General features: G+C 31.1%; 120 protein-coding genes, 3 tRNA genes and 1 pseudogene (2 of these 124 cut by a window edge). 64 read left to right on the plus strand and 60 right to left on the minus strand.

The genetic code is table 11. From position 1 onward, the window contains the following. Positions 1 to 23, plus strand: the end of a protein-coding gene (locus tag P2G10_RS12765; RefSeq protein WP_420833282.1) for a DUF3781 domain-containing protein. It extends 247 nt beyond the left edge of the window; only the last 23 of its 270 coding nucleotides appear in the window; its start codon lies beyond the left edge, outside the window; the stop codon is at positions 21 to 23. A 50-nt stretch (positions 24 to 73) separates the two neighbouring features. Here the strand turns inward: P2G10_RS12765 and P2G10_RS06475 are convergent, their stop codons facing one another. The 3 genes from P2G10_RS06475 to P2G10_RS06485 all read right to left on the minus strand — a co-directional run bounded on the left by P2G10_RS06475 (position 74) and on the right by P2G10_RS06485 (position 2,736). Next, positions 74 to 2,053, minus strand: a complete 1,980-nt coding sequence (locus P2G10_RS06475) for a protein-disulfide reductase DsbD family protein (RefSeq protein WP_275315751.1) — start codon at positions 2,051 to 2,053, stop codon at positions 74 to 76. Between the two features lie 22 nt (positions 2,054 to 2,075). After that, positions 2,076 to 2,522, minus strand: a complete 447-nt coding sequence (locus P2G10_RS06480; RefSeq protein WP_218771456.1) for a protein-disulfide reductase DsbD domain-containing protein — start codon at positions 2,520 to 2,522, stop codon at positions 2,076 to 2,078. Positions 2,523 to 2,663: 141 nt separating this feature from the next. Beyond that, positions 2,664 to 2,736: transfer RNA gene (locus P2G10_RS06485), tRNA-Met, on the minus strand. A gap of 168 nt (positions 2,737 to 2,904) precedes the next feature. On the opposite strand from P2G10_RS06485, the gene P2G10_RS06490 reads away from it, so the two are divergent. The 6 genes and pseudogenes from P2G10_RS06490 to P2G10_RS06515 all read left to right on the plus strand — a co-directional run bounded on the left by P2G10_RS06490 (position 2,905) and on the right by P2G10_RS06515 (position 6,865). Then, entirely contained in the window at positions 2,905 to 3,069 is a 165-nt protein-coding gene (locus P2G10_RS06490) for a Lacal_2735 family protein (protein ID WP_275315752.1), read from the plus strand. Positions 3,070 to 3,078: 9 nt separating this feature from the next. Beyond that, entirely contained in the window at positions 3,079 to 3,480 is a 402-nt protein-coding gene (locus tag P2G10_RS06495; RefSeq protein WP_218771458.1) for a DUF2452 domain-containing protein, read from the plus strand. Between the two features lie 7 nt (positions 3,481 to 3,487). Beyond that, on the plus strand, positions 3,488 to 3,778 hold the full coding sequence (locus tag P2G10_RS06500) for a TIGR03643 family protein (RefSeq protein WP_275315753.1): 291 nt from the start codon (positions 3,488 to 3,490) through the stop codon (positions 3,776 to 3,778). A gap of 3 nt (positions 3,779 to 3,781) precedes the next feature. Further along, the gene (locus P2G10_RS06505; RefSeq protein ID WP_275315754.1) at positions 3,782 to 5,251 is read left to right on the plus strand and encodes a cryptochrome/deoxyribodipyrimidine photo-lyase family protein; all 1,470 of its coding nucleotides are present in this window, start codon (positions 3,782 to 3,784) and stop codon (positions 5,249 to 5,251) included. 8 nt (positions 5,252 to 5,259) lie between these two features. Next, positions 5,260 to 5,387 (plus strand): annotated as a pseudogene (locus P2G10_RS06510) (DUF2256 domain-containing protein). Next, positions 5,384 to 6,865, plus strand: coding sequence for a cryptochrome/photolyase family protein (locus P2G10_RS06515; protein ID WP_275315755.1), 1,482 nt, complete (start codon positions 5,384 to 5,386; stop codon positions 6,863 to 6,865). Before P2G10_RS06510 ends, P2G10_RS06515 begins: the two are co-directional and overlap by 4 nt. A gap of 37 nt (positions 6,866 to 6,902) precedes the next feature. Here P2G10_RS06515 and P2G10_RS06520 read toward each other — a convergent pair. Further along, positions 6,903 to 6,975 (minus strand) — tRNA-Met (locus tag P2G10_RS06520). A gap of 138 nt (positions 6,976 to 7,113) precedes the next feature. On the opposite strand from P2G10_RS06520, the gene era reads away from it, so the two are divergent. Further along, entirely contained in the window at positions 7,114 to 7,995 is an 882-nt protein-coding gene (era, locus tag P2G10_RS06525; protein WP_218771463.1) for a GTPase Era, read from the plus strand. On the opposite strand, the gene P2G10_RS06530 is transcribed toward era, so the two are convergent. Then, the gene (locus tag P2G10_RS06530) at positions 7,992 to 8,498 is read right to left on the minus strand and encodes a GTP-binding protein (protein ID WP_275315756.1); all 507 of its coding nucleotides are present in this window, start codon (positions 8,496 to 8,498) and stop codon (positions 7,992 to 7,994) included. The genes era and P2G10_RS06530 overlap by 4 nt on opposite strands. A gap of 101 nt (positions 8,499 to 8,599) precedes the next feature. Here P2G10_RS06530 and der point away from each other — a divergent pair, with 101 nt between their 5' ends. From der to P2G10_RS06545, 3 genes are all read left to right on the plus strand, one after another. After that, positions 8,600 to 9,904, plus strand: coding sequence for a ribosome biogenesis GTPase Der (gene der / locus P2G10_RS06535; RefSeq protein ID WP_218771465.1), 1,305 nt, complete (start codon positions 8,600 to 8,602; stop codon positions 9,902 to 9,904). Positions 9,905 to 9,990: 86 nt separating this feature from the next. Next, on the plus strand, positions 9,991 to 12,762 hold the full coding sequence (locus tag P2G10_RS06540) for an outer membrane beta-barrel protein (RefSeq protein WP_275315757.1): 2,772 nt from the start codon (positions 9,991 to 9,993) through the stop codon (positions 12,760 to 12,762). Between the two features lie 138 nt (positions 12,763 to 12,900). Then, positions 12,901 to 15,294, plus strand: a complete 2,394-nt coding sequence (locus tag P2G10_RS06545) for a GAF domain-containing protein (RefSeq protein ID WP_275315758.1) — start codon at positions 12,901 to 12,903, stop codon at positions 15,292 to 15,294. A gap of 21 nt (positions 15,295 to 15,315) precedes the next feature. Here the strand turns inward: P2G10_RS06545 and P2G10_RS06550 are convergent, their stop codons facing one another. Then, on the minus strand, positions 15,316 to 16,524 hold the full coding sequence (locus P2G10_RS06550) for a Pycsar system effector family protein (protein WP_218771468.1): 1,209 nt from the start codon (positions 16,522 to 16,524) through the stop codon (positions 15,316 to 15,318). Positions 16,525 to 16,695: 171 nt separating this feature from the next. Between P2G10_RS06550 and msrB the strand changes: the two genes are divergently transcribed. The 13 genes from msrB (at position 16,696) to P2G10_RS06615 (ending at position 30,598) form a co-directional block, all read left to right on the plus strand. Beyond that, positions 16,696 to 17,142: a peptide-methionine (R)-S-oxide reductase MsrB gene (gene msrB / locus P2G10_RS06555; RefSeq protein WP_218771469.1), complete on the plus strand. Its 447-nt coding sequence runs from the start codon at positions 16,696 to 16,698 to the stop codon at positions 17,140 to 17,142. 29 nt (positions 17,143 to 17,171) lie between these two features. Further along, on the plus strand, positions 17,172 to 17,711 hold the full coding sequence (msrA, locus tag P2G10_RS06560) for a peptide-methionine (S)-S-oxide reductase MsrA (protein ID WP_218771470.1): 540 nt from the start codon (positions 17,172 to 17,174) through the stop codon (positions 17,709 to 17,711). 1 nt (position 17,712) lies between these two features. Further along, the gene (locus tag P2G10_RS06565; protein WP_218771471.1) at positions 17,713 to 17,955 is read left to right on the plus strand and encodes a glutaredoxin family protein; all 243 of its coding nucleotides are present in this window, start codon (positions 17,713 to 17,715) and stop codon (positions 17,953 to 17,955) included. Beyond that, entirely contained in the window at positions 17,934 to 18,449 is a 516-nt protein-coding gene (locus P2G10_RS06570) for a peptide-methionine (S)-S-oxide reductase (protein WP_218771472.1), read from the plus strand. The genes P2G10_RS06565 and P2G10_RS06570 overlap by 22 nt, the downstream gene beginning before the upstream one ends. Positions 18,450 to 18,451: 2 nt before the next feature. After that, positions 18,452 to 19,675 carry a bifunctional alpha/beta hydrolase/OsmC family protein gene (locus P2G10_RS06575; protein WP_275315760.1) on the plus strand — a complete coding sequence of 408 codons (1,224 nt, stop codon included), beginning with the start codon at positions 18,452 to 18,454 and terminating at the stop codon, positions 19,673 to 19,675. A 292-nt stretch (positions 19,676 to 19,967) separates the two neighbouring features. Continuing rightward, the gene (locus tag P2G10_RS06580; RefSeq protein WP_275315761.1) at positions 19,968 to 21,533 is read left to right on the plus strand and encodes a protein adenylyltransferase SelO; all 1,566 of its coding nucleotides are present in this window, start codon (positions 19,968 to 19,970) and stop codon (positions 21,531 to 21,533) included. Positions 21,534 to 21,569: 36 nt separating this feature from the next. After that, a complete protein-coding gene (locus P2G10_RS06585) occupies positions 21,570 to 22,181 on the plus strand; it encodes a hypothetical protein (protein ID WP_275315762.1) in 612 nt (203 codons plus the stop codon). Positions 22,182 to 22,183: 2 nt separating this feature from the next. Then, positions 22,184 to 22,663, plus strand: a complete 480-nt coding sequence (locus P2G10_RS06590; protein ID WP_275315763.1) for a (2Fe-2S)-binding protein — start codon at positions 22,184 to 22,186, stop codon at positions 22,661 to 22,663. 3 nt (positions 22,664 to 22,666) lie between these two features. Further along, entirely contained in the window at positions 22,667 to 24,811 is a 2,145-nt protein-coding gene (locus P2G10_RS06595) for a xanthine dehydrogenase family protein molybdopterin-binding subunit (RefSeq protein WP_275315764.1), read from the plus strand. 3 nt (positions 24,812 to 24,814) lie between these two features. Continuing rightward, positions 24,815 to 25,834, plus strand: a complete 1,020-nt coding sequence (locus P2G10_RS06600; RefSeq protein ID WP_218771478.1) for an XdhC family protein — start codon at positions 24,815 to 24,817, stop codon at positions 25,832 to 25,834. A gap of 116 nt (positions 25,835 to 25,950) precedes the next feature. Then, complete coding sequence (locus P2G10_RS06605; RefSeq protein WP_275315765.1) at positions 25,951 to 26,532, plus strand: nucleotidyltransferase family protein; 582 nt, start codon at positions 25,951 to 25,953, stop codon at positions 26,530 to 26,532. 27 nt (positions 26,533 to 26,559) lie between these two features. Then, positions 26,560 to 30,216 (plus strand): metallophosphoesterase, encoded by a 3,657-nt coding sequence (locus tag P2G10_RS06610; protein ID WP_275315766.1) that lies wholly within the window; start codon positions 26,560 to 26,562, stop codon positions 30,214 to 30,216. Between the two features lie 16 nt (positions 30,217 to 30,232). Further along, entirely contained in the window at positions 30,233 to 30,598 is a 366-nt protein-coding gene (locus tag P2G10_RS06615; RefSeq protein ID WP_275315767.1) for a DUF423 domain-containing protein, read from the plus strand. Here the strand turns inward: P2G10_RS06615 and P2G10_RS06620 are convergent. Genes P2G10_RS06620 through P2G10_RS06645 form a run of 6 tightly spaced genes read right to left on the minus strand, consistent with a single transcriptional unit; the run spans position 30,591 to position 34,647 of the window. After that, a complete protein-coding gene (locus P2G10_RS06620) occupies positions 30,591 to 31,442 on the minus strand; it encodes a hypothetical protein (protein WP_255554356.1) in 852 nt (283 codons plus the stop codon). The two genes, P2G10_RS06615 and P2G10_RS06620, sit on opposite strands and share 8 nt — an antisense overlap. Positions 31,443 to 31,452: 10 nt before the next feature. Continuing rightward, entirely contained in the window at positions 31,453 to 32,259 is an 807-nt protein-coding gene (locus P2G10_RS06625; RefSeq protein ID WP_275315768.1) for a TPM domain-containing protein, read from the minus strand. 6 nt (positions 32,260 to 32,265) lie between these two features. Further along, entirely contained in the window at positions 32,266 to 32,706 is a 441-nt protein-coding gene (locus P2G10_RS06630) for a TPM domain-containing protein (protein ID WP_275315769.1), read from the minus strand. Positions 32,707 to 32,708: 2 nt separating this feature from the next. Beyond that, entirely contained in the window at positions 32,709 to 33,317 is a 609-nt protein-coding gene (locus tag P2G10_RS06635; protein ID WP_218771484.1) for a LemA family protein, read from the minus strand. A 13-nt stretch (positions 33,318 to 33,330) separates the two neighbouring features. Continuing rightward, the gene (locus tag P2G10_RS06640) at positions 33,331 to 33,660 is read right to left on the minus strand and encodes a MerR family transcriptional regulator (RefSeq protein ID WP_218771485.1); all 330 of its coding nucleotides are present in this window, start codon (positions 33,658 to 33,660) and stop codon (positions 33,331 to 33,333) included. Positions 33,661 to 33,678: 18 nt separating this feature from the next. Beyond that, on the minus strand, positions 33,679 to 34,647 hold the full coding sequence (locus tag P2G10_RS06645) for a M23 family metallopeptidase (RefSeq protein WP_275315770.1): 969 nt from the start codon (positions 34,645 to 34,647) through the stop codon (positions 33,679 to 33,681). A gap of 152 nt (positions 34,648 to 34,799) precedes the next feature. On the opposite strand from P2G10_RS06645, the gene alaS reads away from it, so the two are divergent. Then, on the plus strand, positions 34,800 to 37,430 hold the full coding sequence (alaS, locus tag P2G10_RS06650; protein ID WP_275315771.1) for an alanine--tRNA ligase: 2,631 nt from the start codon (positions 34,800 to 34,802) through the stop codon (positions 37,428 to 37,430). Between the two features lie 100 nt (positions 37,431 to 37,530). On the opposite strand, the gene P2G10_RS06655 is transcribed toward alaS, so the two are convergent. Next, positions 37,531 to 38,418, minus strand: a complete 888-nt coding sequence (locus tag P2G10_RS06655; protein WP_275315773.1) for a hypothetical protein — start codon at positions 38,416 to 38,418, stop codon at positions 37,531 to 37,533. A 195-nt stretch (positions 38,419 to 38,613) separates the two neighbouring features. On the opposite strand from P2G10_RS06655, the gene P2G10_RS06660 reads away from it, so the two are divergent. After that, positions 38,614 to 38,832 (plus strand): TM2 domain-containing protein, encoded by a 219-nt coding sequence (locus P2G10_RS06660; protein WP_275315774.1) that lies wholly within the window; start codon positions 38,614 to 38,616, stop codon positions 38,830 to 38,832. A 52-nt stretch (positions 38,833 to 38,884) separates the two neighbouring features. On the opposite strand, the gene P2G10_RS06665 is transcribed toward P2G10_RS06660, so the two are convergent. The 15 genes from P2G10_RS06665 to P2G10_RS06735 form a co-directional block, all read right to left on the minus strand. Next, positions 38,885 to 40,171, minus strand: a complete 1,287-nt coding sequence (locus P2G10_RS06665) for a cryptochrome/photolyase family protein (RefSeq protein ID WP_275315775.1) — start codon at positions 40,169 to 40,171, stop codon at positions 38,885 to 38,887. Then, on the minus strand, positions 40,161 to 40,646 hold the full coding sequence (locus P2G10_RS06670) for an SRPBCC family protein (RefSeq protein ID WP_275315776.1): 486 nt from the start codon (positions 40,644 to 40,646) through the stop codon (positions 40,161 to 40,163). Before P2G10_RS06670 ends, P2G10_RS06665 begins: the two co-directional genes overlap by 11 nt. Further along, the gene (locus tag P2G10_RS06675; RefSeq protein WP_275315777.1) at positions 40,647 to 41,162 is read right to left on the minus strand and encodes a glutathione peroxidase; all 516 of its coding nucleotides are present in this window, start codon (positions 41,160 to 41,162) and stop codon (positions 40,647 to 40,649) included. Positions 41,163 to 41,189: 27 nt separating this feature from the next. Next, positions 41,190 to 41,720 (minus strand): CIA30 family protein, encoded by a 531-nt coding sequence (locus P2G10_RS06680; RefSeq protein WP_275315778.1) that lies wholly within the window; start codon positions 41,718 to 41,720, stop codon positions 41,190 to 41,192. A 2-nt stretch (positions 41,721 to 41,722) separates the two neighbouring features. Continuing rightward, the gene (locus tag P2G10_RS06685) at positions 41,723 to 42,400 is read right to left on the minus strand and encodes an SDR family NAD(P)-dependent oxidoreductase (RefSeq protein ID WP_275315779.1); all 678 of its coding nucleotides are present in this window, start codon (positions 42,398 to 42,400) and stop codon (positions 41,723 to 41,725) included. Positions 42,401 to 42,445: 45 nt separating this feature from the next. Next, positions 42,446 to 43,864, minus strand: coding sequence for an SDR family oxidoreductase (locus P2G10_RS06690; RefSeq protein WP_275315780.1), 1,419 nt, complete (start codon positions 43,862 to 43,864; stop codon positions 42,446 to 42,448). A gap of 1 nt (position 43,865) precedes the next feature. Next, positions 43,866 to 44,477 (minus strand): flavin reductase family protein, encoded by a 612-nt coding sequence (locus tag P2G10_RS06695; RefSeq protein ID WP_218771495.1) that lies wholly within the window; start codon positions 44,475 to 44,477, stop codon positions 43,866 to 43,868. Next, positions 44,477 to 45,787 (minus strand): ABC1 kinase family protein, encoded by a 1,311-nt coding sequence (locus tag P2G10_RS06700; protein ID WP_275315781.1) that lies wholly within the window; start codon positions 45,785 to 45,787, stop codon positions 44,477 to 44,479. The genes P2G10_RS06695 and P2G10_RS06700 overlap by 1 nt, the downstream gene beginning before the upstream one ends. Next, entirely contained in the window at positions 45,784 to 46,437 is a 654-nt protein-coding gene (locus P2G10_RS06705) for a TetR family transcriptional regulator C-terminal domain-containing protein (RefSeq protein ID WP_275315782.1), read from the minus strand. Before P2G10_RS06705 ends, P2G10_RS06700 begins: the two co-directional genes overlap by 4 nt. A gap of 4 nt (positions 46,438 to 46,441) precedes the next feature. Then, positions 46,442 to 46,915, minus strand: a complete 474-nt coding sequence (locus tag P2G10_RS06710) for a TspO/MBR family protein (protein ID WP_275315783.1) — start codon at positions 46,913 to 46,915, stop codon at positions 46,442 to 46,444. Then, positions 46,902 to 47,603, minus strand: a complete 702-nt coding sequence (locus P2G10_RS06715; RefSeq protein ID WP_218771499.1) for a lycopene cyclase domain-containing protein — start codon at positions 47,601 to 47,603, stop codon at positions 46,902 to 46,904. Before P2G10_RS06715 ends, P2G10_RS06710 begins: the two co-directional genes overlap by 14 nt. Beyond that, complete coding sequence (locus P2G10_RS06720) at positions 47,600 to 48,046, minus strand: sterol desaturase family protein (protein WP_275315784.1); 447 nt, start codon at positions 48,044 to 48,046, stop codon at positions 47,600 to 47,602. The genes P2G10_RS06715 and P2G10_RS06720 overlap by 4 nt, the downstream gene beginning before the upstream one ends. After that, a complete protein-coding gene (locus P2G10_RS06725; protein WP_275315785.1) occupies positions 48,046 to 48,888 on the minus strand; it encodes a phytoene/squalene synthase family protein in 843 nt (280 codons plus the stop codon). The genes P2G10_RS06720 and P2G10_RS06725 overlap by 1 nt, the downstream gene beginning before the upstream one ends. 1 nt (position 48,889) lies before the next feature. Further along, on the minus strand, positions 48,890 to 50,353 hold the full coding sequence (locus P2G10_RS06730) for a phytoene desaturase family protein (RefSeq protein ID WP_275315786.1): 1,464 nt from the start codon (positions 50,351 to 50,353) through the stop codon (positions 48,890 to 48,892). A gap of 133 nt (positions 50,354 to 50,486) precedes the next feature. Continuing rightward, the gene (locus tag P2G10_RS06735; protein ID WP_218771503.1) at positions 50,487 to 51,380 is read right to left on the minus strand and encodes a MerR family transcriptional regulator; all 894 of its coding nucleotides are present in this window, start codon (positions 51,378 to 51,380) and stop codon (positions 50,487 to 50,489) included. A 112-nt stretch (positions 51,381 to 51,492) separates the two neighbouring features. On the opposite strand from P2G10_RS06735, the gene P2G10_RS06740 reads away from it, so the two are divergent. Next, on the plus strand, positions 51,493 to 52,449 hold the full coding sequence (locus tag P2G10_RS06740) for a GSCFA domain-containing protein (protein WP_275315787.1): 957 nt from the start codon (positions 51,493 to 51,495) through the stop codon (positions 52,447 to 52,449). A 9-nt stretch (positions 52,450 to 52,458) separates the two neighbouring features. On the opposite strand, the gene P2G10_RS06745 is transcribed toward P2G10_RS06740, so the two are convergent. After that, positions 52,459 to 52,773: a rhodanese-like domain-containing protein gene (locus tag P2G10_RS06745; protein WP_275315788.1), complete on the minus strand. Its 315-nt coding sequence runs from the start codon at positions 52,771 to 52,773 to the stop codon at positions 52,459 to 52,461. Positions 52,774 to 52,787: 14 nt separating this feature from the next. Continuing rightward, positions 52,788 to 54,530: an aromatic amino acid hydroxylase gene (locus tag P2G10_RS06750; RefSeq protein WP_275315789.1), complete on the minus strand. Its 1,743-nt coding sequence runs from the start codon at positions 54,528 to 54,530 to the stop codon at positions 52,788 to 52,790. Between the two features lie 109 nt (positions 54,531 to 54,639). On the opposite strand from P2G10_RS06750, the gene P2G10_RS06755 reads away from it, so the two are divergent. Next, the gene (locus P2G10_RS06755; protein ID WP_275315790.1) at positions 54,640 to 55,413 is read left to right on the plus strand and encodes a M48 family metalloprotease; all 774 of its coding nucleotides are present in this window, start codon (positions 54,640 to 54,642) and stop codon (positions 55,411 to 55,413) included. Positions 55,414 to 55,568: 155 nt separating this feature from the next. Further along, positions 55,569 to 55,823 carry a hypothetical protein gene (locus P2G10_RS06760; RefSeq protein ID WP_218771507.1) on the plus strand — a complete coding sequence of 85 codons (255 nt, stop codon included), beginning with the start codon at positions 55,569 to 55,571 and terminating at the stop codon, positions 55,821 to 55,823. A 65-nt stretch (positions 55,824 to 55,888) separates the two neighbouring features. Here the strand turns inward: P2G10_RS06760 and P2G10_RS06765 are convergent, their stop codons facing one another. Further along, positions 55,889 to 56,383: a hypothetical protein gene (locus tag P2G10_RS06765; protein WP_275315793.1), complete on the minus strand. Its 495-nt coding sequence runs from the start codon at positions 56,381 to 56,383 to the stop codon at positions 55,889 to 55,891. A gap of 145 nt (positions 56,384 to 56,528) precedes the next feature. Here P2G10_RS06765 and gpmI point away from each other — a divergent pair, with 145 nt between their 5' ends. From gpmI to P2G10_RS06790, 5 genes are read left to right on the plus strand one after another with little or no spacing between them, the layout of a single operon-like run. Then, positions 56,529 to 58,046 (plus strand): 2,3-bisphosphoglycerate-independent phosphoglycerate mutase, encoded by a 1,518-nt coding sequence (gene gpmI, locus P2G10_RS06770; protein ID WP_275315795.1) that lies wholly within the window; start codon positions 56,529 to 56,531, stop codon positions 58,044 to 58,046. A gap of 10 nt (positions 58,047 to 58,056) precedes the next feature. Further along, the gene (locus P2G10_RS06775; RefSeq protein ID WP_275315796.1) at positions 58,057 to 58,587 is read left to right on the plus strand and encodes a TlpA family protein disulfide reductase; all 531 of its coding nucleotides are present in this window, start codon (positions 58,057 to 58,059) and stop codon (positions 58,585 to 58,587) included. Positions 58,588 to 58,617: 30 nt separating this feature from the next. Continuing rightward, positions 58,618 to 59,421 (plus strand): type I methionyl aminopeptidase, encoded by an 804-nt coding sequence (gene map, locus P2G10_RS06780; protein WP_275315797.1) that lies wholly within the window; start codon positions 58,618 to 58,620, stop codon positions 59,419 to 59,421. A gap of 13 nt (positions 59,422 to 59,434) precedes the next feature. Further along, positions 59,435 to 59,632: a gliding motility protein GldL gene (locus tag P2G10_RS06785; protein ID WP_275315799.1), complete on the plus strand. Its 198-nt coding sequence runs from the start codon at positions 59,435 to 59,437 to the stop codon at positions 59,630 to 59,632. Then, positions 59,633 to 60,403, plus strand: a complete 771-nt coding sequence (locus tag P2G10_RS06790; RefSeq protein WP_275315800.1) for a class I SAM-dependent methyltransferase — start codon at positions 59,633 to 59,635, stop codon at positions 60,401 to 60,403. Here the strand turns inward: P2G10_RS06790 and P2G10_RS06795 are convergent. Then, complete coding sequence (locus tag P2G10_RS06795; protein ID WP_275315802.1) at positions 60,400 to 61,377, minus strand: FAD:protein FMN transferase; 978 nt, start codon at positions 61,375 to 61,377, stop codon at positions 60,400 to 60,402. The two genes, P2G10_RS06790 and P2G10_RS06795, sit on opposite strands and share 4 nt — an antisense overlap. A 133-nt stretch (positions 61,378 to 61,510) precedes the next feature. On the opposite strand from P2G10_RS06795, the gene P2G10_RS06800 reads away from it, so the two are divergent. From P2G10_RS06800 to P2G10_RS06855, 12 genes are all read left to right on the plus strand, one after another. After that, positions 61,511 to 62,359 (plus strand): OmpA/MotB family protein, encoded by an 849-nt coding sequence (locus P2G10_RS06800; protein WP_275315804.1) that lies wholly within the window; start codon positions 61,511 to 61,513, stop codon positions 62,357 to 62,359. A 285-nt stretch (positions 62,360 to 62,644) separates the two neighbouring features. Next, positions 62,645 to 64,417 carry an LTA synthase family protein gene (locus P2G10_RS06805; RefSeq protein ID WP_275315805.1) on the plus strand — a complete coding sequence of 591 codons (1,773 nt, stop codon included), beginning with the start codon at positions 62,645 to 62,647 and terminating at the stop codon, positions 64,415 to 64,417. Between the two features lie 100 nt (positions 64,418 to 64,517). Continuing rightward, positions 64,518 to 64,973, plus strand: a complete 456-nt coding sequence (gene rplM / locus P2G10_RS06810) for a 50S ribosomal protein L13 (RefSeq protein WP_028888421.1) — start codon at positions 64,518 to 64,520, stop codon at positions 64,971 to 64,973. Then, positions 64,973 to 65,359, plus strand: a complete 387-nt coding sequence (gene rpsI, locus P2G10_RS06815) for a 30S ribosomal protein S9 (protein ID WP_275315809.1) — start codon at positions 64,973 to 64,975, stop codon at positions 65,357 to 65,359. The genes rplM and rpsI overlap by 1 nt, the downstream gene beginning before the upstream one ends. Positions 65,360 to 65,510: 151 nt before the next feature. Continuing rightward, positions 65,511 to 66,296: a 30S ribosomal protein S2 gene (rpsB, locus tag P2G10_RS06820; protein ID WP_275315811.1), complete on the plus strand. Its 786-nt coding sequence runs from the start codon at positions 65,511 to 65,513 to the stop codon at positions 66,294 to 66,296. A gap of 80 nt (positions 66,297 to 66,376) precedes the next feature. Further along, complete coding sequence (gene tsf / locus P2G10_RS06825; RefSeq protein ID WP_275315813.1) at positions 66,377 to 67,345, plus strand: translation elongation factor Ts; 969 nt, start codon at positions 66,377 to 66,379, stop codon at positions 67,343 to 67,345. Between the two features lie 115 nt (positions 67,346 to 67,460). Then, a complete protein-coding gene (gene pyrH, locus P2G10_RS06830; protein WP_275315815.1) occupies positions 67,461 to 68,171 on the plus strand; it encodes a UMP kinase in 711 nt (236 codons plus the stop codon). Positions 68,172 to 68,213: 42 nt separating this feature from the next. Continuing rightward, positions 68,214 to 68,768 carry a ribosome recycling factor gene (gene frr / locus P2G10_RS06835; protein ID WP_218771520.1) on the plus strand — a complete coding sequence of 185 codons (555 nt, stop codon included), beginning with the start codon at positions 68,214 to 68,216 and terminating at the stop codon, positions 68,766 to 68,768. A 96-nt stretch (positions 68,769 to 68,864) separates the two neighbouring features. Further along, a complete protein-coding gene (locus P2G10_RS06840) occupies positions 68,865 to 71,228 on the plus strand; it encodes an efflux RND transporter permease subunit (protein WP_218771521.1) in 2,364 nt (787 codons plus the stop codon). A gap of 78 nt (positions 71,229 to 71,306) precedes the next feature. Beyond that, positions 71,307 to 72,740: an asparagine--tRNA ligase gene (asnS, locus tag P2G10_RS06845; RefSeq protein WP_275315818.1), complete on the plus strand. Its 1,434-nt coding sequence runs from the start codon at positions 71,307 to 71,309 to the stop codon at positions 72,738 to 72,740. A gap of 83 nt (positions 72,741 to 72,823) precedes the next feature. Then, positions 72,824 to 74,284, plus strand: coding sequence for an RNA polymerase factor sigma-54 (rpoN, locus tag P2G10_RS06850; RefSeq protein WP_275315820.1), 1,461 nt, complete (start codon positions 72,824 to 72,826; stop codon positions 74,282 to 74,284). Next, positions 74,284 to 74,883, plus strand: coding sequence for a hypothetical protein (locus P2G10_RS06855; protein ID WP_275315822.1), 600 nt, complete (start codon positions 74,284 to 74,286; stop codon positions 74,881 to 74,883). Before rpoN ends, P2G10_RS06855 begins: the two co-directional genes overlap by 1 nt. Here the strand turns inward: P2G10_RS06855 and P2G10_RS06860 are convergent. The 6 genes from P2G10_RS06860 to P2G10_RS06885 form a co-directional block, all read right to left on the minus strand. After that, complete coding sequence (locus tag P2G10_RS06860) at positions 74,878 to 75,546, minus strand: porin family protein (RefSeq protein WP_275315823.1); 669 nt, start codon at positions 75,544 to 75,546, stop codon at positions 74,878 to 74,880. The two genes, P2G10_RS06855 and P2G10_RS06860, sit on opposite strands and share 6 nt — an antisense overlap. Positions 75,547 to 75,636: 90 nt before the next feature. Next, entirely contained in the window at positions 75,637 to 76,107 is a 471-nt protein-coding gene (locus P2G10_RS06865) for an ExbD/TolR family protein (protein WP_218771526.1), read from the minus strand. An 18-nt stretch (positions 76,108 to 76,125) separates the two neighbouring features. After that, positions 76,126 to 76,752, minus strand: coding sequence for an ExbD/TolR family protein (locus P2G10_RS06870; protein ID WP_275315825.1), 627 nt, complete (start codon positions 76,750 to 76,752; stop codon positions 76,126 to 76,128). A gap of 6 nt (positions 76,753 to 76,758) precedes the next feature. Continuing rightward, a complete protein-coding gene (locus P2G10_RS06875) occupies positions 76,759 to 77,196 on the minus strand; it encodes a hypothetical protein (protein WP_218771528.1) in 438 nt (145 codons plus the stop codon). Positions 77,197 to 77,204: 8 nt separating this feature from the next. Then, on the minus strand, positions 77,205 to 77,918 hold the full coding sequence (locus tag P2G10_RS06880; RefSeq protein ID WP_218771529.1) for a MotA/TolQ/ExbB proton channel family protein: 714 nt from the start codon (positions 77,916 to 77,918) through the stop codon (positions 77,205 to 77,207). Positions 77,919 to 78,160: 242 nt separating this feature from the next. Beyond that, a complete protein-coding gene (locus tag P2G10_RS06885) occupies positions 78,161 to 79,192 on the minus strand; it encodes an asparaginase (protein WP_275315831.1) in 1,032 nt (343 codons plus the stop codon). A 96-nt stretch (positions 79,193 to 79,288) separates the two neighbouring features. Between P2G10_RS06885 and P2G10_RS06890 the strand changes: the two genes are divergently transcribed. Next, complete coding sequence (locus P2G10_RS06890) at positions 79,289 to 79,987, plus strand: zinc metallopeptidase (RefSeq protein WP_275315833.1); 699 nt, start codon at positions 79,289 to 79,291, stop codon at positions 79,985 to 79,987. Positions 79,988 to 80,080: 93 nt separating this feature from the next. Here the strand turns inward: P2G10_RS06890 and lepA are convergent, their stop codons facing one another. Then, positions 80,081 to 81,877, minus strand: a complete 1,797-nt coding sequence (gene lepA, locus P2G10_RS06895) for a translation elongation factor 4 (RefSeq protein WP_275315835.1) — start codon at positions 81,875 to 81,877, stop codon at positions 80,081 to 80,083. A 102-nt stretch (positions 81,878 to 81,979) separates the two neighbouring features. Here lepA and dusB point away from each other — a divergent pair, with 102 nt between their 5' ends. Beyond that, the gene (gene dusB / locus P2G10_RS06900; protein WP_275315837.1) at positions 81,980 to 82,981 is read left to right on the plus strand and encodes a tRNA dihydrouridine synthase DusB; all 1,002 of its coding nucleotides are present in this window, start codon (positions 81,980 to 81,982) and stop codon (positions 82,979 to 82,981) included. Positions 82,982 to 82,983: 2 nt separating this feature from the next. On the opposite strand, the gene P2G10_RS06905 is transcribed toward dusB, so the two are convergent. Genes P2G10_RS06905 through P2G10_RS06930 form a run of 6 tightly spaced genes read right to left on the minus strand, consistent with a single transcriptional unit; the run spans position 82,984 to position 87,366 of the window. Next, a complete protein-coding gene (locus P2G10_RS06905) occupies positions 82,984 to 84,186 on the minus strand; it encodes an ABC transporter permease (protein WP_218771534.1) in 1,203 nt (400 codons plus the stop codon). Positions 84,187 to 84,224: 38 nt separating this feature from the next. Next, on the minus strand, positions 84,225 to 84,620 hold the full coding sequence (rbfA, locus tag P2G10_RS06910; protein WP_218771535.1) for a 30S ribosome-binding factor RbfA: 396 nt from the start codon (positions 84,618 to 84,620) through the stop codon (positions 84,225 to 84,227). A gap of 21 nt (positions 84,621 to 84,641) precedes the next feature. Next, positions 84,642 to 85,289 (minus strand): response regulator transcription factor, encoded by a 648-nt coding sequence (locus tag P2G10_RS06915; protein WP_218773507.1) that lies wholly within the window; start codon positions 85,287 to 85,289, stop codon positions 84,642 to 84,644. 50 nt (positions 85,290 to 85,339) lie between these two features. Next, the gene (locus P2G10_RS06920) at positions 85,340 to 86,089 is read right to left on the minus strand and encodes a sensor histidine kinase (RefSeq protein ID WP_275315839.1); all 750 of its coding nucleotides are present in this window, start codon (positions 86,087 to 86,089) and stop codon (positions 85,340 to 85,342) included. Next, entirely contained in the window at positions 86,062 to 86,676 is a 615-nt protein-coding gene (locus P2G10_RS06925; protein ID WP_275315840.1) for a hypothetical protein, read from the minus strand. The genes P2G10_RS06920 and P2G10_RS06925 overlap by 28 nt, the downstream gene beginning before the upstream one ends. Positions 86,677 to 86,682: 6 nt before the next feature. Continuing rightward, on the minus strand, positions 86,683 to 87,366 hold the full coding sequence (locus tag P2G10_RS06930) for a hypothetical protein (protein WP_218771538.1): 684 nt from the start codon (positions 87,364 to 87,366) through the stop codon (positions 86,683 to 86,685). Between the two features lie 236 nt (positions 87,367 to 87,602). Between P2G10_RS06930 and mce the strand changes: the two genes are divergently transcribed. The 5 genes from mce to truB all read left to right on the plus strand — a co-directional run bounded on the left by mce (position 87,603) and on the right by truB (position 90,688). Further along, positions 87,603 to 88,004: a methylmalonyl-CoA epimerase gene (gene mce / locus P2G10_RS06935; protein ID WP_275315842.1), complete on the plus strand. Its 402-nt coding sequence runs from the start codon at positions 87,603 to 87,605 to the stop codon at positions 88,002 to 88,004. 62 nt (positions 88,005 to 88,066) lie between these two features. Further along, positions 88,067 to 88,945 (plus strand): cell division protein FtsX, encoded by an 879-nt coding sequence (locus P2G10_RS06940; RefSeq protein WP_275315844.1) that lies wholly within the window; start codon positions 88,067 to 88,069, stop codon positions 88,943 to 88,945. A 6-nt stretch (positions 88,946 to 88,951) separates the two neighbouring features. Continuing rightward, complete coding sequence (locus P2G10_RS06945; RefSeq protein WP_275315846.1) at positions 88,952 to 89,194, plus strand: DUF3098 domain-containing protein; 243 nt, start codon at positions 88,952 to 88,954, stop codon at positions 89,192 to 89,194. A gap of 2 nt (positions 89,195 to 89,196) precedes the next feature. Next, positions 89,197 to 89,991: an undecaprenyl-diphosphate phosphatase gene (locus tag P2G10_RS06950; protein ID WP_218771542.1), complete on the plus strand. Its 795-nt coding sequence runs from the start codon at positions 89,197 to 89,199 to the stop codon at positions 89,989 to 89,991. A gap of 1 nt (position 89,992) precedes the next feature. Continuing rightward, complete coding sequence (truB, locus tag P2G10_RS06955) at positions 89,993 to 90,688, plus strand: tRNA pseudouridine(55) synthase TruB (RefSeq protein ID WP_275315847.1); 696 nt, start codon at positions 89,993 to 89,995, stop codon at positions 90,686 to 90,688. Positions 90,689 to 90,790: 102 nt separating this feature from the next. Here the strand turns inward: truB and P2G10_RS06960 are convergent, their stop codons facing one another. From P2G10_RS06960 to P2G10_RS06970, 3 genes are all read right to left on the minus strand, one after another. After that, entirely contained in the window at positions 90,791 to 91,285 is a 495-nt protein-coding gene (locus P2G10_RS06960) for an ABC transporter ATPase (RefSeq protein WP_275315848.1), read from the minus strand. Between the two features lie 90 nt (positions 91,286 to 91,375). Beyond that, positions 91,376 to 91,966, minus strand: a complete 591-nt coding sequence (locus P2G10_RS06965) for a thioredoxin family protein (RefSeq protein ID WP_275315850.1) — start codon at positions 91,964 to 91,966, stop codon at positions 91,376 to 91,378. 50 nt (positions 91,967 to 92,016) lie between these two features. Next, positions 92,017 to 92,985: an NAD-dependent epimerase/dehydratase family protein gene (locus tag P2G10_RS06970; RefSeq protein ID WP_275315852.1), complete on the minus strand. Its 969-nt coding sequence runs from the start codon at positions 92,983 to 92,985 to the stop codon at positions 92,017 to 92,019. 180 nt (positions 92,986 to 93,165) lie between these two features. Here P2G10_RS06970 and P2G10_RS06975 point away from each other — a divergent pair, with 180 nt between their 5' ends. Next, positions 93,166 to 93,690, plus strand: a complete 525-nt coding sequence (locus P2G10_RS06975) for a hypothetical protein (RefSeq protein ID WP_275315854.1) — start codon at positions 93,166 to 93,168, stop codon at positions 93,688 to 93,690. Here P2G10_RS06975 and P2G10_RS06980 read toward each other — a convergent pair. From P2G10_RS06980 to P2G10_RS07000, 5 genes are all read right to left on the minus strand, one after another. Then, positions 93,683 to 94,147 carry a regulatory protein RecX gene (locus tag P2G10_RS06980; protein WP_275315856.1) on the minus strand — a complete coding sequence of 155 codons (465 nt, stop codon included), beginning with the start codon at positions 94,145 to 94,147 and terminating at the stop codon, positions 93,683 to 93,685. The genes P2G10_RS06975 and P2G10_RS06980 overlap by 8 nt on opposite strands. A 75-nt stretch (positions 94,148 to 94,222) precedes the next feature. Next, positions 94,223 to 97,684 carry an efflux RND transporter permease subunit gene (locus tag P2G10_RS06985; protein WP_275315857.1) on the minus strand — a complete coding sequence of 1,154 codons (3,462 nt, stop codon included), beginning with the start codon at positions 97,682 to 97,684 and terminating at the stop codon, positions 94,223 to 94,225. Between the two features lie 21 nt (positions 97,685 to 97,705). Next, positions 97,706 to 98,872: an efflux RND transporter periplasmic adaptor subunit gene (locus P2G10_RS06990; RefSeq protein WP_218771550.1), complete on the minus strand. Its 1,167-nt coding sequence runs from the start codon at positions 98,870 to 98,872 to the stop codon at positions 97,706 to 97,708. Positions 98,873 to 98,883: 11 nt separating this feature from the next. Continuing rightward, positions 98,884 to 100,224, minus strand: coding sequence for a TolC family protein (locus P2G10_RS06995; protein ID WP_218771551.1), 1,341 nt, complete (start codon positions 100,222 to 100,224; stop codon positions 98,884 to 98,886). A gap of 5 nt (positions 100,225 to 100,229) precedes the next feature. Continuing rightward, positions 100,230 to 100,838: a TetR/AcrR family transcriptional regulator gene (locus P2G10_RS07000; RefSeq protein ID WP_218771552.1), complete on the minus strand. Its 609-nt coding sequence runs from the start codon at positions 100,836 to 100,838 to the stop codon at positions 100,230 to 100,232. Positions 100,839 to 100,963: 125 nt separating this feature from the next. Between P2G10_RS07000 and P2G10_RS07005 the strand changes: the two genes are divergently transcribed. Beyond that, positions 100,964 to 101,935 carry a polyprenyl synthetase family protein gene (locus P2G10_RS07005; protein ID WP_218771553.1) on the plus strand — a complete coding sequence of 324 codons (972 nt, stop codon included), beginning with the start codon at positions 100,964 to 100,966 and terminating at the stop codon, positions 101,933 to 101,935. A 52-nt stretch (positions 101,936 to 101,987) separates the two neighbouring features. Then, positions 101,988 to 102,061: transfer RNA gene (locus P2G10_RS07010), tRNA-Ile, on the plus strand. Positions 102,062 to 102,102: 41 nt separating this feature from the next. On the opposite strand, the gene P2G10_RS07015 is transcribed toward P2G10_RS07010, so the two are convergent. After that, positions 102,103 to 102,690, minus strand: a complete 588-nt coding sequence (locus tag P2G10_RS07015; protein WP_218771554.1) for a riboflavin synthase — start codon at positions 102,688 to 102,690, stop codon at positions 102,103 to 102,105. 63 nt (positions 102,691 to 102,753) lie between these two features. Here P2G10_RS07015 and pdxA point away from each other — a divergent pair, with 63 nt between their 5' ends. The 6 genes from pdxA (at position 102,754) to accC (ending at position 107,666) form a co-directional block, all read left to right on the plus strand. Then, positions 102,754 to 103,788 carry a 4-hydroxythreonine-4-phosphate dehydrogenase PdxA gene (gene pdxA, locus P2G10_RS07020; protein ID WP_218771555.1) on the plus strand — a complete coding sequence of 345 codons (1,035 nt, stop codon included), beginning with the start codon at positions 102,754 to 102,756 and terminating at the stop codon, positions 103,786 to 103,788. Between the two features lie 72 nt (positions 103,789 to 103,860). Further along, positions 103,861 to 104,397, plus strand: a complete 537-nt coding sequence (locus P2G10_RS07025; protein ID WP_275315861.1) for a YceD family protein — start codon at positions 103,861 to 103,863, stop codon at positions 104,395 to 104,397. 8 nt (positions 104,398 to 104,405) lie between these two features. Next, positions 104,406 to 104,600: a 50S ribosomal protein L32 gene (gene rpmF / locus P2G10_RS07030; protein ID WP_218771557.1), complete on the plus strand. Its 195-nt coding sequence runs from the start codon at positions 104,406 to 104,408 to the stop codon at positions 104,598 to 104,600. A gap of 151 nt (positions 104,601 to 104,751) precedes the next feature. Then, entirely contained in the window at positions 104,752 to 105,747 is a 996-nt protein-coding gene (locus P2G10_RS07035; RefSeq protein ID WP_218771558.1) for a beta-ketoacyl-ACP synthase III, read from the plus strand. A 27-nt stretch (positions 105,748 to 105,774) separates the two neighbouring features. Next, on the plus strand, positions 105,775 to 106,263 hold the full coding sequence (gene accB, locus P2G10_RS07040; protein ID WP_218771559.1) for an acetyl-CoA carboxylase biotin carboxyl carrier protein: 489 nt from the start codon (positions 105,775 to 105,777) through the stop codon (positions 106,261 to 106,263). 65 nt (positions 106,264 to 106,328) lie between these two features. Beyond that, positions 106,329 to 107,666, plus strand: coding sequence for an acetyl-CoA carboxylase biotin carboxylase subunit (gene accC / locus P2G10_RS07045; protein ID WP_275315862.1), 1,338 nt, complete (start codon positions 106,329 to 106,331; stop codon positions 107,664 to 107,666). A 77-nt stretch (positions 107,667 to 107,743) separates the two neighbouring features. On the opposite strand, the gene P2G10_RS07050 is transcribed toward accC, so the two are convergent. Continuing rightward, positions 107,744 to 108,736 (minus strand): stealth family protein, encoded by a 993-nt coding sequence (locus P2G10_RS07050; protein ID WP_275315863.1) that lies wholly within the window; start codon positions 108,734 to 108,736, stop codon positions 107,744 to 107,746. A gap of 343 nt (positions 108,737 to 109,079) precedes the next feature. Here P2G10_RS07050 and P2G10_RS07055 point away from each other — a divergent pair, with 343 nt between their 5' ends. Both P2G10_RS07055 and P2G10_RS07060 read left to right on the plus strand, forming a co-directional pair. Further along, the gene (locus P2G10_RS07055) at positions 109,080 to 109,640 is read left to right on the plus strand and encodes a YeeE/YedE family protein (RefSeq protein ID WP_275315865.1); all 561 of its coding nucleotides are present in this window, start codon (positions 109,080 to 109,082) and stop codon (positions 109,638 to 109,640) included. Position 109,641: 1 nt separating this feature from the next. After that, a complete protein-coding gene (locus tag P2G10_RS07060; protein WP_275315866.1) occupies positions 109,642 to 110,055 on the plus strand; it encodes a DUF6691 family protein in 414 nt (137 codons plus the stop codon). Here the strand turns inward: P2G10_RS07060 and P2G10_RS07065 are convergent. From P2G10_RS07065 to ileS, 5 genes are all read right to left on the minus strand, one after another. Then, the gene (locus tag P2G10_RS07065) at positions 110,052 to 110,654 is read right to left on the minus strand and encodes a DUF4230 domain-containing protein (protein ID WP_275315867.1); all 603 of its coding nucleotides are present in this window, start codon (positions 110,652 to 110,654) and stop codon (positions 110,052 to 110,054) included. The two genes, P2G10_RS07060 and P2G10_RS07065, sit on opposite strands and share 4 nt — an antisense overlap. Positions 110,655 to 110,717: 63 nt before the next feature. Continuing rightward, positions 110,718 to 111,302 (minus strand): lipoprotein signal peptidase, encoded by a 585-nt coding sequence (locus P2G10_RS07070; RefSeq protein WP_275315869.1) that lies wholly within the window; start codon positions 111,300 to 111,302, stop codon positions 110,718 to 110,720. Positions 111,303 to 111,345: 43 nt separating this feature from the next. Further along, positions 111,346 to 111,969: a DUF4097 family beta strand repeat-containing protein gene (locus tag P2G10_RS07075; protein WP_275315870.1), complete on the minus strand. Its 624-nt coding sequence runs from the start codon at positions 111,967 to 111,969 to the stop codon at positions 111,346 to 111,348. A gap of 82 nt (positions 111,970 to 112,051) precedes the next feature. Next, positions 112,052 to 112,429: a TraR/DksA family transcriptional regulator gene (locus P2G10_RS07080; protein ID WP_218771567.1), complete on the minus strand. Its 378-nt coding sequence runs from the start codon at positions 112,427 to 112,429 to the stop codon at positions 112,052 to 112,054. A 4-nt stretch (positions 112,430 to 112,433) separates the two neighbouring features. Continuing rightward, positions 112,434 to 115,343: the 3' portion of an isoleucine--tRNA ligase gene (gene ileS, locus P2G10_RS07085; RefSeq protein WP_275315871.1), read on the minus strand. The gene runs 489 nt beyond the window's last position; 2,910 of the gene's 3,399 nt are visible here — the last part of the coding sequence; its start codon lies beyond the right edge, outside the window; it ends in the stop codon at positions 112,434 to 112,436.

Below are 115,343 nucleotides of genomic sequence, written 5' to 3' on the forward strand. Positions count from 1 at the left end.
AAATTTATAACAATAACATATAAATTCAAAAAAAACACTTTAGGGAAACCTAAAGTGTTTTTTTTTAAAAAAGCTATTTTTTAAAATTACCAATTCCTTTTTCTAACCAATTATAATATTCATCAGCATTTGGTGTATAAGAAACCGGATCTATTAAGTTTGTTTCATCATGAGCCATTAATACATAAAATGGCTGTGAATTTGCTTTGTATTTTAAAGTTTGTAATTCACTCCATTTTTGACCTATATATTTTAACTTTTTACCTGGATTCAATTTAGAATCTACAACCTCATCTTTGTTTAAAGCTCTTTTATCATCAACATATAAAGAAATTAAAACAACTTTATTTTTTAAAACATCAAGCACTTTAGGTTTTACCCAAACATTTTGTTCCATCTTACGGCAATTAACACAAGCATGACCCGTAAAATCTATCATTACCGGCTTACCAATTTTCTTTGCATATGCAAGGCCTTTATCGTAATCATGAAAAGAAACAATGTCGTGAGGTGGCATTAAATGAGCCCCTTCAGGTAAATTACTATGAGTATCTGTTTTACTACTAGAAACAGTAATTGAATTTTGTTTTGTATACCCTATTCCGTATGGCGATTCGCTATAATGTTGCGGTGGCGGAAAAGCACTTATTAAGTTTAAAGGTGCACCCCATAAACCAGGCAACATATAAATAGTAAATGCTCCTACAACCAACCCTAAAGATAATCTTCCTACAGAAATATGCTTTTGTGGACTATCGTGAGGTAATTGTATTTTACCTAATAAATAAAGTGTTAAAGCACCAAATATAGCAATCCATATCGCAATAAAAACTTCTCTTTCTAATAAGTGTAATTGCATTACTAAATCGGCATTCGATAAAAATTTAAATGCCAATGCTAATTCTAAAAACCCTAAAACAACTTTTACTGTATTTAACCATCCGCCAGATTTTGGTAATGAATTTAACCAACCCGGAAACGCTGCAAATAATGCAAATGGCAATGCAATGGCTAAAGAAAACCCTAGCATACCAATTATAGGTGCTAAGCCCCCTTTTGATGCTGCCTCAACTAATAATGTACCTACAATTGGTCCTGTGCAAGAAAATGATACAATTGCTAAAGCTAACGCCATGAAAAAGATACCAATTAAACCCCCTCTATCTGCTTGCGAATCTACTTTTGTAGCCCAAGAACTTGGTAAAGTAATCTCAAAAGCACCTAAAAAAGATACTGCAAAAATTACTAATATCAAGAAAAATGAAATATTAAACCAAACATTAGTTGATAGTGCGTTTAATGCATCAGCCCCAAAAACACCGGTTACAACTGTACCTAATAAAACATATATTGCAATAATCGATACCCCATAAATAATGGCATTTTTAATTCCTTTAGCTTTGCTTTTACTTTGTTTTGTAAAGAAGCTTACTGTCATAGGAATCATCGGAAAAACACAAGGTGTTAACAATGCTGCAAAACCAGATAAAAAAGCAATAAAGAAAATACTTAATAATCCTTTTTTACTTTCTTCAGAGTCATTATCAGATTTAGCTTTATTAGCAATCGCGTTGCTCTTAGAAACGCTCTTTGTCAAATCAAAAACTAAATCGATTTCTTTTGGAGGCAAACACTTTTCGTCTGTACATGCAATAAACTCAACAAATGCAATTACTTCTTTAACTTTTAAGTCTACTAATTCTATTTCTTGTTCAAAAACAGCTTTATAAGCGAATGACTTAATATTCATTCCTTCCTCATTAAAAAGCTTTGTGAATTTAACTTTTCCTTTAGGCTCTTTTGTATTTCCTACTAACTTTAAACTACCGCCATCATCATCATAGGTAAAAGTGGTTGGTATTGGACCGCCTTTTGGTACTTCCTGAGAATAGAGACTCCAGTTTTCCTTTATAGTAGCTTCTGTAATTAATTTATATTTTGAATCTGATATTTTCTCAACTTTTGTTGTCCATTTTATAGGATTAAATATCTGACCTCTTACTGTTATTGTGCTGATTAACAAAACCAGCAGTAGTAGCGTTATTTTTTTCATCTAAATTATATTGATGTATTATTTAATTAATCATAAAAGATAAATCTTCTTCTTTAGGGGGTAAACAATTTTCATCTGAACAAACCATATACTCTACAGTACCTTTAATAATAAACTTCTCTTGTGTTTTTAACCTAATACGTTGTTTAAAAACTGCTTTTTCATCAAAATATTTAATACGCATATCAAACATTTCATCATCTACAACATGTCCTTCGTCTTCTTTTGTATTTCCTTTTTTTAAATATCTTTTATCTCCTATAAATGAAAATAATGTAGGTATAGGACCTCCTTTAGGTATTTCCTGAGAATAGATATGCCATTCATCATCAAGTATTGCTGTGGCAATTAATTCTATTTCTTGATTTGATATCTTTTTTACTGATGTTGTCCATTTTACTGGGCTGTGAATTTGCCCATAAGAAACAAGACTTATTATAAATAGTAATACTGATACTAATTTCTTCATTATTATACAATTAATACGGTTGTTCTAATTTTTGTAAAAATAACACCTTTCTATATTAAATTCGGTTACATTTAAAAAGTTTAACTTTTTAAATATTCGAACAAAAAAAAAGAGTAATCATTTCTGATTACTCTTTTGTAGTAGCGGGAACTGGACTCGAACCAGTGACCTTCGGGTTATGAGCCCGACGAGCTACCTACTGCTCTATCCCGCGATTTCGAGTGCAAATGTACTACTTTTAATTACATTAAAACAAAAAACATAAATTTATTTATCAAAAAAAACATAAACAAGCCCTTTTGTTTAATCAATAATTGCATTTGTTAAACATTTTGTATCTTTACAAAAATATTATTTGTTATTCTCACAAAAAACTGCGTGTATGTTTGGATTGTTTAAAAAAAAATCGTCAAAAGAAAAATTACAAGATCAATATAAACAACTTTTAAAAGAAGCCTATGGTTTATCTACGGTTAACAGAAAAATGAGTGATCAAAAGACCATGGAAGCTGAAGAAATAATGAAACAAATAGAAAAACTGAATTAACCTTTTTTTATGATACAAGATAAAAAACCTGATAATGTAGTTTTTAATACAGAAACTCAAAAATACGACGCAGCTCTTAAGCCATATGCAACATCAGTTGGTGCACCAGTAATTACAACTACAGATACAATTGCATGGAAGAACAGAAGTATTAATAAAATAAATCATAAAGTAGCTGCCAAATATCTAGCACTTAAAGATGAATATGAAAAGATGATGCAACAGTTTGAGTATAATAACTTAATATTTGCTGCTAAATTTTCTTTTGAACCTATTATCGGTCAAGTATACCATTTGTATAAAAGAAATGATAATGAAAATTTTTTATCTATCATATCACCTAATGAATGTAACTTTAATTCTTTAGGTAGTTTTTACTTGAATGTAGATCAAATTTGGGAAAAAATTTAATTTTAGTATGGCACTACACAATCATAAATTTACAGAAAGAGAACTAAATAGAATTATAGAAATGGCTTGGGAAGACAGAACTCCTTTTGAAGCTATTTTATTTCAGTTTGAATTACCCGAAAAAGAGGTTATTAAATTAATGAGGGGGAATTTAAAAGAATCTAGTTTTAAGCGATGGCGAAAACGTGTAAATAGCGGCGTAAGTCAAAAACATTTAAAAAAACGTAATTCAGACATAACTAGGTTTAAATGCTCTCGTCAGAAAGCTATTTCTGGCAATAAAATAAGCAAGAGATAAAGTTTGGATAAGCATACTATAAATATTGTTTGGCTAAAGCGTGATTTACGTTCTTTAGATCACGAGCCTTTATTTAATGCTGAAAAATCAGACATTCCATATATAATTATCTACTTATTTGAGCCTAAAATTATTGAGCACCCTGATACTAGCCTACGACATCTTAGCTTTATATACCACTCTATAAAAGCACTTAACACTACTTTAAAAAAACACAATAAAAGTGTGCATTTGTTTTATGAAAATAGCCTAACTATTTTCACTTACTTAAATACTAATTTTAATATAAACAAAATATTTAGCTACCAAGAAAGTGGTACCAAAATAACCTGGGAACGAGATAAAAAAGTAGCTCTTTTTTGTGAAAAAAATTCAATATTTTGGAAACAATATCAGCGTGATGGTATTTTAAGAGGCATTAAGAATAGGAAAAATTGGAATAATGAATGGCATAAAACAATGCACCAACCCGTTATTAACAATCAGTATTCTAATAAAACAAACATCAACATAACGCATCCTTTTAAAATACCTAAGGAGTTAAAAGCAAAATTAGAAAACTACCCTTCACACCTCCAACCTGCTGGGGAGCAAAATGCATGGCACTACTTAAAATCATTTACATTAAAAAGAGGTTTTAATTACCATAAACACATATCAAAACCCACGGAAAGCAGAATGGCGTGTAGCCGACTCTCTCCTTATTTAGCTTGGGGAAACATCAGTATCAAACAAGTTTTTCAATTTATAGGCACACACCCTAACGGAACTAAAAACGATAGAGCTTTTAGCGGAATGTTAACACGCTTACATTGGCATTGTCATTTTATTCAAAAGTTTGAGGTTGAATGTAGTTATGAGACTCTTTGTATAAATAAAGGTTATGAATTATTAGAGCATAAAAAAAACACCGACTACATTAAGGCATGGAAAACAGGAACTACTGGTTATCCTTTAATTGATGCTTGCATGCGAGCTTTAGAGGAAACTGGATGGATTAATTTTAGAATGCGAGCAATGCTTGTGTCGTTTTTAACTCTAAATCTCGATCAAGATTGGAGAGAGGGAACTTATCATTTAGCAAGGTATTTTTTAGACTATGAACCTGGTATTCATTATCCTCAATTTCAAATGCAAGCAGGTACAACAGGTATCAACACAGTTCGACTATACAACCCTGTAAAGAACTCTTATGAACATGATCCGCAAGGTGTATTTATAAAAAAATGGATTCCAGAACTATCAAATGTTCCTACAGCCAGTATTCACGAGCCATGGAAAATGACATATATAGAGCAGGTTTTTTGTAAAACATTTATAGGTGAAGACTATCCGTTGCCAATCGTAAACCTACAAGAAAGCGCCCGTACTGCTAGAGATAAAATATGGGCACATAAAAAACACCCTGCTGTACAAGAAGAAAAAAATAGAATTCTTAGCATCCACGTTAACAAAAAAACTAAAAAGTTTTAATTTCTAAAATGAAAAAACAACATCTTCCTAAAAAAACATGCCTCGTTTGTAAGCTCCCTTTTTCTTGGCGTAAGAAATGGAAAAAAACTGGGAAGATGTAAAATACTGCAGTCAACGCTGCCGAAAAAACAAATGAAACAAGCAAACCTTATATTTCCTCATCAATTATTTGAAAAATCACCACTTTTCAATACAGAAGCTTCTACCTATTTAATTGAAGAGTTTTTATTTTTTAAACACTACAACTTTAATAAGCAAAAAATAGCTTTTCATAGAGCAACAATGAAAAAGTACGCTGATTTTCTTAAAGAAGACAAAAGCATAGAGGTTAACTATATTGAAGCTATAGATAAAAAATCAGATATAAGAACTTTAATTCCTTTTTTAAAAAAACAAGGAATAACACACATAAATTATATAGACACTACTGACGATTGGCTTCAAAAAAGAATAGAAAAAGGTTCTTTAGAAAATGATATCTCCATCAAAAAATACAATTCACCACTTTTTTTAAACACTAAAAAAGAGATTTCTGCACTTATTACTAAGGATAATAAAAAATATCATCAAACACCTTTTTACATCGCCCAACGTAAAGCCCGTAAAATTCTTATAGACTCAGATAACAATCCCGTTGGAGGCAAATGGACATTTGATACTGAAAACAGAAAAAAATATCCTGCCAAAAAAACACCAACAACAATACATTTCCCAGATGCAGACTCATATTACATAGAGGCTCAAAAATATGTAGCTAAACATTTTTCAAACAATCTAGGCAATCTTACCGAATATTCTTTATATCCCACAAATTACAAAACTACAAAGCAATGGTTGTACCAATTTTTCGAACATCGTTTTATGGATTTTGGCACTTATGAAGATGCTATTGTCGCAGAAAACTCAATACTAAACCACAGTGTATTAACTCCCATGTTAAACGTAGGTTTAATAACACCCAAACAAATTATTGATGCTTGCTTACAATACGCTATAGAAAATAAAATACCTATTAACTCAACAGAAGGTTTTGTTCGTCAGATTATTGGGTGGCGAGAATTTATAAGAGGCGTTTATGAAGTCCGAGGAAGGGACGAAAGAACTACTAATTTCTGGAAATTTAAAAAGAAAATACCCGCTTCTTTTTACAATGGTACTACAGGTATTTTACCAATTGATAAAACTATAAAAAAAGTATTACAAACAGGTTATTGCCACCACATTGAGAGGCTGATGATTTTAGGAAACTTTATGATGTTGTGTGAATTTGATCCAAATGAAGTTTACAAATGGTTTATGGAGCTTTTTATTGATGCTTATGATTGGGTAATGGTTACAAATGTTTACGGAATGAGCCAATATGCCGATGGAGGTATAATGGCTACAAAACCATACATAAGTGGCAGTAATTACATACTAAAAATGAGTAATTATAAAAAAGGTGAGTGGCAAAAAACTTGGGATGGGCTTTTTTGGCGTTTTATGCATACACATCGTGATTTCTTTTTATCAAATCCTCGATTAGGAATGCTAGTTCATATGTTTGATAAAATGCCTGAAGAAAAACAACAAAACCATCTTACTGCAGCAAACAACTACCTCTTAAGAGCATAAAAAAACACCTTACTTTATAAAGTAAGGTGTTTTATAGTAGCGGGAACTGGACTCGAACCAGTGACCTTCGGGTTATGAGCCCGACGAGCTACCTACTGCTCTATCCCGCGATTTCGAGTGCAAATATACCGCTATTTATTCCTTCTATCCTAACAAAATAGCTTTTTAAAACAAACTTTTTCTTAACTACAACAATAACAGCTACATAAAAAAATTCTTATTTAATTGAAACAGCTTATCTTTGCCTCATGACACATAAAGCAGGATTTGTAAACATCATCGGGAACCCAAATGTTGGTAAATCAACATTAATGAACGCATTGGTTGGCGAAAAATTATCAATCATCACTTCTAAAGCCCAAACTACAAGGCATCGTATTTTAGGTATTGTAAATGACGATGATCATCAAGTAGTTTTTTCTGACACTCCAGGAATTATTAAACCTGCTTATGAGCTGCAGCATTCTATGATGGATTTTGTAAAAGCTGCTTTTGATGATGCCGATGTGTTAATTTACATGGTTGAAGTTGGTGAAAAGGAATTAAAAAACGAAGCTTTCTTTAATAAGATAATTCACAGTGAAATCCCTGTCATATTATTATTAAATAAAATTGATAAATCATCACAAGAAGAGGTTGAAGAAAAAATTGAGTACTGGAAAAACAAAGTACCAAATGCCTTTGTATATGTAATTTCTGCCTTAGAAAGATTCAATATCGATTCTGTCTTTACCAAAATTAAAGAGTTATTACCAGAAGGCCCTGCTTTTTATCCGAAAGATCAATTGACAGACAAGCCAGAACGTTTTTTTGTAAACGAAAAAATACGAGAGAAAATCCTAACACACTACAAAAAAGAAATTCCATACTCTATAGAAGTAGAAACTGAAGAATTTGTAGAAGAAGAAGACATTATAAAAATTCGCGCTATTATTATGGTTGAACGTGACACTCAAAAAGGTATTATAATTGGGCATAAAGGTGCAGCACTTAAACGTGTAGGAACAGAATCACGCAAAGACTTAGAAGTCTTTTTTGATAAAAAAGTATTTCTAGAACTTTATGTAAAAGTAAATAAAAACTGGAGATCCAATGAGCGTCAATTAAAACGTTTCGGATATAAAGATTAATTTATCTTTTGTAATAATAATTTTGTGAATTTTTTTAAACTATCCATTTGTTTTTTACCTGTAGCTTTCCCTAAACGTCCTACAAAGTAAAATATTACCCATATAATAGGCAAAACAACAAGCATTACAACAGGAAATACAGAAACCTTTTGTAAAGACCAATTACTGTATACTATTACTCCGAAAATTAAAAAAGCAATAGCCACAACGAAGTGTAAAAACATAAAAAATGTCCACACTTGTGGCTTCGGCCCAAATAAGCCTTTAACTAAAGAAGTTGTTTCAGACAGTTCTTCTATTTCGAGGTATAACTGAGGTGACCAAAAATGAGTTTCTTTTTTAGGCACATCAATAATTACATGATTGTCTACCATTCTCATTTCATATATTGTTACATCCGATAAATGTTTTTTAATTTCACTTAATAAAACTACCGAATTCATATTAAAATCAATTTGAAATCTGGGTTTTAAAAAAATCTGATTATATAATTGATCCTTCATATTTTTATAATATTCGCCACAATGTAGTAAAAATACTATACTATTAAAAATTTCGCTTAATTTCATAACGTAAGTTGTATCTTTGCACAAATTTTTGCATAATGAGTAGTATTGTTGCCATTGTTGGAAGACCTAATGTAGGTAAGTCCACTTTATTTAACCGTTTAGTACAACGTCGTGAAGCTATTGTAGATTCTGTAAGTGGAGTTACAAGAGATAGACACTACGGAAAATCTGAATGGAACGGAAAGGAATTTTCTGTAATTGATACTGGTGGATATGTTGTCGGGTCGGATGATATTTTTGAAGGAGAAATACGCAAACAAGTACAGTTAGCTATTGATGAAGCTGACATTATAATTTTTGTAGTTGATGTTGAGCAAGGAATTACGCCTATGGATGCTGAAGTTGCAAAAATTTTACGCCAAGTTAAAAAGCCTCTTATTATGGCTGTTAATAAGGTAGATAATGCAATGCGTGATGCTGATGCTGTTGAATTTTACAACCTTGGCTTAGGTGATTACCACACCATTTCTTCTATAAACGGAAGTGGAACAGGTGAATTGTTAGATGCTGTTGCCAAAGAGATTCCTGAAGAAGAAGAAATTGAAGAGAATGAACTTCCTCGTTTTGCCATTGTAGGTCGTCCTAATGCTGGTAAATCTTCATTTATTAATGCTTTAATAGGAGAAGATAGAAATATCGTTACTAATATAGCCGGTACAACTAGAGATTCTATTGACACAAAATATAATCGTTTTGGTTTTGAATTTAATTTAGTAGATACTGCTGGAATTAGAAAAAAATCGAAAGTAAAAGAAGATTTAGAATTCTACTCTGTTATGAGAGCTGTTCGTGCAATTGAACACTGTGATGTTGCTGTTTTAGTAGTTGATGCAACTCGTGATTTTGAAGGGCAAGATGAAAAAATATTTTGGCTAGCAGAGAAAAACAAAAAGGGAGTTGTTATACTTGTCAATAAATGGGATTTAATTGAGAAAGAAACAAACACCATGCGTGATTTTGAAGCTAAAATAAGACAAACAATTGCTCCTTTTAGTGATGTTCCTATTATATTTACTTCAGTATTAACAAAGCAACGTATTTTTAAAGCAATTGAATCTGCTGTTGAGGTTTTTGAAAATAGAAAACGTCGTATTCAAACAAGCAAATTGAACGAAACTATGTTAGAGATTTTGGCTCAAAATCCACCTCCAGCAATTAAAGGGAAATACGTAAAAATTAAATACTGTATGCAATTACCAACGTATACTCCACAGTTTGCATTTTTCGCTAATTTACCTCAGTACATTAGAGACCCATACAAACGTTATTTAGAAAATCAATTACGTGAGCGTTATAATTTTAACGGTGTACCTATTACCATATATTTTAGACAGAAATAAAATATTTTTAACATATATTAACTATTTTCAAAGTAGTTTTTTCATTTTCTTTGCCTGTTAATAAACTAACTCGCTATTAAAGAAAGATGAAAAAACTACTTTTACTTTTCACCCTATTACTTGCTACAAACATGCTAGCACAATCTTATCAATTTAAAATATCCGGTAAGATAAATTCAAAAAAAGAAAAAACGCCAATTGAGGCTGCTACAATTCATATAGAAAAAGTAAAAGACAGTACAGTTGTTTCATACACAATATCAGATGACAACGGAAATTTTTCTTTAGAAGGAAAATCATATAACAAAAATTTAAAGTTATTTATATCATATATCGGAATGAATACCTTTACGAAAGTTATTTCATTAGATAAAAAATCAACTTTCGAGTTAGGAAATATTAACTTAGAAGAAGAAAGTAATTTACTGAATGAAATTGTTGTTACCTCTAGAGCTCCTATTACTATTAAAACAGACACGTTAGAGTTTAATGTAAAGTCTTTTAAAACAAAGAAAGATGCTAACGTTGAAGATTTATTAAAAAAACTACCTGGCGTAGAAATTGATGAAAACGGTAAAATTACCGTTAACGGAAAAGATGTAAATAAGATTTTAGTAAACGGGAAACCTTTTTTTGGAAATGACCCTAGTATTACTACAAAAAATCTGACAAAAGATATTATTGAAAAAGTTCAGATTACAGATACAAAATCAAAATCTGAAGCTTTTTCTGGTGAAAAAGGAGATGCAAACAACAAAACGATAAATCTAACCATTAAAAAAGAAAATAATAAAGGTTGGTTTGGTAGAGTATCTGGTGGTGCAGGAACCGATAAACGTTACGAAGGAGCAACAATGGTAAATCGCTTTGACAACGATCAACGTTTTAGTGTTTTGGCAAGTACAAACAATATAAATTCACCTGGATTTAGTTTTGGTGAAATTCAAAAAATGTTTGGAGGTGGAAATAACTGGATTGGTGGCAACGGTAGCTTTAGCATTAACGGTAGACGTTTTGGTGGAGGTAGCGGAATTGTAAAATCTAAAACTGCTGGAGCAACATATGCTGATCAATACGGAAAAGGAGTTGATGTAAATGCTAACTATTTTTACTCGGGTAGTTCTTCTAATGACGCTTCTAAAAGCAATAAAGAATACACGCTTCCTGATAGAAAATATTTTACGAATGCAACCTCTACATCAAATGATGAAAATCATAACCATAGTGTTAGTACGGAATTCGATATCGAAATAGATTCAACTTTTTTAATTAACATAAGTCCTTCTTTTGTTTTTAACAAAAGAGAAGGAAATAATCGTAGAGAGGAAGAATCTTTAAGTGAAAGCAATGTTCTTACCAACAATTACACGAGTAATTCATTTGCTAAATCTAGTACCAATAATTTTAAAAATACTATTGATATTACCAAAAAATTAGGCTCAAAAGGTGCGTTTATTAAGGCTTCGATTACAAATCAAATAGATGAATCTAATACTGATGAAATAAACAAATCAACTATTGAAGTGTTTGGAAGTAACCCAAGCTCTGAAACTAGAGATCAAGAAAGTACCATATCAGATAATTTAGTAGGCTTAAACACCATGGTAACATATCGTTTTCCTTTAGTTGCAAAGAAATTCTTTTTAGACGCTAAATACAGTTATCAAAGTGATGAAAGAGAGAATAAGCAAGATACATATGATTTTAATAATTCTTCGCAACAGTATACCGATTTTAATGAAAGTTTAAGTTCGGATTTTACGTATAATGACATCGCAAAAACACCTTCTCTAGAATTAATTTATAAAACAAAAAAATGGCGTTTTAATTTCGAGACAGGCTTTGTAAACAGAACTTTAGAGAACAACGACAAATTACGTCCTGAATTAAGTTTAAACAAAAAGTTTAATAACATCGCTTTAGATGCTGGTTTTAGATACCGATTTGACTCGAAAGCTTCTATATATTTAGATTACCGTTTAACAAACAGAGTACCTGGTATTAACCAAATTCAACCTTTCGAAAACGTTAGTAATCCATCAAATATAATTACTGGTAATCCAAAATTAAAACCAACACAAAATCACAGAGCTTATATTAATTTCAACAAATTTAATTGGCAAGCTGGTACAGGTATTTATTTATATGTTAGTGGTAGTATGTTTAAGAATCAAATTATTTCTAACACATCTATTTCTGATGAATTTATAAGAAACTCAACTTACGAAAATACCGATGGAGGCTATGATCTTTGGGGAGGTGGTAGTTATAGTAAAAAAGTAAAGTTAGATTCTATTACCACATTAAAACTAAGAGCTGGCTCTAATATTAGTGTCTTTAAAAACTTTAACATTGTAAATAACATAAAAGAAGGAGCGCAAACAAGTGCTTTAAGACCTAACTTAGGTGTAACTTTAGATTGGAACAAACTTATCTCTATCGAAACACGCTATGATGTTTCTTTTTCTAAAACTAAATATGATATAAACACCAATCAAAATCAAAATTTCACAAGCCATTCTTTAACCATAAGAACAAAAACAAACTTTCCAAAAAAATTAGAATGGAGAAACGATGTTAAATACACTTACAACCCTAATGTTGTTGGTTTTAATAAATCTGCTTGGTTTTGGAATGCTACATTAGCGTACTCTGTACTAAAAGACCAAGGAACTATAAGTTTAAAAGGATATGATTTATTAAGTCAAAATACAAATGCACAACGTAGAGCCACTTCTAATTATATTGAAGATTCTGAAAGTACTGTGTTAGAAAGATATTTTATGCTAGGCTTTAGTTGGAAATTTAATAGTTTAGGTAAAAAAGGAAAAATACGAGATTATAATATGCGTTTTTAATCAAAGAAATACATCACAAAAAAGTCCTTATTTTAACAAGGACTTTTTTTATACTCATTGTTTAACGAAAGCGGTAGTAACCAAAAACTACTAACTCAGTACAATTTTGTAAATTTGCAATAGTTTAATAAACAATTCATGGAAGTTAGAGCATTAAAAGCGTTTAAAAACATCAATTTACCTTTACAGCTAAATATTAGTTTTGAGAAAATTTATAATATGCTTAAAGAATATGCTAGCCATGACTTCAAAGAACATCCTTTTAATGCGTCTGCAAAAATAATCATAAAACAAGTTGAGAAACATCCAGAGCTCATCTCGGGATTTTCTGATATAACGCTATTAAAAAAACACGAAGCTATTATTGATCTTCTATTAGAGGATTTATTTCCCGAAATATTAACTTTAAATGAAATTAAAGCTGCCACAATACCTTTTTCTTTTACAACTTTTAAATTCACAAAACGCCTAGAGAATATACTTAAAAATGCAGGAAATGATTATGAATTAAAAGTTAGAGACCTAGATGATGATAAAATGTACATAATGGCATGTACGTTTATTTTAAACACCGTATATCAATACCCAATAGATCTAAAACGTCCTTTTTTCTTTGATATTCCTGATAAGGAAAACAATTTAATAAAACATTACAGAGTTGCCTTTAATGGTGATTTTATGGATATTTCTCCTACTAATACTGCTCCTAAAATTACTCAAAGCGATATTAAAGTTCTTTTAGATAATTATAATAATATTGATGTTTGGAAAGAAAAATTCCCTCCTGAAAGCTACATTTTTAAAGGCTTTGGCATTATGAATTTATTTGATGTAACTGCCGATGAAAATATTTCATCAATAAGAACCAGTTTACTGCAAAAAGACGATGGTAGTATTGTTGAAAAACTTCGTAAAGATTTAAGTGAATTTTATAATATTAAAGATCTAAAAGTTGGTTTTTCTGTATTCGATACTTCTGATTTATCTTTACAATCCACACGTATTAAAAAATCTGAAAGTATTATTCTATTAGATCATGAAAAAAGAATTTCATGTGATACTTTTTTTTGTAGCTCTATAGTTTCTAAAATTTTTAAAGCTCAAGAAATAATTGCTATTTCTGATGTCGAAAACTATGGAGAAGCTACAAAAAACAATCCTTTTTCTAAACGATTAAAAGAAAAAAACATAGGAAGTGTTTTACTAATTCCTATAAAAGCAAGTGATAGTAATGATTTAGCACTTTTAGAAATTGCCTCTCCTAGAGCGTATGAATTAAACTCTGTTAATCAACAAAAACTAACAGATATTATTCCAGTTTTTAAAGCCGCCATAGATCGCTCATCCGAAGAATATATAAATATTTTAGAAGCTACAATTCAAAAGCATTACACTTCTTTACACCCAACTGTAAAGTGGAAATTTTATGAGGCTGCAGAGCAATATCAATACGATCTTTATTCTAAAAAAGAACATGTAAAGATTGAACAAATCGTATTTAAAGACATATACCCTTTATATGGTCAATTAGACATAAAAGGATCATCCTTCGCTAGAAACGAAGCCATTAAAGAAGATTTAATAACACAACTTACATTAGCTATATCTGTACTTAAAAAAGCATGTGAATCAGAAAGACTACCAATATACAATGAGTTAATGTTTCGTTTAAACGAATACATAACCGATGTTCTTAAAGGATTAAAGGCTGGTGATGAAGTTGGCATACTAGATTTCATGAAACGTGAAATCTACCCTGTTTTTAAACACATTAAAGAAATCAATAGTCATTTAACAACTATTGTAGGCACTTATATAAATCGTTTAGATGACAACTTACATGTTGTATACGAAAAACGAAAAGCTTACGAGCAAAGCGTAACGCTATTAAATGACAAACTAGCAAAATTCATCGATTTAAAACAAGAGAATGCGCAAGCTATGTTTCCCCATTATTTTGAACGTTATAAAACAGATGGTGTTGAATATAATATGTACATCGGGCAATCTTTAACTAAAGAAAAGAAGTTCGACGAGCTTTATCTTTACAACCTTCGCTTATGGCAATTACAAATAATGTGCGAGATGGAAAACGTTGCAAATACAGCTCGTAAATCTATGCAGCACGACTTACAAGTTGCTTCATTAATATTAGTTCATAGCAATCCATTATCTATAAAATTTAGAATGGATGAAAAACAATTCGACGTGGATGGTGCTTACAATATTAGGTATGAGATTATAAAAAAACGAATTGATAAAGCACACATTAAAAAAACGAAAGAACGCCTAACTATTCCTAGTAAAATAGCAATCGTATACTCGCAAGATAAAGATGCTATAGAATATATGAAATATATTAGTTTTTTACAATCTAAAAAATTACTCGGAGATGTAGAAATACTAGAGCTAGAAGATTTACAAGGTGTATCAGGACTAAAAGCTTTGCGTGTTGAGGTTATTTATCAAGAAAATTTTAATAGCGAAAAAACAATATCTATTGATGAATTGATGCAGGAATTTAAACAATAAATTATCTATTTTCTTAATCTCTTATAACAAACCAACACTAGTATCTTGTATTTTAAAGGCTACTGCAAAAGCAATTACACTTACAATTATACCAATCATAAAAACAGTATAAGTTGTTCTTAACAGCTTATACTTTCTGTTTAAAACAAGCCCTAAAAAATATAAATCTTTAGTAAGAGAACCGTATAGGTAATCACGATCTTTCATCATCTCTTCCATCCCCCACTCAAAATCTTGCAAATTCATTTGATGAAAATTTCCGAAGAATAATAAATTTACTTTTTTATTCGCTACATCCTCCTTTGTAAATTTACCTTCTGTAACATTAGGGCGGGTTGCCATTATTGATAAAATAATAGAAGCAACAGTAAATGTTATAAAAATTAACGAAGGAATAATTAAATAATGATTAGAGGTATTATCTAATTTCGGAATTAAAGTAGACAGCGCCATAGAAATAATAATAGCATTTACCGACAGTAAAATATTTGCCTTAGTATCTGCAATATCACTTAAAGTTATATGATTTCTTAAAGCCACACGAAACATTGTTTCTATACCTCGTTCTGGTAACGCTACTTTATTTTTTTTAAAATCTAATGCAGCCTTTTTTTGTTTTATTTTTTTGTTTTCCTGAGTTCTTTTTTTCTGTTTTTTTAATAGTTGTGCTAAATTTTTACCTCTAGCTTTACCCCAATTCTTGGCTGCATAAACAGTATAATACTTATGGCTTGTTAAAAAAAGAATGTTCTCTGTATTCCATTTCGAATCAGAGATTATATAATCTTTAGTTAGCTCCCACTCTTTTCTTAATAAAGAAGTATAATCCGTAAAATTCTTGCTTCCTATATGAGCACAATCAGCATCACAAATTATTTTCTCTAGTTCAGATTCTGGTTGTACCCCCACCTTAGTCGCCAAAATTATTTTAGAAATTTCAGCAATTTCAATCTCAGAAACCTTTTGTTTCTGTAAAAAACCTTCAGCAATTTTCACGCTTTCTTCTTCGTGATTTTCAATAGATTTTATGTATCCAACATCATGAAACCATGCTGCTAATAGTAATTTATGAGCTGATTTTTCTTCGATTTCAAGACCTTCTATTATTTCTTTTGTTTTATCTACTACATGTTGCGTATGAAATACACTATGATATACAAATGATGGATTTAATTCTTCATTTAATAGATTCGTAACAAAATTTTCTGCTTCTTTTAATAAATTTTCCATCAAAAAGGTTTTTGCTAAATTAAAGATTATTTTTAACTATTATTAAGTGTAAGTTTGAAGACTTAAAACCGACTATACTCTTGTTAAGTTCCATTAACATATAGTACATAATCAGTTTACAAATTGATTCTGTGCTATATTTTTTGTCTAAATCTAAATAAAAAAACTATTATGTTAAACTGGAAAAAAATTATTCATTTTGCTGTAAGTAAAAACCCAACTCCAACAAAAAGGGTTGAAAAAACTGAAATTGAATGGAAAGAATTATTAACTCCAGAACAATTTAGAGTTACGCGATTAAAAGGAACTGAACGCCCTTTTTCAGGTGAATTATGTACTACTTATGATGAAGGCCAATACAATTGTATTTGTTGCAACACTCCTTTATTTGACTCTACTATTAAATACGACTCAAGTTCTGGTTGGCCGAGTTTTACACAACCTATTACCGAAAATGCAATCAAATACCATAAAGATAATACACTAGGAATGGTTAGAGTAGAGATTTTATGCAATACTTGCGATGCACATTTAGGACATGTTTTTCCTGACGGACCAGAACCTAGTGGATTAAGGTATTGTGTTAACTCCGAATCTATGCAAATAGGTGAAAAATAATTACGCTACTTAATAAAAAAGAAGAAAAAATGACAATTAAAAATATGCAAACTACCACTTTAGGTGGTGGATGTTTTTGGTGTACCGAAGCTGTTTTTCAAAAAGTAAAAGGAGTTAAAAAAGTAGTGTCGGGTTATGCTGGCGGAAATGTTCCTGGTCACCCAACCTATCGTGAGGTTTGCTCGGGCTTAACCGGCCATGCAGAAGTTATACAAGTTACTTTTGATGCTGCTATTATTTCTTACGAAGATATTTTAGTTATTTTTATGACAACACACGACCCTACAACCTTAAACCAACAAGGAGCAGATCGTGGAACTGAATACAGATCTGTAATTTTTTATCATAACGATTCGCAAAAAGTAATGGCTACTGAAGTTTTAAAACAAATACAGCAATACTACGAGAATACAATCGTTACAGAACTAAGTGCTTACACCAATTTTTATGAAGCTACTCAAGAGCATCAAAATTATTATCTAGAGAACACAAAACAAGGATATTGTAGTTTTGTAATTGAACCAAAGCTTGCAAGATTACGTAAGCTACATGCTGATAAACTAAAGTAATATGCTTATTAAGTTATATGGTGCAGAAAGATGCCATAAAACACAACATTATAAAACATTTTTTAAAACGCGTAATATAAGTTACGCGTTTTTTGATGTTGAGTTGAATGAAATTTTTGCAGAAGAATTAAAAAATCTGTACGAAAGCAGAAAGCTTAATTTTCCAACAATTACAATTGATAAGAAAAGACTTCGGAACCCGACAGATAAAGAGTTAAATAAATGGATAGAAAAACTAAAATAGCATTTGGTGGTGGTTGCCATTGGTGCACAGAAGCCGTATTTCAATCGTTAATTGGCGTTGAAAAGGTAGCACAAGGTTTTGTTGCTTCTACTAATAAAAACAACACCTTTTCAGAAGCTGTTATTGTTACTTTTAATTCTAATAAAATTACAGTAAAAACATTAGTAGAAATTCATTTACATACTCACAAAAGTACTTCGCAACATTCTATGCGAAAAAAATACCGTTCTGCTATTTATGTATTTCCTGAAAATAAAAAAAAGGAAATTCAGCTAATAATTGATAATTTACAAGCTGATTTTCAACAAAAAATCATTACACAAATATTAGAATTTAAAGAATTTAAATCGTCAGAAAATCAGTTTAAAAATTATTACTATTCTAATCCAGAAAAACCGTTTTGTGAAACATTTATCAATCCAAAACTACAATTTTTACGAACTCATTTTTCTAAACTAGTAAACACAAAAAAATTAAATATTACAACTGCCTAATTATGAAAAACACAAAACTAAATATCATCAATAAAAAAGGGCATAAATTACAAGCTTATTTAGAATTGCCTGCTAATCAAAAACCTAATTACTATGTGATTTTTGCACATTGTTTTACGTGTAGCAGTACTTTAGGTGCTGTTAAAAATATTAGTCGCTCTTTAACGCAACATGGTTTTGGTGTTTTACGTTTCGATTTTACAGGTTTAGGTCGCAGCGAAGGTGAGTTTTCTGAAAGTCATTTTTCTGCAAATGTTGATGATCTTATATCTGTAAATGATTACATGACCGAACATTATGATGCTCCTTGTTTATTGGTTGGTCATTCGTTAGGCGGTGCAGCTGCAATCGTAGCTGCTTCTAAATTAAATAACATCAAAGCAGTTGCAACTATTGGTGCTCCTTCTAGCGTGAGTCATGTTAAACATTTATTTTCTCATGGAATTGAAAATATAAAAACAGCTGGTGATGTTGAAGTAAACATTGGCGGAAGACCTTTTAAAATCAATCAAGAATTTGTATCTGATTTTGATAAAACCAATCTACCTGAAATAACAAAAAACTTAAGAAAACCTATCTTAATATTACACTCTCCTGTCGATACTATTGTTGGTGTTAATAGTGCACAAGAATTGTATTTAAGTGCGCATCATCCTAAAAGTTTTATAAGCTTAGATGATGCCGATCATTTACTATCAAACTCAAAAGACAGTATTTATGCTGGTAACTTAATTGGTACTTGGTCTGAACATTATTTTCCTAAACAGGAGAATAAAATGTTAGAAACTAACGGAGAACAATTAGTTGGACATTTAAATTTGAATGAAAATAATTTTACGACAAATATTCAATCTAAAAACCACACATTAATTGCCGATGAGCCGGTTTCAGTTGGAGGAGATAATTTTGGTCCCTCTCCTTACGAATATTTAAATACAGCACTAATAGCTTGTACCGCTATGACGTTAAAAATGTATGCAGAACGTAAAAAATGGGATTTACAAGAGGTTTTTGTTTACGTAACACATTCACGAAAACACAGTGATGATTTAGGTATTGAAACCGAAAAACCAACTTATTTAGATCATATTAGTAAAAAATTAAAGTTTGTTGGTAATTTAGACGAAAAGCAGCAAAAACGCTTAACAGAAATAGCTTCTAAATGTCCAGTTCATAAAACCTTGGCTAGTGAAGTTATTTTCGATACAAGTATTATCGAACATTAAATAAATGCAACCATGAGTATTATTTAAGATTTTAAAACTACCTGAAGTCAAATCTAAAGGAAATAAAGCCTTAAAAGCTCCTGAAAAGATTTGTCTTAACTATTAGAAAAAAGAAGAAACAGATTTTTTCTAAAATCAAAGTCTATAATAGTACTCTAGCACATAATATTTATAACAATTTCATAAACGAAGTTGCTAAAAATCAACTAAAACTGCATTAAAAGAAGATGCTTTAGTATCTGAAACTTGTAAAATTTCACATTAATAATTTTCATCCAATTATCTTTGCCTAATGAAACTAAATATTCAAGACACTTTTAATAACGAATTACCTGCTGATAAAATTATAGGAAGTGAACGCCGACAAGTTTTAGACGCTTGCTTTTCGTATATTCAACCTACAAAAACAGCTAATCCAACATTAATTCACGTTTCAAAAGAAATGTTAGAAGCCGTTGGTTTATCTGAAGAAGATACAAAATCTGATGATTTTCTAAAAGTTTTTACAGGAAATAAAGTGCTCGAAAACACGCATCCGTTTGCGATGTGTTATGGCGGACATCAGTTTGGTAATTGGGCAGGACAGTTAGGCGATGGTCGTGCTATTAATTTAACCGAAGTTGTACACAATAATAAACGTTGGGCAATTCAATTAAAAGGCGCTGGTGAAACTCCGTATTCTCGAACCGCAGATGGCTTAGCCGTTTTACGCTCTTCAATTAGAGAGTATTTGTGTAGCGAAGCCATGTTTCATTTAGGCGTTCCAACCACCCGAGCACTATCATTAAGTTTATCTGGTGATGAAGTTTTACGAGATGTTTTATACAACGGAAATCCTGCGTATGAAAAAGGAGCAATTGTAGCTCGTGTGGCACCAAATTTTATTCGTTTTGGTAACTTTGAAATTTTATCTGCAAGACAAAACCATCCTACTTTAAAAAAATTGGCAGACTATACTATCAAACATTTTTATCCTGAAATTACATCCGAAGGAAAACAAAAATATCTCGATTTCTTAACAGCAATAAGAAATAAAGCCATCGATATGATTGTGCATTGGCAACGCGTTGGTTTTGTACATGGAGTGATGAATACCGATAACATGTCGATTCTCGGATTAACAATCGATTTTGGACCTTACGGATGGCTAGAAGGCTATGATTCTGGTTGGACACCTAATACAACAGACAATCAACACAAGCGATATCGCTACGGAAATCAGTCGCAAATCGGACTATGGAATTTATTTAAACTCGCAAATGCTTTGTATCCGCTTATTGAAGAAGTAGCTCCTTTACAAGATATTTTAGATGTATATTCTGATATTTATAATGCGAAATATCACGAAATGATGAAATCTAAATTAGGTTTATTCTCTGATGATGAAAACGACAAAGAGTTAATTGGCAGGTTAGAAGAAACTTTACAATTAACAGAAACCGACATGACTATTTTCTTTAGAAATCTATCAACTATTACTACAAAAGATGATTTCGAAAGCGCTATTAAAAAAATTGAAATTGCTTTTTATACAATTGATGAAGTAAAAGATGAAATTAAAAATCATTGGGTAGATTGGTTTAATCGTTATTTAAAAAGACTACAACAAGAAACTTTTTCTGACCAAGAAAGAAAAGAAAAAATGGATTTAGTAAACCCAAAATATGTACTTAGAAATTACATGGCTCAATTAGCAATTGACGCCGCTGATAAAGGGGATTATAAATTAATTGATGAATTATATGAATTATTAAAAAATCCGTATTCAGAGCAATTAGAACATAAAAAATGGTTTGCAAAACGACCAGAATGGGCGCGCCACAAAGTTGGCTGTTCTGCTTTAAGCTGTAGTTCTTAAAAAAAGAGTAACTTTAGGTCGACTTATAATTTTTATATGAAACTTAAAAGCAAATGGTTTGTGGCCTTACTCTTAATTATAACAAGTTTTGTTATCGCCGCAAATTTAAAAAAACCTCAACCTAAATACACCGCAGTAACTTCGAGCACTACAAACGAAGATAACTTTAATAAAATGATGGATGTCCTTACGCACAAACGCTGTATGAATTGCCATCCTAATGACAATATACCAAAACAAGGTGAAGATTCCCATCCTCATTACTTTGGTATGTCTAGAGGAACCAATAACTTAGGTTTCGAAGCCACAAAGTGTACAACTTGTCATCAAACAGAAAACAATAAATATTCTGGAGTTCCAGGTGCACCTGAATGGTCTTTAGCTCCTCCTGAAATGTTTTGGGAAGGGTTAGATAGATATCAAATTGCAACATCAATGATGGATCCTAAACGAAACGGTGGTCGAACACCTAACGAAACAATGCATCATTTAACTGAACATGAGCTCGTTTTGTGGGCATGGAACCCTGGTGTAAATGCCGAGGGAATTCAAAGAGAATTGCCTCCTGTTTCATTAGAAGAATATAAAAAAACCGTAAAACAATGGTTTAAAGACGGAGCCATAATTCCTAACAAACCAACTAAATAATTATGAAAATAACATTCGAAGTAAATAACCAATCAAAAACTATTACTATTGATGATGGCAATACACCTTTACTTTGGGTGATTAGAGATATGCTTAATTTAAAAGGAACCAAATTTGGTTGTGGTAAAGCCGCTTGTGGTGCCTGTACCTTGCATGTTGATGATGAAGCTGTTCGTTCTTGCTCTTTTCCTGTTAAATTTGCAGAAGGTAAAAAAATAACGACTATTGAGGGTTTAGGAACCGAAGAAAATCCTCATCCCGTTCAACAAGCTTGGGTAGAAGAAATTGTTCCTCAATGTGGTTATTGTCAGCCTGGTTTTATGATGGCAACTGCCGCTTTATTAAACGAAAACCCAAACCCTACAAATGATGATATCGACAAAAACATTGTAAATATTTGTCGTTGCGCTACGTATTACAGAATGCGAAAAGCAATTCATCGTGCAGCAGAATTAAATAATACTAATCTTTTAAAATCATAAATTATGAGTGCTAAATTATCACGTCGTAAATTTTTGGTTCGAGGAGCTCTAGGTACGATAGGTGTTGTTGCTGTAGGAACCTATTTATTCAGAAACCCTATACGTAGAGAAGTTTTAGGATATTTAAATTCGGCAGAATCTCCTTATTCAGGAAGCGGAATGGAACCAATGATATGGTTTGAAATTACAAAAAACAACACCATTATTTTACATTCTCCAAAGGTAGAAATGGGACAAGGAACCTTTACCGGTTTGGCGCAAATTGCAGCTGATGAAATAGGTGTCTCTATAAAACAAATTGATGTTGTGCATGCAGCAACTGCTACTGGAAACTTGGATTCTTTCGCCACAGGCGGAAGCACCTCTATTGCTAGTTTATGGCAACCACTTCGTGAATTAGCAGCTACAACTCGCGAAATGCTAAAGATAGAAGCTGCTAAGAAATTAGGCATTGAAGCTAGTACTTTAAAAGCAAATAAAGGTGTTTTTTCTGACGGAAATAAAACAATATCTTTTTTAGAAACCACTAAAAATGTTACCGAGTGGGATATTCCTGACACACCTAAACTAAAAGATATTAGTGACTATAAATTTGTAGGAAAACCAATACCACGTATAGATTTAAATGCTAAAGTTTTTGGAAATCCGATTTTTGGAATGGATGCAGAAATGCCAAATATGGTACATGGTGCTGTTGTTCGCGCAACACATATTGGAGCAAAATTTATAAGTGCAGATACTACTGATGCTGAAAAATTACCAGGAGTTATAAAAATTATTAAAGAAGATGATTTTGTAGGTGTAGTTGCTAATTCTTACATAGAAGCTTTAAATGCTAAAAACGCTATTAAGGTTAAATGGGAATATAACAACACTTTAAACACTGAAAATATTGAAGAAATGATGAAAGTTGGTAAAGGAAATCCAACTATCATTCAAAAAATAGGCGATGATATAGAGGATGAAGCAAGTATTTCGATGGAATTTAAAAGTCCGATTGGAGCACATGCACAAATGGAGCCTAATGGAGTTTTAGCCTTTATTGAAGGAGATAAAGCAACTATTAAAATCTCTACACAAGTAGTGGCTATTACTCGAAAAGAAGTTGCTGCTCGTTTAAATATTAATGAAGAAAATGTTAATGTAATCCCCACTTATTTAGGTGGTGGGTTTGGACGCAGATTACACACGCCACATGCTGTTCAGGCAGCTGTAATGTCGAAAGCAGTTGGTAAGCCTGTAAAGTATTTTTTCACCCGAAAAGAAGAGTTTCAGCACGATATGTTTCGTCCGCCAACACATCATGTTGTAAAAGGAACCTTAAATTCTGATGGTATGATAAAAGCTATACGTCACGATTTTTCTAGTGGAGATGTTGCTATAGATTCGGCAATACTACCAGGTTTTGTAAATACTATTTTAGGTGCCGATATTGGTGCTATTCGTGGTGGGTTTTGCCAATATGGTTTAATACCCAATATCCGTGCAGTTTCTTGGCATGTAAAACTACCTTTTGCAACTAGCTGGTGGCGTAGTTTAGGACTATTAGCAAATACTTTTGCATGGGAAAGTATGATGGATATTTTAGCAGAAAAAGCAGATAAAAACCCTATTGATTTCCGCTTAGCTCATATTCAGGATGATGAAAACGGAAAACGATTAAAAGCAGTTATTAAAGCGGCTAAAAAAAGTGCTAATTATAAAAATGAAACAGAAAACGGTCGTGCAATGGGTTTCGCCGCCTCTACAGATGCAGGAACACCTTGTGCACAAATTGCTAAAGTTTCTATAGAAAACAATCAAATTAAAGTACATAAAGTTACCTGTGCTATGGATCCCGGAATTGCAGTAAATCCGGATCAAGTAAGAGCGCAATGCGAAGGTGCAATTATAATGGGTATGAGTGCTTCTATGCATGAACAAATGTTTGTAGAAGAAGGTCAATTACGCCCAACAATTTATGGCCCTTATGATATGGCTTTAATGAAACATGCTCCTAAAGAAATTAATGTTATTTTGCTGCAAGGTATAGATAAACCAAGCGCAGTTGGCGAACCTCCTTTAGGTCCAATTGCCGCAGCAGTTGCAAACGCTGTTTATAGATTAACAGGAAAACGATTAACTTCTTTACCTTTAAAATTAAGTTAATACATGACCCACGAATTCAAAGAAATTATACAGCAGGTTATTTTAAATCAACAAAACGGAATACAAAACGTATTAGCTACAGTAGTTGACTTAGACGGTTCTTCGTATAGAAAACCCGGAGTTAGAATGCTACTATCTGACGACGGAAAAATGATTGGAGCCGTTAGTGGTGGCTGTGTAGAAAAGGAAGTACAACGAAGAGCGCAATCGGTTTTTAGAGATCAAAAATCAAAAGTTATAACCTACGATGGGCGTTATCGATTAGGCTGCGAAGGTGTTTTATATATTTTATTAGAACCTATTAAAATTTCAACAACGTTCATAAATGCTTTTTCTGATAGTTTATCCAATAGAAAATCATTTAAAATTGAATCTTTTTACAAAAAAGAAGATGAAATTTTTGGAGATTTTGGTTCTATAATTCAGTTTAATAGCAACTGTAAATTTACTTTTCACAAAGATTTTAAATCAACTAAAAAAAATGAATCACTCGTTTTCGAACAAACACTAAAACCTTTATTTCGCTTATTGATTATTGGTGGAGAGCACGATGCTGTAAAATTATGCTCACAAGCAACACAACTAGGTTGGGAGGTAGATGTGGTTACCTCTATTAACGACCCAAAAGAATTAGTAGATTTTCCAACAGCAAAATCGGTAGTAGCACAAACACCAGAAATTATTGATTTAGATGATATTAATGAACACACAGCAATTGTAATAATGAATCATAATTTTACGTATGATTTACGTTGGCTCGTAAAATTACAAGAACAAAACCCTGTTTATATCGGAATTTTAGGTGCTGCAAAACGACGTGAAAAATTACTAAATGAATTATTTGATTTCGCTCCTGAAATAAGCGATACATTTTTAGACAAAATACACACACCTGCCGGTTTACATATTGGTGCAGAAACTCCGGAAGAAATTGCTTTATCTATTTTAGCTGAAATCTTATCTGTAGTTCGTAAAAAGGAAGTTTTTTCTTTAAAAAAAATTACAGGAAAAATTCATACCTGATTTCAAAATACGTCATTGCGAATGTAATGAAGCAATCTCTCACTAAATAAAACAGATTACTTTACTCGTAATGATAGTAAAAATTGAAATTCCGTTTAAAATAATACTAGTCAAGAATGCAAAAAATTGCAATACTAATACTTGCTGCAGGAAGTTCTTCTCGCATGGGAATCGCAAAACAAATACTTCCGTATAAAAAAACCACGTTATTAGGTTGGACAATTGAACAAGCAAAAACATCAAAAGCGAACGCCATTTTTTGTGTTTTAGGGGCAAAGGAAGCAATAATTAAAGAAAAAATTGATCAATATAAAATTGAAACCATTTTTAACGCTGATTTTAAAAACGGACTAAGCACAAGCATTGTAGCTGGAGTAAACCATATAATTGCTAAAAATTTCGATTCCGTTTTAATTACGCTAGCCGATCAACCAAATATAAACCCGAAGTATTTAGATGAATTGATAATTACATCTAAAGAAAATCCGAAGAAAATAATAGTATCTAATTATGAAACAAAAAGAGGTGTACCTGCAATTTTTCCAAAAAAACATTTTAATCAATTATTAAATTTAAAAGGAGATAAAGGCGCTTCACTTTTTCTAAACAATAATGTATCTGAAACTATAAAAATGCCTCTTTTTAATTTAATTGACATTGATACTAAGGAAGATTATCAGAAACTAATCAATAAATAGTATTTTTACAGTTCAATTAATCACTTTATGAATTTTAGATATTTTCTATATTTTGCCACTCTTTTTTTAATAACCGGCTGTGCTACATTTAAAGCTCAATATGCTACTAAGGAAAAAAATAAAGAAACAAAATCTGACAAGAAAATTGCCCATTCTTTTTATTTAATTGGTGATGCCGGAAATTCTGAATTAGACTCTGTATCGCCTGCCTTAGCATATTTAGAGAAACACATAAGTAACGCAACCGAAAATGCTACATTACTTTTTTTAGGAGACAATGTTTATGAAACAGGTATTCCTTCTAAAAAAGACAAAAAATATCCTTTAGCAAAATACAGAATTGAAGCGCAAACTGCAATTGCTAAAAAATTTGCAGGAAGATCTATTTTTATTCCTGGTAATCATGACTGGTATAATGGTTTAGACGGATTAAAAAGAGAGGAGAAATTAGTTGAAAAAGCATTAGGTAAAAATTCTTTTTTACCAGAAAGTGGTTGCCCTTTAGAAAAAGTAAAAATATCTGAAGATGTTGTTTTAATTATTGTTGATACCCATTGGTACGTTACTAATTGGGATAATCATCCTAAAATAAACGATAATTGCGAAATAAAAACAAGGGTAAAGTTTTTTGAAGAATTTAAAGGCTTGATAAAAAAAGCAAGAGGTAAAACAACCATTATTGCTATGCATCACCCAATGTTTACTAACGGTTCTCATGGGGGTTACTACTCTCTTGTTAGTCATATGACACCGCTACCCGTTTTAGGAACTTTAAAAAATCTTTTAAGGAAAACAACAGGAATCACAAATACCGATTTACAAAACAAAAAATACAACGAGTTAAAAAAACATATTGTAACATTAGCGCAAGAAAACGATAAGACTATTTTTGTTTCGGGTCATGAGCATAGTTTGCAATACATTGTTGAAGATAATATTCCGCAAATAATAAGTGGTTCGGGTTCTAAAACTACTGCTACTAAATTAACTGGCGGTGCAAAATTTACTTATGGAAGTCAGGGTTTTGCTAAATTAGATGTTTATAAAGACGGTTCTTCAAGTGTGCGCTTTTATGCTGTGAATGATGATAAAATTGTTTATGAAACGGAAGTATTACCTGCAGATAAAAACAAAAAATTTACGACATATCCTACTCTTAAAATAACAGAAAAAAAAGCAGCTGTTTATACCGATAAAGAAACAACCAAAAGCAGATTTTATAAGCATTTTTGGGGAGAACGTTATCGTGAATCTTTTAGTACAAAAGTAACCGTACCAACTATAAAATTAGATACCTTATTTGGAGGATTAACACCTGTAAGAAAAGGAGGTGGAAACCAATCTAAATCGTTGCGTTTACGTGATAAAGAAGGTAGAGAATATGTAATGCGCGCCTTGCGAAAGAATGCTGTACAATACTTACAGGCTGTTGCTTTTAGAGATCAATACATACAAGGTCAATTCGACGAAACGTATACAGAAGGTTTATTGCTAGATGCTTTTACGGGTTCGCATCCATACGCACCATTTGTTATCGGAACTTTAGCAGATGCTGTTGGTGTTTATCATACAAACCCTGTTTTATACTATGTGCCAAAACAAAACTCTTTAGGTTCTTTTAATACTGAATTTGGCGACGAATTATATATGATAGAAGAACGTGCTGCTTCTGGTCATGGAGACAAAGCTAGTTTTGGTTTCTCTAATGAAATAATAAGTACAGACGATTTATTAAAAAAACTAGCTAAAAACGAAAAACACCAATTAGATGAAGCTTCTTATATCAGAGCTCGTCTATTTGATATGTTAATTGGTGATTGGGACAGGCATGAAGACCAATGGCGCTGGGCTGTTTTTGAAGAAGGTGAACACACTATTTATCGACCTGTTCCTAGAGATAGAGACCAAGCTTTTTCTATTATGGGAGATGGTCTTATATTAAGTTTAGCAACAGAAATGATTCCGACCTTGCGTTTAATGAAAGCTTATGAAGAAGATATCGAAAGCCCTAAATGGTTTAATTTAGAGCCGTATCCCTTAGATATGTTTTTAATAAGCCAATCAGACAAAAGCGCTTGGGATGCACAAGTAAAACATATCACTTCTAATATTACAGATAAAATTATAGATAAAGCTTTTACTAATTTTCCGGATGAAGTAAAGGGTAAAACTATAAACACTATTAAAAGAAAACTACAAGGAAGAAGAAAAAATTTACAAAAAATATCCGACACTTATTATGGGGATATCAATAAGTTTCAAGTAATAAAAGGTACTCATAAAGATGATTTATTTGAAATAGAAAGGTTTCATAGCGGAAAAACAAAAGTTACAGCATACAGAATAAAAAAAGGTGAAAAAGGAACTGTTTTTCATCAAAAAACATACAGCTATTCACAAACTAAAGAAATTTGGATTTATGGTTTAGATGATGATGATGTATTTGTTGTAAAAGGTACTGGTAAAGATTTAATTAAACTTAGAATTATTGGAGGCCAGAACAACGATATCTACAATATTATTAATGGTAAAAAAGTAAAAATATACGATCATAAAACAAAGAAAAACACCTTTCTTACCAACAAAGGTGCAGTAAAATTAACAGACGATTACGAAACTAATGTTTACGATTATAAGAAGTTAAAAAACAACGCCAATGTATTTACTCCGTATGTAGGTTTTAATCCAGACGATGGTCTTAAAATAGGTGTTTCAAACACATATACCACCTTTGGTTTTGAAAGAAACCCTTTTACTTCAGAGCATGAAATATCTGCCGCTTACTATTTTGCAACAAACGGATTTGAAATAAATTACTCTAGTGAGTTTGCTAATATTATTGGTCGTTGGAACTTAGGTTTTAATGCAATGTATACAAGTCCGAACTATGCTGTAAACTTCTTTGATTTTGGTAACAACTCAATAAATTTAGAAGCTGATGGCATTGAAGGCAGAGATTACAACCGAGTGAAAATAAGAAAGATCATAGCAGGATCATCTGTTTATTGGGTAGGAGATCTCGGCGCTAAAATAACATTAGGTTTAAATTATCAATCTTTTAAAGTCGACAAAACTCCTAATCGTTTTATTTCAACACAACCTATTAATTTTAATAGTCAAAATTTCTTAAACGCAGAAGCTAGTTATTCTTTCGAAAACACAGACAATGCAGCTTTTACAACTATGGGAATGAAAACAAATTTACAGGTTGGTTACACTTCTAATTTAACAAACAATAACAATTTTACATACGTTATCCCTTCTATTTCTTTTGATTATAAATTAGTTTCTAGCGGGCAAATCGTATTCGCTACGCAGTTTAAAGGTCATGTTACTTTTGGTAATGAATATGAGTTTTATCAAGGTGCAAATTTAGGTGGTAATAATGGCTTAAGAGGTTACAGAAACGAACGTTTTATAGGTAAAGATGCATTTTACCAAAGTACTGATATTCGCTTAAACTTAAGAAAATTAAAAACAGGTTTATTACCATTACATATTGGTGTTTATGGTGGTTTTGATTATGGTAAAGTGTGGCTTGAAAACGTAGATTCTAAAAACTGGAATACTTCTATTGGTGGTGGAATTTTCTTTAATGCTGCTAATATGATGACAGGTAACCTTTCTGCCTTTAATAGTGATGATGGTTTAAGAATCGCGTTTGCAATGGGATTCAACTTTTAATATAAATATAATAAAGATGCAACAAATAGTATTAATATCTGGCGCCTTATTTGGCGGATTAGCTGTAATTTTCGGTGCCTTTAGTGCACATGCTTTAAAGAAAATATTATCCGAAGATCAATTAAAATCGTTTGAAACAGGCGTAAAATACCAAATGTATCACGCAATTGTTTTATTATTTATAGGGAGTTCTTTTTCTATACCAAATCAACTTATGGCTTGGTCTTTCATAATCGGAATTGTTCTTTTTTCGTTTAGTATTTACGGATTAGTCTTATCGGATGCTAAAGGTAAAAAAATGAAGTTTTTAGGACCAATCACCCCTTTAGGTGGCTTACTGTTAGTTGCAGGCTGGATCATGTTATTACTCGAGTTTATTTAATCGTAAACTCGTATAATTTACCACCTAACGACTTTGTTTTTTCATCGGCGATATAAAGTGTTGTATCGTCTTTAAAGCTGAGACTTTCTTTCTGAGAAACATGTTCTAATGCAAATTCTTTTACATCTCCTGAGAAAAAATCATCCTCATTAAAATTGGTAAATACAAAAACCGATTGATGATTTAACAAGGCTACTTTTTTTCCGTTAGGAGATATCGTTGCAGCCGTTATCGAGCAGTGTATATCAGCGCAATTTTCGAAAGTTGAAATGTACTTTGCTTCATGATTTCCTTTTATTGCGGGAATTTTATACAAAGTCGTTTTACCATACTTTCCTTTCACCCTACTCTTTGTAAAAACGTATAAGAATCCGTTGTGATAGAATACACTTTCTGCATCAAAAAAACGATCTTTCTTTTTCGGCGGAAACTTATATTGATCTGGATAAGAGAATTTAATTTTTGTTACCTCAACAGCATCTTTCTCTATTAAATCTTGATGAAAAATTTTAAGTATTTTTAAGTTTTTTCGTTTGTTATTATTGTTTCCAAAATCAGCAATATATAAATTCCCTTTTTCATCGGATGTTATATCTTCCCAATCGTTATTCTTAGCATTAACAACAACTTCTCTTATAATATATCCGTTGGTATTAACGCCGTATATAACAGGCTTATTTCCACTATCATTTAGCATCCATAATAATTCAGCATTTTTTATCTTTTCTATTCCTGAAACCTCTTTTAAAGAATTTGGTAAATCTGCAAGTACTTTTAGTTGACCAAAATTCTGGCAACTAACTATTAAAAAAAAAGATATTAAAACGAAACTTCTTTGTATCATAACAATTATTTTACCAGCTACCACCAGCACCACCACCGCTAAATCCGCCGCCGCCAAAACCTCCTCCGAAGCCTCCGCCACCAAATCCACCGCCAGAAGAACCACTAAAACCGCCGCCGCCAAAACCTCCGCGACCTGCATTACTTAAAATAATGGTTTCTAAAATACTTCTTGATGTTGAGCCTCTATAATTTCGTTTTCCTCCACCTCCATTTCCCTTATTCCCTCTAGAAATAACGATAAAAAAGATAACTACAATTATAATAAAGATGATGAAACTATAATCTTTACCTTTTTTAGATTTTTTGCGAGTTCCTTTATACTCGCCATTTAAAACTTTAAAAATAGCGTTAGATCCGTCATCTAATCCAGCATAAAAATCGCCTCTTTTAAATTGCGGAATGATGTAATTCCTGGTTATTTCACCTACAATTCCGGCTGTTAATTTATGTTCTACTCCATATCCTGGAGAAATCCATATTTTTCGGTCGTTTTTTGCTAAAAGAATAAAAACACCGTTATCTTCTTTAGCTTGCCCAATACCCCATTCATGTGCCCATCTCGGAGTTAAGATTCCGATACTTTCACCGTTTGTAGAATCGATGATTCCTACTACTATTTGAGTAGAAGTTGTATCTGAATATTTAATTAATTTATTTTCTAAAGTTGCTTTTTGAGCATCAGAAAGTAAACCAACATAATCATAAACACTTGTTTGTTCTTTTGGTTTATCCGGAATTTTATACCCTTGAGAAAATGTTGTTTGAGTAAACAACAATCCGATTATAAAAAATAAAATTTGTGTGGTTTTCTTCAAGATTCTTTATCCTTTAGATATTTCGTTAGACAATTCGTCTTCATCATCAGTTTGCCAAGGAAAATGAGTTTTTAATTCTTCTCCTGCTTTTAAAACTCCTTCAACAATTCCTTTTTTGAAATTACCTTCTTTAAAGTGATTTTGCATAGTATTTTTTGTAGTGTCCCAAAAATTGGTTGGTACCACTTTATTTATTCCTTGGTCACCATAAATTACAAATTTATGATCTTCAACAGCTACGTAAATTAAAACAGCATTCTGTTGTTTTGTTATATTCATGTTTAGAGAATGAAACACTTCTAAAGCACGATTAAAAGCATCATCTTTACGAGATGATGCTTCTATATGTACTCTAATTTCGCCAGAGGTATTTAATTCGGCTATTTTAATAGCTGAAATTATTTCTTGCTCTTCTTCTTTAGTGAGAAAATCTTCTACTTTAGACATTTTTATTTTTTAGTTCCAAAATCGAAATTAACATCCGGAGCTTTTTCTGCACCAGCTTCCGCTTCAAAATAAGGTTTACCTTCAAAACCAAACCACCCTGCTAAAATAGAATTAGGAAATACTTTTACATGATTGTTATAAGGTTTTACAGCTTCGTTAAATCGAGTTCTAACTGTTAAAATTTGATTTTCAGTACTTGCTAATTCATCTTGTAACTTTAAGAAATTCTGATTTGTTTTTAAATCAGGATAACGCTCTACTGTTACTAATAAACTTTTTAAGGCACCACTTAAACCACCTTGAACTTTATTAAACTGTGCTAGTTGTTCTGGTGTTACTTTTGATGGGTCAATATTTATTGATGTTGCTTTGGCTCTTGCGTTGATTACTTCGGTAAGTGTCGATTTTTCAAAATCAGCAGCTCCTTGTACCGTTTTAACTAAATTACCAATTAAATCACTTCTTCTTTGGTATGCAGTTTCTACATTACCCCAAGATTCCGCAATATTTTCATTTAATCTTACTGCTGTATTATTAAATCCTACAACCCATTTAAAGACTACGAATACTAATACTCCAATAATAACTAAAGGCACTAACCATTTTTTCATAATAATTGATTTTCTATAATTGATTTTTAATTTTTTTTAATTCTGCTTTTACTCTTTCTAACCTACTAATAACTTCATGATTATTAACTACATCATTCGGGTTTTTTTTAAGCTTTTGTTTTGCGCCATCTAAAGTAAAACCTCTTTCTTTTACTAAGTTGAATATCAACTTAAAATTCTCAATATCCTCTTTTGTAAATAACCGATTTCCTTTTGCGTTTTTTTTAGGCTTAATAACCTCAAATTCTTGTTCCCAAAAACGGATTAGTGAAACATTTACGTTAAAAGCTTTAGACACTTCTCCTATTTTATAGTATCTTTTATCAGGTAGTTCTACATACATTTCCTTAGTAAGTTCTAATTAATCGTATGATTGTCCGTTTTCTTGTGATGCTTTTTGCATTGCAATAAATTCTTCTGGAGTTAAATCTCCATAATAAAAATAAATAGGATTTACAGGTCTACCATCTTTATGAATTTCATAATGTAAATGTGATGCCATAGAGCGACCAGTATTTCCAACATAGCCTATTATATCTCCTCGTTTTACTTCTTGCTTTCTTTTTGCTATAATTTTACTCATGTGCGCATAAATAGTTCTATACCCATATCCGTGATCTATATATACTACTTTACCAAAAGTAGAACTTCTATGAGCTTTCGCTATAACACCATTACCAGAAGCAAAAATAGGTGTGCCTTTTGGAGCTGTAAAATCCATTCCATTATGCATTCTTCTCGTTTTAAGGATTGGATGCATACGCATACCATAACCAGATGCCATACGTTTTAAATCTTGATTTTTCACAGGTTGTATAGCAGGAATAGAGGCTAACATTTTTTCCTTTTCTTTTGCCAAACTAACAATTTCGTCTAATGATTTTGATTGCACAACCATCTGCTTCGATAATATTTCTATTTCTCTTGTTGCATTGGTAATCATTGCGCTATTTTTAAACCCCTCTAAATGCTTGTACCTATTCACACCTCCAAAACCTGCTTTACGCTGCTCTTCTGGTATAGCACTTGCTTCAAAATACGCTCTATATATATTATCATCTCTTTCTTGTAGCTCAGATAATCTTTCTGACAACACAACTAATTCTTTAGACATTAGTTCTGTATGCAACTTAAAATTCTCTATTTCTCTTTTTTGAGCTCTTTCGTTAGGTGACATTAAAAACTGACTAAACCCTATAAAACCAAAGAATGCAACCAATAAAGCACTAACAATTCCTAAAAAGGACTTTTTATATTTCTCGCTTTTTTTTGACTCTATTTTTCGGTAAGATAACGTCTCAGGATCGTAATAATATTTTACTTTCGCCATAATACTAAATATACTATTTTTGTGCACGTTAAACAAGCAAAAACTCTTAAGAACTTTTGTTTGACAACACACAAATTTACAAAATGTTTTAAAACTACTTTTGTTAAGTTGTTTTTTAATAATTATTTAACAAAATTTCGAGCGCTAACCGTATGAAATCTCAAGAAATAAGATCAAAATTTTTAGAATTTTACAAAAATTCTAAAAACCATAAAATCGTTCCATCTGCACCAATGGTGTTAAAAAACGACCCTACTTTAATGTTTGTTAACGCAGGTATGGTTCCTTTTAAAGAGTTTTTTTTAGGTCAAAAAAAAATAGTAAATACTAGAGTTGCTGATTCTCAAAAATGTTTACGTGTTTCAGGAAAACATAACGATTTAGAAGAAGTAGGTAAAGATACCTATCATCATACGTTATTTGAAATGCTAGGAAACTGGAGTTTTGGAGATTACTTTAAAAAAGAAGCAATAGCCTGGGCTTGGGAACTGCTTACCGAAGTATATAAAATAGATAAGGATATTTTATATGTTACTATTTTTGAAGGTGATGAAGAAGAAGGCTTAAAAAAAGATACCGAAGCGTATGACATTTGGAAACAATACATAGCTGAAGACCGTATTTTATTAGGAAATAAAAAAGATAATTTTTGGGAAATGGGAGCGCAAGGACCTTGCGGACCATGTTCTGAAATTCATATAGATATCCGCTCTGCGGAAGAGAAAGCAAAAGTATCTGGTGCATCACTAGTAAATTTAGATCATCCGCATGTTGTAGAAGTTTGGAATTTAGTTTTTATGCAATACAACCGTAAGGCTAACGGAAGCTTAGAGAACTTACCATCAACACATATTGATACTGGTATGGGCTTTGAACGTTTATGTATGGCACTTCAGGGTGTACAATCTAATTATGATACGGATGTTTTTACTCCGATAATTAGAGAAATCGAAACTATTACTGGTGTAAAATATGAAGACCCAAAAGTTACTGGAGATGAAACAGATATTGCTATTCGTGTTATTGCAGATCATGTAAGAGCGGTAGCTTTTTCTATTGCAGATGGTCAGTTACCTAGTAACACAGGTGCTGGTTATGTGATTAGAAGAATTTTAAGGAGAGCTATTCGTTACGGATTTACTTTTTTAAATCAAAAAGAACCATTTATCTACAAATTAGTAGAAACTTTAAGTGCACAAATGGGAGATGCTTTTCCTGAAATAAAAGCACAAGAACAACTAGCTCACAATGTAATTAAAGAAGAAGAACATTCTTTCTTAAAAACATTAGAACAAGGTTTATTATTATTAAACACAATAACCACCAATGCTTCTGAAAAGGTAATTTCGGGTAGAAAAGTATTTGAACTAAAAGATACGTATGGTTTTCCTGAAGATTTAACTGCTTTAATTTTATCTGAAAACGGATTAGATTATAACAAAGAAGAATATAACAAAGCTTTAAAAGAACAACAAGACAGAGGTAGAGAAGCAACTGCTATTGAAACCGATGACTGGAATATTTTAATTGAAGATGATGAAGAAGAGTTTGTAGGATATGATACTTTGGCTGCTGATGTTAAGTTAACACGATACAGAAAAATATCAACTAAAAAAGATGGTGAGCAATACCAATTGGTATTTAACATGACACCTTTTTATCCTGAAGGAGGAGGGCAAGTTGGTGATGTAGGTTATATTGAAACTTCTAACGGTGATGTAATTTATATCTTAAAAACTAAAAAAGAAAACAATCTAATTATTCATTACACTAAAAATTTACCTGAAAATTTATCAGAAAAATTTAAAGCTGTTGTAAATGAAGAAATTAGAAATTTATCAGCAAGTAACCATACTGCCACACACCTATTACACCAAGCTTTACGCACTATTTTAGGAACACATGTAGAGCAAAAAGGATCGTTGGTTAGTACAAAACACTTACGTTTTGATTTCTCTCACTTTGCTAAAGTAGATGCAGATAAATTACAAGAAATAGAAGGTTTTGTAAATGCACGTATTCGTGAAAACCTTTCTTTAATTGAAAAAAGAAATATACCAATGCAACAAGCTATCGATGAAGGTGCTATTGCTTTATTTGGTGAAAAATACGGAGATTCTGTAAGAGCTATTAAATTTGGCCAGTCTATGGAGTTATGTGGTGGAACGCACGTAAAGCAAACAGGTGATATTTGGTACTTTAAAATAAAATCTGAAGGCGCAGTTGCATCAGGAATTAGAAGAATCGAAGCGATTACAAATGCTGCCGTTGGTGATTATTTTGAAGATGTTGATCGTAATTTAACTTCGGTAAAGCAGTTATTAAAAAACCCAAAGGACGTTGTAAAATCTGTAACTAGCTTACAAGATGAAAATACAGCTTTAAAGAAACAAATAGAACAGTTATTAAAAGACAAGGCTGAAAATTTATCTGGCGAATTAAGAAATCAATTACAAGAAATAAATGGTGTTCAGTTTTTAGCGACTAAAGTAGATTTAGATGCAAACGGAATTAAAAATTTAGCTTTTGCTTTAGGTAAAGAGTTTGATAATTTATTCTTGTTTTTTGCTACTTCTGAAAAAGCAGACAAGGCAATGTTAACTTGTTATATTTCTAAAGAACTAGCTACAGAACGTGGTTATGATGCAGGAAAAGTTGTGCGAGAACTAGGAAAACTAATTCACGGTGGTGGAGGTGGACAAAATTTCTTTGCTACTGCAGGAGGTAAAAACCCTGGTGGAATTCCGAAAGCTTTAGAAAAAGCAAAAGATTATATTGCGTAGTATATATATTGTCACTTCCTAATATAATAATACAAGTCGTGATATATAAAACCAAAAACACCTCTATAAAAATATAGAGGTGTTTTTTTATGAATAAATATTACTTTACAACAATATTAATTTTAGCGGATTTCCCTTTATTTATATTAGACAAAAACTCATAGAATCTATTTGCTTCATATATTTTAATTTTGGCTGTATTTGTTTTAATTTTTCCAGAGTTAATTGTCTTAACTTCTATTGTATTACTTCCCTTTTTTAAGTTAATTAGCAACTTTTTTTTCTCTGTCTTTAACTTTAAGTTGGCTAGTACTTTTTTGCCATTTATATAAACATCTACAATATCACCATCTTCTTTACCATAATCCCAAATTTCAAACTTTGCTTGGTTTTTATTTAGAAAAATAGTTATTGTTTCATCTTCATTAAGGTTTGTTTTTCCGAATTTGGTTAAAATTTTATCTGGTCTTAATTTTTCTTTAACAACAGAATCTATCCTTTTTTTCTTTTTAACTTTCTTATATATTTTCTTTAATTTCTTTTGAACAAACTTGGTTCCAACTATTTTAATTTTACCTGACGCACAAACTTCTCCATTTGGGTAAACTCCTTCAAAATCAGAATCAAATGATTTTTTTGCACTCCTAAGTTTTAATTTACCTCTAGATTTGATAAAGCAGAATTCGTCTGTTAAAACATCTGACTTTGTATATAAAACATCTTTTTCTTCAAACACTAGTTCATTTGTATTTTCATCAAAGGTTCCAAAAACATACGACTTTGTTTCGTTATCACCCTCAATATCAGTATAAGAATACCCTCTTATACTATCCTTATCTATATTAAATTCTAATTTATATGAATATAACTGTGTTTTATTCAACATTAAAACCCCTAAAAATTCATAATCAAATTTCTCTGCTTTTTGAGAAAAAACTATAGAAGCAAAAAAGTTAAAAAACAAAAAAAATATTAGTTTACTTTTCATAAAATTATTTTAAATTCGTGCGAATTTAAAACTAAAAAAATTCATACTACGAAAAAATCTATTACTATTTTAAGCTTTATCTTTTCTTTCTTTTTATTTACATCTACAGCAGAAGCTTCTTTTCCTGTAAAGAAAAACAAAGAAAACATTGAAGTTGTTAAAGGAGAGAAAATCGAAAAAAGCAATGCACCTGCAATGGCTATGTCATCTGGTAAAAGCCAAATCGTTGCCCTTATTTTATGTTGGGTTGTTGGTATTATTGGTGTTCACAGATTTTATTTAGGATACACTTGGCAAGGTGTTGTTCAAATTTTAACTCTTGGTGGTTTAGGTATTTGGACACTTATTGATTTTATTAGAATCATTACTGGTGATTTAACTCCTAAGAACGGAAGTTATTCTAAAACATTTTAATAAATTAACTTAGTACATAAAAGGCTCAAAGATTAATTTCTTTGAGCCTTTTTTAGTTTAATGCTTTTTTATAAGTTGAAATAGCTCTTTCTCTTGCTAATTTATGCTCAACCATTGGTTGTGGATATGTTAATTCATCAAAATCTTCAATCCACTTTCTAATATACTCTAAATCTTTATCAAACTTCTTTAACTGAGATTCGGGATTAAAAACTCTAAAATACGGTGCTGCATCACAGCCGGTTCCTGCAGCCCATTGCCAGTTTCCGTTATTAGCCGATAATTCATAATCTAATAATTTCTCAGCAAAATAAGCTTCTCCCCAACGCCAATCTATTAATAAATGTTTGCACAAAAAACCAGCAGTAACCATTCGCACACGATTATGCATGTAACCTGTTTTATTTAATTGTCGCATACCAGCATCAACCATTGGGTAACCAGTTTCTCCTTTACACCATTTTTTAAATTCTTCCTCATTATTTCTCCACGGAATGGCATCATATTTTTGCTTAAAGTTATTAGTAACAACTTTAGGAAAATGAAACAGCACTTGCATAAAAAACTCTCGCCATATTAATTCGTTTAAGAACGTCGCGTTTGTTTTTAAAGCATAAAGAACCATTTTACGAACACTTACCAACCCGAAACGAAAGTAAGGCGACAAATACGATGTTTTATCCTGAAAAGGGAAATCTCGTATCTCATCATAATTCGATAAACTCGATAAATTATATGGCTTTACCTTTATCGAACTCTCTTCAAACCCTATTGCTTTTAAAGTTGGAAAATCTGCTGTAAAATGATAAAAATCAGAAAAATTAATAACAAATTCTTTCGTATCAATATCGGCATCAAACTTTTGTAGCCATTTATTTTTATAAGGTGTATAAACCGTATATGGCAAACCGTCATTTTTTACAACCTCATCTTTCTCAAAAATAACTTGATCCTTATAACTGTAAAAATCAACGTTGTTAGACGTTAAAAAAGCTTCAACCTGCTGATCTCTTTTTATAGCATATGGCTCGTAATCTTTATTTATATAAACTGCCGTAATATTATAATCAGCTATTAAACTTTCCCAAATTTTAAGAGGATTTCCTTTTTTAATTAATAGTGATGAACCTTCTTTTTTTAATTCTGTATCTAACTTATGTAACGTTTGATAAATAAAAGAAACTCTAGCATCGTCTTTTCGTAAATTATCAATTATTTCTTCATCAAAAATAAAAACAGGAAGTATTTTACCTCCTGATTTTAATGCGTTATGTAATGCTACGTTATCTTCTAAACGCAAGTCTCTACGAAACCAAAAAACAGCAATTTTATTTTCCATTAAAAGCTTTATCTAAAATTACATATCTGTATTCAAAAATAGTTTGCAGTTGCTTTTTTATAAACAAAGTTTGCGCTATATGTCCTAAAAACCCAAAAGGGATTTTATACGATATTTTATCTTTCATTAACGTATTTCCGTTTTCTAATTCTTCAAACCAATGTTCGTGATGCCACATAGCATAAGGACCAAAACGCTGTTCATCTACAAAGAACTGTTGTTCTTTAACCTGAGTTATTTCGGTTACCCAATTTGTTTTTATAAACGGAACCGGAGATACTTTATAGGTAATTATCTGACCTTGATATGCCTTTTTATCGACTTTAGAGGTAATGTTAAAACCCATTTTCGGAGGCGTTATTTTAGCTAGATTTTCTGGTGAAGAAAAATAATCCCAAGCCTTATCTAAAGACATTTTTAGTTCTTGCTGCGTTTCTAACGTATAAATTCCTGAATGTTTTTTAAAATTTATCATTTATAAAAGTTTCGTAATTTTAGAACTCATCGGTTTTGTTGTAGAGTAAAAAACATCCACTAACCTACCTTCTTCATCTACTAAGTATTTTTGAAAATTCCATTTTACTGAAGAATTCATTTTACCATTCTTTTCTTTATCTGTTAACCAGCTATATAAAGAATGTTGATTATTTCCTTTTACGTCTAATTTTTCTGTCATCGGAAATTCAACACCAAAGTTTAGCGTACAAAAAGATTTAATTTCTGATTCTGCACCAGGTTCTTGGCTACCAAATTGATTACAAGGCAAACCTATAACCACCAATTTATCGCCGTGCTTAGTGTACAATTCTTGCAAACCGTCATACTGATTTGTAAATCCGCATTTAGATGCCACGTTAACAAATAATATTTTCTTTCCTTTATATTCATTCAGGTCTAGATTTTTACCGTCTATTCCTTCTATTTTAATATCGTATAAAGATTCTTTAGGTGTTACTGTTTGTGCGTTTCCTAAAAAGCTAAATAATGCCATAAGTAAAGTTATTTTTAATGTTCTCATTTATTGAAGTGTTATGTTGTTGATCTTTAATTTAAATTTTTCGTTTTTTTTATTTCCTATAAGAATCGCAATTTCTTTTATTTCTTTTGCAGAGAAATTTTCAATATCTAATTTATTGCCTCTAAATGATGCATAAAAAGCATTTAAAGGTAATGCTATTTTCTCTGTTTCTGTTGATGTTTGAAAAGACTGTATGTACCAAAAACGTTGCTCTTTTTCTGATTTAATTCTGAATTGATATTTTTTACCATCTCCTTTTAATTTAATCACAAGCTTAGCCGTATTTTCCAATAATGTTATATCTACAGGCAACCGCGTCATCGCAAAACCACCATTATTATCAGTAGAAACCGACCCTGAAAAAACACCTTCACCCTGATCATTAATAACCATTTTAGAAGAAGATAATCCGCCCATTACATTATCATTGGTAATACTCCAATTATTTATATTTTCTTTTTTACTAAAATCAAACACCATAATTTCTGTTATACAAAAGGCAATTAACAAGACGTTAATTAACACTTTCATGATTATAATTTTAAAGATACCATTCCTGCATCAATAGGAAAAACTTGTCCTGAAATTGATGATGCCACATCTGACAATAAATATGCTGCAAGACTAGCAACTTCGGTAGGTTCTAATATTTTTTGAAGAGGATGACGTTGTTTCATTCCTTCTCGCTGCTTCTCATTTCGTAACAATCTTTCTGCCAAAGTTGTATCTGTAACAGTTGGCGCAATACAGTTAAACCTAATTTTTGTAGCGAATTCTGCGGCTAAAGACTTAACAACTCCTTCTACTGCCGATTTACTTGCTGAAACACTAGCGTGAAAAGGCATTCCCATTTTTGTTGCCACTGTACTAAACAACACAACGCTACCGTTATTATTTTTTAACGGATTGATATATTTCTGGATAATTTTTACCGCAGCTACTACGTTAATTTCAAAATCTTCACGAAAATCGTCTAATTTTAAGCGACCTATAGGTTTTAAGTTAATACTTCCTGGACAGTAAACTAATCCGTTAATAGTTTCTAAATCTGGCAACTCATCATTTAAAACATCTAAAGAATAGTGTGTAATATTTTCGTGAGCTTCAATTTCATTTCTACTTATATTGATAATCTTGTGAGTGTCCTTTAACACATCAATCAAAGCTTTTCCTATTCCTTTGCTTCCTCCTACTATTAAAATTGTTTTCATCTATTTTCTTACGTTTACAATTTAATTTTTAAATATATTCTTCAGTTACTTCTTAACTAGCGCATTTATCATCCCTTTAAAAACAAAAGCATGAAATGGTAAAACCGAATACCAATACAAACGCCCTAATACGCCTTTAGGTCTAAACACAGCTTTTTGATATAATTTATCTTTTACTATTTTAAATTCTAACCAAGCTTCTCCTGGCAACTTCATTTCTGCAAACAGTAATAATCTTTTTTCTTTTTTATCAGCTAATAAAACACGCCAAAAATCTAACGGATCTCCTGCTTCTAAATAAGTATCATGAGTTCTACCTCTGCGTAATCCTACACCTCCAAAAACTTTATCAACATAACCTCTTATTTTCCACAATCCGTTAAAACTATACCAACCATTTTTACCACCAATAGACCAGATTTTATTTAATGTAAACTCTTCATCAGTAACTTTAATCGATCTGATATCTTTAAAACAACCATATTCGGGCATTTGAATATGATCAGATAGCTGATCTTGAAAAACGCCACTACTTATCGCGTCTTTCCAGCTTGAAATAACTGTATTTTGTTCTATTCTCTGAAATGCCAAATCAACAGATTCCTTGTAAGAAATAGGTTGAATATTTAAAATTTGATTGATATCACTTGGCTTGGCTATTACCTCTACTTTCATACTATCCACCAAAGCCTGCGCTAGATTAAATGATGTAGAAGTAACAAAATACAACCAATAAGAAGATAATTTTGGAGATAATAAAGGCAATGTTAAAATGTACCTTTTAAAACCTCTTACCTCTGCAAATTGTAAAAGCATTTGCTTGTATGTTAATACCTCAGTACCACAAATATCAAAAGATTTATCATATAACTTATCATTCGCCACAGCTCTTTCTAAGAAAGTTAATACATCACGAATGGCAATTGGTTGTGATTTTGTATTTAACCATTTAGGAGTTACCATTACCGGTAATTTCTCTACAATATCTCTAATAATTTCAAAAGAAGCGCTTCCGCTACCTACAATAATACCTGCTCTGAATGTAGTAAGTGCATATTTTGTTGATTGTAAGTTTTGTTCTACTTGATAACGGGATGCTAAATGTTTAGACAACGAGCTATCGTTTACAATACCACTTAAATAAATTACTTGTTTACAATTTGTTTTTTCTACTAAACTTTTAAAGTTTTTAGCGCAATTTTGTTCTAAATCTTCAAAATTAACAGCATCTGTAGCCATTGAATGTATTAAATAATAAGCCACATTAATATCATTTGGCAATACTATTTCTTCAGTATCTAAAAAATCTACCTTTATAAATTCAATGTTTTTTTTGTGCTCTATCTCATCAGGAATTCGTTGTAAATCACGCACACAACAAACTAGTTGATGCCCTGCTTCTTGCAGCTTTAACACCAATCGTTTGGCAATATAACCCGTGGTTCCTGTGATTAGAATTTTCATTTTATTTTGGTCTTTGGTATGATAATCGTTTTTGTTTGCCTGATATTATATAGGTATCTAAACCGTTTATTGCTGCAATTTTTGCTTCGGATAAATTTAAAAACCCGTCTTCAGAAAGCATTTCGTCTTTAAAATACAAATCTGTTACTTCGCCCAAAACCAAAATAGTTCCGTTTGCTTTTATATGATACTCTTCTAAAAATTTTAATCCAATTTTTAATGGTGATTCTGTAATATAAGGCGCGTAAAAACCTCCTTTATATTCTTCGGATAAATCAGTTTTATCAAATTCTGATATTCCTGGTGCATATTTAGCAGAGGTATGATGCGCATCTTCTATGATGTTTTCACTAACTGAATTTATAGTATAAAATCCTGTTTTTTTTATATTATCATAGGTATTCCTTGCCACCGTAGTTGGTCGCAATACAAAACCTAATATTGCAGGACTAGAGCCATAATGAACCACGGAGCTAAAAACGGCAACATTTGATATTCCGTCTTCTGATTTTGTAGCTATTAAATTAGCCGATTTATAACCAGAAATACTGTTCATTAAATTTATTTTATACAGATGATCCATCTCATCTATTGCCGCTCTAGATAAATGCATTATATATTTTTATAATTATTAATTTTAATATTTGTTGCTTTTAGGTCGTGCATTAAATTATACAACCCAAAGAATGTTCTGTTAATATAAATAAAGTGCTTTGAGCCTCTATTTCCATTCATCTTTTTAAGCTCTGTACTTTTAGAATATTTCTGACCTAATTCAGCTATTTTTCCGAAGAAATTCTCATCCGAAAAATCAAACTCTTCTTGTTGAAATGGCTGTGTAAATAATGATAGCATTTCGTAAAACAATTCTTTAAAAAAAGTAATTTCTTCTTGGCTATCTTCTTTTTTCAGGATTTCTAATTGATATAATTTACTTTCAAAAAAAGCTGGGTTATCAATATTCTCTTTAACTGCCAACTCAAAATAAGGCACATAAAAATCATCAGGAACCTCTTTCATACATCCAAAATCAATAACTATTAAGTCATCTTCTGGTGATACTAAGAAATTTCCTGGGTGCGGATCTGCATGTACTTTTTTTAATACATGTAATTGATACATATAAAAATCCCATAAAGCTTGACCTAGCTTATTTGAAGTTTCTTGATTTAATTGCTTCTTAGTAAACTCAGATAGATGGATTCCGTCCATCCAATCCATCGTTAAAATTCTATCAGAAGAAAACTCCTCGTAATATTTAGGGAATTTTAAATTCGGAATTTTACTGCAAGCATTTGCAATCTCATTACTTTGTTTTAGCTCTAAAATATAATTAGTTTCTTCTAGTAATTTACTTTCAACTTCTTTAAAATATTCATCAGATCCTTCTCCTTTTATATTAAACATTTTCATTGCAATAGGCTTAACCATTGCTAAATCTGTAGAAATACTGTTTGCAACACCTGGATATTGAATTTTAACTGCCAATCTTTTATTATTCACAGTAGCTTTATGAACTTGCCCAATACTTGCCGCATTTACAGACTCTACTGTAAATGTATCAAAAACTTCATCTGGTGTTTTTTTAAAATATTTTAAAAATGTTTTAACAACTAATGGCCCTGAAAGTGGCGGAACCGAAAATTGTGATAAAGAAAATTTTTCTACATAAGCATTTGGCAACAAACTCTTTTCCATACTTAGCATTTGCGCAACTTTTAATGCCGATCCTTTTAACTCCTTTAATCCGTCGTAAATATCTGTCGCATTGTCTTCATTTAGCTGCTCTCTTGCTTCCTCTTCTGTTTTTGTTATCTTATTACCGTAATATTTAGCATAATTAACACCAACCTTAAGCCCTGTAGTTACAAGCTTTGTTGCTCTTTCTATTTTTGATGTAGGTATTTTATTTAATGTTTTCATAATGATGTACCTTTTTCTTTCCACAAAAACTTCGCTAAATCAATTACACTTTTTACTGGTGCAATTTGCTGAATATCAAAACTTGCTTTGATAGATTTCTCTATAAAAACATCTGTTTTTTCAAAATTTGATGACTCGTCATCAATCCAAAATTTCATTACCATTAATAATTGTAGCCAATAGCTTTCTGAAATTGTTTTATCTTGAATTTTATTGATTTTATCATTTTTAAAATCAATTTTCTCTAAACTAATTCCGTTTACAAAATGTACAAACTCGGTATGTAATTTTTTTAGAACTGATAACTTAGAAAAATCTGATTTTATGCCTTTTAATTGCATTAAGACATAAGACCTGTTTGCTGTTAATAATTCGAAAAAAGTAAAATAAAAACTTAGTAATTTATCTTTTGATGAATAGTCTTTATAAGCTTCTGTTTTATGTAGTAAATGGATTGTTTCTTTCGCGAAAATTGCAAAAATTGACTTCTCTAAACTTTCGAAAGTTGAATAATGCTTGTAAAAATCTGATTCTTCGAAATTATTTTCATGCGCAAATGAGTATACCGAAGTTGGCTTACCAGAAATTAAAACCGAATTCATATACCATTCTACTATTTTCTCTTGGGTAATATTCTTTTTTTTTGCCATAATTTTAATTATAAAATATGATGTATGCGTTTAAACTTGTTGCAATCGTCATCCATATTAAATACGGAAGTATTAGTAATGTGAACATTCTTAATTTATTTAAATGCTCGAAAGTAAAATAACCTATTAGCAGCCATAACAATGTAATAGAAACTAATCCGACAACTGTTAATTGTTGATTGAAAAAAAAGTAATTCCAACTTACATTTAACATCCATTGAGCTATAAACAGTGAGAGTAATTTTTTATCTAAAAATTTATACTCGAAACTTAACTTGGTCATATAAAATGAAAACAATAACATTATCGTTGTCCAAGCTGCTCCAAAAATCCAGCCAGGAGGCGTCCAAGGCGCTTTATTTAACGAAAGATACCACTCCTTTTGAGGGCCGTCTTCCATCAATAAAGTACCTATTCCTAGTGCCAAAAAATTAAACACTAAGAATACTAAAAACCGTATGTATTTATTTATTTTCAAACTTTTTATTTTTTAAATAGTTGAATATTAATTGTGCAGAAAACAACATGGTAAATGCGTAAAAAACGTCTTCAAACGGAATTGTAAATAACCTAAATCCTAGGTTCTCTTTATTATTATACCAAACAACTGGTTCATCTATAAAACTTCCTGTTAGTATGCCGTTTACGATTAAAAACGGAATTAAGATGACTAAAAAACTAGGAAAGTATTCTTGCAATGTTGTTAGATGATATTTTAATCCGTAAAAAAGTAATACTAAAAAGAGTATAAAATTTATTGTTGTATATAGTTTTCCGAAATTAAAAATCAATAAAATTCCTGTTATAAGAATCAATAAAAAACTGGTAATTATTACCGCTCCTTTTGATAATTTAAACTTAGGGGCTAAATATTTTAAGACTTCATGAGTAAACAAACAAGCGTAGGGAATACAAAAGAAAAACAACCATTCTTCAATAGGCATTCTAAAAATCTCTATCGATAAATGATAGGTTGAATTAAATCCCCAAACTCCATATTTTGTAAACAACCCATCCCAAATTAAAAAAGGAATTGCAACCAATAAAATACTTATAAAAGCTTCTTTAAAGTATTGAATAAAATGAAATTTTTTTTCAATTATACTATACAATAACGGAATGCTTAAACTACCTAATGTTAATATGAGATATAAGTATTGACTCATTGTCTTTTCTTAAAATATTTAAAGGGCACAAACAGCATTCCAAAACATTCTCCATCTGGTCTACCTAAATGTTTATGATGAATTTTATGCGCCTTTCTTAATCCTTTTAAATATTGATTATTAGTATTCTTAAACCAATTGAATCGTCTGTGTATTAAAACGTCGTGCACTAAAAAATAAGCGATTCCGTAACACAAAATACCTAAACCAATAAAAAACAAATAATTCAACTCGGGTCTAATTCCGAAATAGAATAACAAAATACTTGGTATAGCAAAAACAACGAAAAAAGCATCATTTTTTTCGAAAACATTTGGGTAACCAGGTTGATGATGATCTTCATGTAAAAACCAACCAAAACCGTGCATTATATATTTATGAGTACACCATGTAACACCTTCCATAGTTACAAAGGTTAAAATAGTTATAACTGTAAATAACATTATATCATTTTTAATTTATATTTAACATAACTTCTTGCTAACAAGTTTATTTTCATCGGATTAGAAATTCTAATTCTAGTATCCATAATTTTAGCTGACGGAGTAGCTTTTAACTTGTTTAATAATTTTTTATAATATCTATAAGCCATATAAACTCCGAATTTAGCATCAACAGGTAATTTTAAAATTCCATTTGTAAGCGCATATTCAAAATCAGCTTCAATATCTTTAATAATTATCTCTTTTGATGTTTCGTCTAACTTTTTAAGATCTACATTCGGAAAATATGAACGATTTAACAGCTCAAAATCATCTTTTAAATCACGCAAAAAATTTACTTTTTGAAATGCTGAACCCAAACGCATTGCTGCAGCTTTAAGTTCATCGTATTTTTGATCATCTCCGTTAACAAAAACCTTTAAACACATTAAACCAACAACATCGGCAGATCCGTATATATAGGCATCATATTCTTCTTGAGTTTTATATTCGGTTTTAAACAAATCCGCTTTCATACTTTTTAAAAAAGCTTGCACCATATCATCAGAAATACCATACGTATTTACTGTGTAAACAAATGAATTTAATATAGGATTTAAACTGATCCCTTCTTTTTTAGCTGCATAATACTCATTCTCAAAATGCGCTAACAAATCTTCTTTGTTATACTCATGAAAAGAATCTACAATCTCATCAGCAAAACGAACAAAACCATAAATATTATAAATGGCTCCCCTAATTTTTGGTGACAACATTTTTGTTGCTAATGAAAAAGATGTACTATATTTTTGAGTTACCAACTTACTACACGAGTAAGAAACCTCATCAAATAATTGTTTCATTTTAGTGGTTTTTTAAAATTAAATCTGATGCTATTTTACCAGATATTAGTGCTGGCGGAACTCCTGGTCCTGGCACTGTTAATTGACCCGTGAAAAATAAATTCTTAACTTTTTTACTTTTTATTTTTGGTCTTAAAAAAGCTGTTTGTGTTAAAATATTTGCTAATCCGTAAGCATTACCTTTGTATGAGTTGTAATCTTTTACAAAATCATTTACACAAAAACTTTCTTTAAATAATATATTTTCTTTAACTGATTGACCTGTTAATTTTTCTAATCTTTCAAGAATAAGATTAAAATATTTTTCTCTTATCTCTGGAGTGTCTTCTAAGCCAGGGGCAAGCGGAATTAAAAAAGTTGCTGCTTCTTTATTTGTTGACGCAAAAGAGTCGTCAGTTATTGAAGGAAAACTCGCATAAAACAATGGTTTTTTAGGCCAACTAGGTGTATCGTAAATCGTTTTTGCGTGTAAATCAAAATCTGTATCAAAAAATAATGTGTGGTGACAAACATTTGCTAGCTTTTTATCAAAACCTACATAAAAAAGTAATGATGATGGAGCAAAGACCTTCTTATCCCAATATTTCTCTGAATATTGCCTGTACTTTTTGGGCAATAAAGTTTCTGTATGATGATAATCTGCACCACTTAAAACTATATCTGATGAAACAAACTCTCCATTAACCATTAGCCCATTTGCTTCGCCTATATCGTTTACAGTAATTTCATCTACATTCGCTTCAGTTTTAAAACTAACTCCTAAATCGGTTGCTAACGTAATCATGGCTTCAATTACTTTATACATTCCGCCCTTTGGATGCCAAGTACCCAAGCCAAAATCTGCATAGTTCATGAAATTATAAAAAGCCGGGGTATTACTTGGTTTTGCCCCTAAAAATAGCACCGGAAATTCTAGAATCTGTATTAACTTTTTGCTTTTTATTTTCTTTCTTACCTGTGTTCTTATTGTTGAAAAAAACTGAGTAATCTTACCTATAGTAACTGGCGTAACCAACTCTAAAGGAGAAACTCCTGGTTTGTACACTAAATCGTTTATAGAAACATCATAATTATATTCTGCTGATTTTAAAAAACTCTTTAAGTGCTTTGAACTACCTTTTTCTTCTTTTTCAAAGACCTCGTATATTTCTTCTAAACTCCCGGGAATTGTTATTGAATCTAAAGCATCGAAGTATACTTGATAAGCCGGAGTTAATTTTTCTAACTCATAATAATCGGCAGGTTTTTTACCAAAATCAGCAAAAAACTTTTCGAATACATCTGGCATCCAATACCAAGTCGGACCGATATCAAAAGTAAAACCATCTTTAATTAATTGCCTAGCTCTACCACCTACTGTTGCGTTCTTTTCTAAAACTACGACTTCATAACCGGCTTTCGCTAAATAACATGATGCTGCTAGAGAAGAAAAACCTGAACCTATTATTGATATTTTTTTTTTCAATTTTACTTTTTTAAAAAGATTATTAGCTTCGTTGTTAAATATATAAAAATTTAAAGGTGAAGCAAAAAAAATGACTTAATCAAATTTACGAATTTTTGTTTAATAAATAAACAAAAAGATTAAACGTTTTAATTTATAATGTTTTTAACAATTCAATAACAGAAGAATAAATGGTAATATTAGCGTTAAAATCGAGGTCTTTTATTTTTTCAGTCTTAGATCCTACAGCTATTAATTGATGTTTTGTACCTGTTAAAACATTTTCAATTTCACGAAAATAATCAACAATTTTATCATCATATGGCTGAATAGTTAATGCCGTAATAAAACGAACTTCTGTCTCGCTTTCGAAAAAATAATTTAAATTACTTAACGGCAAACTCTGCCCTAAATAAATAGTCATATTACCTCTTAAAACTAATTCGTAATTCAAATACATTAATCCTAATTCGTGTATTTCATTTTCAGGTAAAAAAAGCACATATGTAATATTAGAATTTGTAGTAGTATACTCTAATCTTTCTGTACTAATTTGAATTTTCTGAGAAATTAAATTAGATATAAAATGTTCATGTGCTGGCAACAAAGTGTCCGTTTGCCATAATAAACCTATATGACTTAAAAAAGGTACAAAAACGTCTTTAAAAATTTCTCTAAACGTTTTTTTATTTAGTAACTTATTATAAGTGTTATTAAACAAAACCTTATCAAATTGAAACATCGCCAACTTAAAAGAGTTGATTGCCTCATCATTTACCGCTGCTTTAAAAGCCAATTCTCTTGCTTTAACAATAATAGTATCATTAGACATCTGAGCTATTTTAGATATCTTGTTGTTATTATTATACAACAACACAACATTTAATAACTTCTGAAGATTCTCTGAAGAATAATACCTAATATTGGTATCTGTTCTTTCTGGTGTTAACAAATCATATCTTTTTTCCCAAATACGGATCGTATGTGCTTTTACCCCCGAAATATTCTCAAGGTCTTTAATTGTAAAAGATTTTTTAATATTGTTCAATTTATGTTGATTTTTATTAAACAAAGATATGTTTTTTTAAACATAAAAAAAGATTAATAATTATTTATAAGGGTTTTATCTTTATTTTTGGACAGCTATTTATATTTCTTCTATGATTCTTCAAACTACAATTCCTTTAAAAAAGCAGCAGTTCCATAAAGTTGATTACAATTCTAAATTACTATTAATAGGTTCTTGTTTTTCAGAGAACATAGGGAAAAAATTAGCTTACTACAAGTTTCAATCAACTACGAATCCGTTTGGTATTTTATTCCACCCAAAAGCTATTGAAACACTAATAACGATGGCTATCAATGAAAAAAAACACACTACCAAAGATGTTATTTTTAACAATGAACAATGGCATTCTTTCAACGCGCATTCTAACTTAAGTTCTTCAGATAAAAACGAGCTAATACATAATTTAAATACCGCAAACACCCTAACACTTCAGCAATTAAAAAACGCCACACATATTATAATAACCCTAGGAACTTCGTGGGTATATCGTTTTATTGAAACAGATACTATAGTTGCGAATTGTCATAAAATTCAGCAAAAAAAATTTTTAAAAGAAATTTTAACTGTTGATGAAATAACAGAAAGTATCGATGCCATAACTAAATTAATTACTTCTATAAACAAGAATGTTACGATTACTTTTACAGTTTCACCTGTTAGACATTTAAAAGACGGATTTATAGAAAACCAACGTAGCAAATCTCATTTATTAGCAGCAATTCACCAACTTCTTGACTCCGCTCAAAGTGACAAAATAAATTATTTTCCTTCTTATGAAATAATGATGGATGAGCTTCGTGATTATCGTTTTTATACTGAAGATATGATTCATCCTAACAAAATTGCTGTAGATTATATTTGGGATAGATTTACTGATGTTTGGTTTTCTGAGCAAACCAAAGAAACAATGAATAAAGTAGAAACCGTTCAAAAAGGCATAACACATCGCTCTTTTAATCCAACTTCTGAAGCGCATTTAAAATTCTTAAACAACCTTCAACAAAAAAAGGAAACACTTATTAAAGCATTTCCTTTTATGAAATTTTAATATTTAATCTTATTTAACCAAATACTGATCTACATTTTGCCAAGGTCCACCGTTAATTACATCTATTCCGTGGCTTGCTAAAAATTGCATTGCTTGTCCACTTCTTCCACCACTCTTACAAACGGCTATTACTGGTTTATTCCAAGATCTTATTTCTTCTACATTTAAAGGCACTACTATTAAAACAATATGCTTTGCTACATCAGAGTGCCCTTCGTTCCATTCAGCCAAAGTGCGCACATCTAAAATCACAGCATCTTTATCTAAATATTCTTGTATTTCGTTTGTCATGTTTTTCTTTCTAAATAAATTAAATAATCCCATTCGCTTTGTTATTATTAAGACAGCAAATGTAATCCGTTTTCAATTAAAGTACTGTAACTCTTGTTACCTTTCAATTCTTCTAAATGGTTTTTTAATGCTGTTTTTACTTTAAAATCCTTACTTAATGCTAATTCATACAACTCTAAAGATAACAACCAATCATCTTTAAAATCATTTTGCAACTTCGTGAAAATTGTTAAAATATCGTTTTCTAAAACAACATCTTTGTTTCTCATTTCTTTAACCTCATCATATAAGTTATATAATTCTTTTTGAGAAGCTGTGTATTCGATTTTAGTTGTTTTTGTTTCAGAAACCTTACCCATATCACCAAAAGAACTTACATCGGCTGGCCCAGAATAAGCCGAAACTAATTCTTTACCAATTGCCATATCATAAACTCCCCATTCTGGCTGAAATAATATTTGATCTTGGTATGTTACCGTACAATCTTTAAAAGATATAATTAAAATTTTACCTCTTAAATCACGAGTTCCAGTAATTATTTTTCCATCAACAACAACACCGCTTTCAAACTCTAATGTTATTGCTTCACCCTCATAAATTCCGTAGGCTTTTAAATCACGCGGACTCATATCTTCAATAGGCAAATTGATTCCTTTTAATTTCCCTACAGGGCTACCAAAACCTTCTGCATGATATATAATTCCGTGACCAATTAACTCTTTATCTCTACTTGCTAAAGCTGTTGGCCCTGCTGTTTGTAAATAAGCTACATTACCCTTACTATCTTCAATAACATTTGTAAAAACACCCGAAACCTGAATACCAGTACTTAATTCAATCGTTCCTAAATTACTAGAATCAATTAACTTTCTAACACCTTTTAAACCACCTGTTCTAAGTGCCATAGAGTTCGCAAACTCATTTAAAACCATACTTAAATAGGCAAAATCTGGAGTTACAAATAACTGTGGTTGTGGTTTTGTAATATCAAAACTTACAGTAGCTGCTTCTATAGAATAGGCCACTTTTTTAACCTCGTCTTTCATACACCACATGCTTTCTCCTATAGATGACAATAAACCCGCACCGTATATTTTAGGATCATCAAGCTTACCAATTAAACCATATTCAACTGTCCACCAATGTAAATTTCTTATTTGTGCCATTTCAGATAATTCCCCCATATTATCTTGCAGCCATTCTACTTTTTCTTGTGCTTCGTTTATTTCTTTTTCAGTTGAGTTCGGATTCTCTTTTAAAATAGATAACAATCTAATCGCTTCATACATTTCATAATCTTTAGATGATGAAATTGCCTTAGAACCTATTTCTCCAAAACGACGTAAATACTCTGAATATTCTGGATTTGCAATAATTGGTGCATGCCCTGCTGCTTCATGAATAATATCTGGTGCTGGTGTATATTCTATATGATTTATGGTTCGCATATCAGAAGCAATCACTAAAACATTATAAGCCTGAAACTCCATAAATGCATTTGGCGGAATAAAACCATCAACCGAAACCGCAGCCCAACCAATATCTTTTAAAATACGGTTCATACCTGCCATGTAAGGAATATCTTCTATAGAAACACCTGTTTTATCTAAGCCCTCTAAATAAGAAGCATGTGCAACTTTACCTAAATAATCAACATTCATACGCATAACATATCGCCAAACCGCTTGGTTTTGGGCCGTATATTCGTGATACGGTTGTTTAACTACAAATTTATGTAAGTGTTTCGGTAACTTTTTAGTCACTTCATTTAGCTCAAAATGAGATTCCATATTATTGTTTGTTTTGCTGGGTAAATTTAAGTTTTTTATAGTTCACAAAAAATCGTAATCCGTTAAATTATATATTTTGTATTTTTACTTTTATCATAAATTTAAAACTATGAGAAATCGCGGAAGTTTAAAAATTAGGCTTTTAATTGGTGTTGCTATTGCTCTATTCGCTTTAGTAAAATATTGTTCTAGCTCAGAAACAAATACTTATACAGGCAAAACACAACATATTTCTATTTCTAAAAAACAAGAAATTGCTATTGGGTTAAGCAGTGCCCCACAAATGACGCAACAACATGGTGGTTTGTATCCTAGTAAAAAATATCAGGATTTAGTAGATAATATTGGCAAAAAATTATTAAAAAATAGTATTGCAAATAAAACTGGATATCCTTTTGATTTTCATTTATTAAAAGATGAAAAAACCATTAATGCTTTTGCTTTACCTGGCGGACAAGTATTTATCACTTTTGCGTTGTTTTCTAAATTAAAAAACGAAGATCAATTAGCTGGTGTTTTAGGTCATGAGATTGGCCATGTTATTGGTCGTCATTCGGCTGCTCGTATGGCAAAACAAGATTTAACGCAAGGATTACTTTCTGGTGCTTCTGTTGGTTTTGATCCCAGCACTACCGAGGGAATGGCTGCCATAGCAAATGTTGTTAACATGAAATATGGTAGAGATGACGAGCTTGAAAGTGATGATTTAGGTGTAAAATTAATGATAGATGCAGGCTATAACCCTGAAAGTTTAATTGGCGTGATGGAGATTTTAAAACAAGCTGCAGGACCAAATAGAACTCCTGAGTTTCAAAGCACACATCCAGATCCTGAAAACAGAGTCGAAAAAATTAAAGAAGCAATTCGTAAGTACCGTAAATAACTACCAACGTCATTACGAACAAAATGAAGTAATCTTAAGCTTATTTAATTAATATTTACAGGTTGCTTCACACCTCGCAATGATATATTAGAGAATAATTCTGTAACATTTATAATAAAAAAGCTACCTATAAGTATAATCCTAAATTAATAGCTATGAGTTTTGGAGGCGCAGTTTCTAGTATGATTACTAGCATAAAAAACAATAAGAGAAACAGAAAAAATACTTTTGAAAAACTAGAACGATTTCAAAAAGAAAATAACGATCAATTACATTTTAATAATACAGCAACTAAAAAGGAGTTGCAAGAAATAAAAACTCAGTTAAAAAAAGAAAACCTAATCAATATAACTAAAAAAGGACTTTTATTATTAGCTGTAATTCTTTTATTTAGTTACTTATTATTGTGAACAATAAAAAACTGAATCCAAATTAATGGACTCAGTTTATATATATTTAAAAAGCATTGCTTTTATTATTTACCCTGAATAATGTTATAATTAACACCTACACCTACAGATGCTGGTGAAAAATTATCAACCGATAACCCTTGATAATATGCAAAGATATTCCAAGAATCATTATGGTATCCTACCTCTGGTCTATAATAAAACCCACCTGTTTCATCTCCCTCTGTTAAAAAACCATATCCTAAATCTGCTCCTAAAAAGAAGTTTTCAGTTGGGTAATATCTAAATAAACCCGCTAATGGAATAATTCCGAAATCTTCAAATCCATCTTCAGCAAAATAATTTGTATACCCTGTAGAAGCACCTATTGCGAAACTTTCGGTATTTAAAAATTGATATTTTAAATCAAATCCCAATGCAAAATTAGAAACATCTGATACATCTCCTACTGGCACACCACCGTGAACACCTATTTTTAACCAATTTGTTCCCTCCCCTAATTGTGCATTTGCTATTGAAAAACTCGTTATTGCTAGTACTAATAAAATTACTTTCTTCATGTTCTTTGTTTTTAATTACACTGCAAAACTACGTTAGGTTTACACTTTACATTATCTCTTTTAAAAAAAATCTTAACTCAAATGAATTTTACTTTTAACAAACAATCATTATGTGTATTGTAACCAAAAAAAGTAAATTTGTAATATGAACAAGAAAGTAATTTTAATGATACTAGATGGTTGGGGAATCACCCAAAACCCAAAAGTATCTGCCGTATATAATGCTAAAACACCTTTTATAAATTCATTATATGATAAATTCCCTCATGCTGAATTACGCACAGACGGAGAACATGTAGGTTTACCTGAAGGACAAATGGGCAATTCTGAAGTTGGTCACATGAATATAGGCGCTGGTAGAATTGTATATCAAAACCTTGCAAAGATTAACAAAGCTGTTAAAGAAAATACGTTAGCAAAAGAAACAGAACTTCTAAACGCTTTTGCTCACGCTAAAAAACATCATAAAAATGTACATTTTTTAGGCTTGGTTTCTAATGGCGGAATTCATTCACACATTAGTCATTTAAAAGGGTTGCTAACAGCAGCAAATGAACATGAATTAGAAAACGTATTTCTTCATGCTTTTACTGATGGACGAGATTGTGATCCGAAATCGGGGAAATTCTTCATCAATGATATTCAAGAACACATGCAAAAAACTACCGGAGAACTCGCTTCTGTTACTGGTCGTTATTATGCTATGGATCGCGACAATCGTTGGGAAAGAGTTCAACTAGCTTACGATGCTTTGGTAAATGGTAAAGGAAGTTTTTCTTCGGATGCTATAGAAAGTATTCAACAAAGTTATGATGAAAAAATTACTGATGAATTCATAAAGCCAATTATTATGGTTGATGAAAACAAGAAACCGAAAACGACTATAAAAGAAGATGATGTTGTTATTTTCTTCAATTTCAGAACAGATAGAGGTCGTGAACTAACCGAAGCTTTAAACCAAAAAGATTTTCCAGATTTTCAAATGAAAAAACTGCCTTTGTATTTTGTTACCATGACAAACTATTCAGAAGTTTTTAAGGATATCAAAGTGATTTACAACAGTAATAATATTGAAAATACTTTAGGAGAAGTTTTAGCATCCGCAGGAAAAAGTCAAATTAGGATTGCTGAAACGGAGAAGTACCCACACGTAACATTTTTCTTTTCCGGCGGAAGAGAAGAAAAATTTAAAGGAGAAAAGCGCCTATTATGTCCGTCGCCAAAAGTTGCTACGTACGATTTACAACCCGAAATGAGTGCTTATGAAATTCGCGATACCATTGTACCCGAATTACAAAAAGGAGATGTAGATTTTGTATGTTTAAATTTTGCCAACGGCGATATGGTTGGTCATACTGGTATTTTTGATGCGGCTGTAAAAGCTTGTGAAACTGTAGATAATTGTGTGAAAGATGTAATTACAATAGCCTTAGAAAATGAGTACACAACTATTTTAATTGCCGATCATGGTAATTGCGAAACGATGATGAATCCAGACGGAACACCTCATACAGCACACACTACAAATCCGGTTCCTATGATTTTAATCGACAAAGAAATAAAATCAATAAAAAATGGTGTATTGGGTGATATTGCACCAACTATTTTACGACTGATGAATGTAGTGCAACCTAAAGAAATGACCCAAAACTCACTTATTTAAAATATCAATGATGAAAAAAATTATATACACATTAATTACTTTATTTATTCTTTCATGTGCTTCTGTACCTAAAAATCTTGCCACGAAAGATAAAGATGGTAATTTAGTGGGAATTGCAACAAAGAAAGATTTTCAGCAAGAGCCATACGGATCAGAATGGTTTAATGACTTTTATGGTTATTACGAAACAGATAAAAACACTATTACACAATTAAAACCATACTTAAAAGACATTACCATTAAAGGTTTTATGGGAACTTGGTGTGGCGACAGCCAAAGAGAAATTCCTAATTTTTATAAATTATTAGATCAATCAGAATTTAATTACAAAAATTTAGAATTAATAACTGTTGATCGCACAAAAAAGGCAAACGGACTAGAAGAAGGTTTTAATGTACTTAGAGTACCAACTTTTATCTTTTATAAAGACGGAAAAGAAATTGGTCGTTTTGTAGAACACCCTATAAATGGTAGCTCGATTGAAGAAGATATTTTAAAAATAGTTTCTGGTAAGCCGTATACACATCCATATCAAAAATAACCGTAAATTTGCGCCTCAATATTTTTTAAGATGATCATAGCCAAAACTAGAGAAGAAATAGAATTAATGCGCGAAAGTGCTTTAGTAGTATCAAAAACATTAGGAATGCTTGCTAAAGAAGTAAAACCAGGAGTTTCTACTTTATATCTTGATAAACTTGCTGAAGATTTTATTCGTGAGCAAGGAGCTATTCCTGGTTTTTTAGGATTATATGATTTTCCGAACACACTTTGTATGAGTCCGAACTCGCAAGTTGTACACGGAATGCCAAATAAAGAATCTCTTAAAGAAGGAGATATTATATCAATTGATTGTGGCGCTATTAAAAATGGTTTTTACGGAGATCACGCTTACACATTTGCCGTAGGTGAAATTGCTACTGAAACTCAAAAATTATTAGACGTAACTAAACAAAGTTTATACGAAGGAATTCGTGAACTTAAGTTAGGTAATCGCGTTGGTGATGTAGGTTTTGCTATTCAGAATTACTGTGAAAAACATGGCTATGGAGTTGTTCGAGAGTTGGTTGGTCATGGTCTAGGACGTGTAATGCACGAAGATCCTGAAATGCCAAATTACGGTCGTAGAGGTCGTGGAAAAAAATTTATTGAAGGTATGGTTGTTGCCATTGAACCAATGACAAACCTAGGAACTCATAAAATATTACAACACGATGATGGTTGGACAATTACTACTTTAGATGGTAAACCATCTGCGCATTTCGAGCATGATATTGCTATCGTTAACGGTAAACCAGAACTATTATCAACCTTTAAATATATTTACGATGCTTTAGGCATTGAAAGTAATGAAGAGGATGAATTTAGAGCGTAAAAACTAAAAAAGCATGAAATTAAAGTACATTATTTTTGTTTTCATTGTAGGAATTATACTAATAACAATTGGCGCTTTATTTAAAGTACTCCATTTAATGTTAGCAGTAGAGTTACTTACAGCTGGAACAATTTTACAAATAATTGCTTTCATTTTATTTATCATAAAATTATTTACCAACAAAAAATTTAAAGACACTTTAAATCAATAATTGAAAGTTTTTAAATCCATATTAAACACCGTTCCAAGACCTTTATTAATTAAAGCAAGTTATTGGGTTCGCCCTATGATTGCTTGGTGGTTAAAAGGCGATAAATTTACCGATCCTATTGATGGAAAATCGTTTCGTAAATTATTACCTTATGGTTATGGCGTGCAACGAGAAAATGCACTTTCTCCTTCTACATTATCTTTAGAAAGACATCGTTTATTGTGGTTGTATTTACAAAATGACACTAATTTTTTTTCTTCGGATAAAAAATTAAAAGTATTACATATTGCGCCTGAACAATGTTTTTTAGACATTTTTAGAAACCAGAAAAACTTAGATTATATTACTTCTGATTTAGAATCGCCAATTGCTGATGTAAAGGCTGATATTTGCGATTTACCTTTTAAAGACAATGAGTTTGATGTGGTGTTTTGCAATCATGTTTTAGAACATATTACGGATGACACCAAAGCAATGCAAGAATTATATCGTGTATTAAATAGCGGCGGATTTGGGGTTTTTCAGATTCCGCAAGACTTATCAAGAGAAAAAACTTTTGAAGACGATTCTATTACCGACCGTAAAGAGCGTGCAAAAATATTCGGGCAATACGATCATGTTAGAGTTTACGGACGTGATTATTTCAACAAACTTCGTTCTATAGGCTTTAAAGTTGATGAAGTTGACTTCACAAAAAAAATCGCTCCAGAAAAACTAGAACGATTTGCATTAATGAAAGGCGAAATTTTGCCTGTGTGTTTTAAAGATTAATTTGTAAACTCTTCTATATTACCCTCGTTATCAACAAACAATAATGTTGCTTTAATTTGAGAATTATTCTTTAAAAATTCTTTTGCTTTATCTAATCCCATTGCCATAAAAGCAGTAGCATACGCATCAACATCTGCACAATCTACAGCTCCGTAAACAGTTGCACTTAATAAATTACTTTCAGTAGCAAAACCTGTTTTCGGGTTTATGGTATGTACATATTTTTGTCCGTTAGCTCCAACTCTAAACTTGCGATAGTTACCAGAACTCGCCATCGATTGGTTACTCAACTCAATAAATCTAGATACGCTTCTTGTCCCGTCATCATTAGGATCATCTATTGCTACTTTCCAATTTTTATTTCTACTATTCTTTCCACGTGCACGAATTTCACCGCCTATTTCTACAAGATAATTCTGAACGTTTTTACTTTCTAAAAATCGCCCAACAACATCTATTCCGTATCCTTTTGCTATCGAATTAAAATCTAAACACGATTCAGGAAACTTCTTTTGAATACTCCTTCCTTTTAAAGTTACTTTATCTAAACCTACTTGCTTCATTAACTCTTTTACTTGTAGCGTATCTAAATCTTTTTTCTCTCTTTTATACCCAAAACCCCAAGCGTTTACTAAATCACAAACAGTAGGATCAAAATACCCATTAGTTTCTTTATAAATTCTCTTTGATTTTTGAAAAACTTCTAAAAACATATCATCTACAACCACTGTAGAATCTCCCTTATTTATTTTAGAAATATCTGAAGTAGGCATATAAGTTGACAGTGATTTATTTACCAAATAAAATAAGCTATCTATTGATTTTTGATAATCTACATCATTTAAATAAGTAATATGATATGTTGTTCCAAAAACAAAACCTTCCAACTTAACTTCTTCTACCTTTTTCTCCTGTTTACAAGCTGTTATAAAAACGATAATTACAACAAATGCATAAAATATTTTTTTAATCATCTTTTTAATTTTAATGACAAAAATAAATTATTCTAACATCATAAAAGATTGTTAATTCCGTTTTTTCTGCCTTCATTTTTATAAATTTGCTTTAATATTACAAATTAGTAATCTATTTAAAACACGATAAAAAATGAAAAAAATATTTTTATTTCTTACAACCGCATTTTTAATAACATCTTGTGCTTCAACCAAAGAACTAGAGGCTATAAAAGCAAAACATGAACAGACAAAAGAAGAATTATTAGCTGTAAAAGCTAATTTAACAAAGTGTTTAGTAGAAAAAGAAAGCTGTGAAGACAAAGTTTCTACATTAAAATCATCTGTTGGTGATTTAAAAGCAGATAAGCAAAACACACTTCAGCAAGTAGAAAACTTAACTGTTTTAACTAAAGGAGCTAATGATAACATTAAAGAAACTTTAACTCAGTTAAGTAAAAAAGATAAATATATTAACAGAATTAGAGCTGCTGCTTCTAAAAAAGATTCATTAAACTTAGTTGTTGCTTTTCATTTAAAGAAAGAATTACAACAAGGTATTGAAGATGAAGATATTCAGGTTAATGTTGAAAAAACAGTCGTTTTTATCTCTATTTCTGATAAATTATTATTCAAAAGCGGAAGTTATACAATTTCAGACAAAGCTTCTAAGGTTTTAGAAAAAGTAGCTACTGTTGTTAACGGTCAGCCAGAAATGGACGTAATGATTGAAGGACACACGGATAATACTCCTGTTACAAAAGGATCTAGTATAAAAGACAACTGGGGTTTAAGTGTTTTACGTGCAACATCTATTGTTCGTGAATTACAAAACAAATACAGTGTAGCTCCAAGCAGATTAATTGCAGCAGGTAGAGGTAGCTACGTACCTTTAACAACTAACGACACACCTGCAAACAAAGCAAAAAACAGAAGAACGAAAATTATTATTCTTCCTCGTTTAAACCAATTCTTCGAATTGTTAGAGCAAAAAACTGAATAATTACAAACTCTCATAATATTAAAAGACTACCTTATCGGGTAGTCTTTTTTTATTCAAAAAAAGTAACGTTCTTTGTTATCTAGAACCCAATTTAACATGCTAAATATTATTTTACCGAAAAGATTTCAATTATTAAAAACATTTAGTTTAACTATTTTGTTTTTTTCTTTTATAACAAGATTAGTTTTATATGTTTTAGCTTTTAAACACATTGATTTTTCAATAATAAAATTAATAAAAATATTTATTGTTGGTTTATTTTTCGATATCAATAACCTACTTTACTTGATTAGTATTTATGCAATATACTTACTTCTTTTCCCTTCAAAATTTCACGGGAGTTTACTCGATAAAATCGTTACCAAATTCTCTTACGGACTTTTCTTATTTATTTTTATTTTTTCTTTTTTAGCTGAAATTCCTTTTTGGGACGAATACCAAAGACGTTATAATTTTATTGCCGTTGATTACCTTTTATACACCTACGAGGTTATTGAAAACATTCATCAATCTTTTCCTATCCCTTTAATAGTTGGTATCATTATTTTAGTATTGATTATTAGCATTCGTTATGCATCAAAGAAAAACGCATATAAAAACACTTTTAATAATTCAGATACTTTTAAATCTAAACTTATACCTACTTTCATTATAGTAATTAGTTTAGTTTTTTGTCATAATTTTATTACGAATGATAAGGCAGAAATTTTTACAAGTATTAATGAGAATGAGCTTACCAAGTCTGGCATGTATTCGTTCTTCGCTGCTTACGAGAGTAATGAATTAAATTACAACGAATTTTACGCAACAATACCAGAAGAAAAAACATACAAACTGCTATCAGAGAACATAAAAGCTTCTAACGACAGTTTATTAGTAGAAAAAGGTATATATCGCTATACAAAGAATGACAGCATTGAATTAAAACCTAATGTGATTTTTATCGGATTAGAAAGTATAAACGCTCGTTTTATGCAAAGTTTTACAAGTACAAAAAACTGGACTCCAACACTAGATTCTCTAGCTAACAATTCAGTTTTTTTCACAAACTTATACGCTACAGGTACAAGAACTATTAGAGGCATAGAAGCAATTAGTTTGGCTATTCCTCCAACACCTGGTAGAAGTATTGTTAAACGAGAAAACAATGATAATCTAGCTACGGTAGGTGAAATATTTAAACAAAAAGGATATAGTAGAACTTTTTTCTATGGAGGTGATGGTCATTTTGACAATATGACTAATTATTTTAGCCATAACGGATTTGATATTGTTGACAGAAGGAAGTTACATCGTTTAAAAGAAGAATTACCCACCAATAGAACACGTATAGAAGATGATGAAATGACTTTTGAAAATGCCTGGGCAGTCTGCGACCAAGATCTTTTTAACAAAGTATTAAAAGTTACTGATGAAAAAGCAAAAAGTAAACAACCTTTTTTCAGTTTTATCATGACAAGCTCTAACCATAAGCCATATACCTATCCTGATAATGTTGTTGATATTCCATCAGGAAAAAATGTAGAAGGGTCTATAAAATACTTAGATAAGAGTTTAGATGAATTCTTAACAAAAGCTAAAACAAAAGCTTGGTATAAAAACACAGTATTTGTTATTATGTCTGACCATTGCGGTTTTAGTGCTGGCAAAACTGAAATTAATGTAAGAAATCATCACATTCCTGCTTTTATTACAAATTTAAAAAATCAAGCACCAGTTAAAATAGATAAACTCAGCTCTCAAATAGATGTATTCCCAACATTATTCGGTTATTTAAATTGGTCATACAAAACAAATCTATTCGGAACAGACATCAATAAAATGGAACCAGAAGATGAACGCGCATTTATAGGAAATCATCGTAAAGTAGGTTTATTAAAAAAAGATAAGTTGTTACTATTAGAAACGAACAAAAAACATAAATCGTACCATTGGAGTAAAGATAAAAATGAGATCACACCAACAAAAACAGATTCTTTATTTTTAAACGAAACGATATCGTATTATCAAGCCGCTTTCGACCTATTTAAAAACGGAAAATTAAAAGTAAAAAATTAAACTAACACGCTATTTGTCAATCAAATAATTAAGCGTACATTTGCAGTCCTTTTTCAAGGATAAATTAATATATTAATAAACAAAAACTAATCGTGTAATTATGAACACATTAAGTTACAAAACGGTATCAGCAAACAAAAACACTGTTAACAAAGAGTGGGTTTTAGTTGATGCGGACGGGCAAACGTTGGGTCGTCTAGCTTCTAAAATAGCAATGCTAATTAGAGGTAAGTACAAACCAAATTATACTCCTCACGTAGATTGTGGAGACAACGTGGTTGTTATCAACGCAGAAAAAATTGTTTTAACTGGTAAAAAGTGGACAGATAAGTCTTACATCCGTCACACAGGATATCCAGGTGGACAAAGATCATTAACTGCTACAGAAATGTTCGAAAAAGATCCTACAAGATTAATCGAAAAAGCAGTAAAAGGAATGTTACCTAAAAACAAATTAGGAAGTGCATTATACAAAAACTTATATGCTTATGCAGGTACTGAGCACCAACAAACAGCTCAAAACCCAAAAGCTATTAACCTTAACGATCTTAAATAATGGAAACTGTACACAAAATAGGTAGAAGAAAAACAGCAGTCGCTCGTATTTATCTTTCAGAAGGTAAAGGAAACATTACTATAAATAAAAAAGAGTACAAAAACTACTTTACAACAGGAACTTTACAATACAAGATCCAACAACCTTTAATGTTAACTGAGAACTTAGAGTCTTATGACATTAAAGTAAATGTATATGGTGGTGGTATTACAGGTCAAGCAGAAGCAATTCGTTTAGCAATTACTAGAGCATTAGTAGCTATTAACGAAGAGCACAGAGCTGTATTAAAGCCTGAAGGTTTATTAACTCGTGACCCTAGAATGGTTGAACGTAAGAAATTCGGTCAGAAGAAAGCACGTAAGAAATTTCAGTTCTCTAAGCGTTAATATTTATCAAAGCTTTTTACAAAGCTTTGGTTTTGTATTTTCAAAAAGAGACTGTTATAAATTAATTTTAACAGTTTAGTATCTAAATATTTCAGACTTAATATAACTACTGAAATATTGTGAAAACAGAACGTAAACACATTTTATTAAAATGGCAAATATTCAAGAATTATTAGAAAGTGGAGTGCACTTCGGTCACTTAACTAGAAAATGGAACCCTAACATGGCTCCTTATATTTATACTGAGCGTAATGGTGTTCACATCATCGACTTGTATAAAACATCTGCTAAAATTGATGAAGCTGCAACAGCTTTACAAAAAATAGCAAACTCTGGTCGTAAAATCTTATTCGTTGCAACAAAAAAGCAAGCGAAAGATATCGTAGCAGAAAGAGCAAAAAACATCAACATGCCTTTTATTACTGAACGTTGGCCAGGTGGTATGTTAACTAACTTTGTTACTATTCGTAAAGCTGTTAAGAAAATGGCTACTATTGATAGAATGAAGCAAGATGGCTCTTTTGATGCATTATCAAAAAGAGAAAAATTACAAATCAACCGTCAGAGAGCTAAATTAGAAAAGAATTTAGGTTCTATTTCTGATATGACTCGCTTACCTGCTGCTGTATTTGTAATTGATGTAAAGAAAGAACACATTGCAGTTGCTGAAGCTCAAAAATTAAATATTCCAATTTTTGCATTAGTTGATACAAACTCTGATCCAAGACCAGTTGATTTCGTAATTCCTGCAAATGATGATGCTTCAAAATCTATTGATAAAGTATTATCTTATATTACTGACGCTATCAATGAAGGCTTAACTGAAAGAAAAGCTGACAAAGAAAAGACTAAAGTAGAAAAAGCTCCTGCTAAAACAGAAGCTAAAGAAGAAAAAGTAGCTACCGAAGCAGCACCTGCTAAGGAAGAAACTAAATAATTTCAATTTAAAGGTTTCATTAAATTGAAACCTTTAAATTTTTTACAACAATATATTTACAACTAAAAATAACTACAGAAATGTCAGTAAAAATTAGCGCTGCAGACGTAAAAAAATTAAGAGAAACTACCGGAGCTGGTATGATGGATTGTAAAAATGCATTAGTAGAAGCTGAAGGAAACTTTGATAAAGCAATTGATGTTTTACGTAAAAAAGGACAAAAAATAGCTGCTAAAAGAGCAGATAGAGAGTCTACTGAAGGTGTTGCAATCACTAAAATTAGTGATGATAATACTTACGGTGTTGCTATTGTATTAGCATGTGAAACAGATTTCGTATCTAAAAATGATTCATTTAAAGATTTAGCTTCTCAATTTGTTGATATTGCTTTTAACACTAAAAGTAAAGAAGAATTTTTAGCTGCTGATTTTGGTGGAGTAACTGTTGCTGAAAAGTTAATCGAACAAACGGGAGTTATCGGTGAAAAAATCGATATTACTTCTTTCGAAAGACTTGAAGCACCTTATGTAGGAGCTTATACTCATATCGGTAAAATTGCTGCTATGGTTAGTTTATCTAAAGTTATAGATAAAGCTGCTGAGTTATCTAAAGACTTAGCTATGCAAGCTGCTTCTATGGGAGCAACTTCTTTATCTTACAAAGGTTTTGACCCTGCTTATGTAGAGTCTGAAACTGAAGCAAGAATTGCTGCTATCGTAAAAGACAATGAAGAATTAGTTCGTTTAGGTAAAACTTTAAAGAACGTTCCTCAATATGTATCTAGATTACAATTAACTGATGCTGCTATGGCTAAAGCTGAAGAAGCTGCTAAAGAGCAATTAAAATCAGAAGGTAAACCAGAGAAAATTTGGGATAAAATTTTACCAGGAAAAATGGAAAGATTTGTTTCTGACAATACAACTTTAGATCAAGAACAATGTTTATTAGATCAAAAATTTATTAAAGACGAAAAGAAAACTGTTGCAGAATATGTTTCATCTTTTGGTGATGTAGAAGTTAAAAACTTCGTAAGAATCACTTTAGGATAATTCTTACCAATATCTTTATAATTAAAACCATCCAAAAAAATTGGATGGTTTTTTTATTTTATCAAAATTCAAACTCGAAAAAAAAACGTAGTTTTGCATAACTTTCAACAAAACTATGCAATACAAAAGAATCCTTTTAAAATTAAGCGGTGAATCATTAATGGGTGACCGTCAATATGGAATTGATCCTAAAAGACTTAAAGAGTACGCACAAGAAATAAAACAAGTACTAGAAAAAAATATTGAAATTGCCATAGTTATAGGTGGTGGTAATATTTTTAGAGGTGTTGCTGGTGCAAGCCAAGGTATGGATCGCGTTCAAGGCGATCACATGGGAATGTTAGCTACATGTATTAATGGTTTAGCTTTACAAAGCGCCTTAGAAGACGAAGGAATTCATACTCGTCTTCAAACAGCTATCGAAATTAAAGAAATAGCAGAACCTTATATTAAACGTCGTGCAAATCGTCATTTAGAAAAAGGACGCGTTGTTATTTTTGGTGGTGGAACTGGAAATCCTTATTTTACAACTGATACCGCAGCCGTATTAAGAGCAATTGAAGTAAATGCAGATGCTATATTAAAAGGAACTCGAGTAGATGGTATTTACAACGTAGATCCTGAAAAAGATAAAGACGCTGTAAAATATGAAAAGATAACATTTAAGGATGTTATTAAAAAAGACTTAAAAGTAATGGATATGACTGCTTTTACTTTAAGTGAAGAAAATAAATTACCTATTATTGTTTTTGATATGAATAAAAAAGGAAATTTACTGAAATTAGTTTCTGGAGAAAAAATTGGAACAATAGTTAATAACGAATAAATTAAAAAAACCTCTTTTTTTAGAGGCATTAAAACGAACAAAATGAACGAAGAGATAGATTTTATTTTAGATTCGGCCAAAGAGGCAATGAACAATGCTATAGCGCATCTAGAAAAAGAATTGCGTACTATTAGAGCTGGTAAAGCTTCACCAGCAATGCTTGCAAACGTACAAGTAGATTATTACGGCTCTGCAACACCTTTAGGACAAGTAGCAAATGTAAGTACTGCAGATGCTAGAACAATTACAGTTCAGCCTTGGGAAAAAAACATGTTACAAGAAATAGAAAAAGCTATTATGCTTGCTAACTTAGGTTTTAACCCTATGAATAACGGTGATAATATTATTATCAACGTACCAGCATTAACAGAAGAGCGCCGTAAAGATTTAGCGAAACAAGCAAAAGCTGAATCTGAACATGCAAAAGTAGGAGTTCGTAATGCGCGTAAAGATGCTAACAACGACATTAAAAAAACTGATATTTCTGATGATGCAAAAAAAGATGCAGAAGCTGAAGTTCAAAAAATAACAGATAGTTTTATTAAAGATATTGATGCTAAAGTATCCGTAAAAGAAAAAGAGATAATGACAGTTTAATTATTTCTAATAAATATTAAAAAAGAGTGTCTTTATGGCACTCTTTTTTTTTCGTTTAATTGGTTCATTTAACATAACTTTGTAAAAAATATTTGAATGACTTTTTGGACTAAAATCGCTGGATTTATATTACGTAACCGATACTTGGTTTTAATTGCTATTGCTATTATTACAGGACTTTTAGTCTCTCAAATGAAATATATGCGCTTCTCTTACACAGAAGCTAATCTACTTCCTAAAGATCACGAAGCAAACATACAATATGATCAGTTTTTAGATATTTTTGGTGAAGAAGGCAATTTAGTTATCTTAGGTGTAAAAGATTCTACAATTTTTACTCCTAGCAAATTTAATGCATGGAACAAGCTTGTAAAAGATCTAGACAGTGTACAACAAGTAGATTTCACTTTATCTATTGCTGATGTTAAAGAATTAAAAGCTGATAGAAAACAACGAAAATTTGTTCTTGAACCACTTTTTGATAAAGCGCCTACCACAAACGAAGAAGTAAATAGAATAAAGAAACAATTATTTGAAAAACTTCCTTTTTACGACAACTTATTATACAACGAACAAGGCACCTTACAAACGGCTATTTATATAAATAAAGATATTGTAAACAAACCAGCAAGAAGAGATTTTATTGTTGAAATTTTAATTCCTACTGTAGAAAAATTTGAGAAAGAACATCAAATAGATGTGCGTTTATCTGGAATGCCATACATACGAACCATAAATTCTCAGAATATAATTGATGAAATGCAGCTCTTTGTATTAGGAGCTTTAGGTATTACAGCTGTTATATTCTTTTTCTTTTTCCGTTCTTTTAGAGCTACCTTCATTACATTATTAGTTGTTGGTATTGGTGTTGTTTGGGCTTTCGGATTTATTGGTTTATTTAGATATGAAATCACTGTATTATCGGCTTTAATTCCGCCGTTAATTATTGTAATTGGTGTGCCAAATGCTGTTTTTCTTATCAATAAATATCAACAGGAAATAAAAAAACACGGTAACCAAGCAAAGTCATTACAACGTGTAATTTCTAAGATTGGTAATGCTACTTTAATGACAAATATTACAACAGCCTCTGGTTTTGCAACCTTCGTTTTTGTAAAAAGTCAACTACTTAGAGAATTCGGAATTTTAGCTTCAGTAAACATCATCAGTATTTTTATTTTAGCACTTTTAATCGTTCCGATTATATACAGTTTCATGCCTCGCCCTGAAAAAAAACATTTAAATCATCTAGAAAAACAGTGGATGGGAAATGTAGTTGCCTGGATGGAACGTATGGTTAAAAAACAACGAATTACTATATATATTACCACGGTTATTGTAATTATATTAAGTATGATTGGCTTATTTCAAATTCGCGTTTCGGGTAGTTTAATTGAAGATATGCCTAAGGGAATGCAGTTTTATAAAGACATTAAGTTTTTTGAAACTGAGTTTGGCGGAATTATGCCGTTAGAAATTCTGATTGACACTAAAAAAGAAAAAGGTGTGATGAAACTTTCTACCTTAAAAAAGATGGAAAAGTTAAATGAAACCATTGAAACCTTTCCTGAGTTATCAAAACCTATTTCTATCACCAATTTAGTTAAATACTCTAAGCAAGCATACTATAAAGGAAATCCGAAATATTATCAATTACCAACGAGTCAGGAAAAAGCATATATTTTCGCTTACACCAAAAACTCTGACAGTAATTCGGGCATGCTGAAAAACTTTGTAGATAGCACTGGGCGTTATGCGCGTATTACAACTTTCATGAAAGATGTTGGTACCGATAAAATGGACATTATTCAGGACCGCCTAAATGCCGTTATTAAAAAACAATTTCCTGAAGAAAAATTTACTGTTTCTATGACAGGGAAAGCATTGGTTTTCTTAAAAGGAACAAATTACTTAATTAAGAACTTAGTAATTTCTTTATCCCTTGCTATACTATTGATTTCTATTTTTATGGCGTGGATGTTCCGTTCTTACAAAATGATTTTTATATCATTAATACCAAACATGCTTCCGTTATTAATTACGGCTGGTTTAATGGGTTTCTTTAGCATCCCTATAAAACCATCAACAATTTTAGTTTTCAGTATAGCCTTTGGTATTTCGGTAGACGATACAATTCACTTTTTAGCAAAATACAGACAAGAATTACTTGCTAATAATTGGAAAGTAAAACCTGCTGTGTACTCTGCATTACAAGAAACCGGTGTAAGTATGTTTTATACATCAATCGTATTATTCTTTGGTTTCTTAGTTTTTACACTTTCTAGTTTCGGGGGCACAATTGCTTTGGGTGGTTTAGTTTCAGTTACGTTACTATTAGCAATGGTATCTAACTTGTTATTACTACCTTCTCTCCTATTATCTTTCGAAAAGAAAATAGCAAACAAAAAGGTCTTAAAAGAAACTAACTTTAAAATTTTACCACCAAAAGAAGAAGACTAAAAGTTTCTCTTCATTTTAAATATCTAGATTGCTCAATTCTTTGTAATAAAGTATCTTTGCTTCTCAATTTTTTAGAAGATGAAAAGAAGTAGCGTTAAAGAATTATTACATTCTGATAAATTTTTACAAGAAGTACATGTAAAAGGATGGGTTAGAACCTTTAGAAGCAATCGTTTTATTGCTTTAAATGATGGCTCTACCATTAATAATATTCAATGTGTTGTAGATTTTGAAAATACAGATGAAGAACTTTTAAAAAGAATAACTACAAGTGCTGCTGTTAGTATTACAGGTACTTTAGTTGAAAGTGAAGGTAAAGGACAAAGCGTAGAGGTTAAGGTTACTAAATTAGAAATATTAGGAGATTCTAATCCAGATGAATATCCTATTCAGCCTAAAAAGCACAGCTTAGAGTTTTTAAGAGAAAATGCACATTTACGTATTAGAACAAATACATTTAGTGCAGTTATGAGAGTTCGTTCTGCCCTGTCTTTTGGAGTTCACAAATACTTTCAAGAAAACGGATTTAACTACGTTAATACTCCTATAATTACAGGTTCTGACGCTGAAGGTGCAGGAGAAATGTTTCATGTATCAAATTTCGAAACAAATAAAGCACCGTTAAACGAAGAAGGGAATATAGATTATACTAAAGATTTTTTCGGTAAAGAAACCAACTTAACAGTTTCTGGTCAGTTAGAAGCTGAAACTTATGCGATGGCATTAGGGAAAGTATATACTTTCGGACCTACTTTTAGAGCCGAAAATTCTAACACAACGCGTCATTTAGCTGAGTTTTGGATGATTGAACCTGAGGTTGCATTTAATGATTTAGATGCAAATATGGATTTATCAGAAGATTTTATCAAATCGGTTTTAGGTTATGTTTTAGAAAACTGTAAAGACGATTTAGAATTTTTAGACAATCGTTTAAGACAAGAAGAAAAATCAAAACCACAAGCTGAACGCAGTGACATGGGATTAATTGAGAAATTAAACTTTGTTGCAGAGAATAACTTTAAAAGAGTAAGTTATACGGAAGCTTTTGATATTCTACGTAATTGTAAACCAAATAAAAAGAAGAAATTTCAGTTTCCTATTACAGAATGGGGTGTTGATTTACAATCAGAACACGAGCGTTATTTAGTTGAAAAGCACTTTAAATGTCCGGTAATTTTATTTGATTACCCAGCTACGATTAAAGCTTTTTATATGCGTTTAAACGACGATGGTAAAACAGTACGCGCAATGGATGTTTTATTTCCAGGAATCGGAGAAATGGTTGGTGGATCGCAAAGAGAAGAGCGTTTAGATGTTTTAAAATCTAAAATGGCAGAATTAAATATAGACGAAGAAGAATTATGGTGGTATTTAGATACTCGTAAATTCGGAACAGCTGTTCATTCTGGTTTCGGTTTAGGTTTTGAGCGTTTAGTTTTATTTACAACAGGTATGAGTAATATACGTGATGTTATTCCTTTTCCTAGAACACCGCAAAACGCAGAATTTTAAAGAAATCATAAAATTATATACTACAATCGTCATTCCTCACAGAATGACGATTTCTTTTTAACCTATTTCTTATATTTGTAAGTATGTTAAAACAAGGTTTACATTATAAGTTACTTCAAAAATTATCTCCACAACAAATTCAGTTGATGAAGTTAATTCAATTACCTACACAAGCTTTTGAAGAAAGATTAGAGCAAGAAATTGAAGATAACCCTGCTTTAGATACTGGTAAAGAAGAACCTGAAAACTTTGAAGACACTTTAACAAATGCTGATGATTATGACGAAGGAAACGAAAAAATAGATACTGACGATATAAATATTGATGAGTATTTAAGTGATGATGAATACCCAAGTTACAAAACGCAAGCTAACAATTATTCGGCTGATGATGAAGACAAACAAATTCCCTATGCAGCAGGAACAAGTTTTCATCAATCATTAAATAGTCAATTAAATACTTTTAGAATAAACGAAGAAGAGCGTGCTATTGCCGATTTTTTAGTAGGTAGTATTGATGATAGCGGATATATTCGTAGAGAAATTATCGACTTAGTAGATGATTTAGCTTTTACACAAAATGTTTTTACCACTGAAGATGAAGTAGAAAAAATTTTACTTAACGTAGTTCAAAAATTAGATCCAGTTGGTGTAGGTGCACGTGATTTAAAAGAGTGCTTAATTATTCAATTAAAATCAAAACCGCAAAAAGAAACAAGAGCTTTAGCTATTAATATTCTTGAAAACGCGTTTGATCATTTTGTAAAAAAGCATTACAAAAAACTTTTAGAGAAGTTTACGATTGATGAAGAACAGCTAAAAGAAATAATTACAGAAATTGGTAGATTAAATCCAAAACCTGGTAGCTCATATGCTGGTAATAATAAGATAGCAGAACAGATTGTACCAGATTTTTCTATTCAAATTATTGATGGTGTTTTAGAACTTACTTTAAATTCTCGTAACGCGCCAGAATTGCATGTTTCACGCGAGTATAACAACATGTTAAAAGGATATAGTGATGCTAAAACAAAAAGTAAAAGTCAGAAAGATGCGGTGCTTTTTATTAAGCAAAAATTAGATTCAGCAAAATGGTTTATTGATGCCATAAAGCAACGCCAACAAACATTATTGGTTACTATGAATGCTATTATGCATAGGCAGGAAGCTTATTTTTTAACGGGTGATGAACGCAAGCTGAAACCGATGATTTTAAAAGATATTGCAGACGAAATACATATGGATGTTTCAACAGTATCTAGAGTTGCCAACAGTAAATATGTTTCTACTCCATACGGTACAAAACTGATAAAAGTGTTTTTCTCTGAATCGATGAAAAATGATCAAGGAGAAGATGTTTCAACACGAGAAATTAAGAAAATACTTGAGACTGTAATTCAGGAGGAAGACAAGCGAAAGCCACTTACTGATGATAAATTATCTAAGATTTTAAAAGAAAAAGGATATCCTATTGCAAGGAGAACCGTTGCAAAATATCGTGAACAGTTAGATATTTCTGTTGCACGCTTACGTAAAGAAATATAATGCGTTGGCATAAATTCATATCCACCATTTTACACCCAATTGTAATACCTACAATTGGTATAATACTCTACTTTATTTTAACACCTGTTAACTTAAACCAACAACAGCAATATAGCATGCTAGCTGTTGTTTTTATTGCTACATATGTAATACCCGTGCTATTATTAGTTTTACTAAAGGCAATTAGTGTTATAAAATCATACCAAGTACATAGTATTGAAGAACGGAAAATACCGTTGTTTTTTATGATGACTCTTTTATTTTTTTTGGGTAAGTTTTTTTCTGAAATAACAATTATTAAGGACCTGAGTTATTTATTTTTCGGTGTAGTATTCGGCTTAGGTTTAATTTACACCTTATTTATTGCAAAAATAAAAACAAGTTTACATTTACTTTCTATCGGTGCTGCAACAGGATATTTTCTATTATTTCAACAAATACATAATATATATATAATTCCGTTAATCATAGTTTTTATATTGCTCTCAGGCATTTTAGCGAACGCTAGACTTCAATTAAAAGCTCACACATATAATGAAGTGTATCTTGGTTTTTTTATTGGCTTAGCGTCTCCTTTTTTAGCGTATTACATATTATAAAAGATAAAAACTTAACCCGAAGCGGATAATATTTGTATCAATTTTATTGCCATTTAAGGAAGCATTTTTAAATATAGGCGTTAAACCATAATACATGTGAAAATTAAAAGTTCCGTACCCTGCCGAAAGTATTAAACCTGTTTGAAACTTATTGTATTCTGTAAAGTTTGATATATCAATCTTAATTCCTGCTTCATCATATGTAAAATTATTACTAATATTATAACTTAGCTTAATACCAGTGTAAAAACGCCAAAAAGAATAGGTATTAACCGTTGATGATCTCCATCGAAACTGAACAGGCATTTCAATATTATGTAGCACTAATTTATTGTTAGTAATACCATTATCTATCTGAAAATTAGCAGGCTCTCCTTCAACAACTTTTAATCTATGATTATAAGAATCAAATCCATATCCTAAACCAATACCAAAGGCTATTTTTCCGCTTTTAACAAAAGGAATATCCTTTATATAACCTCCTGAAAAACCAAATGAAAATCCGCTTTTAGATACTTCTTCAGGTTGATTATCTAATATATTATAAGAAACATTAATATATAACTGATCTTCCCAATAAGAATCCCCTACTTGTAAAGAATCTTTTTGAGCATATATATTTATTGATAAAAAAACTAAAACGAAAATTAATCTATTTGCCATAACACTTAACTATTGCTAAATATAGTTTATTTGTATAAAAAAAGAGCAATCGTATGATTGCTCTTTTTATTATTTATTCGAAAAAAGTGATTACTTTTTAATAGCACTTCCTTTGTGTGTAGATAAACTTAGCTTAAGAGCATTTACGTCTCTTAATTTCTCACGAATATCAGCTAATGTACCAACACTCGACTCTTTATCCATTTTTAAAGAAGTTGTCATAAAAGGAACTTCTGCTTCCGATACATTTCCTCTTTCTAAGAAAATAAAAGAAGGCACATCATCTGGTGTAGCAATCTTATCGTTTAACTGAATTCTATTATAACCAGTACCATATTTACTATCTTTTGCTTTACCAACATAAATAGTACTTACTAAACTCTTACGTTCTAATTTCTTTACTTCTGTAGCACTAGGTAAACGCGGTGCTTCGATCGCTAAATCGTTTTCACGCATTACTGTTGTTACCATGAAGAAGAATAATAACATAAAAACAATATCAGGTAGTGAAGATGTATTCACTGCTGGCATCTCTTTTTTCTTTTTATTAAATTTAGACATACTTAACTTGTTTTTATACTATTGAACATTAGTTGGATCAGTATCTGATATAATCTGAGGATAACTACTCTTAACATCTTCTACTTTTTTTCTTAATGCGTCATCTTTTCTTGCACCAGCTACAAAAGCTTTTTCTAATTCTGTAAAGCTCATACCATATTTTTCCTGGCAAAATCTATTACGCAATTCATCGTATGCTTTTAATAACTCATTTTGAACAGATACATATGTACCAAACTCGGTACCTCTATCACTTTCAACAGAGATAATTGCTTTGTTTGGATGATCTGATGATTCAGGATCTTTCGCTCCTTTACAATAGTTACAAGATGCTCCTGCCTCTTTTCCTGGCATTGGATTACCAATACCTCCACCGTTATCAATAAATTTGATAGCTGCATCTTTTAAGTCTACTAACTCCATTCCTTCACCTTCTACAAGTAACTGATTGTTTCTATTAATACTAACTTGAAAAATGTTTTTCTCTTTTACAATTGGTGGCTTAACATCTGTTTTTTCAGCTAACTTTTTAGGGATACCTGAATCAACATCCATTGTTGTTGTTACTAGGAAAAAGATAAGTAGCAAGAATGCAATATCTGCCATCGAACCTGCATTAATTTCTGGGTTGTCTCTTCTTGCCATAATAACTTACGATTTAACGATTCCTTTTAATAAATCAACTACGAAAAATGCTCCTGCAATAGCTCCTAAAATCATGGTAAAACTTATACCAGTACCTACCCATTTAGAAACACTTCCTACTGCAACTAACTCACTTCCATCAGCACCAATTACTTGTCCGTTTGAAGACAACATATATGACACTACAAAAAGTACAGCTAAAGCTAAAACACCTAGTAAGGTTTTCTTTAAAGCAGCTGGATTCTTAAACATCCCTAATAAAGAGATTACTACAGCAACAATTACTATTACAATTAGTAAATAATATGAATAACTTACTAAAGGAGAAACAGCACTATTAAGAGCCTCTAAGTTCTCTGGATCTATTCTTACAACGTTTACGAATAACCCAATACCTACTAATGATATTAAAGCTACTAGTAATGTTAATATTTTATTATTCATATAATTGATTATTTTTTATACTTAGCTAATAAGTCGATTAAAGAAATAGAAGCATCTTCCATGTTGTTTACAATACTATCGATTTTAGAAACGATGTAGTTGTAAAAAATCTGTAAGATAATTGCCGCTACAAGACCAAATACAGTTGTTAAAAGCGCTATTTTAATACCACCTGCTACTACTGCTGGAGAAATATCATTTGCTACTGCGATCTTATCAAAAGCTTCAATCATACCAATTACAGTACCCATAAAACCTAACATCGGTGCTAATGCAATAAATAAAGATAACCAAGAAACATTTTTCTCTAATAATCCCATTTGTACACCACCATAACCTACTACAGCTTTTTCAGCAGCTTCTAAACCTTCGTCTGCTCTTTCTAAACCTTGGTAAAAGATAGAAGCAACAGGTCCTTTTGTATTTCTACAAACCTCTTTAGCAGCCTCAATACCACCTGAACTTAAAGCATCATCAACACTTGCTACTAATTTCTTAGTATTCGTTGTTGCCATGTTTAAATAAATGATTCTTTCGATTGCAATTGCTAAACCTAAAATTAAAGCTACCAATACGATACCCATAAACTGAGGATCTCCTTCAATAAAACGTTGTTTTAACTCTTGGTGAAAAGTTTTTTCTGCTTCTTGAGCATGAGTTGACTGAATAGCCCCTAAAAACATAAATCCTGCAACAGTTAGGAAATTTACTACTTTTTTCATTTTGTTATAATTAATTTTAAATAGTTAACGGGTTAAAAATACAAATTTTACTATAAATTACTTACTTTTTTAACAATAAGTAATTCTTTACTTGTACTTATTACACTTTTTTATTTTTCAGACTGCCAAGTAACAAAAAAATGTTGGGACATTAAAAAAAAACGAGAGGTTTTACGTCATTTTCTTCTTTCTAATACTATTTCAAGCACTTATGATTGTAAATCTAATAAAAAAAGCTCAATTTAATTAATTTCTCCTCTTAAAGAAGTTTCAAAATAATGCTTAAATTGTTCTTTTGACAACTTTTCTCCTAGTAAATACATCATTTTTGCCACTGCCGTCTCGGTTGTTATATTTTTTCCATCTACAATTCCGATACGTTTTAAGTCTGAACTTGTTTCATAATGCCCTAAAATTACACTTCCTCCTGCACATTGGGTTACATTTACTATATATATATTTTTCGCAACGGTTTTTTCTAATAAATCAATAAACCATTTTTCTGTAGGTGCATTTCCTGCACCGTATGTTTCTAAAATCACCCCCTTTAAATTCGGTATATTCATAAAACTTTCTACTACCGACGCTGTTATACCAGGAAACAGTTTTAAAATAGCAACATTATTGTCTAAGTTTTTCCTAAAAACAAGTTTATCTTCTTCTTTAATTGACCGAAACAACACTGGGTAATTAAAATTTAAATGAACACCGCTTTCAGCCAAAGGCGGATAATTCATCGAGGCAAATGCTTCAAATTGCTCTGCATTTATTTTTGTCGTTCTATTTGCTCTGTATAATTTATACTCAAAATACAACCCTACTTCCTGAATTACTGGTTTTCCGTTTTCGTACGTTGAAGCTACCTGTATCGAAGTAATTAAATTTTCTTTTGCGTCGGTTCTTAAATCTCCTATTGGCAACTGAGAACCCGTAAATATTACTGGCTTTTGTAAATTTTCTATCATAAAACTAATTGCTGATGATGTATACGACATCGTATCAGAACCTGTAAGCACTACAAAACCATCAAATTTCTCATAATTATTAGCAATAATTTCTGCGATATCAATGTAATAATTTACATTCATGTTTGAAGAATCAATAGGCTCATCAAAAGAAATAGTAGAAATATCGCAATGTAATTGTTGCAATTCTGGAATTTTACTAGATATCTGACTAAAATCAAACGCTTTTAACGCTCCGGTTTTATAATCCTTAACCATACCAATGGTTCCTCCTGTATATACTATTAAAATTTTTGGCTTATTTGACATTATGACACTTTTATTATAGGTAATTTAATAATGGAATAATTTATGTTGTAAATTTATCAAACAAAATTGACACAAAATTTTAAAACCAAATAAATTATGATAGGATTTTATATTCTAATAGGTATTATCTCTTTATTCAGCTGGATAGTAAGTAATACACTTAAAAGAAAGTTTAAAAAATACTCGCAAGTTCATCTACGTAATGGTATGAGCGGAGCAGAAATAGCTCAAAAAATGTTGGATGACCATGGTATTAACGACGTAAAAGTTATTTCTACACCAGGTATGTTAACCGATCATTACAATCCGCAAAATAAAACAGTAAATTTAAGTGAAGGTGTTTACAATCAAAGAAACGCATCGGCTGCTGCAGTTGCTGCTCACGAGGTTGGCCATGCCGTACAACATGCAAAAGCATACCAATGGCTAACAATGCGATCTAAATTAGTTCCTATTGTTAGTATTTCTTCTCGTTTTTCTCAATGGATGATTATTGGAGGTCTTATTTTAGGTGCTGGTGCTGGTCAGCCAGGAATTGGACAAATGGTTGCTATTGGCGGACTTATTTTCATGGCAATGGGTACCTTATTTAGTTTTATTACACTTCCGGTAGAATATGACGCCAGTAACAGAGCACTAGCATGGCTAGAAAATAAGCATATTGTAACTCGTGAAGAACTTGCGGGTTCTAAAGACGCTTTAAAATGGGCAGCAAGAACCTACTTAGTCGCTGCATTAGGTTCTTTAGCAATGCTTTTATATTGGGCATTACGTATTTTAGGAAGTAGAGATTAGACATCTTAAACACTTTTACATTTACTTCTAAATAAAAAATGCTCTCGGAAAATCGAGAGCATTTTTTTATACTTATATATGTAGCCTTAAAACTTAATCATTCAACTTTAAAACTGCCATAAATGCTTCTTGTGGAATTTCTACATTACCAACCTGACGCATTCTTTTCTTACCTTTCTTTTGCTTTTCTAATAACTTACGTTTACGAGAAATATCTCCACCATAACATTTTGCTGTTACATCTTTACGTAAAGCTTTGGTAGTTTCTCTTGCTATAATTTTTGCTCCAATTGCAGCCTGAATCGGAATATCAAACTGTTGTCTTGGTATTAAAGTTTTTAGTTTTTCTACTATTTTTTTACCAATTGTATAGGCATTATCAGCGTGTAATAATGCTGACAAAGCATCTACCGGAGAACCATTTAGTAAAATATCTACACGAACTAATTTAGAAGTACGCATTCCTATCGGAGAATAATCAAATGATGCATATCCTTTAGAAACAGTTTTTAATCGATCATAGAAATCGAAAACAATTTCTGCCAAAGGCATATCAAAAATTAACTCTACTCTTTCTGTAGTTAAATAAGTTTGATTTACGATTTCCCCCCTTTTCTCTATACAAAGTGACATTACTTGTCCGACAAAATCAGATTTTGTAATTATTGATGCTTTAATAAAAGGCTCTTCAACTTTCTCTAATCTAGACGGATCTGGTAAATCTGTTGGATTATTTAACAAAACTATTTCCGTCGGGTTTTTCTTTGTGTATGCGTGATAAGAAACGTTTGGTACTGTCGTAATTACAGTCATGTTAAATTCACGTTCTAAACGCTCTTGAATAATTTCCATATGTAACATTCCTAAAAATCCACATCGAAAACCAAAACCTAACGCTGCCGAACTTTCTGGTTGAAAAACTAAAGAAGCATCATTTAACTGTAACTTTTCCATTGAATTACGTAACTCTTCGTAATCTTCAGTATCAACAGGATAAATTCCAGCAAAAACCATCGGTTTTACATCTTCAAACCCATCAATACGATCAGTTGTCGGATTTTCAAAATCTGTAATTGTATCTCCTACCTTTACTTCCTTAGCCGCTTTAATTCCTGTTATTAAATATCCTACGTCACCAGTTTTCACCTCTTGCTTTACAACTTGTTCTAACTTTAAAGTACCAACCTCATCCGCACCGTATTCTTTTTCGGTAGACATAAATTTGATACGCTGGTTCTTTTTAATAGAACCATCAATAACTCTAAAATAAGTTTCAATTCCTCTGTAAGAATTATAAACAGAATCGAAAATTAATGCTTTTAGTGGTGCATCAGGATTTCCTGTTGGTGCCGGAACTTTTTTAATAATTGCTTCTAAAATGTTCTCAACTCCAAAACCTGTTTTTCCACTTGCGTGAATTACATCTTCTGGCTCACAACCTAATAAATCTACAATATCATCTGTAACTTCTTCTGGGTTTGCAGATGGTAAATCAACTTTATTTAAAACCGGAATAATTTCCAAATCATTATCTAAAGCTAAATATAAATTAGAAATTGTTTGTGCCTGAATACTTTGGGCTGCATCAACAATTAACAAAGCACCTTCACAAGCTGCTATAGAACGAGATACTTCGTAAGAAAAGTCTACGTGCCCAGGTGTATCAATTAAATTTAAAATATAATCTTCACCCTCAAACGTATATTCCATTTGTATTGCGTGCGACTTAATGGTAATACCACGTTCACGCTCTAAATCCATACTATCTAATAACTGCGATTTTTTTTCTCTCTCTGTTACCGCTCCTGTATAATCTAGTAATCTATCGGCAAGTGTACTCTTACCGTGATCAATATGTGCAATAATGCAAAAATTTCTTATTTTCTTCATGCGTCGTATTTCTAGCCTCTTATGACTGACAAAGATACTTTATTGAAAAACGTTGTACAATTAAATATTTATTCAATAAAAAATAAAAAGTAACTTTGCAGCATGGTAAAAATTGGTAATATAGAACTTCCTGATTTTCCGCTATTATTAGCGCCGATGGAAGATGTGAGTGATCCACCGTTTAGAGCATTGTGCAAAGAGAACGGTGCTGATGTTGTTTATACTGAGTTTATTTCTTCGGAAGGACTAATTCGCGACGCTGCAAAAAGCGTAATGAAGTTAGATATTTACGAAAAAGAGCGTCCTGTTGGAATTCAGATTTTCGGTGCAAACTTAGAATCAATGTTAAAAACGGTTGAAATTGTAGAAAAGTCGAACCCTGATATTATTGACATTAACTTCGGGTGCCCTGTTAAAAAAGTAGTTTCTAAAGGTGCTGGTGCAGGAATTTTAAAAGATATCGATTTAATGGTTTCTCTTACTGAGGCAATGGTAAAACACACCAATTTGCCTGTTACCGTAAAAACACGTTTAGGTTGGGATCATGATTCTATTAAAATAATAGAAGTTGCCGAGCGTTTACAAGATGTTGGCTGTGCTGCAATTTCCATTCACGGTCGTACGCGTGCACAAATGTATAAAGGTGATGCCGATTGGGCACCAATTGCTCAAGTTAAAAATAATCAAAGAATGCACATTCCTGTGTTTGGAAACGGCGACGTTACTTCGCCAGAAAAAGCTATGGAAATGCGCGATAAATATGGCTTAGACGGCTGTATGATTGGTAGGGCTTCTATTGGTTATCCTTGGTTTTTTAATGAAGTAAAGCACTATTTTAAAACGGGTGAATACCTAGCAAAACCAACCATTGCACAACGAGTACAAACCGCTCGTAGACATTTACAAATGGCTATTGATTGGAAAGGGCCTGTATTGGGCGTTTTTGAAACCAGAAGACATTATACTAACTATTTTAAAGGAATACCACATTTTAAAGAATACCGTATGAAAATGGTAACTTCTGATGACGCAAAAGATGTTTTTGCTGCTTTTGATGAAGTGGAAGCTAAGTTTGGTAATATGATTATCCCTGAAATAGGGTAAATTTATTTTTCTATAAAATCTTTAGAGATTCTTGAACTTGCTACCTTAGATGCTATAAAGCCCAGTATTGAAATTGTAAATATTACAACTAATAGATTCGTCCATCTAAATTCAACTGGGTAAGCTAAACTCTCTGTAATCATAAATAGCTCGTAACGTTGTTGTATTAACACCAGTAAAACACCAATAGCGACACCTACTATCATACCAACAATTGTTAACAAAAAACCTTGTAGCACAAATATTTTTTTTATATCATCGATACTTGCTCCTAAATTAAATAATGTTTTAAGGTTTTTTCTTTTATCAATAATCATCATAATTATTGATCCTATTACATTAAATAGGGCTATTGCGAGTATTAAAGTAAAAATTAAATACGAAATAAATCGCTCGGTATTTATTACTTTATAATACAAGGCATTTAATTGCGCTCTTGTTTTGACACTAAAAGTAGCACCTAAATCATCTTGTAATTTTTCTTGAAAATCATCTGAATTAACATCTTTTTTTAACTTGAGCTCTATTCCTGAAATTTGATTTTCATCATAATTCAACAACTCTTGCGCAGAAGACAACTCTGTAAAAACGTATTTATTCTGAAATTCTTCTGGCCCGGAATAGGCACCAATTACCTGTGTAGAAATTGAACGAAAGGCATTGTTTACATTTACAAACCCTTTACCTGGTTTTGGCACCATTATTTGTAATGGCTCACCAAAATTTGCAACATTAAGTGAGAGTTTATATGAAATTCCGTAACCTATAACGGCCGTATTTTTAAACTCAGGATCTACCCAAGTTCCCAGCGCTAACAAAGTATCTATAGGGATTATATCCTTATAATTTTCATCAACACCTTTTATAAAAGCAACTTGATTTTTATCTTTATATTGTAAAAAAACACGTTCTTCTATTGTTTTTGAAATTGCTTTTATTTGAGTATTCTGAAGTAACTCTTGATGAATTTCATCAGAATACTTAAAAGATTTCCCTTTTACAACTGTTATTTTTATATCAGGATCTGATACCTTAAGCAAAGAATCGCTAAAGGTTCTTAAACCTGAATACCCCGATAAAATAACAAACAAAGCTAAAGCTCCAACAACAACACCAAAAACTGCAATAAATGTAATTATATTTATGGCATTGGTGCTTGTTTTAGAAAACAAGTATCTTTTAGCGATGTATAAGGAGAATTTCAATTTTAATAAATCTTAATTAATAATTTAAATAAAATTTATTACCGTTTTTGACGACGTGGTAAAACATCTGGATTTTTAATAGGATCTACATCATCACCTTTTAAAGACTTATCAATGTCTTCGATATAATCTAAACTATCATCACCAAAAAACAATAATTCTGGCATTCTTCTTAATTGATGTCTTGTTCTTTTCGCCATTTCATGACGAATTAATGGTGTATTAGATTTTACTCCATCAACAATTTCATCTCTTTTATCAGAAGGAAAGACGCTTAAATATACTTTTGCAACTCCTAAATCGGCAGTAACCGAAACTTTAGATACAGATATTATTACACCCTTCATTCCATCTTGTGCAGCACGTTGTAAAACATCTACCAAATCTTCTTGCAATACTCCTGCAATTTTTCGTTGTCTATTAGTTTCTTCCATGTTGCAAATTTACGGATAAAATTACGGAGTGTAAATTTTATTTTTCACGGCGTATATTACTAAGCCAACCCTATTTCTAACATTAAGTTTTGTGAATAAGCTATCACGGTAACCATCGATAGTTTTTGGACTTAAAAACATTTTTTCGGCAATCTCTTTATAAGTTAATTCAGAACAAGCTAACTTCATGAACTTCATCTCATTGTCTTTAAAACACACATTGTTTTTTCCATTTTTTCCTGAAACAGAATCTAATAATAATGTTGTTACGTTTTTTGTATGATAAAAACCATTTTCCATCATTTCTAATAATGCTTTTTCTAACACTCCTTTTTGAGTATCTTTAAGTAAATATCCAACAGCTCCTGCTTTTAGCATCTTTAAAATAGTATTATCTGCATCTTCTACCGACAATGCCATTACATGTACCTCTGGGTGATGCTCTACAATCCACTCTGTAGTTTCAATACCATTCATAATAGGCATGTTTACGTCTACTAAAACAATATCGGGTATATTCTTAGGTGATGTTGAAAATTTATCGGCAACTTCTTTACCGTTTTTGCAGGTGTATAATACTTTAAATTTATCAAAAGTATTTACCATTCCTTCAATAGCTTGTGACAATAACGTATGATCGTCTACAACTACGACTGAGTATTTCATAATTACGTAGGTTTCGTTAGTAGTATGTTGTAGGGGAAATTACACTTGGTTCTCTAAATATAATAATTTATTATTAAACTTGTTCCTTTTTTAAGTTCTGATTCCATTTTAACTTCTGCTTTTATTAATTTAGCTCTGGCTTTTATATTTTGTAAACCAATACCTTTAAGCCCGTTTTTATTCGCTTCAAAACCAACACCATTATCTTTAGAAATAATTTTTATAACATCTTTGCCATAAGATATAGAAACATCTAGCTTAGAGGCTTTAGAGTGTTTTATCGTATTTGAAAAAAATTCTTGTAGCATTCTAAAAATTATAATTTCATGCTTCTGATTTATTCTTGTTTCTTTTCCAGTAATCGTTAAACTTGATTCTATATAATTTAATCGATTAAATCGTTCTATTTCTAATTTTAAAGCTTCCATTAATTTTATGTTTTTTATAAAATCTGGATTGATTGACTTAGACAACGCTCTTATTTCTGCTAAACTTTTTGTGATAGTATCTGATATTTCACTTATGTTTTCAGGAGAAGCATGCTGCATTTGTATCTTTGCTAAAGTTAAAAGCTGCCCGATATTATCATGTAATTCCCAACTAATATTCCGCAAAGTTTCTTCTCGTATTTCTATTTGAGTTTCTGCGATTTCTTTTTCATAGCGTTTTCTATCCTCTTCTCTTTCTAATAATAATTTATTTTTACGACGTTGAAAAACTGTAAATAAAACAATTACAAAGATTATAATTGCCATTAAAACAAGAGTTGTAATTACTAATATTCTTCCTTCTTCTTGCTCCATATTAAACCAAATGAAATAATAATATTCATAATAATAATTAAAATATTTAAAACAGGAAATAAATCTCTACTTTTCATGTAACCAACTAAACTAAAAAAAGGTATTGAAGGTAAATAAAAAACTAAAAAACCTACTGAAACCCAAAAAGAAAGCATTTTTTTATAATTTAAAATTTCATCAGACAGTAACAATTCTCTTAGATAAAGAAAAACTAACAAGCCTATATTAATTGCTCCGATAATTATAGCAGTATAAAAGAAGTTCTTCCTATACAGTATTAAAAACCATGTCACTAAAAAAGCTATTAAAAAAAAATTAGATAGTTTTAACCATGCTTTATCTTTAATTAAACCATTATACATTTTACGAATTATTATTAACTCTAATAATATATATACCTGATGGTGTAAAAAAACAGGTTTCTCTGTAATAATACAATAAGCACCTATCGACTCTACAATAACAGTTATTATTAAAAGTAAGGCAAGCCACTTTGCAAATGTTTTTTTTGTTTGCAAAAAAAACATTATACTTAGTATGGCAGTTATATATTGCGATAGTAAACTTAAACTACTTAATAAATCCATTTTTGTTTAATTAAAAGGTGGTGTTAGGGTTCCTTTATTTCCCACTCCACTTAACTCGTCTTCTCCTAATAGCGTACTTTCTTTATTTTTATTTAATGTTTTTAAACCATAATCATAATTTTTTCTTTTTCCTGCTTCAAAGTCATCTTTTGTATCATAAATCCATTTATAACCATTTAAAGCAAGCATTTCTTTAAATGTAACTAACTTACCTTGTTTAGCAGACTGCACAGGATCAAAAGCTATTTGCTTACCATTAACAGTTGTAGTAGGTATATAAATTAAATCTTGATAACTTTTACCTGTATTACTGTAGTTTGATTTGGCTGCTGCTATAAAACTAATACCTGTTATATTTATTTTAGCCTTTTTACTTAAGTTTTCAATTCTTCCTAAATACTTTTTAAACTGAATAAAATTATAATTATTAATACGAGAATCTTCATATCCTAGCGCTTTTTCTAAAGGTGCAATACGTGTAGTATCATAGCTTTTTAACATTGCCACAATTTCTGTATAGTTTAACATCTCTTTTGTTCTTCCTTCATCAATATAACAAAAAGTACCTTCTGGTGTTTGATCACCTTCATGCTCACATTTACATTCATGTTTTTCACAAGAAATCATACAGGCTATAAAAATCAATGCATAAACAAGAATAAATAACTTTAATAAACTAGCTTTCTTCATAATAAATAAATTTCTAAATACTTTTTAAATATAGTGTGTTATTTTTTAACAAAGGGTTTCTTAACACAAAACAGAGCTTACAAACAGCAACAAATCAACATATTATTAAAATTTTATTTTTAATAAACAGGAAAAACACCTTAAGAAGACCAATGATTAAACCATTTATTTTTCATACGATACACTCTTGTTTTATCATTATTCTTATAACCAATAGATTTTATTATTTTTACCGAATGAATAAAATAGAACACATTGGTATTGCCGTAAAAGATTTAGAAAAATCAAATGAATTATTTGCTGCTCTTTTCGGAAAACCTCATTATAAAACCGAAGAAGTAGCTAGTGAAGGTGTAAAAACTTCTTTTTTTAAATCTGGTCCTAACAAGATAGAATTATTAGAAGCTACAAAACCAGAAAGTCCAATAGCTAAATTCATAGAAAAAAAAGGAGAAGGTGTTCACCACATTGCTTTTGCTGTTAGTGATATTAAGGCAGAAATAAAGCGCTTACAAGAAGAGGGTTTTACGGTACTAAACGAAACTCCTAAAAAAGGTGCTGACAATAAATTAGTTGCTTTTTTACACCCTAAAACAACAAATGGAGTTTTAATTGAATTATGTCAAGAAATCGAGTAATCCATTCATTTAAAACTTCCTAAATATTTGTATCTTGCAAAGTCTAAAAAGCATATTAAACAATGACAAACTCTTTTGATTCTTTTCAAAAACGCCGTTTACAATCATCGTATGTTTCTGTAGTTGTAAGTATTGCATTGGTACTTTTTATGATGGGAATTTTAGGTTTAATTTTACTAAAATCCACCAAAGTAGCAAATCATTTTAAAGAAAAAGTGGTAATGACTTTATTTTTAAAAGATGATGTAACCGAAAAGCAGCTAACTAAATTTAAAGAAACACTTAAAAAAGAAAACTTCACTAATAAAGTAGTTTATATAACTAAAGATGAAGCCGCTAAAACCTACAAAAAAGATTTAGGGGAAGATTTTTTAAAGTTTCTAGGAGATAACCCTCTTAAAAACGGAATAGACATCTATTTAAAAGCTGCTTTTGTTACTCCTGAAAAAATGGATGAAATTAAAAAATCATTTGATAAAAATAAATTTGTTGGAGAAGTAAATTATGACAAACCTTTAGTTCAATTACTAACAAAAAACATTAAAAAAATCAGCTTTTGGTTATTAGTTTTAAGCGGTTTTTTTGCTTTAGTGGCTATAATCTTAATCAATAGCTCTATTCGTTTATCTATATACTCAAAAAGATTTAATATTAAAACCATGCAAATGGTTGGTGCTACCAAAAGCTTTATTCGTAAACCTTTTATTTGGCAAAGTATAAAACTAGGTGTTTTAGGTGCTTTTATTTCTTTAATCGGCTTGGCGATTGTAATTTATTATACCAATAAATACATACCGTCTTTAGAGTTATTAACCGATTATGTTTCTTTAACCTATGTAGCTGGTGGTGTTTTATTCACAGCCTTTTTTATTACATGGATAAGTACCTTTTTTGCCACACAACGTTTTTTAAACTTACAAACGAACGATTTGTATTACTAAGATTATATGAAAAAAGAAAACACACCGAAACAAGAATTTTTATTCGGCAAACGAAATTACATCATTATGCTAATAGGTTTAGCTGTTATTGCTTTAGGTTTTATTTTAATGGCCGGTGGCGGTAGCGACGACCCAAATGTATTTAATAAAGAAATTTATAATTGGCGCAGAATTCGTTTAGCACCAACTTTAGTTCTTATTGGTTTAGGTATCGAAATTTATGCTATTTTTGCCAACCCTAAAAAATAAGCATGGATTTATTAGAAGCTATTATTCTTGGAATTATTCAAGGTCTTACCGAGTTTTTACCAGTGTCATCAAGTGGGCATTTAGAACTTGCTAAAGCTATTTTAGGAGATACATCTGTACCCGAAGAAAGCTTAACTTTTACTGTTGTACTGCATTTTGCAACCGCTTTAAGTACTTTAGTTGTTTTTAGAAAAGAAGTTGCTGAGATTTTTAAAGGATTGTTCCAATTTAAATGGAATAAAGAAATGAAATTTTCATTAAAAATTATTCTTTCTATGATTCCGGCCGTAATTATCGGATTATTATTTGAAGAACAATTAGAATCTTTTTTCGGTGGGAAAATACTATTTGTAGGTATTATGTTATTAGTTACAGCTGTGTTATTATTATTTGCTGATAAAGCTCAGAACACCAACAAAGAAGTATCTTTTAATAGCTCATTAATTATAGGTATTTCTCAAGCTATTGCAATGTTACCTGGTATTTCTCGATCAGGAGCAACTATTTCTACGTCTGTTTTACTTGGTATTGATCGTAGTAAAGCAGCTCGATTTTCATTTTTAATGGTAGTGCCACTTATCTTTGGTAAAATAGCAAAAGACTTACTTAGCGGAGATATTAATTTTCAATCTTCTGAAATCGCTCCAATATCAGCAGGGTTTATCGCTGCTTTTTTAGCAGGTTTAGTTGCTTGTAATTGGATGATTGCACTCGTTAAAAAAAGCAAATTATCATACTTTTCTATTTACTGTGCGATTGTAGGATTAATCGCTATCGGATATTCTTTATTAAACTAATATGAAAACGGAAGAAGATTACAAAAACGGACAAGTTTTATTGATTGATAAACCATTAAAATGGACTTCTTTTCAGGTGGTTAATAAACTGCGTTGGGAAATAAGACAACGATATAATATCAAAAAAATAAAAGTTGGGCACGCAGGTACTTTAGATCCATTAGCAACTGGTTTACTAATTATTTGTACAGGTAAAAAAACGAAGATAATTGATACGTATCAAGGTCAAATAAAAGAATATACAGGCACTATCACTTTGGGCGGAACAACACCAAGTTATGATTTAGAAACTGAGATAATTGAAACCTTTGCTACCGATCATATTACTGATGAATTAATCCACGAAACAACTAAACAGTTTACAGGAGTAATTCAGCAAAAACCACCTATTTTTTCTGCAATAAAAAAAGAAGGAAAACGTTTATACGAGCTAGCAAGAAAAGGTGAAACTACCGAAATAAAATCGAGAGAAGTTACGATCCCTGTATTTGAAATAACAAATATTAATGCTAATAATCTTGATTTTAGAGTTGTTTGTAGTAAAGGAACCTATATTCGTTCTTTAGCATACGATTTTGGAGTTGCATTAAATTCAGGAGCTCATTTATCAGCATTAAGAAGAACTAAAATTGGTGATTTTCATGTTGAAAACGCAGTAAGTGTAGATGTCTTTATTAAGTCTTTAGAAGCTGAATAGAGCTCGCACCAAATTAACATCATAAAAAAAGACTTGAATATCAATATTTATTAAATTGATATTCAAGTCTTTTTTCAATTAATTAAGATAGATAAAAGTGTATTATGACTTCTTCTTCTTTAAAAATCGATTATACCAACTTTCTAAAATTGGCACTTCCCAATGGCTCTCTAACTCTTGTTTTGTTTGAATTAAATTATCAAAAACAATTGTTTTTTCTGTTACCGCTCTATTTTTAATCAACTTTTTAAAGTCTTTCAGCTCTTTATACTGCGTATATTCACCTTGCTTAAAACACACATTCATTCTATCTAACAATTCAACATCATATTGTTGTTGTAATTGTAATATAAAACCAACTTGTGTATCAATATCTGCATTAGACAAGTCTACATCTTCTTCCGCAGAAAAAATAATAAAACGATTATATTTTACATCAAATGAGGCTTTAAAATTCTCATCATCTGATTTCCAGTTTTCAGTAAAAGTTTTTAACTGCTCATTTAATCCATCTATTTCCTGCGGATAAAATTTTCTACTACAAGGATAAATCCAAACTTTTGCATCTTCTGATAAACTATTAAAATCTACTAACATATTTATTTTTTCTAAACCACAAATATACAGAAAACAAAACCTCCTTCTTGAGAATCAAAAAGGAGATTTATTATTTATAAAAAACGATTGTTATTTTAAAAATGAAACAAGATTTTCCTGAACATCTTCACCCTTATTTTTATTATACCAAACCTGTAAGTCTTTTTTAAAATCAGCATCTAAACTACCATGTTTCGCCTTATAATCAGCTACCATTTTAGTAGCAATAACTGGTCTTGGACCCCAAGTATCAATAACTTCATTATTCTTATTTAAAGCTATTAATTTAGGTATCGATCTACCGCCGTTGGTTAAAAACTCATCCATCAGCTCAAGATTTTCATCCCTTAAAACAAGTTTTAATTGAATATTTGAATTTTCTTCAGCAATTTTATTGATAACAGGTAAGTTTTGAGCAGCATCACCACACCAACCTTCTGTTAAAACCAACCAAGTTTGAGGCTCTTTAATTTCCTTAAGCTTAGCTGCGGTATTCTCAGAAATTTTTATAGTTTTATCTAAACGCTTCATTCGTTTATCGTTTAACAAACTATAATTTAATAAATCGTCAGACTGGTTTGGTCCTGTTGATTTACCTTCATCTAATAAGTTTTTTACTAAAACTCTATATTCTGAATATGAAATGGCTTTTTCTAAACTATTTTCTATAATTTCTTTCATTTTACTAATCTTATAATAGAAATACTATAGACGCTCTTACCTCTAATAACTTACACCTCTTCTAACTTCTGTTTCTCTAGCGCTTTTAAACTCGTAACAATATCATTTGTCATAGAAGTTAAATCGAACTTATGCTGCCATCCCCAATCTTTTCTTGCGTGTGAATCATCTATAATTTGAGGCCAGCTATCAGCAATTGCTTGTCTAAAATCTGGTTTATAACTAATTTCAAACTCAGGAATGTGTTTTTTAATTTCAGCGGCAATTTCTTTTGGCGTAAAACTAATTGCGGCTAAATTATAAGATGTTCTTGTTTTTATCTTATCTGCATCAGCTTGCATAATTTGAACGGTTGCGTTAATAGCATCATCCATATACATCATTGGTAAACGTGTATTTTCTGATAAAAAACATTCATAAGTTCCGTTTTTTATGGCATCAAAATAAATATCAACTGCATAATCTGTTGTTCCTCCTCCAGGCAACGTTTTCCAACTAATAATACCAGGATAACGGATACTACGAACATCTACGCCATATTTTTCATGGTAGTAATTACACCAATGTTCACCAGCAACTTTACTTATTCCGTAAACTGTTGACGGCTCCATAATTGTTTGCTGAGGCGTATTTATTTTTGGTGATGTAGGACCAAATGAAGCCATTGAGCTTGGCCAATATACTTTTTGAATATGTTTCTCTCTCGCTAGCTCCAAAACAGCTAGTAATGATGTCATATTTAAATCCCATCCTTTTAAAGGATGTTTCTCTGCAGTTGCAGATAGCATTGCTGCCATTAAATACACTTGCGTTACTTTATATTTTTCAACGACTTCAAAAATTCGTTCTTTGCTTGTAGCATCAATAATTTCGAAAGGTCCAGAACTCATCATTTCTTGGTTTCCTTCTCTAATATCAGAAGCTATTACATTGTCTCTTCCGTAAAGAGCGCGTAGCTTTTGCGTTAGTTCTGTTCCGATTTGCCCGCAAGCACCTAAAATTAATATAGTATCATTCATTCTTAAAAGTTCAAAAATATAGGATTGCAAAGTTATTAAATTTCATAATTCGTAAAAAATATTTCTACTTTTTTAATTATCAACAAAATAACAACATAAACTTCTGATTACAAACTTATAATTTTGTTCTTATTCATAAACCAAGTAAAATATGTACTTTTATCACTTCAATTTTTAGTGATGAGATACTTTTTATTTATTTTCTTTTCTTTTTTATTAATCTCTTTTTCTTGCCAGAAAAAAGATGTTAAAAAAAATGAACCTGTTAAAAAACCAACAATGGATGTTGTTATTAAGAACTCTAAATACGCACGTTTAGATGACGCTTCTTCGAAAGAAATAAAGTTATGGAAAGAATACTTTATAACTGCTGATTTCCTGCAGAAACTAGAAAAAACAACTCCTGTTGAAGCATTAAACAATGCTATTGAATTAAAAAAACTAACAAAGCAACTAAAGGATAGCTTAAATATAAAAACACTTAAAACACCTGCTTTTAAAGCCCGTGTGAATGTTTTTGAAAATGAAGTTTTAAGATTGGCTGATATGACTTACATTCCGGCGATTACAGCTACTGAAATAAATACGCAACTAGCAAAAGTATTTTCGCTTTATGGTAGTATGAATACCAAAATAAATACTGTTTACGCAAAACAAAGATTCGATAAAGCTATAAAATTAGATAGCTTATTTAATTTTAAATAGTTTTTAAAGCCTCATATACTAAGTTACTTTCAAAACCTCTATACAATAAGTAATCTGCTATTTTCTTTTTTTTCTTAAACTCATTCGCTTCAGTTACCAAATCATTTTTTTTATCTAACAAACTATATAAAGTTGCAATATAATCTTCTTCATTGATTTCTTTTAATGCTGCTTTTATATTGTATGCTGATATGTTTCTATACTTTAACTCTCTAACAATTCGTTGTTTTCCCCATTTTTTAATTCTGAACTTCCCTCTCGCATAGCTTTTAGAAAAGCGTTCTTCATTTAAAAAATTATCTTTTAACAAACTTAAAAGAATCATTTCTATGGCTTCTGGAATTATACTGTATTCTCTTAATTTATTTTCTACTTCTTTATGACAGCGATCTTGGTAGGCGCAATAATGTTCCATTTTTCGCTTAACCTCATCAACAGTAAAAACTTTTTTATCCATAGCTCAAAAATAAAAAAAGAGTTGAAAGTATTTATACTTTCAACTCTTTTTGATTAACAAAAACTAAAAAACAAGTTATATGTTTCTCTTTGTCCACATTTTAAATTGGATAATTAAGAATAATAATATTGGTACTGCAATTAGCGTTAAAAAAGTAGCTATTAACAAACCATATATTACAGTCCATGCTAATGGGCCCCAGAAAACAACGTTATCTCCTCCCATATATATTTTAGGGTCAAATTCTGCAAACAACGAGAAAAAATTAATGTTAAGTCCGATTGCTAACGGAATTAAACCTAAAACAGTTGTAATTGCCGTTAATAACACCGGACGTAAACGTGCTTTACCCGCTTTAACAATTGCTTCAAATAAATCCTCTTTTTCTAGGTAAGCATCTTCCTCCAAACCTAAAACATTTTTCTTTCTATCAATTAATAACTGTGCATAATCCAATAATACCACTCCGTTATTTACTACAATACCTGCTAACGAAATAATTCCCATCATGGTCATCATAATAACAAATGCCGATCCTGTAATTACCATTCCTCCAAATACACCAATAAGACTTAACAATATTGAAATCATAATAATGGTTGGTCTTGAAATTGAGTTAAACTGGAAAATTAATATGAAGAAAATTAAACCTAAACCTGTTAATAATGCCCCCATTAAAAAAGCCATTTGCTTGTTTTGCTCTTCAATTTGCCCTGTATAATCTATTTTAATACCTTTTGGCATTCCTTCAAAAGACTTCATTTCGTTTTGCACTTGGTTTACAATTGCACCTGCATCTGTAAAACCAGGTGACAACTGAGAATAAACAGTTACAACTCGCTTTAAATCTTTGTGCTTAATAGCGCTAAATCCAGAGTTATTACTATGTTCTGCTACTGCAGATATTGGAATTTCTTTTAAACCACCCGTATTATCTCTAAATGTAATTTTTTGATTGAAGATAGCGCTTGTGTTATACCTGTTTGCTTCATTAAAACGCACATATATGTCATAATCTTCACCATCTTCTTTATAAATACCTGCCTTAGATCCAAAAATAGAATTACGAATTTGCTGCCCTACTTGTGATGCACTTACACCTAATTCACCAGCTTTTTTTCGATCTACAAGAACTTGCATTCCTGGTTTATCTTTATTTACATCTATCTTAATTTCATCTACTCCTGGAATATTTTTAGAAGTTATAAAATCTCTCATTCTTTCTGCAACAGCAATTAACTCGCTATAATCATTTCCTTCAATTTCAATATTTATTGGCGCCCCTGCTGGTGGCCCATTAGCATCTTTTTCTACAGAAATTAAAACCCCTGGATAAATACCTACTAGCGCTTCTTGCACTTTTTGACGTAACAATTCACTATCGGCTCCTCTACGATATTTAAATTCTCGCATAGAAGCTGTTATTTTTCCTTTATGAGGCAACTCTCCACTAGAACCGGCATCAACTGCTGGATTTCCGGCACCTTCACCAACTTGGGAAACGGTACTTTCTACTAGGAAGTTATAATCACCATCTGTATATTGCGAATCATTTAAAACAACGGCAACCTTTTTTTCTATTTGCTTGGTAATTTTATTTGTCTTTTCGATATCTGTTCCTTGCGGATATTCGATATAAACAATAATTTGATTTGGCTTATTATCAGGAAAAAACTCAACTTTAGTACGTTGCGAAGCTAATGAAGCTCCGAAAGCAATAAAAGAGATAATAAGCAATGCAAACGTACCTCCTATTAGCCAATATGGTGCCGATTTAGATAAAGCTCTACGCAACTGACGTTCATACCAATTTTCTAAACGCGGTAAAACCTTTGTTTGAAAAGAGTTTGCCCAATTACGTAAAAACAATCTATATGCCCAAAGCATTATTGCTGTAAAAAACATTAATGTTCCTAAACCTCTATACGTTCCCCCTATAATGAATACTAAAATTCCAATTACAGCTATAATTACTGTCATTGTAATTATTTTCTTTAGTGGCATATCTTTATCTTCTGTACTCATAAAGTTAGAAACTAAAACAGAGTTAAAAAAGATGGCTACTACTAATGATGAAGTTAATACAACTGCCAAGGTTATTGGTAAAAGTTTCATGAACTCTCCCATTACTCCTGGCCATAAACCTAAAGGAATAAAAGCGGCTACCGTTGTTGCTGTTGATATAATAATAGGAAAAGCAATTTCTCCGATACCTTTTTTAGCTGCTTCGGTTCTACTCATTCCTTCCTCATCCATTAAACGATATACGTTTTCTACAACTACAATACCGTTATCTACTAGCATTCCTAATCCCATAATCAATCCGAAAAGAATCATGGTGTTTAATGTATAGCCTAACATATTTAAAATCATAAGCGACATAAACATCGACATCGGAATTGCAAAACCTACGAAAATGGCGTTTTTAAATCCTAAGAAAAACATTAAGACGATTACCACCAAAATAACTCCGAAAATAATATTATTCACCAAATCATCAACTGCAGCAATTGTTACCGAAGATTGATCATTAGCAATAGTAACCTCCAAATCTTTAGGAAATACATTCTCTTTAGCATCTTCTACCATTTTTTGAATCTGCTCTGCAGCAGCAACCATATTAGAACCAGCACGCTTTTTAACATCTAGCATAATAACTTGCTCCCCATACTGTCTTGCATAGGTTGTAACGTCTTTTTCTTTAAAAAACACCTCAGCAACGTCTTTTAAATAAATAGGGTTCCCTTTTTCTGATTTTACAACAAAACCTTCTAAATCAGATGGTTTATCTATTTCTCCTAGAATACGAATCGTACGGCGCTGCCCACTAGTAATTAAGTTACCTGCAGACATTGTAGAGTTACCACCGTTAATTGTATTTATGATATCACTAAAGCTAACTTTTGCTGCTTGCATTTTATAAATATCTACAGCAACTTCAACTTCTTTGTCTTGTACACCACGAATATCTACTTGTTTAATTTCTTGCAACCCTTCTATTTCATCCTGAAGATATTCACCAAATTCTTTTAACTTTCCTATAGGATAATCACCAGAAATATTAATATTAAGTATTGGCATTTCTTCACTCATACTTAAAGCAAAAACATTTGGTTCTACCTTAGCTCCGTTAAATGTTGGCCAGTCTTCACCAGATGTTTCCGAATCTATTTCATCTTTTACCTTTTGTTTGGCGTCTTTTACCTCAATATTTTCATCAAACTCAACAATTACCATCGAGTAATCTTCTTGCGATGTTGATGTTATTTCTACAACATTACTTACCGTTTTTAATTTTTCTTCTAACGGATCTGTAATCAGTTTTTCAATATCTTCAGCTGTGTTTCCAAAAAACGGAGTGCTTATATATATTTTTGTTTCTTTAATTTCTGGGAAACTTTCACGTGGCATTTCAAAAAAAGCAGAAACACCTAAGTAAAATATAACAGCCATTACTACATACATTGTAGTTTTGTTATTAATTGCCCAAGAGGATAATCCAAATTCTTTATCCACCTGTTTGTTCTTTTTAGACATATTTATAATTTTATGGGTGAATTAGTTTAAAACCTGTACTTCTTGACCGTTTTGAACACTACGAGCTCCTTCTTTAATAATTTGGTCACCGGCTTTAATACCTTCTAAAACCTCTACAACATCTCCCTGTGTTTTTCCTGTAACAATAATTACTTGCTTTGCTTTACCTCTTTTATCTTTTAAACCTGTAACAACATACACATACTGTTCACCTTTTGCATTTTCTGAAATAATGCTTTGAGGAACCAATAATGCTTCTTCATTCGTATAATCGTTAATTTTTAGTTTAGCACTTAAGTTTGGCTTTATATTACCTGCTTTATTATCTACAGCAATTTCTACTTTAAAAGTACGGTTCGCAGGGTTTATAAAGTTACCCGCTTGGCGAACTTTTGATTTGATTTTTTCTCCTAAAATTGGAAACTCGATATCAACACTTTTTCCTTTTTTAATAGATGTTATATACGTTTCTGGTACAGCTGTTTCTATATACATATTAGAAAGGTTTACAATTCTAAAAACCTCTGCTCCCATTCCTGGAGATACAACAACTCCTTGTTCTTTTATAACATCATCTATAACACCGGTAAAAGGTGCTTTTATTATTGATTTACCTAATTGTTTTTTTAACTGACTTACAGCATTTTGTTGCGCTTCGTATTTAGTTTTAGCTTGCAAAAACTGTATTTCTGAACCTATTTTTTGATCCCATAATCGTTGTTGACGCTGAAAAGTAGTTTTTGCTAATTCAGTTTCTACTTCTATCTGAGCTAATTGACTAGACAATCCTCCGTCATCAATTTTAGCTAATACCTGCCCTTCTTTTACGTATTGTCCTTCTTTTACGTAAATTTTTGTCAGTTGCCCTGCCATTTCAGGATATATTAAAACATTTTGTTTTGTTTTAACATCTCCTTGTAGTTCTAAATAATGATTAAATACCGTTTGTTTTGCCGACAAAACAGTTATTAGAGGTACTTTTTTAGTTTTATCTAAGGTAGCTATTTTATCATCTAAGGTTTTAATATCTTCTGATAACGCTTTTACCTCTGCGCTTAATGTTGTTTTCTTAGCGCGCATTTTCTCTAAATCATTAGAGGCTATTACGTCTTCTAGTGATTGCTTTTTACTACCTCCGCAAGAAACTAAGAAAAGTGTTATTGCAAGAATTGAATATATATTTTTCATTATTTATTACTTTATTTTATTGGAATGTTTAATGCGTTTTCTAACTGTGCTTTTCTTGCTATTACGTTAAGCATTGATTGCACATAATTATTTTGTTGTGTGTATAATTGATTTTGCGCTTGTAATAAATCGAAACTTGATGAAAGTCCTTCAAAAAACTTAATCTGTTGTTTCTTTTCTATTCTTTCTGCTAATGATAAATTTTTCTTTGCCGTTTGAAAGCTTTCAATACTTAATTGATAATCACTTTTTGCAGTTTCTGATTGTAACATTAAATTTTGCCTAACGTTTTCACTTTTAATCTCCGCATTTTCAAACTCTATCCTTGCCATTGCTGTTTTAGAGCGTCTTCCGAAACTACTAAATATTGGCACGTTTAAACTTACTCCTAACAATGAATAATCAAACCATTCTTGTGATCCTTTTAAGAAATCAAAGTCATTTGCATTTGCGTTTGCCCCATAATTTACAAAGGCTGATAATGTTGGTAATGCTTTACTTTGCTCTAATTTCATTAACAACGCTTTACTTTCCTTATCGTTTTCAGCCATTTTAAAATCTATATGGCTCTTTACATTAAAGGATTTTATAAGCAAACTTAAATCGGTGTTTGCTAAAACTAAATTATCTAAATTATCAGTTAAAACAATTTTCTTCTCTATAGAATTACCTAATGCTACATTTAACATTTTATAAGCTATGCTTTTCATTCTTCTAGCATTGTTATAATTATTTTCAATAGTACCAAGAGTAATTTGTAACTGCTCTACATCTTCTAACTCTGTTAATCCGTTTTTATAAATTTTCTGAGTTTCTTCTAAATTCTTTTTAAGAACATCTCTGTTATTCTCTAATATTTCGATATTTCTTTCAACAACTAATACGTTTCCGTAAGAATTAATAACAGCTTCTCTTGTTGCTAACTCAGTTTTTTCTTTAGCCTGTTCAGATATCTTTAAATAAGTTTTAGCCGATTGCAATCCCACTAAATAAGACCCATCAAAAATTAATTGTTTTAAAGTTACAGAAGCATCCATGGTTTGTTTTGTTCCAAATTTAACCGGAGTAAAAGTACCTGGAGTTCCTCCTGAAAGCTCAGCAGGTAATAAAGACACTTGCTGTTTCAACCAATTTTGATAATCTACTTTACCACTTATTTGAGGCAAACCTATTGTTGTTGTTTCCCATTTTCTTTCTTTAGCTGCTTCAATATTATTTACAGCAACCTTATTGTCGTAATTATTTTTTATTGCATAATCAATAGCTTCTTGCATTGATATTTTAAGTTCTTCTTGCGCAAACAGAAAGCTTGTACAAAAGAATATAAATACACTATATATGTATTTTCTCATTGTTATTAATTTTGATTTATTATTTTTAATTGTTTTTCTAACTCTTCTAATCCTTTATCTGTTGCTATTGCTCTTATATGATACTCTAAAATTTGATATTCAATTTTTATTAATTCTTGCATTTCACCACCATACATTTCACTATCAAAAACACCAAATATTAAGGTAAAGTAGAAGTTTACTATCAAATCAATATTTAAACCACCTCGATAAAACCCTTGTGCAATTCCTTTTTTAAGATTATCTACATTACAATCTCTAAACATACATACCTCACGCTCAATTAAACTTGTATACGTTTCTGGATAATATTTTTTTAACTGAAACATTGGTGACGTTTTTGCATTTTTAAACATTTCTTTAAAAATAGCTTTTACAGCAAATTCTTCTTCTATCGCATTATAACCATGCTCTTTAATTTTATTAATTGTATCATTTATAGTGTTATGAACTGCCTCGGTACTAGCATCAACCAAAGCTGCTTTATTTGAAAAGTACTTATACAACGTCTTCTTAGATATACCCAGTTCTTTAGCTATATCATCCATAGTAATACTTTTAAACCCAAGGCTTAAAAACATCTCTCCTGCTTTATTTATTATTTTATCTCTCATAATTCGGGCACAAAGATACTTAGGAAACTTTAGAAACAAAAAAAGTTTCCTAAGTATTTATTATTTTTTTAATTCTATTGACAATAAAATTATTCATTATCTTATTTTTACAAAAAAATTAAGATTTGGACATATTACAATATCAGTCAGACTTTTTATCATACTTAGAATCTAAAAAGATAATAAGAGAACCCAAAAACCTCTATGAACCGATAGACTATATCCTTCAAATAGGTGGTAAAAGAATTCGACCAATACTAACCCTTATCGCTTCAGATATTTTTTCTGGAGATTATAAAAAAGCAATGCCTGCAGCTTTAGCCGTTGAAGTTTTTCACAACTTTACACTAGTGCATGATGATATCATGGATGACGCTCCTTTAAGAAGAGGACACAAAACTGTTCATGAAAAATGGGATATTAATACAGGTATTTTATCGGGAGATGCAATGCTTATACTCGCTTATCAACATTTCGAGAACTACAACCCTGTTGTTTTTCAAAAACTAGCACAGTTATTTAGTAAAACTGCTCTTGAGGTTTGTGACGGTCAACAGCTAGATGTTGATTTTGAAACAAGAAATGATGTTACTATCGAAGAGTACATTAAAATGATTACCCTAAAAACATCTGTTTTAGTTGCCGCTGCTTTAAAAATGGGTGCCATTGTTGCCGAAGTTAACGATGACCAAGCACAACATTTATATAATTACGGATTAAATTTAGGAATTGCCTTTCAATTACAGGATGATTATTTAGATACCTACGGTAACCCTGAAACTTTTGGGAAACAAGTTGGTGGTGACATCATCGAAAACAAGAAAACTTTTCTTTATTTAAAAGCTTTAGAAGTCGCAAATGACGACGATAAGGAGAAATTAAGTATTCTTTACAACGAAAAACAAGAAAATATTTCAACCAAAATAAGTACTGTTTCTGCTATATTTTCGAAAAATGACATCCCTAAATTTACACACGAACTTATTGAGTACTACACTAATAAGTCTTTCGAGAGTTTAGCATACCTAAACATTTCTAACGAAGCCAAAGAGGGCTTACGTTTGTTCGGTGAAAATTTAATGAGCAGAAAAGTGTAAAAAAAGTTTTTTTATTTAAAAAAGTTACTATTTTTGCAGTCCTAATTTAACCGGTCTTATAGCTCAGTTGGTTAGAGCACCTGACTCATAATCAGGTGGTCCCAGGTTCGAGTCCTGGTGGGACCACGTTTAAATTCAACCACTTACAGAAATGTAAGTGGTTTTTTTTATTTTAATTGGGTTAATCTTGCTACATATTTACCAATCACATCAAATTCTAAATTAATTTTACTACCAACCTTAAAGTTTTTAAAAGTGGTATGCGCTAAGGTATATGGTATAATAGCTACACTAAATTCATCTTTTTTAGAGTTTACAACTGTTAAACTTACTCCATTCACCGTAATAGACCCTTTTTCTATAGTTACATTATCTCCTTCAAAATCATAAGAAAAAGTAAAAACCGTACTTCCGTCCTGATCCTTAACCTCCTTACAAACTCCCGTTCTATCAACATGTCCTTGTACAATATGACCATCTAAACGAGCGCCTAACTTCATTGCTCTTTCTAAATTTACTTCATCTCCTTCTTTTAAATCACCAATATTGGTCTTATCTAGTGTTTCCTTAATAGCCGTAACAGTATATTCATCATTAAAAATACCAACCACAGTTAAGCAAACACCGTTGTGAGCTACACTCTGATCGATCTTTAACTCATTTGTAATATTACTTAAAACAGTAATATGTAAATTCTCTTTATCTTGCTCTAATCTCTTAACAATTCCAAGAGTTTCAATTATTCCCGTAAACATTCTCCTAAATTTTAGTTACTTTTGTTAACATCAAAAATACAACTTTTACGTACGAAAGTAACTATGGATACTACAAACAAAATTATTGTTGGAATTTCAGTTGGAGATATAAACGGAATTGGGATTGAAATTATTTTAAAGACTTTTGAAGACAAACGTATGCTTGAGTTTTGCACTCCTGTTTTATTTGCTTCAACTAGGCTGATTTCTTATCACAAGAAAAACTTAAAGCTAAACACTAATATTTATGGTATTAATTCTATTGATAAAATTTCGCACGATAAAATCAACTTAATGAATTCATGGACTGATGAAGTTAAGATTGAAATAGGAAAAACTACTGAAACAGGTGGTAAATTCGCCTACAAGTCACTTGAATCAGCTACAAATGCTTTAAAAAGTAACCATATTGATGTTTTACTTACCGCACCAATAAGTAAAGAAAATATTCAATCTGAAGACTTTAACTTTCCAGGGCACACAGAGTATTTAGAAGAAAACTTAGAAGGTAAAAGTTTAATGGTTTTAATGACTGATGAATTACGAATCGGTTTAATTACGGGTCATATTCCTATTTCTGAAGTAGCAGCAACAATTACTCCTGAATTAATTAAGGAAAAAGTTGAAATCATGCATACTTCTTTAAAACAAGATTTTAGCATTAATAAACCAAAAATTGCCATATTAGGATTAAATCCTCACTGTGGTGATAACGGAATTATAGGAAAAGAAGATGATGAAATTACCCGCCCTGTAATTGCAGAAATTAAAGAATCTGGGAAATTAGTTTTTGGCCCTTATGCTGCTGACGGGTTTTTCGGTTCTGAAACCTATAAGCAATTCGATGGTGTTTTAGCAATGTATCACGATCAAGGACTTGCTCCTTTTAAAGCACTTTCTTTTGGTAACGGTGTAAATTTTACAGCCGGCCTAAACAAAGTAAGAACCTCTCCTGATCACGGAACTGGTTTTGATATTGCAGGTAAAAACATAGCAAATCCATCATCATTTAAAGAAGCTTTATTTACCTCATTACAAATATTTAAGAATAGAAAACAGCATGCAGAACTAACAAAAAATACTTTAAAAGTTAAATAGTATTTTTTTTTAGGTAAAATATAAAAATATAAACATTTTTTATATCTTTGCACGCTCAAATTGATCTTACAGATGAAAGACATAAAAGAATTCAATATACCTTTTGTAGGTTTAAAAGAAGGAAGTCATTTATTTCAGTATCAAATTGGAGAAAAGTTCTTTGAAGCATTTCAGTTTGATGAATTTAACGACGCAAACCTAACCGCAGATATTAATTTTGTAAAAAAAAGCACATTATTTGAGCTTACTTTTACAATAAAAGGTACCGTAAACGTACCTTGTGATAGCACCGGGGAACCATTCGACTTAAGAATTGATGGTGTTTTAGATTTAATAGTTAAATTTGGACCTGAATATAACGACGAACATGATGAAATTTTAATACTTCCACACGAAGTATACGAAATGAACGTTGCTCAATATATATATGAGTTAATTGTTTTATCAGTTCCTAGTAAAAGAATTCATCCAGATGTTTTAAACGGCACGATGAAATCTGACGCTTTAGATAGATTAAACGAATTAAGAATAAACGAAGAAAAAACTGTTGAACAAACGTCAGCAGACCCAAGGTGGGATAAATTAAAGGATTTACTAACAGATAAATAAAACATAAAATGGCACATCCAAAGAGAAAAATATCGAAAACTAGAAGAGATAAAAGAAGAACTCACTATAAAGCTTCTGTACCTCAAATAGCTGTTGATCCTACAACTGGAGAAGCTCATTTATACCACAGAGCTCACTGGCATGAAGGAAAATTATACTACAGAGGTCAAGTAGTATTAGAAAATGCAGTTGCTGAGGCATAAACACTAGTTTTTGCAACATAAAAAAACCCTCTTTTTGAGGGTTTTTTTATGTTTTTTTGTTAAAAAATAACTTTTTTGATGTTTTTTCTTTAAAAAGGTCAACTAATTTTCATTACTTTTGACAACTAGTTTTATTACAAAACAAACAATTATGACTAAAATAACTGCAGCGATTTCCGCAGTAGGAAAATTTGTTCCTGAGTATATTTTAACCAATAAGGAGCTCGCAACAATGGTAGACACTAATGATGAATGGATCACTAGTAGAACCGGTATCAAGGAGAGAAGAATCTTAAAAGGAGAGGGTAAAGGAACCTCTTTTATGGCTATTAAAGCTGCTAAAGATTTACTTAAAAAATCAAATATAGATCCTAAAGATATTGACTTGGTAATTGTTGCCACAGCAACTCCAGATATGCTTGTTGCATCTACTGCTGCATATACCGCTTCTCAAATCGGAGCTACAAATGCATTTTCTTACGACTTACAAGCTGCATGTTCTAGTTTTTTATTCGGAATGTCTACAGCTGCTAAGTATATAGAAAGTGGTCGCTATAAGAAAGTATTGTTAATAGGAGCCGATAAAATGTCTTCAATTATTGACTATACAGACAGAGCTACATGTATCATTTTTGGTGATGGGGCTGGTGCTGTATTATTTGAACCAAACACTGATGGACTTGGTTTACAAGACGAATATTTAAGAAGTGACGGGATTGGTAGAGAATTTCTTAAAATTGAAGCTGGTGGTTCTATTTTACCAACTTCAGAGCAAACACTTAAAAATGGTCAGCACTTTGTGCATCAAGAAGGAAAAACCGTATTTAAATACGCTGTTTCTAATATGGCTGATGTTTCTGAAAAAATACTACAACGAAACAATCTCTCTAAAGACGATATTGATTGGTTAGTTCCACATCAAGCGAATAACAGAATTATTGAAGCTACAGCAAATAGAGTTGGGTTAGAGTCAGAAAAAGTAATGGTAAACATCCATAAGTATGGGAATACCACTTCTGCTACTTTACCTTTATTAATTGCAGATTATGAAAAGGATCTAAAAAAAGGAAATAATTTAATTTTTGCAGCATTTGGTGGAGGCTTCACATGGGGAGCTATCTATTTAAAATGGGCATACAATTCATAAAAAAACCAAACAACTAAAATTAGGAATATGGATATTAAAGAAATTCAAAGTCTTATAAAATTTGTAGCAAAATCAGGTGCAAGTGAAGTAAAGTTAGAAATGGAAGATATCAAAATCACCATTAAAACTGGAAGCGAAACTCCTGAAACTACATTTATTCAAGCAGCAAACCCAATGGGTGTAGCTCCTCAAATGATGGCACAAGCTCCTGTTGCTCAACCAGCAGCACAAGCAGCACCTTCTAATGAAGCTTCGAATACAGAAGAAGATTCTAAATATATTACAATTAAGTCTCCAATAATCGGAACTTTTTACAGAAAGCCTTCTCCTGACAAACCAAACTTTGCAGAAGTAGGTACAGAAGTAAAAGTAGGTGATACAGTTTGTATTATTGAAGCAATGAAATTATTTAACGAAATTGAATCTGAAATTTCAGGTAAAGTAGTTAAAGTATTAGTAGATGATTCTTCTCCGGTAGAATTTGATCAACCTTTATTTTTAGTAGATCCATCTTAAGTAACATATAACTCCAAATAAAAGTATATACTTCTTTATTTGGAGTTTTAAAATTTTTAGAACGTATGTTTAAAAAGATATTAATTGCCAATAGAGGTGAAATTGCGCTACGCGTAATTAGAACCTGTAAAGAAATGGGAATCAAAACAGTAGCTGTATACTCTAAAGCAGATACTGAAAGCTTACACGTAAGGTTTGCTGATGAAGCAGTTTGTATTGGACCGGCTGCAAGTAGTGAATCTTATTTAAAAATGGATCGTATTATTGCTGCTGCAGAAATTACAAATGCAGATGCAATTCATCCTGGTTATGGTTTCTTATCAGAGAATGCTAAATTCTCTAAATTATGTCAAGAACACGACATAAAATTTATTGGAGCGTCACCTGATATGATTGACCGTATGGGAGATAAAGCAAATGCTAAATCTACCATGATTTCTGCTGGTGTACCTTGTGTACCAGGTAGTGAAGGGGTTATCGAAACTTTTGAAGATTGTGAAAAAACAGCTATAGAAACTGGTTATCCTGTTATGTTAAAAGCATCTGCAGGTGGTGGTGGAAAAGGAATGCGTGCTGTATGGAAAGCAGAAGATTTAAAAGACGCGTGGGATTCTGCTCGTCAAGAATCTAAAGCTGCCTTTGGTAATGATGATATGTATATGGAGAAGCTAATTGAAGAGCCTCGTCATATCGAAATTCAAATTATTGGAGATTCTTACGGTAAAGCATGTCATTTATCAGAAAGAGATTGTTCAGTTCAACGTCGTCACCAAAAATTAACAGAAGAAACACCTTCTCCGTTTATGACGGATGAATTACGTACTAGAATGGGAGATGCTGCTGTAAAAGCTGCTGAATTTATTAAGTATGAAGGAGCAGGAACTGTTGAGTTTTTAGTAGATAAACACCGTAATTTCTTCTTTATGGAGATGAATACGCGTATTCAGGTAGAACACCCTATTACTGAAGAAGTAGTGGATTACGATTTAATTCGTGAACAAATTTTAGTAGCAGCAGGTGTACCTATTTCAGGTAAAAATTATTTACCTCAATTACACTCTATCGAATGTAGAATTAACGCTGAAGACCCTTATAATGGCTTTAGACCTTCACCAGGTAAAATTACATCTTACCACGCACCAGGAGGCCACGGAGTTCGTATAGATACGCATGTATATGCAGGTTATATGATTCCGCCTAATTACGATTCTATGATTTCTAAGCTAATTGTTACTGCACAAACTCGTGAAGAAGCAATTAACAAAATGAAACGTGCATTAGATGAATATATTATTGAAGGAATAAAAACAACAATTCCTTTTCATAGGCAATTAATGGATCACCCTGATTATATTGCTGGTAACTATACCACGAAATTCATGGAAGATTTTGAAATGAAATAATATTGAATTAAAAAACCTAATATGTTTTAAAGCATATTAGGTTTTTTTATTTCTAACAATATTAGTAGTATAATTAGTTACTTTTCGAAACTTGATTTTTCTGGTAATATACTATCAAATGCATCACTTATATCTTGCATAACTTTATTATAGTTTCTAATATGTATGTTATCGTTTAAGCAAACTAGTTTATACGACTGTTCTCTTACAGCTTTTATTGCTTTCTTTGACTTAATTAACAATGGAAACATTTTAGTGTCTTGATAGGTGTTGTAAGGCACAAAATTAGAACTGCATATTTGCCATGTTTTAAATAATTCAGGAGTATAATCATCATTACTTCTAAACCTGTGCTTAGACATTTCTGTAAGCTCTTCATTGCAATGCTTCCAAACATCTACAAAAGTAGATTTTAAAAAAGGTTGCGCGTTGTGAGGCGTGCGAAGTGTTATAAATTCATTATAATATTTTAATAATTTGGTTAACCTTCCTCTTTTACCGTAAGAGGGATGATACCATTTATCATGATCTCTTTTAAAAACTTCCTTCTTATCAAAATGCTTGTTAATAAGCCGGATATTATTTTTAAGCATTTTTTCGAATTGAGAAATACCTGTGTTTTTCCTAAAAGTAGCTATATCTTTAGGTAATCCGTTTTCAAAAAATCTATTTTCAGAAACATTATTTATAATGAAAAAATCATCATTAAAATACACAAATTTCTCAGACAAGTCTGGTATTTTGTGCATATATATCTCTATTAAATTAGAGTTGAAAACAGGCAAAAATTCGCTTGGAATATAATCTGAATGATTTACTAAATTTATTTTCGGATGATTTTCATCAAGCCAATCTGGTTTTTGACCACTTGTAACAAAATGAATTTTTCGAACCCAAGGAGCGAATTTTTCAATACCCCGAAACCAATATTTTAAGAACCCATGATCACGAAAACGCGCCTCTGAAAGTTCATTTACAGAATTGTCTATTTTGTTAGAATACTTTGAAAACTCTTTAATCCATTTAGAATCATCCATATCAACCCAAGTAACAACAAAATCTATTCCCATCTCTTATATATAAAATTAAACGAATCTTTTTAAGCTTCAAAAGTAAGTTATTTTCAATATAAATATAGTGAAATTACTTAAGAATTAAAGGATATCTATTAATTCAATATCATTAGAATATGGTGAAAAATTAGATTCTGAATAAATATATATAACCTACTGATTTACTAGATTTAGTTAGTGTTACAATTGTTACAAATAATGAGGAATTTTCGAGTACTTTTACCATACTTAAAAACAACCGTATTTTAAGGACTAAATTAGGAAGCACAAACCAAAAATATATAGCAAAAAACGTTGGTGCAACTAAAATTATAATAGATTATATAAAAAAAACTTTATAATGGATATCATATTACAACCTTGGCCTTGGTACATATCTGGCCCATTGATTGCCTTTGTACTTTTCTTGTTTTTTTACTTCGGAAAAAACTTTGGTGTATCTACAAACCTAGAAACAATGTGTACTATTGCAGGTGCAGGTAAAGTTTCTGATTATTTTAAAAAAGATTGGAAAGAACGCGATTGGGCGCTTGTATTCTTAGCGGGATTAATTATCGGTGGGTTTATAACCATTAATTATTTATCAGCAACAAACACTATTGATTTAAACCCTAAAACTGTACAAGAACTAGCTGAGTTAGGTTTTGCCAATGCAGGTAATTCTTTCGTGCCAAATGAAATTTTTAGCTTAGAAAACATGCTTACTCTTAAAGGGTTTTCTATTTTACTAATTGCAGGAATTTTTATTGGTTTCGGAACCAGATACGCAGGCGGATGTACTTCTGGACACGCAATTACTGGTTTAAGTAGTTTACAATTACCATCATTAATTGCGGTAATTGGCTTTTTTATAGGTGGTTTAGTAATGACTTGGATAATATTTCCTTTAATTTTCGGATAAGATGAAAAATATAAAATTTTTAGTATTAGGTATTTTCTTCGGAATTATCATGACAAAATCTGAAGCTATTTCGTGGTATAGAATATACGAAATGTTTAAATTTCAATCGTTTCACATGTATGGTATTATAGGATCGGCGGTAGCAATTTCTATGGTATTAATGCATTTCTTTAAAAACGGAAAAATTAAAGATTACTTAGGAAATCAAATAAACATTAAAGAAAAGAAAAAAGGCTTTATAAGAACACTTGTTGGTGGAACCATTTTCGGATTAGGATGGGCTCTTGCAGGTGCATGCCCCGCACCTATTTTTGTTTTAATTGGCCATGGTATATTACCAATAATTATTGTTTTACTTGGCGCTATGTTAGGTGCTTTTATTTACGGATTATTAAGTAAAAAATTACCTAATTAATTCTGCAATAAAATAGTTTCTAATAAGTTTGAATTCGTATTATCAACCACTTTCCAATTATAAATTTTAGAGAGTTGGTATATTTTAGACAGCTCTTCAAATAGACGTTTCTTAGCGTCTTTTTGAAGGTCTGAAACAGTGATAGTCGCTTTTATCTTTTCGATAGCTCTACCATTAAGCATATTTAATTCTGATCTCGAAAAGGTATTGAATTGACTTTGTTGTAAATCGAAATATTTAATATCTGGCGAAATTAAAACTTCTTCTTTAGGAATTTTATTAATAATTATTTGTTTACCTATACTGTCTATTTGTATTTCTAATTTAGATAAATCATAACCAACCTCAACCTTGGCACTAACCGATAGTATCGCTTTTTTTTCGAAAGAAAGGTAATTGTATAAATACTTCTTGGTGTCAGAGAAACTATACATTTCAGAAAAAACACCTTCCGAAACTACTAATTTACTTAAATTTTGTATGCCACTTAAAACTACTTTTATTTCTTCTTTTTGATGCTTCTCTTCTTTCTTTTCATACCATAACTTGGCAATCAAAAAACCCAATAAAAAAACAGCAATGTATTTAAGAAGACGCATAATTTTCTTTTTTCATAAATATAGAAAAAAGTATATTAAACGAAAGATTTGTAGCGTTTTAATTTAGGCAGTAGTTTCTTCTTCTTTCGGAAAAGCCTCTTTATTAAATATAAACAACAACACAACGCCAATAGTTATCCAAGAATCGGCACCGTTAAAAATTGCATTAAAGAAAGTAAAACTTTCTCCTTGATACATCGGAAAATATAGCATATCTACAACTTTTCCATAAAACAAATCGCCGTAAGGTTTGTCTGAAAATAATGTTGCTACATTATGATACGAACTATCAAAAATTACTCCGTAAAAAACTGAATCTATAATATTACCTATTGCACCTGCTAGAACCAAACCAATAGCGATAACAACACCTGTATGAGCTTGCCTTTTAATAGTTTGCCATAACCAGTAGATAATACCAGAAACTGCAACAACTCTAAACAATGTTAAAAATAATTTACCCGCTCTACCGCCAAATTCAAAACCCCAAGCCATACCATTATTTTCAGTAAAATGGATTTTAAACCAATCACCAAAAACAAGCACCTCTTCTCCTAATTGAAAATGAGTTTTAACATATATTTTACTAATTTGATCAATTAAAATTGCCAAAACTACAGTAAGTATTGCGATATTTTTTTTAGACATTTTATAAATTTAACAGCAGCTAAAATAAGAAAAGTATTCGTTTTTATTCTGTTATTAAGATAACATTAGCGTTAATAGAACGTACATTGAATTTACGAATAGCTTTTGGATTACTTTTAGAATAAAATTGCTTGTTATAGTTATTTTTATTTACATGAATTTCTCCATTATTCGTTTCTATATTTATAGCAGTGGCTTTTTTTATCCTACCGTAAACGTTACCTGAAAACAATTTAATAGCAGTATTTCCCTTTATTTCGTTTAGCTTCACGTTTCCGTTGTCTATGTAAATTTTTAAATCCCCTTTATAATCCTTAGAAGTAATATCAATTGTTTTTCCGTAGATATTTACGGTTTTATGATTCGGAATTTTAATTATAGTAGTAGCTCTTTGCAGTCGTTGCGTAATATACTTTCTAAAAACAGGTTCCTTAAATATATTAAAATTAAGCTTAAAACTTACTTTTAAAACGCCACTTTGTTCGTTTATAAAAATGGTATGCGTATTCGGGTTTTCATCTAACAAAACAACTTCTATCTGATTGCTTAATGAATTCTCTATAGTTACATCATCCAGTCCATCCGTAATTATTTCTATTTCTTCTGATTGAAAAGTGCTTTTTTTAAGTAATTTTTCTTGTGCGAAGAAAGTTAAATTGGCGAACAAGAAAATAATTACACAAAAAGGTCTAAAGCAAAAGAAACCTCTAAAAAGAGGTTTCTTGTTATTGTTATAATTATACAAAACGCTATTGTTTACGTTTCGCCTCGATACTTAATGTAGCGTGAGGAACTAACTTTAAACGTTCTTTCTGAATTAATTTACCAGTAACTCTACAAATTCCGTATGTTTTATTTTCGATACGAACTAGTGCGTTTTTTAAGTCGCGAATAAATTTTTCTTGACGAATAGCTAATTGCGTATTTGCTTCTTTTGCCATCGTATCTGAACCGTCATCAAACGATTTAAATGACGGTGAAGTATCATCCGTACCGTTATCTGAACCATTTTTGTAAGAAGATTGAATTAATTTTAAATCTTCTTCTGAATGTTGTATTTTCTTTAAAATGATTTCTTTAAACTCCTGTAAATCACTATCCGAAAATTTCATTTTAACCTCGTCCATAATGTTATGCTTTTTCTATTAACATTTTACTTTTTATGGTATCAAACTCAATTTCTATACCATCTTTTAAGTCATCAACAAATAATAACTCATTTGTTAATGTTTCTGCTTTTATATAATTTTCATTTGCAGTTACAGATTCTTGTAAATCATTAGAATTTAAAATGGTTAATTTTATTTTATCTGTTACTTCTAAACCGGTTTCTTTACGTGCATTCTGAATTCTATTTATCAATTCTCTAGCAACACCTTCTTTACGTAAATCTTCGTTTATTGTAACATCTAAAGCAACGGTTAAACCCTCTGCGTTTGCCACTAACCAACCTTCAATGTCTTTCGATAAAATCTCTACATCTGCGGTTTCTAAATTAATCATTTTATCATTAATCTCAACAGAAATAGTTCCTTCTTTTTCTATTTTAATGATATCTTCTTGCGTAAATCTCTGTATCTCACTAGCAATCAACTTCATATCTTTACCAAACTTTGGCCCTAAAGCTTTAAAGTTTGGTTTTATTTGTTTTACTAAAATACCTGAAGCATCATCTAACAACTCTATTTCTTTAACATTTACTTCTGATTTTATTAAATCAGCAACTGCTAAAATTTCTTCTTTTTGAGTCGCATCTAAAACTGGAATCATGATTTTTTGTAATGGTTGACGTACTTTTATCTTTTCTTTAGCTCTTAACGATAAAACTAATGAAGATATTGTTTGCGCATTTTCCATTTTACGCTCTAAAGACTTATCAATTAAATTAGCATCGTATTTTGGAAATTCTGCTAAATGCACACTTTCAAATCCTTCGATATTCGTTGTGCTAATTAAATCTTTATATAACTTATCCATAAAAAATGGTGCTACTGGCGATGCTAATTTAGCAACCGTTAACATACAAGTATATAAGGTTTGATATGCTGATATTTTATCTTGTGCATATTCTCCTTTCCAAAAACGTCTTCTACATAAACGCACATACCAGTTACTTAAATGGTCTTGCACAAAATCAGAGATTGCTCTCGTTGCTTTTGTTGGTTCATATTCTGCATAAAAAACATCTACTTTTTGAACCAATGTATTTAATTCTGATAAAATCCAACGATCAATTTCTGGTCTTTCATTTAAAGGAACCTCAGCTTCGCTGTAATTGAAATTATCTAAGTTTGCGTATAAGCTAAAGAATGAATAGGTATTGTAAAGTGTTCCGAAAAACTTTCTACTAACTTCGGTAATTCCATCTAAATCGAACTTTAAATTATCCCAAGGATTTGCGTTTGATATCATGTACCAACGCGTGGCATCAGGCCCGTATTTATCTAACGTTGTAAACGGATCTACTCCATTACCTAAACGCTTCGACATTTTTTGTCCGTTTTTATCTAACACCAATCCATTAGACACTACATTTTTGTAGGCTTTATCATCAAAAACCATGGTTGCAATGGCGTGTAAGGTATAAAACCATCCACGAGTTTGATCTACTCCTTCAGCAATAAAATCGGCTGTTTTCCAACCTTTTTCTACCAATTCTTTATTTTCAAACGGGTAATGCCATTGTGCATACGGCATAGAGCCAGAATCAAACCAAACATCAATTAAGTCTGATTCACGTTGCATTGGTTGTCCTGAATCAGAAATTAACGTGATTTTATCTACTACATTTTTATGTAAATCAACGGTATCGTAATTTTCATCTGACATGTTTCCGATTTTAAAATCAGCAAAAATATCTTCAGTCATTACGCCAGCAGCAACAGCCTTTTGCATTTCTTGTTTTAACTCTGCTACAGAACCCATTATTTTAGCTTCCTTACCATCTTCTGTTCTCCAAACTGGTAATGGAATTCCCCAAAAACGAGAACGTGATAAGTTCCAATCATTGGCATTTTTTAACCAATTACCAAAACGACCTGTTCCTGTTGACTCAGGTTTCCAATTAATTTCTTCGTTTAAAGAGTGCATGCGTTCTTTAACATCGGTTACTTTTATAAACCAAGAATCTAATGGATAATATAAAATAGGTTTATCGGTTCTCCAACAATGTGGATAACTGTGCACATATTTCTCTACCTTAAAGGCTTTATTTTCTTCTTTTAATTTGATGGCTATTTGAACATCTACCGATTTTTCTGGTGCTTCACCATCAGCATAATATTCGTTTTTAACATACATCCCTGCAAACTCGCCCACATCTTTGGTAAATTTACCTTGTAAATCTACTAAAGGCACTAGGTTATCATTCGCATCTTTTACCAACATTGGTGGTATACCTGCATCTTTACAAACAATAGCATCATCGGCTCCAAAAGTTGGTGCGGTGTGTACAATTCCTGTTCCATCTTCAGTAGTAACAAAATCTCCCGGAATTACTCTAAAAGCTTCTTCTGGATTTTCATGTGGTAAAACATACGGTAACAACTGTTCGTATTTTGTACCTACTAAATCAGCTCCTTTACATTCTTCTGCAATGAAATATGGAATCTGTTTATCTTCAGCTTTATAATTTGCTAAATCTGCTTCATTTTCAACCGCTTTAAATTTCTTTCCAGCAAATTGTTTTGCCACTAAAGGTTTTCCTAAAATTACTTGCGTAGGTTCAAAAGTATATTGGTTAAATGTTTTTACTAAAACATAATCAATTTTTGGTCCAACTGTTAAAGCGGTATTACTTGGTAATGTCCACGGAGTGGTTGTCCATGCTAAAATATGAACATCACTTCCGTTTTGTAAAATACCTGGTAACGTTTCGGTAACAGCTTTAAACTGTGCTACAACAGTCGTATCAGTAACATCTTGATATGCTCCTGGTTGATTTACCTCATGAGAACTTAAACCCGTTCCTGCTTTTGGTGAATATGGTTGTATCGTGTACCCTTTGTACATCAAATCTTTATTGTAGATTTGCTTTAACAA

This window comes from Tenacibaculum bernardetii (assembly GCF_029125915.1).
Lineage (GTDB): Bacteria > Bacteroidota > Bacteroidia > Flavobacteriales > Flavobacteriaceae > Polaribacter > Polaribacter bernardetii.

Bases quoted from the DNA above. Each gene is read 5' to 3' on its own strand.
- P2G10_RS06615 (WP_275315767.1), top strand. From the start codon at position 30,233: ATGCAACAAATAGTATTAATATCTGGCGCCTTATTTGGCGGATTAGCT.
- P2G10_RS07050 (WP_275315863.1), bottom strand. From the start codon at position 108,736: ATGGGAATAGATTTTGTTGTTACTTGGGTTGATATGGATGATTCTAAA.
- P2G10_RS06990 (WP_218771550.1), bottom strand. From the start codon at position 98,872: ATGAAAAATATATATTCAATTCTTGCAATAACACTTTTCTTAGTTTCT.
- rpsB (WP_275315811.1), top strand. From the start codon at position 65,511: ATGGCAAATATTCAAGAATTATTAGAAAGTGGAGTGCACTTCGGTCAC.
- P2G10_RS06760 (WP_218771507.1), top strand. From the start codon at position 55,569: ATGAGTTTTGGAGGCGCAGTTTCTAGTATGATTACTAGCATAAAAAAC.
- pyrH (WP_275315815.1), top strand. From the start codon at position 67,461: ATGCAATACAAAAGAATCCTTTTAAAATTAAGCGGTGAATCATTAATG.
- P2G10_RS06750 (WP_275315789.1), bottom strand. From the start codon at position 54,530: ATGGAATCTCATTTTGAGCTAAATGAAGTGACTAAAAAGTTACCGAAA.
- P2G10_RS07060 (WP_275315866.1), top strand. From the start codon at position 109,642: ATGAAAAATATAAAATTTTTAGTATTAGGTATTTTCTTCGGAATTATC.
- P2G10_RS06490 (WP_275315752.1), top strand. From the start codon at position 2,905: ATGTTTGGATTGTTTAAAAAAAAATCGTCAAAAGAAAAATTACAAGAT.
- pdxA (WP_218771555.1), top strand. From the start codon at position 102,754: ATGGATACTACAAACAAAATTATTGTTGGAATTTCAGTTGGAGATATA.
- P2G10_RS06480 (WP_218771456.1), bottom strand. From the start codon at position 2,522: ATGAAGAAATTAGTATCAGTATTACTATTTATAATAAGTCTTGTTTCT.
- P2G10_RS06715 (WP_218771499.1), bottom strand. From the start codon at position 47,603: ATGAGTCAATACTTATATCTCATATTAACATTAGGTAGTTTAAGCATT.
- P2G10_RS06970 (WP_275315852.1), bottom strand. From the start codon at position 92,985: ATGAATGATACTATATTAATTTTAGGTGCTTGCGGGCAAATCGGAACA.
- map (WP_275315797.1), top strand. From the start codon at position 58,618: ATGATCATAGCCAAAACTAGAGAAGAAATAGAATTAATGCGCGAAAGT.
- P2G10_RS06575 (WP_275315760.1), top strand. From the start codon at position 18,452: ATGAAAAACACAAAACTAAATATCATCAATAAAAAAGGGCATAAATTA.
- era (WP_218771463.1), top strand. From the start codon at position 7,114: ATGACACATAAAGCAGGATTTGTAAACATCATCGGGAACCCAAATGTT.
- P2G10_RS06885 (WP_275315831.1), bottom strand. From the start codon at position 79,192: ATGTCAAATAAGCCAAAAATTTTAATAGTATATACAGGAGGAACCATT.
- rplM (WP_028888421.1), top strand. From the start codon at position 64,518: ATGAACACATTAAGTTACAAAACGGTATCAGCAAACAAAAACACTGTT.
- rbfA (WP_218771535.1), bottom strand. From the start codon at position 84,620: ATGGAAGAAACTAATAGACAACGAAAAATTGCAGGAGTATTGCAAGAA.
- P2G10_RS06550 (WP_218771468.1), bottom strand. From the start codon at position 16,524: ATGGAAAATTTATTAAAAGAAGCAGAAAATTTTGTTACGAATCTATTA.
- P2G10_RS06515 (WP_275315755.1), top strand. From the start codon at position 5,384: ATGAAACAAGCAAACCTTATATTTCCTCATCAATTATTTGAAAAATCA.
- P2G10_RS07080 (WP_218771567.1), bottom strand. From the start codon at position 112,429: ATGGACGAGGTTAAAATGAAATTTTCGGATAGTGATTTACAGGAGTTT.
- P2G10_RS06595 (WP_275315764.1), top strand. From the start codon at position 22,667: ATGAGTGCTAAATTATCACGTCGTAAATTTTTGGTTCGAGGAGCTCTA.
- P2G10_RS06635 (WP_218771484.1), bottom strand. From the start codon at position 33,317: ATGAAAAAATGGTTAGTGCCTTTAGTTATTATTGGAGTATTAGTATTC.
- P2G10_RS06960 (WP_275315848.1), bottom strand. From the start codon at position 91,285: ATGTTAGTAGATTTTAATAGTTTATCAGAAGATGCAAAAGTTTGGATT.
- P2G10_RS06500 (WP_275315753.1), top strand. From the start codon at position 3,488: ATGGCACTACACAATCATAAATTTACAGAAAGAGAACTAAATAGAATT.
- P2G10_RS06775 (WP_275315796.1), top strand. From the start codon at position 58,057: ATGAAAAAAATTATATACACATTAATTACTTTATTTATTCTTTCATGT.
- P2G10_RS06765 (WP_275315793.1), bottom strand. From the start codon at position 56,383: ATGAAGAAAGTAATTTTATTAGTACTAGCAATAACGAGTTTTTCAATA.
- P2G10_RS06475 (WP_275315751.1), bottom strand. From the start codon at position 2,053: ATGAAAAAAATAACGCTACTACTGCTGGTTTTGTTAATCAGCACAATA.
- P2G10_RS06995 (WP_218771551.1), bottom strand. From the start codon at position 100,224: ATGAGAAAATACATATATAGTGTATTTATATTCTTTTGTACAAGCTTT.
- P2G10_RS06920 (WP_275315839.1), bottom strand. From the start codon at position 86,089: ATGGAGCAAGAAGAAGGAAGAATATTAGTAATTACAACTCTTGTTTTA.
- P2G10_RS06665 (WP_275315775.1), bottom strand. From the start codon at position 40,171: ATGGAAAATAAAATTGCTGTTTTTTGGTTTCGTAGAGACTTGCGTTTA.
- rpmF (WP_218771557.1), top strand. From the start codon at position 104,406: ATGGCACATCCAAAGAGAAAAATATCGAAAACTAGAAGAGATAAAAGA.
- P2G10_RS06880 (WP_218771529.1), bottom strand. From the start codon at position 77,918: ATGAAAAAAGTAGTAAATTTCCTAACTGTTGCAGGATTTATGTTTTTA.
- P2G10_RS07070 (WP_275315869.1), bottom strand. From the start codon at position 111,302: ATGTCTAAAAAAAATATCGCAATACTTACTGTAGTTTTGGCAATTTTA.
- P2G10_RS07015 (WP_218771554.1), bottom strand. From the start codon at position 102,690: ATGTTTACGGGAATAATTGAAACTCTTGGAATTGTTAAGAGATTAGAG.
- P2G10_RS06655 (WP_275315773.1), bottom strand. From the start codon at position 38,418: ATGAAAAGTAAACTAATATTTTTTTTGTTTTTTAACTTTTTTGCTTCT.
- frr (WP_218771520.1), top strand. From the start codon at position 68,214: ATGAACGAAGAGATAGATTTTATTTTAGATTCGGCCAAAGAGGCAATG.
- P2G10_RS06605 (WP_275315765.1), top strand. From the start codon at position 25,951: ATGCAAAAAATTGCAATACTAATACTTGCTGCAGGAAGTTCTTCTCGC.
- P2G10_RS06725 (WP_275315785.1), bottom strand. From the start codon at position 48,888: ATGAAACAATTATTTGATGAGGTTTCTTACTCGTGTAGTAAGTTGGTA.
- P2G10_RS06945 (WP_275315846.1), top strand. From the start codon at position 88,952: ATGAAAAAAGAAAACACACCGAAACAAGAATTTTTATTCGGCAAACGA.
- P2G10_RS06620 (WP_255554356.1), bottom strand. From the start codon at position 31,442: ATGATACAAAGAAGTTTCGTTTTAATATCTTTTTTTTTAATAGTTAGT.
- P2G10_RS06985 (WP_275315857.1), bottom strand. From the start codon at position 97,684: ATGTCTAAAAAGAACAAACAGGTGGATAAAGAATTTGGATTATCCTCT.
- P2G10_RS07025 (WP_275315861.1), top strand. From the start codon at position 103,861: ATGAAAGACATAAAAGAATTCAATATACCTTTTGTAGGTTTAAAAGAA.
- gpmI (WP_275315795.1), top strand. From the start codon at position 56,529: ATGAACAAGAAAGTAATTTTAATGATACTAGATGGTTGGGGAATCACC.
- P2G10_RS06495 (WP_218771458.1), top strand. From the start codon at position 3,079: ATGATACAAGATAAAAAACCTGATAATGTAGTTTTTAATACAGAAACT.
- lepA (WP_275315835.1), bottom strand. From the start codon at position 81,877: ATGAAGAAAATAAGAAATTTTTGCATTATTGCACATATTGATCACGGT.
- P2G10_RS06890 (WP_275315833.1), top strand. From the start codon at position 79,289: ATGATAGGATTTTATATTCTAATAGGTATTATCTCTTTATTCAGCTGG.
- P2G10_RS06860 (WP_275315823.1), bottom strand. From the start codon at position 75,546: ATGGCAAATAGATTAATTTTCGTTTTAGTTTTTTTATCAATAAATATA.
- P2G10_RS06675 (WP_275315777.1), bottom strand. From the start codon at position 41,162: ATGGCATTATTTAGCTTTTTAGGAAACGCACAAACAGTAACACCTAAA.
- P2G10_RS06590 (WP_275315763.1), top strand. From the start codon at position 22,184: ATGAAAATAACATTCGAAGTAAATAACCAATCAAAAACTATTACTATT.
- P2G10_RS06680 (WP_275315778.1), bottom strand. From the start codon at position 41,720: ATGAAAGTGTTAATTAACGTCTTGTTAATTGCCTTTTGTATAACAGAA.
- truB (WP_275315847.1), top strand. From the start codon at position 89,993: ATGAAAACGGAAGAAGATTACAAAAACGGACAAGTTTTATTGATTGAT.
- P2G10_RS06855 (WP_275315822.1), top strand. From the start codon at position 74,284: ATGCGTTGGCATAAATTCATATCCACCATTTTACACCCAATTGTAATA.
- msrB (WP_218771469.1), top strand. From the start codon at position 16,696: ATGTTAAACTGGAAAAAAATTATTCATTTTGCTGTAAGTAAAAACCCA.
- P2G10_RS06645 (WP_275315770.1), bottom strand. From the start codon at position 34,647: ATGGCGAAAGTAAAATATTATTACGATCCTGAGACGTTATCTTACCGA.
- P2G10_RS06975 (WP_275315854.1), top strand. From the start codon at position 93,166: ATGAGATACTTTTTATTTATTTTCTTTTCTTTTTTATTAATCTCTTTT.
- alaS (WP_275315771.1), top strand. From the start codon at position 34,800: ATGAAATCTCAAGAAATAAGATCAAAATTTTTAGAATTTTACAAAAAT.
- P2G10_RS06865 (WP_218771526.1), bottom strand. From the start codon at position 76,107: ATGTCTAAATTTAATAAAAAGAAAAAAGAGATGCCAGCAGTGAATACA.
- P2G10_RS06925 (WP_275315840.1), bottom strand. From the start codon at position 86,676: ATGGATTTATTAAGTAGTTTAAGTTTACTATCGCAATATATAACTGCC.
- P2G10_RS06545 (WP_275315758.1), top strand. From the start codon at position 12,901: ATGGAAGTTAGAGCATTAAAAGCGTTTAAAAACATCAATTTACCTTTA.
- P2G10_RS06660 (WP_275315774.1), top strand. From the start codon at position 38,614: ATGGCTATGTCATCTGGTAAAAGCCAAATCGTTGCCCTTATTTTATGT.
- P2G10_RS06700 (WP_275315781.1), bottom strand. From the start codon at position 45,787: ATGAAAACATTAAATAAAATACCTACATCAAAAATAGAAAGAGCAACA.
- P2G10_RS06965 (WP_275315850.1), bottom strand. From the start codon at position 91,966: ATGAAAGAAATTATAGAAAATAGTTTAGAAAAAGCCATTTCATATTCA.
- P2G10_RS07065 (WP_275315867.1), bottom strand. From the start codon at position 110,654: ATGCGTCTTCTTAAATACATTGCTGTTTTTTTATTGGGTTTTTTGATT.
- tsf (WP_275315813.1), top strand. From the start codon at position 66,377: ATGTCAGTAAAAATTAGCGCTGCAGACGTAAAAAAATTAAGAGAAACT.
- P2G10_RS06540 (WP_275315757.1), top strand. From the start codon at position 9,991: ATGAAAAAACTACTTTTACTTTTCACCCTATTACTTGCTACAAACATG.
- P2G10_RS06530 (WP_275315756.1), bottom strand. From the start codon at position 8,498: ATGAAGGATCAATTATATAATCAGATTTTTTTAAAACCCAGATTTCAA.
- P2G10_RS06690 (WP_275315780.1), bottom strand. From the start codon at position 43,864: ATGAAAATTCTAATCACAGGAACCACGGGTTATATTGCCAAACGATTG.
- P2G10_RS06950 (WP_218771542.1), top strand. From the start codon at position 89,197: ATGGATTTATTAGAAGCTATTATTCTTGGAATTATTCAAGGTCTTACC.
- P2G10_RS06870 (WP_275315825.1), bottom strand. From the start codon at position 76,752: ATGGCAAGAAGAGACAACCCAGAAATTAATGCAGGTTCGATGGCAGAT.
- P2G10_RS06695 (WP_218771495.1), bottom strand. From the start codon at position 44,477: ATGCATTTATCTAGAGCGGCAATAGATGAGATGGATCATCTGTATAAA.
- P2G10_RS06840 (WP_218771521.1), top strand. From the start codon at position 68,865: ATGACTTTTTGGACTAAAATCGCTGGATTTATATTACGTAACCGATAC.
- P2G10_RS06800 (WP_275315804.1), top strand. From the start codon at position 61,511: ATGAAAAAAATATTTTTATTTCTTACAACCGCATTTTTAATAACATCT.
- P2G10_RS06565 (WP_218771471.1), top strand. From the start codon at position 17,713: ATGCTTATTAAGTTATATGGTGCAGAAAGATGCCATAAAACACAACAT.
- P2G10_RS06940 (WP_275315844.1), top strand. From the start codon at position 88,067: ATGACAAACTCTTTTGATTCTTTTCAAAAACGCCGTTTACAATCATCG.
- P2G10_RS06980 (WP_275315856.1), bottom strand. From the start codon at position 94,147: ATGGATAAAAAAGTTTTTACTGTTGATGAGGTTAAGCGAAAAATGGAA.
- P2G10_RS06795 (WP_275315802.1), bottom strand. From the start codon at position 61,377: ATGATTAAAAAAATATTTTATGCATTTGTTGTAATTATCGTTTTTATA.
- rpsI (WP_275315809.1), top strand. From the start codon at position 64,973: ATGGAAACTGTACACAAAATAGGTAGAAGAAAAACAGCAGTCGCTCGT.
- rpoN (WP_275315820.1), top strand. From the start codon at position 72,824: ATGTTAAAACAAGGTTTACATTATAAGTTACTTCAAAAATTATCTCCA.
- dusB (WP_275315837.1), top strand. From the start codon at position 81,980: ATGGTAAAAATTGGTAATATAGAACTTCCTGATTTTCCGCTATTATTA.
- P2G10_RS06720 (WP_275315784.1), bottom strand. From the start codon at position 48,046: ATGTTATTTACAGTTATAACTATTTTAACCTTTGTAACTATGGAAGGT.
- P2G10_RS07000 (WP_218771552.1), bottom strand. From the start codon at position 100,838: ATGAGAGATAAAATAATAAATAAAGCAGGAGAGATGTTTTTAAGCCTT.
- asnS (WP_275315818.1), top strand. From the start codon at position 71,307: ATGAAAAGAAGTAGCGTTAAAGAATTATTACATTCTGATAAATTTTTA.
- P2G10_RS06875 (WP_218771528.1), bottom strand. From the start codon at position 77,196: ATGAATAATAAAATATTAACATTACTAGTAGCTTTAATATCATTAGTA.
- P2G10_RS06745 (WP_275315788.1), bottom strand. From the start codon at position 52,773: ATGGGATTATTTAATTTATTTAGAAAGAAAAACATGACAAACGAAATA.
- accB (WP_218771559.1), top strand. From the start codon at position 105,775: ATGGATATTAAAGAAATTCAAAGTCTTATAAAATTTGTAGCAAAATCA.
- P2G10_RS06740 (WP_275315787.1), top strand. From the start codon at position 51,493: ATGATTCTTCAAACTACAATTCCTTTAAAAAAGCAGCAGTTCCATAAA.
- accC (WP_275315862.1), top strand. From the start codon at position 106,329: ATGTTTAAAAAGATATTAATTGCCAATAGAGGTGAAATTGCGCTACGC.
- der (WP_218771465.1), top strand. From the start codon at position 8,600: ATGAGTAGTATTGTTGCCATTGTTGGAAGACCTAATGTAGGTAAGTCC.
- P2G10_RS06755 (WP_275315790.1), top strand. From the start codon at position 54,640: ATGAGAAATCGCGGAAGTTTAAAAATTAGGCTTTTAATTGGTGTTGCT.
- P2G10_RS06705 (WP_275315782.1), bottom strand. From the start codon at position 46,437: ATGGCAAAAAAAAAGAATATTACCCAAGAGAAAATAGTAGAATGGTAT.
- P2G10_RS07055 (WP_275315865.1), top strand. From the start codon at position 109,080: ATGGATATCATATTACAACCTTGGCCTTGGTACATATCTGGCCCATTG.
- P2G10_RS06640 (WP_218771485.1), bottom strand. From the start codon at position 33,660: ATGTATGTAGAACTACCTGATAAAAGATACTATAAAATAGGAGAAGTG.
- msrA (WP_218771470.1), top strand. From the start codon at position 17,172: ATGACAATTAAAAATATGCAAACTACCACTTTAGGTGGTGGATGTTTT.
- P2G10_RS06785 (WP_275315799.1), top strand. From the start codon at position 59,435: ATGAAATTAAAGTACATTATTTTTGTTTTCATTGTAGGAATTATACTA.
- P2G10_RS07035 (WP_218771558.1), top strand. From the start codon at position 104,752: ATGACTAAAATAACTGCAGCGATTTCCGCAGTAGGAAAATTTGTTCCT.
- P2G10_RS06610 (WP_275315766.1), top strand. From the start codon at position 26,560: ATGAATTTTAGATATTTTCTATATTTTGCCACTCTTTTTTTAATAACC.
- P2G10_RS06685 (WP_275315779.1), bottom strand. From the start codon at position 42,400: ATGAAAACAATTTTAATAGTAGGAGGAAGCAAAGGAATAGGAAAAGCT.
- P2G10_RS06630 (WP_275315769.1), bottom strand. From the start codon at position 32,706: ATGTCTAAAGTAGAAGATTTTCTCACTAAAGAAGAAGAGCAAGAAATA.
- P2G10_RS06570 (WP_218771472.1), top strand. From the start codon at position 17,934: ATGGATAGAAAAACTAAAATAGCATTTGGTGGTGGTTGCCATTGGTGC.
- P2G10_RS06585 (WP_275315762.1), top strand. From the start codon at position 21,570: ATGAAACTTAAAAGCAAATGGTTTGTGGCCTTACTCTTAATTATAACA.
- P2G10_RS06670 (WP_275315776.1), bottom strand. From the start codon at position 40,646: ATGATAAATTTTAAAAAACATTCAGGAATTTATACGTTAGAAACGCAG.
- P2G10_RS06930 (WP_218771538.1), bottom strand. From the start codon at position 87,366: ATGAAGAAAGCTAGTTTATTAAAGTTATTTATTCTTGTTTATGCATTG.
- P2G10_RS06600 (WP_218771478.1), top strand. From the start codon at position 24,815: ATGACCCACGAATTCAAAGAAATTATACAGCAGGTTATTTTAAATCAA.
- P2G10_RS06580 (WP_275315761.1), top strand. From the start codon at position 19,968: ATGAAACTAAATATTCAAGACACTTTTAATAACGAATTACCTGCTGAT.
- mce (WP_275315842.1), top strand. From the start codon at position 87,603: ATGAATAAAATAGAACACATTGGTATTGCCGTAAAAGATTTAGAAAAA.